The sequence below is a fragment of the Kibdelosporangium philippinense genome (assembly GCF_021390435.2).
Classification (GTDB): domain Bacteria; phylum Actinomycetota; class Actinomycetes; order Mycobacteriales; family Pseudonocardiaceae; genus Kibdelosporangium; species Kibdelosporangium philippinense.
On sequence record NZ_JAJVCN010000001.1, the window covers coordinates 2,236,075 to 2,349,607 of the forward strand.

A 113,533-nucleotide genomic window follows, 5' to 3' on the forward strand; every position below is an offset into this window, starting at 1 on the left:
GCGCCGCTGGGCGCGTAGCAAGCCTCAGCGGGAGCCAGTTGCCCTCTGACCCCTCGTGAGTGGTTATGCGTGTTCTAGGGTCTGTTTCGAAAGTCATGGGAGCCACTCGTTGATCGCTGCGATGGTGACCGTGGTTTCGTAGCGAACGGCGAGCTTGTCGTATCTGGTGGCGACGGCTCGGTTTCGTTTGAGACGGTTGATCCCGCACTCGACAGCGTGCCGTTGCTTGTAGATCTCCTTGTCGAATGCGGGTGGTCGTCCTCCGTGTGAGCCCTTGTTCTTGCGGTTGCGGACCTGGTCGGCCTTGTCCGGGATGGTGCAGCGGATACCGCGCCTGCGCAGGTAGGCGCGGTTGGCGCGGGACCCGTAGGCTTTGTCGCCGAGCACCCGATTCGGGCGGCAGCGCGGCCGACCGCGATCCCGCCGGGGTACCCGGATACGGTCGAGCACCACCTGAAACTGGGGCGAGTCACCTCGCTGGCCAGCGGTGATCACGATTGATAAGGGCTTTTGTCCCTGCTCGACCGCCAGGTGAGTCTTGGTCGTCAACCCGCCTCGGGAGCGCCCCAGCCCGTGATCGGCCGGTTCGACCTCGACCCCGCCCGGAGACTCCTTCTGGAGATCCCCTTTTGACGCGCACCAGCCGCGTGCTGGTGCGCACGAGCCACCGTGGAGTCCACGCTGACATCCCAGGTGATCAGGCCCGCAGCGTCCGCGTCCGCCTGCAACGCGACCAGAATCCTCTTCCACGTGCCATCCCGTTGCCACCGCCGGAACAAGCCATACACCGTCTCCCACGGGCCGTAACGCTCCGGCAGATCCCGCCACGGCACACCGGTTCGAACCCGAAACCGGATCCCGTCAATAAGCTTCCGCTTCGCATGCTTCGGCGGCCTGCCAGGCTTCTTGCCCCTGGGCAGCAAGGGTTCCAGCTTCGCCCACTGCTCGTTGGTCAGATCACCACGCCCCACGAATCAAGATCATCTCAAACCTTGATCAACTTGTGAAACAGGCCCTAACGCGCATAACCACTCACGAGGTCTTACCTGCTAGACAACCTCCAGCCCGAGCACTATTCCGTCGAAGTCGAACTGGTTCTGGTCAACCGCGAGACGGCTCGGACCGCCGTTCTCGCTTGCCCATCCGGTGAACGCGGGCATGCCGTTGCCTTCACCGCGGTCGAACGTCTCGACGGAGAACCGCCAGTCGGTGAACCCGGCACCCGGTGGCAGCGGCCGGGTTTCGAGGAACACGCGGTACCGGTCCGGATCGAAGCCGTTGAAGTCGCTGATCCGCCCGGACTTCCCACCGCCGCCGCTGGCCCAGTCCGTGCACTGGACGGCACCGAGTTCCTTGCCGTTGTCGTCGGCCTGACCGCAGGCGCGGAAGTCGATGCCGGGGTTGAGCTGACCGCCGCCGAACGCGGCCCTGAGGTTGATGCGGATGGCGTCCGGGTCGAAGCAGTTCGCGTCACAGGCGAACAGCGAGGCACTGGGGCCGAAGTTGACGAACTTCGTACACTGTTCGGCGCCGAGTTCGGTGTTGCCGCCACCGTCAGCCAATTGGACACATAACGCGAAATTGGGCCGAGGCGTCGCACTTGCCGACGGCGCCAGCGTTACGGTCGCCGCAGTGGCGGCGAGCAAAACGGTGATCTTGTTGATCGAGCTACGCACAGAGTCTCCTTGTTGAAGGAATGTTCTTTCCAGGCACAGAGTTTCAAGCGGCCGACGCCGATAGCTACGTGACTTGGTGCGAATCTGGAGCGGTCGAACCAAGATCGACTTATCACTTTTCCGGTCAGAAATCCCGTCGGGCAAGTAGCCTCCTCATTGGGGTGGCAGCTGCCAGAGGGGAAAACCAAGTTATGGATGGCCTTTTCAAGCTGTTATGGGATCGGGTGGACACGAACGCGCGCCGGGCGGTCGACGTCTACACCAGCGAACTCGAGGATTTCCGCGCGGTGGCCCAAGAGCAGAGGGCCAAGGCATCGATGCTGGACTTCGCGGTGCTGTTGCGGCGAAGGGAAGTCGAGCTCGCGGCGGACGGAGCGTCCTTCACCGGCAAGGACCTGGCGATATTGGGCCAGTTCGGCGAAGAACGCGGGTCGCAGGGCATTTCGTTGAGCTCCCGCAGACGCGTCCTCGATCTGCACGACGTGTTGACCCTGCGAGAGATTCACGAAGCAGCAGGCTTCAACGAAACCCATCACGTCACGGAGATGATCGGCTGGCTGGCAGCTAACGGACTGGCTGGGCAAAGCGCGTACGCCCAAGGTTTCCTGAAAGGGCAGAAACGCTCGTTGCCGATCGTCAAGCGGGTTCAAGACCTGGCAGTGACCCTATTATCGGACGTTTCAGTCGTGCCAGGTTTCGCGGAAAGCCTGAATATGCGGGTGGCGGACCGATACGTGATCATGGTCGTAAGAATGTCCGGTACCCCGTTACCAGCAAGCAAAGAACGCGAGAAGGTCATCGGAGCCCTCTTGGAAAGCTATGCGGTGCCGATGATGTGGCGCGAACCCGACGAGCTCGTAGCACTGATCCCTTGTACCGACAGCGAAGCAGCAGAGGAACGTGCATTAGGCCTCGCCCGGGAGCTCGCGACATTGGTCGGACGGCCCTGTGCCCCTGGCGCGGCCACAGGTCGCGTGCACGCACTGGGCGACACAGTTGCGTTGGCGCGCCAGATCAGCCAGGTCGCGCCGGTTGAGGCCGTGCCGCGCCGCCTGCATCTTCTGGCCGATGCCTTCGTGGAACTCGGTGTCGTGCAAGTCCCGCAGGTTGACGAATGGCTGCATGGTCTCGCGCAGCGCCTGGAGAACGGCCCGGACCTGGTGGCGACGCTGGACGCGTTCTACCGTCACGACATGAACCGCCTGAACACCGCCGGAGCCTTGCACATCCACCCCAGGACACTCGACTACCGGTTCCGCCGGGTCCGTGAACTCGTCGGCATGGACCCTGGGTCGTTGCAAGGCGTCCGCGTGCTCAGTGCGGTCGTTGCCCGAGTACTCGCCGGTCGCTGGCACTAGGGCATTTCTACGGTTTTCGCCCGCCGGTAGGAGCGCCTAGCGTGACGAGGTCACAGCGAAAAAGGCGGTTTCCCAGTGGTAGTTCCCGCAGAATCGGAACATCGGTCCTCCCCGCTGACCCAGTGGGCAATCGGAGTCGTGATCGGCGCGGCGGTCGTCGGCCTGCTCTGGTTGGTAACCACGGACTTCAGCTCGCCCTCGGGCGCGGCCGGAGATGCGGCTGCCGCCTGCGCGGCGCTGGACCGTGTCGGCGACCTGAAACCCATGACAGGCCGAGCGGACCGACTCCCCGAAAGCAACTACACGCTCACAGCAGCAGATCGGCTCAGCGCAGCCAAAGCCTTGGCCCAAGCGGCAGCCCGCGACGACTCCACGTACAAGGTGTTCAGCGAGACGGTCGGGCGGGCCGACGAGCTGATCAACCGTAGGCTCCGGCTGACTACGGAGTCGATCGGTGAACTCGACCGTGCCCGCAACCAGTGCGCCAACTTCTGACCGTCTGACTGCGGGCCAAGTCATCTGGGAATCGCAGCGATGACGCTGTCAGCGAGTTCTTTGGCGTGGGCACAGGAAGTCTCGATCGGCTCGCCAGAGGGTCCGTTGTAGAGGGTGCCGAATCCCTGTGTCTCAGCGATGTCGACGATGTACTGGCACGATGTAAAGCTGCCGTCGGCACCGGTGCTCTGGATCCATTCGCCCGCGGGGTATCCCGCGACGGTGGTTGGCTTGATGCCGCTCCCGGGGCCGAACACCAGGGTGAGTGGCCTGGCATGCGGGTAGAAGCGGACCGCGGCCGCGGCGGTCAGCGGTGGCCCGGTCGTCAGTTGGCACTCGGCTTGGTCCCCGGCGTTGATGATGATCTTGCTGTGCGAGCTCTTGCGAGACCGCAGCCCGAGCCGAGAACTGAGATTGGCGGGCACGCCGGAGCACGGATCTGAGAGATATCGCGAGACGTCGAGCTGTGGTGCCGGGATTGGTGTTGTCGGCGTGGGGGCTGGCTCCGGCGGCCGGTCCGGAGTTGAGCAGGCCGTGACCGTCAGCATCACCAAGGTGCAGAGCCATGGCATGACCGGTCGTGCTGCGTCAACCATCGAGTCGCCTCCGAATTGGACTGTCCGGATTCACGATTCCGGCCGGTTTCTGGCTTTCCGTGATCTTGCGGTGTTCCGCCTCGACCTTCGGGCCGAATTGGTCAAGCGTACGGCCCAAGGCGGCAAGGTTCTGGTAACCGAAGGCCGGTGAGGTGATGTCGATGGCGGCCGGGATGGGTGCGAAGAGTTCGTTCTTTTCGCCGAGCAGATCTCGTTCGGCTTCTTGGATCTTGGTCATAGCACTGCGGATGATGTCCTTGTACGCCGTGTGGACCTGGTCGCGGCCGGACGCGTAAACCCCAGCGACCTCACCGAATTTCTCGCCATCCACCAAGAGTTGCATGCCACTGGACACGGCGCCGATCACCACACCCGCTGAGGCAGTGAACCAGGCACCACCTGTCGCGACGCCGAGAATCGCGGACACCACGCTCGCACCTACCGAGATCGCGATCTTGGTGTCGGCGTCGTCATGCTGCTTCAGCGCTTTGGCCACGGCGGCGCTGGTGGCATTGGCGAGTGCGACATAGTCCCGCCGTGCCTGAATCGACGCCGCGAGCAAAATGGCCAGCGATTCCACTGTTCGCATGAGGTAGGTCGCCTGTTGTCCGATGAACGCTTGGATCATCGATACCTGGCGTCGGAAGGCCAACGCGCCAGAGCCCTCCCAGTCTTGCACAGAGTAGTCGATCGCGCGGAACGCATCGACGATCTCCGCCGAGGTGTCCTGATTGAGTTCCCGTCCGACCTTTTGCATCCGCTGGTACTCATCGATGATCTTCTGCGGGTCGAGGCTCAGTACGATGTCGGCGTCGCCAAGCAGGCCGTGTAGCACGGCAGCGCCACCGCCACTGGGGTATACCTTGGGTGAACCGAGCCATTTGCCTCCTGGCTGCTCGTGGTTGAACAGGTCGATGAGTCGGCGCGCCGCACGATCAGCGGCGGACCGGACTTCGTCATCGCTCTTCCAGTCACCCATGGTCAGCCCTGCCCGTCGGCGCGCCGGTACAGCGCCACGATCGATTTCACCGCTTGAGCGGTCGCGTCGACGACCTCTGCCCCATGTTTCTGGCGTGCGGCGATCTCGTCGGTGAATCGGGCATATGTCACCTGGTAGGCGCCGACCTCCTCGAGCCTGCCGGGACCGCCAAGTCCTTCGTGTGACGTCAAGATCGGAAGTTGCACGGCCATGATGTCTCGAAGAGCTGGAAGTGCCTGGTCACCCACCCTTTGCAGCTCGTCGAGCGCTACCCGGAAACCGTCATCCATTGGGCCTCCCCACCCAGAGTCCAACCACCGATGATAGCCGGGCGACTACTGTGCGCAAGCGACATCGTCAAACCGCTGGACGCCCTGGCGGAGCGATGCGCCGGGAAAGTTTCCTGAACTGCTAGGACCCGTCTCCCTGGTCGGCTGGGATTCCGCGCCGCGACAATCTCGATCCTGAGGGTGATCACACGAAAGGGCCGAGATGCGAGTTCTGTTGGTCGACAACCAATCATCGACGCGCGCGAGCCTGGCCGGAGCGGGACTCGATGCAGAGTCGGCGGACATCGCAACGGCGGCACAGCAAGTGGCGGCCTTCCGCCCACAGGTACTGCTCCTAGGCGACCACCGAGCCCTCCGGTTCATCTCGGAACTGCGCGACCGGCACCCTGAAGTAAGGGTCATGGTGTTGTCGCAGACGCCACCTGCCGAGGTTCTGCTGACCTTCCGAGACGGCTATCACGACGAAGGCCTCGGGCGGCTCACGGCACGCGAGCAAGATGTGCTGCGTTGCCTGGCAAAGGCCTACGACAACGACGAGATAGCAGACGAGCTCGGCATTGCGGTACGCACCGTGAACCGGCATCTGGAAGCGATCCGCGGCAAGCTCGGAACTCGCCGCCGATCCCATCTCGTCCGTCTGGCCCGCACCGCGCACGCCTGCTAGCCGCGCAAAGGGATTGCCGAGTCCAGAATAGACAGCACGGTCGGAACCGCACTGTCCTTGGCATACAGCCGATCCCCGATGAACAAAACATCCAATGAGGACGAATCGAACGTCCGGTAGGCCTCGCTCGCCGACCGCGCAGTCGGCTGCCCCTTGACGTTCAGCGAGGTATTCATCAACACGCCAACCCCGGTCAGCCGCTCGAACTCATCAAGGATCCGCCAGAACCGAGGATGTTCGGCCGCATACACCTGCTGAACGCGCGCGGTGCCGTCGTCATGCACCACGGCAGGGATATCGGCGGCACGGTCCGGAAGCACCGGAACGGCCACTGTCATGTGCCGCATGTTCGTGCCAGCGGGAATGGAGAAGTACCTTGTCGCGCACTCGGATTTCACCGCGGGCGCCAATGGCCGGAAATCCTCCCGGAACTTCACGGCGGCATTGACTCGCTCACGCATCTCACGGCGCCGGGGGTCGGCGAGGATACTGCGATTGCCGAGCGCCCGAGGCCCGAACTCCAGCCGACCCTGCGCCCAGCCGACCACCAACCCTTCGCTGAGCAGGCGGGCGGCAACAGATTCAGCGTTGGCCACGGAGGCGCTGAAGTACGGCTGGTCGGTGGGAACCTGATCCGAATCCACATCGGGACCGAGGAAGGTCAGCGCCGGGTATCCGGCCGACGCCCGCAGCAAATCGGCGCCGGACAAAGCTGCCCCGACCGCAGTGCCCTCATCGCCTGCGGCGGGTTGGACATAAACGGCATCAACGACTCCGGAAGCAGCCAATTTCCCGATCGCCACGCAGTTGAGCGCGACCCCGCCAGCGAAGGCGACCCGCCGAACCCCAGTGCGAAAAACCCAATGGTCGACCAGATGAGTGATTGCCTGCTCCAACCTGCGCTGCGCGGCCGTGACCAAGTCGATGTGGGTCTGGGTCACGTCCCCATCGCGTCCCGGGCACCCCTGGGACGCAAGCCATTGCCTCGAGCCAGCAAAAGTCTCCTTGCTCACGCTGTCCCGATTCAGTTGCAGCACAGGCACTTCGAACCGGCCTTCAGCACGCAGCACGACCGCCTGCTCCATCGCGGAGGCGAAGCGCGACGGGTCCCCGGACGCAGCCAGAGCCATCACCTTGTACTCGTCGCTGTTCGGCCAGAAACCCAGGTGCAGGGTGAGCATGGCGTAGAACAACCCGAGGCTGCTACGGAAATCCAGCGCCGCGAGCCGGGTCAGCGTGCCTGATCGCCACAGATGCACGCTCACCGAATGCAATTCGCCCATTCCATCGAGCACCACCACCAATGCCTCGTCGAACCCACTTGGCACTGCGGCGGTCAAAGCGTGCGTGTGGTGATGGTCGACCGCACGCACAGCAAGGCCACTCAGTTCCGGAAAATGCTGGTGCAGCAAGGAAGTTTGCCGCTCTGGCGCGTAAACGGTGTCGTACCGGTGACGGCTCACCGGGTCCCCGAGCGAGAAAATCCGCGCCGGCCCATAATCGAAATTGTGCCGCACCTCGTCGATGTCCGAGACAGAAAGACCGGCGATACGTAGACACGAACGAATCGCATCCACAGGAAACCGATGGTCCGATTTGTCGCCGGAATACCGTTCCTGTTGGACAGCGGCGACCAGGTGGTCGTCCACGATCAAAGCGGCTGCCGAATCCAGTCCCTGGAACAGCCTGTTCTCCGCGGCGGTCAGTCCGGGGAAAGCGGCCTGTTTGAACTCGCCGGAGCCATCCAGCCCGCTGTAGCCGAGTATCACTGTCATCCGTTGTGCCCCTTCACTGTCCAAGCCGCGGTGGTAGCGGCGGAAACACTTGCGCGGGCGGCGCCAACCGCATCAAGCAGCGCTTCACGGTCGTCAACCAGATATGCCCGCAGCAGCAACGCGGAAGCTTCCACGCTGCAACGCGCCGCCCACAACCGCGGATCATCGACAGCGGTGACGGCGTCCAAAGGGGACAATGACGTGGATACCGCGACGGCCACGACGTCGTTGTCCTTGTGCGAGATCGATACCGTCACCGACGCGATTCCCAAACGCTGAGCGACGGCACTGGCTTCCCCGGTGAGCCGAGCCACCGGCGCGCCAGCTGAATCCGTTTCCAGTTCTATCTCCCTGGGTGCGACCCCAGCGAAAATGCCGGTTCCCAGCACCTTGAGTACCGCTTCTTTGGCAGCGAACCGACCAGTCAGGAATTCGGCGGCCCGCGTGGCCTGATAGCCGTCAGCGCGCTGCAATTCGCCTGGGGTGTATACGTATCGACGGAACCACGCGCGCTGCAGCAGCCGGTCCAATTCGCCGACACGAGCGAGATCGATGCCGATTCGCATATGGCTCATGCCTTTCCGGCCACACGCCGCCGAACCCGGGCACCACGCTCGGCAGTCTCAGCGAGAATGGCGTGGTGCTCGGCCCGTGTCTCGACCCACCAGTAGCAAGTGCGCTGGACGCCAACGGTGAAACAATGGTCCGGCGTGATCGCGTGAGCCCTAGATCGGTAGTACTCCTCGGTCCGCATCATCGTGTTGCCGGACAGCACCTCGTGCACGACGACGCGCAGGTTGAGCGAGTCGTAGATGTGGTCGTACATGGCAATGTGTGCGAGCAGCCCGAGCCTGCTCCGATGCCTGGGATCGACCATGACCGTCAGATCACAGCGCTGGCTGATCCAATCCAGTTTGGACAAACGAGCGAAGCCAACCAGATCACCGCCCCCGGTACCGATCCGGAAGAACAACCGGTCGGACGCCAGCCACTCCCTGACCCGCGCGCGCAGCTCGTCCGGTGCAGCGAGCACGCCCTCGTGGTTGATGTTGCTCTGCACCCGTTCGTCGAGGTAGATGGCGACCCATTCCTCGATGTCCGAGTCACGCATCGGCCGGATCTTCAGTCGCTTCATCCCGTCACCCCTATCCAGACGCGTTGGTCGTGATAGGCGCCGTCCTGGAACCGCGCTCCGCGCAAGACGCCAAGCAATCGCAGCCCAGCGTGTTCGAAGTGGACGGCCCGATCGTCGCGATTCGGCTCGTACCGCACGACTGTGCGCAGCCCCAAGTGGGTCGCGGACAGCTTCAGTGCTGTAGCGATCACGTCCGCGTAGCCGGTCGCGTCTGGCAATGCGACATCGATCGCGGCTTGGTAGACGTTGAGCGGAGTGATCCCGACCAACCCAGCCCGGCCGGGCACGGCGAACAGCCGCGTCTTGGCGCGCGCGAACCGAGCCGAGATCATCGGGATCGGTTCGACCAAGAGATCGCGCCCGAGAAAGGCCATCCCAGCATCGGCCAACTCGGCAAGCCGCGTCGCGATTTCGCTAGTGGAGCAGGGAATCAACCGTGGCTCACTCGACATCGAAGCACCGTCCCCAGATCGTTCCCGCACGTACAGCGCCGTCGAGCCACAGGTGTTGAGGAATCGTCACCTCGGCTTCGAATCCGTGCCGGACAACGACTTCAGCCTCGGCACTGAGGAGCCCGAATACCCGATGCAGCCGAAGCCGGTCTCGGGCGACGGCCACAGCCGCGCCGAGCACACCAGCCGGATCGGTGAGGGTAGCGACGCTCAGCCGGGCACTGCGGCACACGTGATCGATCTCGTCAAAGACCGCGATGCCAACTCCCGGTGCGACCAAGATCCTGCCCGCGTCAGGCAGCGGCGGCGCGAACGGGTTTGCCCCTGGCGAGTCGACACTCACCAGCAACGGCCCTCGCCACACCCGGGCGCACAGATCCGCGTATTCGTCGCGATAACCGACCAGCTCAAGCATCGGTCTCCTCGAAAAGCTTGCTGTAGTAACGGATCCCGTGGTGACCGCCCGCGACCGTCAGCGCCCCAGGAAGTGTGCCTTCCAGCTGAAGGCCGATTGCCTCAGCCAACTCGATCCCGCGTTGATCGACTTCACACACCTCGTGGGAGATCCGATGCACTGGCCGGAAGGTGATGAGCGCCCGTAGCGCCTCCTGAACCGCCGTGACCGCGTCCTCCAGCGGGCAGTCGCGGCTAAACCGAGCCTGCAGGCCGTAGTGCGTTCGATAGCCATCGTCCGGCAACGGCAACACGATCAGCCCGGCAGGTATCCCGTCCCTGCGGCACAACAAAGCCTGCGGGTCGATGAGGTCCTGAAGTTCTCTGTCGGACAACAGGTCCGGTATGAGGGTACAGAAGTAGAAATCCGGCTCGGTGAACAGCGGATAGCAGGGCGACGGGTCGTGGCCCACGGTTTCGAGGGTGATCACGTGGTACTCCTTCGCGTCACCAACCGGACGTAAAGCAGGACACCAGCGCAGTCGGGAATGTAAGCAATCGCCGTGAGCAGGATCAGTGTTTCCGCGTGCAATGGTTGGCCAAGCGCGGCGGCCACCACAAACAGGGCGCCGAAAAAGACCACATTGATCACGAGAGCACCCGCCGCATGCCCGGTCTGCTCCAAATAGGTCAGTGCCGCCAGAGCCAACCCGAACAACAGATACGACGGCCCGATGACAGCGAGATAGTCCGTAGTAGCCGCGCGCACGGCGGTGTCTGAGCTCAGGGCGTGCACAAGCGGAATCCTCAGCACCGCAACGCTCAAAGCGATGATCACGTAGGCGGGCAGGGCGATACGAACCAGGATCCTCAGACCTTCAAACTTGGCGCCTGACAAGGCGGTGGTAATCGCCGTCGCGGACCCGATCGCGATCGCGGGCACGACGAGGAACGCCTGGATCGCCTGCAACAGACCGAACCCCGCCACCTCAATCGGACCGGACCCACGCAGCAACCACAGCGAACCGAGAGAGCTCGCCGACAACACCAGAAACGAGGCCACAATAGGAAGCGCGACCGTGCGCAGCGGTTCCAGTACCGGCCGCCAGCTCCACCATGGAGCGAAACGAATGCCAGTACGCCGGACCATCAGCCACCCAACGACCCCAACCGGCACCGAACCGACCACGAAACCGATCGGCACACTCAACACCCCAGCACCCCACACCGCCTGAACACCGAAGATCGCACCGGCGATCAACACTGTCTGCGCGACTGCGATCCCAGCCGAATCCCGTGCCCGACCGAACCCACGCAAAACCGCACTAGCAAGAGCAGGAATGAGAGCAACGGCATTACCCAGTAGCATCGCGGACAAGAACGAACGGAGGTCGGCGGCGCTAGCGGCAGGCACGTTCAGAATCTCCTGCAGGAGGCCGCTCGCGCCAAAGACAATGACCGAAACCAGCACGAAGAACCCGCAACCGATAGCGGCTAATGCAGTCAAAGTCCCACTGACCGTCGCCAACTGGTCCTGCCGAAGTGCGGCCGATGCGGACACCTGGGCCGCGACTGTCAGCCCCTCACTGACGGCCAGACTCAGGAAGCCGAAGGGAATATAGATGGACTGCAGGTAAAGGGCGTGTCCGCCAAGATGACCGAGGAATGCAGGCGCCACGAGTTGCAGCGCCGCACCTGTGGCAGTCATCCCGACGACCAGACTCACCGCCATCGAGGCAGTACGGCGGACCATGGATGGCCGGTCGACGGTGACGATGGCGCTCATGCCGGACCCTCGCTGAGGTCTCGATCCCCGAGCGGACCGGTTGCCATCGAGGCGGTAACAGTGCCATTCATGCTGAACCTCCACTGAGATACAGCACTCCGACCATTTCCGCGGCCATCAACGTCCCGCCGGGACCGTCGAGCAGGAAGCTAGCCCCGCCCAACAGCCGCAGCAGCGCCCGGCCACCATGGACCAGCCTGCGAAAGATCATGGCGCGCACGCCACTGCTCAGCTCACCGCTCTCCAGCAAGCCACGCACCTGATCAACCAGCATGCCCGCGTCCGCGATCCCGGCCTGAACCAATTGACGGCTCAACAGCGGCCTGCCGTCGGAACTGCGGCGGCCGAGATCGTCGATGGCCTGTGCCAGCACGTCATCAAGCAAATCGACGTGCGCGGCCAGCAAACTCCTACAGAATACTTCGGACACCACCGGTTCGGCAGCACCGAACCGAACGCACGACACCCCAACGCTTTCGGTAACCGGCTGGTCCACAGGCGATCCGCCAGCCAGCAGATCCTGTGTGGCATAAGCATACCCGCCGGGACCGACAACAACCCCGCCAGCGGCCTGGTGCGCGCGATCGAGCAACACGGCGTAACTCACCGCAGATCCACCCGCACAGCATGGGCATCGCCGGTCCGGGGATCCACATCACACAGCAGGACATGGCGGTACTCACCTTGCCAGCGCTGATAATTCTCAGCCAAAGCAAGCCACACACTCGTGCAATAGGTCCCCGGCCCACAGCGATGCAAATCAAACCCGCGATCCGTGCATACCCAAGGCCCGGCGACCACGAGCGTGTCCGAGCACTGGTCGATCATGGCCGTGAGTTCTGCAGGCGTACCCGACCAAGGCCGCTGGAAATCCCCGTCGGCACGTTCAAAGACCAAAGCCACAGCCGTATCGGACAGCGGAGTATCGTGCACGAGAGGATCCCGATAAGGCAGCGTGGTCTGCTCCAACACCAAGATCAGCGCCTGATCACACTGGTACGCATCGGCCATACGCAAAGCTGTATAAGGCGCCTGCAAACCCTGCTCGGACAGCGCCATACTGCACGCCTGATCCCCAAACAGGTGATTCACATATGTAGCAACGGTCTTCAACGGATGAAGGTCCGGAATGGCGTACGCGAGCAGAATCAGATCTGGCTCATCAATGCCAAGATCCGCCACCACAGCCGAAGCCAGCTCGGGATAGCCGATACTTCGTCCCGAGGCCAACTGCGCCAAGTCCAGGGTGTGCCCGAATTGACCGAGCAGATCCGCGTAGTACTCGATCAGCTCGGCGTCGAACGGTGACGGATTGCGCCCAGTGGCCCGCAATCCGTTCGCCCGCGCCAAAGCAAGCGCCATCGACCTAGTTCCCGGAAAGCCGTCGGACGTACTCAGCCAACGATTCCACGGTCGTGAAGTCCTCTGCGCGCAGCTCGTCCGGATCCACCTCGATGTCGAGCGCGTCCTCGAGGGCCATCAGGAGTTCGAGGACCGAGGTGGAGTCCAGGTGCAGGTCCTCGAACAGCCGGGTGGTCTGGTCGAGCTCAGGCAGGTCGCGGTTCAGCACTTCGGTGAGCGCGGCCCTGATCGCCTCGACGGTATGGGTGGTGGTCATCGGATCTCCTTACTGACGTTCGATCAGAAGTTGGCGGCCGAGCAAGTCGTCGGCGGTGTCACGGTGCCGGACCAGATGCGCGACACCGTCACGGACCAGGACTTCGGCGGGATAGCCGTGGCTGAGGAACTGCACGGGCGACGCGGTCGGGCCATAAGCGCCAGACCGCTCCACGCCCAGCAAATCACCGATCGCGACAGGCGGAAGCTGGACACGCTTGCCCACAACGTCATTGGGAGTACATAGTGGACCGGTGATGGTGCACGGCTCCGTCGCTGCTTCGTCGGACCTGGTCAACGACCGAATAGGAAAGTTGCGTTTGACGTAACTGCCAACACCGACGGCGGCCATGTGATGGTTCGTGCCACCATCGGCGATCACGAAAGTCTCACCACGCGACTGCTTCACGTCACGCACCCGCACGACGTAAGTACCTGCCCGAGCGACCAGGTACCGCCCGAGTTCCATGATCAACCGTGTGTCTGGATGCGCCGCCACGAACTGCGCGACCACCTGGTTCAGTTCCGAGGCCAGCGCCTCGACGTCGAAATCCTTCTCGCTGTCGAAATAGGCGACGCCAAGACCGCCACCAACGTCCACAGTGTTCAGTTCGACACCGCACTCACGATGTAGTTCCTCGGCCATCCGTAGGATCTGGCTGGTGTTGTGTACGACATCGGCCGGATCGAGGAACCGCGTGCCCATGTACGCGTGCAGACCCCGCACCCGCACCCCAGGCAGATTGTCGGCCAGCGCGACCACCGCAGGCACCTGTTCCTCGTCAATACCGAACTGCCGAGGCTTGCCGCCCATCGACAACCCAGAACCCTTGGTGGTGAAAGACGGATTCACACGCAGCAGCACGTCCACCGGTGCCCGGTTCGCGACCAGCCGGTCGAGCCGAAGCAACTCGGATTCGGACTCCACCACGATCGCCCGGATTCCCGCGTCGACGCAGGCCCGCAGTTCATCGTCGCTCTTACCCGGCCCAAGGAAAATGGTGGACTCCGGACCCGCTCCCGCGCTCGCCGCGGTACGCAGTTCGATGTCGGAGGAAACCTCGGCGCCAGCCCCAAGCGCGACCAGTTCGGCGCAGACGCTCACATTCGGGTTGGCCTTGAGGGAGAAGTACAACTCCAACGCCGGATGCAGCAATCGCCGCAGCGTCGTATACGTCTCGGTCAGCACATCCCCGTCATAGAGATACAGCGGGGTGCCGAACTCCTCGGCGATCGCCGAAATCGGCAGGCCCTGCACGGATAGCTCGGTCATCATGCTCCTTCGGCCAAGTCGTCGAGTGCTTGGTTCGCCGCGTCCGCGAGGGCGGTGACGGCGGCGCGGTCAGGGCCGATCGCGAGGGTGTAGAGCCTGCCCTCGAACGGCGCGGAATCACCGGCCATGGCATTCACCGTGCCGAAGCACGTCACCACGACGCCGCCCGCACTCAGGTCCATGATCAGCAGATCGCCGAGGGCCTCCCGTACGGCGGCGAACTCGAGTGGGGCGGACAACCGGAGCACGTGGCGCCGGGCCAGCGACGCGGGAAGCCGGTCGAACGTCTCCAACACGGCGCCCTGATAGGTCGACATGTTGAACCGGGCGTTGATCTCCAGCACCGGATAGACGACCTCGTCCGTGGTCACCACCGCGTCAACACCGGCGACACCCCAGAACCCGTCCCGGTGCAGGGCCGCACCGACGGTGTGCGCGGCCTTTTCGATCTCGGCCAGCTGATCGGAGTCCAGCTGGGCCGGGCTGACGTGACCGAGGTGCACCCCGTCGCGCGTCAACGCCTCTTTGACAAAGTCGAGCCGGACCGCGCCACCAGGGTCCACGGTCAGCTGGTAGTTGAGGTCGGCCCGTTTCGGCAGCCACCGCTCAACCACCACGTGCAGCCGATCGTCACTACGCCGCGCGGCACGCCGGACCACCTGGCGTACCAGTCGGTCCGCGGTACGCGGATCATCAACCAGGACAAGGCCTTTGCCGGAAACGCCGTACGCATCCTTAACGACAACAGGCGATTCACGGGTGCATTCCGGTCCGAGCGCGGCCATCAACTCGGTGAACTCCGAGACAGTCTCGCAGCACCACCCAGGCACGGCACGCAGACCCGAGGTCTCCACCAGACGCCTGCTGTAGATTTTGCTATTCACCGCGATCACGGTTTCGAGGTCGGGCGCGGCCAACGGCATTCCGGTCGCCTTGGCGAGCCGTACCTCCAGATCCGACACGCCCATCGGCATCAGCTGGACGCCCCGAGCCGCCAGATCCCGCAGGACAGGGGAGTTCATGGCCTTGGCGGCAGTCGACTCGCCGGGTCCATCGGCGATCAGCACGGTCGGTAGCGTGAGCCCGAGCTCGCCGACGTACTGCACATAGCCCGGATCAAGCGGGTGCTGGAGGATGAGGAAGTCGTCCGGTCCGGCCAGCAGCGCGCCCAGTTCCTCCATCCGGGTCACGAGCGGGCCGGTCATCGAGAACGGCGCTGCGGGCAGGCCAACGAATCCCGTCGACCAATGCTGCTCGACCTCGAAGTTGCACACGAACACAAGCGGGGTACGCGAATCGCCGGTCAGGCTGCGCTTCAGGGCTTTCAGGTACTTGGTTCTCACTGCTCACCCCGCTGCAGCACCATCGCAACATAGGTGGCGCCGAGCCCAACCGCGGTTAGCACGTAGAAGCCGCCGTCGGCCAGACGGCCCTGGTCACGCAGGTGGGTGTAGTTCAGGAACGGGTCGCTGCAGAAGCAGTGGCCGTACTCCGCGATGTTGTCGAGGAAGACGTCGTCCGCGCTGATCCCGAGCAACTCGATCACCCGGCGCCACGATGATCTGTTCACGTTGTGCGGCACGATCATTGCCACGTCGGACAGGGCCAACCCGGCGTCGGCCAGCGCAGCCAACACGGTCTCGGCCAGTCGCTTCGGATACTCCGCACCGAACTGCTGCACGAGCTCCTGGTCGAGCCGGATCCCGTCGGAGTAGCGCCCGTCGGTGGCCGACGCGTAGGAGATCACGTGATCGCCGTTGCCGGACAGGCTGATCAGGCAGGCCGCGGACGCGTCACCGGAAATCGCGGTGTTGGGAATCAGCTGTGCCATGGGAGAGAAGGCCTTCTCCCCGGTGACCACGAGTGCCAGCGCGCCGGGCTCATCGGCGGCCAGAAGCTGGCCAGCGGCGACGATCGCGGCAAGGCCGCTGGCACAGTTCTGCTGGGTCAACGCGAACGCTAGGGCGTCCGGCAGTGCCAACCGGGCGCGGAGCTCGCTCGCGGTGTCCACATAGGATGGAGCGACTTCCTGGATCGTGTGGCTGTAGATCAGGTAGCGAATCCGGCGCGGGTCGTCCACGCTGTCGACCAGCCGGGCCGCAGGTTCCGCGATCAGGTCGAGGACGCTGGTGCCCTCGCTGGTCCTGAGGCGGTCGAAGCCGTGGATGCGCTGAAACAGCTTGAGTTTCGGCCGCGACAGCCGCAGCCGATCGGCGATGCTGTCGATGGCGATGACCTTGTCCGGCGTATGACTGGTGACGGACTCGATCGTGAGCCGCGCGACGACCAATGCTCCCCCCTGTCCGGAATATGCGATGTTTTCGGCATTCGCGGATTTCAGTTCACTGTAGGCAAATGGCCGAGGTGGCTACCACGTCCACATTTACCCACTGCCTTATCGGGCAGTCTCGGGTGATTAATTCAGGAACAGCCGCATTCCCGGCGGCATGCCGCCGTTCACGTGGATCGTCTGTCCCGTGATGAATGAGGCGTCTTCACTGGCGAGAAAGGCGAGAACCGCGGCCACGTCGTCAGGTCGCCCGACCCGGCGCACTGGCGTGGCCGAGGCAACGGACGCCTGAAGTTCCTCGAAGTCGTGCCCGACGCGGGCAGCGGCGGCCACTGTCATCGGGGTGACGACGAACCCGGGCGCGACCGCGTTGACCGTGATGCCGAACGGGCCAAGGTCGATGGCCAGCGCCTTGGTCATCCCTTCGAGCCCCGCTTTCGTTGCCGCGTAGTTGGCCTGCTCACGGTTTCCGGCCGCGGAGATGCTGGAGAGGTTGAGAATCCTGCCCCAACGGGCCTTCACCATGTACTTGTGCGCCGCACGCGTGCACAGGAAAGCCCCACGCAGATTGACCGACTGCACGCTGTCCCAGTCGTCGACCGACATGGTCAACAGCGCGCTGTCCCTGGTGATGGCCGCGTTGTTGACCAGGATGTGCACGCCGCCGAACTCCTCGGCGGTCGTCCGTACCATCGCCTTGACCTGCGCCGGATCGGTCACGTCACACACCGCGGCACGGGCCCGGCCGCCCGCGTCAACGATGTCGGCCGCCAGGCGTTGGACACCCGCCTCGTCAATATCGGCCAAAGTGACCGCGGTTCCCGCACGAGCCAGTCGTATGGCTGTCGCTGACCCGATCCCGCCCGCCGCGCCGGTGACGACAGCTACTCGCATCACCAAGCCACCGGGACGGCCGTGACACCGAAGACTATTCCTTGGCGCACAGGCACTTCCGCGATCGGAACAGTCAGCCGCAGCGTCGGAAACCGTTCGAACAGCCGCTGCAGTGCGACTTCGATGTCCATCCTGGCCAGGTTGTGCCCGATGCACTGGTGGACACCGATCCCGAAGGACAAATGGTTGCGGCGCTGACGGCTCAGATCCAGCTCGTTCGGACGCTCGAACACGGCAGGGTCGCGGTTCGCCGCGGGATTGAGCAGCACCACGCCCTCTCCGGCTTTGATGACCACGCCCGCGATCTCGATATCCGCGGTCGCGATCCGCACTGTTCCGCCTGTCAACGACAGGAACCGCAGCAGTTCCTCGACCGCGTTCGTCCACGGCACCACACCCGTGCGCAGCTGTTCCAGCTCGCTGTCATGGGTCAGCAAGGTGGGCACGGCCAGCGCGATCGTGCTGACGGTAACCTCCTGCCCGGCGACGATGAGGACCGTGGCGGAGTCGATGTACTCCGCTTCGGACATGGTCCCGGCCGCGACCTGGGCGATCAGATCGTCCAGCAACCCGTCGCCCGGCTCCTTGCTGGTCAGCAGCTCGCGCAGGTACTCCGCCAGTGGCGCGATCGGGTCGAAGTAGTGGTACATCAACTCGTGCAACCGGGTCCGCTGATCATCAGGGATGCCCAGCAGGAGCGCCATACCCGCGGTCACGAGCGGCTTGATGTAGGACTCGACCAGTTCCGCGGACCCATCCGGCGCCACCCTGTCGAGCAGAGCGTCCGCTGTGGCTTCCAGTGCCGGTCGCCTCGACTTGATCTTCCGGAGCGCGAAGCTGCGGGCCAGGGCGCGCCGCTGTTCGGTGTGCTGCGGGGGATCGGTGCGCAGCAGCGTCCGCATGGCACTGTGCTGTTGCGGGCGCCGCAGCGCCACAACCCGCGTCAGCGCAGGGAATCCGGCGTGGTCCCGATCGACCGAGAGACGTGGGTCGCTGAGCAGCGTACGCATCTCGGCGTGGCCGGTGACCGCCCAGACGGCCGTCCCGTCGAAGGTGCTGACCCGCGTCAATGGCCCGCTGTCCCGCAGCTGTTCGTACGCATTGGGCGGGTGATACGGGCATTCCCTGGAAAACGGCAATTCGGGCAGCGAAACGGTGGAATCTTGCACGTCTCTCCCCATGATCCGAGTGTCACCGCCGCTTGCCGGTCACGTCAATAAAGCCGGTCATTCTTGGGTAATTGTGACCACGGTATGGGTATTTCTGGACGTACCCCCGATTGCCGCGATTTTCTATACTCGGCGCAATTCTCGGATTGCGGGGCGGTGCATGACTGATCTCGATGTGCTCGACCGTCACTGCGTGGCGATCGCCCGCGACCTGCGTGAACCAGGACTGATGCTGGACGCGGACCCCGACGCGATCACCCAGTGCCTGAACCTGCCCGCGGTGGAACTCAACCAGGCCATGTTCATCCCGCCCGAGTACACCGACCGGACGTATCGAGTGGACGGTCACCCGATCCCAGGCGGTTCCTGCCGTTCCGGGGTGGTGGTGATGGATCGGCTGTCCTACGGCGATCCCGGCGTGCTGCTCGCCGCCCCCGGGCCGAGCCTGTCGGGGCTGGCGGTGAACGCGGTCGGCGACGCTGAGCAGCGCGGCCGATACTTCGAGCGGTTCGCCAAGGAACCGACGTGGACCTTCTTCGCGCTGACCGAGCACGGCAAAGGGTCGGCAGCGCTGGAACTCCAAACCCAGCTGCACCCGGCCGGGCCGGAGGAATACCTGCTGCACGGCGACAAGCGCTACATCGGCAACGGCGCGAGCGCGCAGATCGGCGTGGTGTTCTGCCGCCGTGCGCCCGGGCCGTTCGGGATCGAGGCGGTGCTGATTGATACTGCCGCGCCGGGATTCAGCGGGCGGCGCCTGCCCACGGTCGGCCTGGCCGGAGTCCGCACCGGCGAACTCGCATTCCGTGGCGTGCGCGTGACTCCGGAGATGATCCTCGGCGCCGACCGTAAACCGAGTCGTCGCGGAGTTCATGGCATACGGGAAACGATGCTGCGCTACCGGCCCTTGCTGACCGCGATGGCGGTCGGAGTGGCAGACGCGGTGGTGGATTACGTACGTGCTCAGCGAAGGCGACTGTCCACTTGTGACACCGCGAGGGTTGACGAGCTGGCCGGGCGCGTCCACCTGGCGAGGGCGCGGGTGCGTGAGGTGGCGGCTGCCGTGGATGCCGGACAACCCGACCTCCCCGGCACCTCGTCCGCCAAGTTGACGGCCGTGCGACTGGCCGAGGAGGCCACCCTGCTCGCCGTCGAACTGCTGGGCGCTACTGCACTTCTGGAACATCCCTGGCTGGCCAAGACGTACCGGGACGTTCGGGCGTTCGAATTCATGGACGGCGTCGGCGATATTCACCGGCTGCTGGTCTTTCAGGGCCTGCTGCGGCGATCGCCCGTGCTTTCGCCCTGAGCAGCTTGGTTGCTGTGGCTCGGTTCGGTTTCCAGCCTGGTTGCTTTGCTTTGTTGCTGTTCCATCGTGGTTGCTGTGGCTGTGTTCCTGTTCCAGCGTTTCGGTGGTCACCGCGGCTCGATTGACATGGGAACCCCGCGCGGCAATGCCACTGACTTAAGAGAGCTCTCGCACTTCAGCGGTGTCCTGCGGGCGTGGGGCGCGAGGTTGATCTTGAGAGGCGCGGAACGCGAGTGGTCCAGCCCGCAAGCACGGCGTACCCGCGCCACCGATGGACGGGACTGGCCACAGTGGCCTTCATGCAGGCTCGCCACGGTCCGCGAGGGGAACCTTTGGCGCGTTGGACGCCGCGAAGGTGACCTTCACGGCACCAACCCGGGTAACAGGAGTGACGCGCGGGGTACGTGAGACTGATGTGACGATCGATCGTCCATTGTGGACATCAACGCCACGGACAATCGACCCTGCGCCGCTTGCGACCAGCCAGAATGCTTAAGTCAGTGGCATTGCCGCGCGGGGTTCCCATGTCAAATCGAGCCGCGGCGACCACCGAAACGCTGGAACAGGAACACAGCCACAGCAACCAAGCTGGAACCGGAACAAAGCAAAGCAACCAAGCTGGAAACCGAACCGAGCCACAGCAGGCAGCAATCGAATGAAGGCGTGGCCAGGCTGGGGCAACGCCACCCCGGTCGTCAACGCGCCAGCAGATATTGCCAACCATCGTCAGCGGTGGGTGTTCCACGAAGTCGTCTTCCCCTGAGACTGCGTAGAGTTGTTTGGTGATGTTGGGATGGAATGGCTGCGTCAACGGCCGTGACGTAGGCGGATTGCCCACGTCCGATGGCCAGACGATCCGCTTCGGCGCGCTGCTCAGATCCGACAGTCACAGCCGCTTGACCACAGCCGGAATAGCGACTGTGCGCGCCGCGGGGATCAGTCGGATATTCGACCTCCGATGGGCACAGGAGATCGCGCAGGAGCCCAGCCCATTCGCCGACGATCCGATGTACAGCAACGCCCCACTGATCGCCGAGCTGGCAGTCCAAGGCACCACCATGCCGGACGCCTACCGAACCATGCTCGACACCAACCAACGTCAAATCACCGACGTGTTCATTCAGCTGGCTGACGCACCACCCGGTCCACTCGCGGTGCACTGCAGTGCTGGGCGCGACCGCACGGGCGTACTCGTGGCGCTCGCGCTCAGCGTTGCAGGCGTGCCACCCACCTCGATCGCCGCGGACTATGCGCTCACGGAGGGCTGCAGCGGCGACACAATCCTCCGAACGCTGACCCACTTGGAAAACCAACATGGCGGCGCACACGCCTACCTGCTGGCGGGCGGAGCGAGCCACGCCCAACTCAGGCAGGTACGCGACCGCCTGCTGTCGTAGAAGGGCGCAAGCAGCATTAGGCAAGTAGCCGAGACGATCTTGATAGCCTGTTCGCCTGAGCGTGGTTTTCCTGGAAGTACAGAGCCGAAATGCTTCAGGGAGAACAACGATGAAGTACCGCGCACTCGGCCGGACCGGCATCAAGGTCAGCCCGTAGGCCACCGAAGCCGGGCCGAACAACGTGGCCTACACGCCACCTGCGATCGCTGCGCCGACGGCAGGTCGGTGACCGTTCCGCCCCAGCAAGTCACGCAACTCGGCAAGGGACATTCCACGATTGCGGCACAGGGTAGCCGTGTCGGCCCGCGCAGTGCGAGTAATGGGCAAGAACCGGGCAGTTCTGTGCCAGGTCCTTTGTAGAGAGATTAGCGTTGACCGCATGACCGAGTGGGTGTTGTCCGGCTTTGGTGACGAAATCGACCCGGATCCCGTTGTGCAGCTCGCGGTACTCGAAGCGGTGGGCGCACGCCATCTTGAGCTGCGCGGTGCGTGGGACACGGGCGTGCTCGAGCTCGATTCCAGGCAACGAAGCGACTTGCGGAAGCTGCTCGACGAGCGTGGGTTGCAGGTGTCGGCGATTGCCTCGCCGTTGGGCAAAGTGTCGCTGGATCTGCCGGTGGAGGCCGAGCTGGCACGGCTGCGGACCGCGATCGATGTCGCGCGCGCATTCTCGACCCGCTATATCCGTATGTTCTCCTTCTACCAGGAGGGGCGCGATCCCGCCGACATGCGTGACGACGTGTTGGTGCGCCTGCGCGCGATGACAGAATTGGCCGAGCGTGCGGACATCGTCCTGCTGCACGAGAACGAGAAGCACATTTACGGCGACACGCCAGCGCGGGTTCTCGATCTCATGGAGACCATTGGCTCTGATCACTTGCGGGTTGCCTGGGATAGCGCGAACTTCGTGCAAGTGGGCAGTCGCCCGTTCACCGATGCTTACGCCAACCTGCGGCCGTACCTGGAATACGTGCAGATCAAGGACGCCCTCGCAGCAGACGGTAGGGTCGTTGCGGCGGGGGAGGGGGATGGCGAGGTGGTACAGACCCTCACGGCGCTGCGTGACGACGGCTACCAAGGTTTCATGTCGCTCGAACCGCATCTGTCCGCGGCCCACGCCCCTGGCGACTTGTCCGGACCCGCCGCCTTTGGCCAGGCCGCCCGTGCTCTTCGGCGAATCACCGACAACCTGGGAGTGAACCTGTCATGACGGACTCGATTCGCGTCGCGATCGTCGGATGCGGTGTCATTGGCCGCAACCACGCACGCGCGATCGGCGAGCACCCGGCGTTCGAGGTGGTCGCGGCGGTGGATCCAGTTCCGGAGAATTCGGCGGCGTTGCTGGCGGAATTCCCGTCGCCTGTGGCGTATTCCACGTTGGCGGACGCGTTGCGGGAGTGTGCGGTGGATCTGGTGGTGATCTGCACGCCCAGCGGCACGCATCTGGACCTTGCGCGAGAAGCGGTCACCGCGGGCAAGCACGTCGTGATCGAGAAGCCGCTGGATGTGAACGTCGCCAGGGCAGCGGAGTTCGCCGGGCTCGCCAAACAAGCCGCCGATGCTGGACAGATGATCACCGTGATCAGTCAGCACCGGTTCGACCCGGCGAGTGTTGCTGTGGCACGAGCAGTGCACGGCGGCCGGTTCGGTAAGCCGACTTCGGGTGCCGCCACGGTGTCTTGGTGGCGTGAGCAGAGCTACTACGACAGCGGCGATTGGCGCGGCACGTGGCAGCTTGACGGCGGCGGCGCGTTGATGAACCAGGGCGTGCACACGGTTGACCTGCTGTGTTGGTTTCTTGGCCGTCCACTGGAAGTCCAGGCCTCGGCGCGGCTCTTGGCGCATGAACGGGTGGAGGTGGAGGACACGGTTGCCGCGACCGTGGTGTTCGAATCTGGCGCCATCGCGGTCCTGCTGGCCACGACCGCTGCTTATCCTGGGCTGACCGCGCGTATCCAGATCCATGGGTCCGAGGGATCTGCGGTTATCGACAACGATCGGCTCGAGTACTTCCACGCCAAGGGGTCCGCTGCCGGCCACGAGCCTGGGGGAGCGGGCAGCGTCACCGGCGGCGCGGTCTCGGGCAACCAGGCGGAAGCCGAGGTCGGGCTCGCGGACACCCCGGCAGGCCCGCGTACCGAGCACGACTTCGTGCTCGGTCACCGCCGCCAATACGACGATATTGCGCATGCTGTCTCCACTGGTGCCCGGCCACGCGTGACGATCGAGGACGCGTTGATGTCGCTGGCATTCGTTCGCGCGATCTATGTTTCGGCGGCCTTGGGCGAACGGATCGCGGTAGCGGACGTGCTCGACGGGAAATACTCGGACGTTCGCTTGGAGCTCAAGGGTCGCTGAGAACGGCGGGCGACACGATCGCCAGCATCGCCTTCGCGATCTCGTGCCAGCGCTCCTCCGCGTCACCGATGCGCAGGACGCGGGCGAGGTGATCGCGTAACAGGGGTATGCCGAGTTTCATCGCGGTCAGGACCGCGGCAACAGTGCGGTCCTCCTGCGAGGGCGCTGCCTTGAGATGCTGCGCGACCAGGTTGTCGAACAGCGAAGCGGCGCCGGGAGATCCCTCCACAAGAATGCGGGCGAGGTAGTCCAGCACCTGCGGTCCGACCCGGTATGCCTCGGCGAGAAAATCGCCGCTCGACGCCTGGAAGTACTCGGTCACGTAAGCGTCGCAGGCCGCACGCAAGTCGGCCTTGGTGCCGAAGTGGTGCTGCACCAAGCCGACCGAGACACCGGCTGCCTCGGCCACCATCCGCAACGAGGTGCCCGCGTACCCGTGCTGGCTGAACTGCGCCAATGCCGCGTTGCCGATCCGTGCGCGGGTGGTGAGCCCAGTGGGTGCCTCCGCGCCATCCCACCCGGCAATATGCTCGTATTGTTGGGTGGGCAATACGAGCATATTGCCGGAGTGCGATGATCTCAGGCGGGACAGGTGGTGGTCGACCAATGATGTCGCCTCCGCTGCCGATCGGTGCCCGAGCAGAACCGCGTCGCCGAGTCCGGAAACCAACGCCAGCAACAGGTCTGCTTCCTGGGTCGCGTCCAGCTGTGAGTCCAGGTCGCCGTCGGCCTGAGCAGCGGCGATCATCGCCGCCACCGCCTCGCGCAGCTGACTGTGGCCGACGCGGAATCTCTCGGCGATCTCCGGGTCTTTCAGCGCGTGCACGACGAACGCGTTCGCCACCAGCGCCTCGACCCGGCTGTGGGCTCCGAGGGGGAGCAGGGCGATCAGCGCGGCACGCAGGCCGGGCAGTCCACCGGCGAACTCCGGCCGCACCTGGTTTTCCACGTGGTCGCGCAGGGTCGCGGTGGTATAGCGCAGCATGGCTTCCCTGGTCGGGAAGTAGTGCTGCACCAGGCCCTTCGAGATGCCTGCCGCGGTCGCCACCGTGCCGATGCTCACCGCTTCAAGCCCCTGATCTGCCACGATGCCACGGACTGCGTCGGCGATCTGACGTCGGCGCTGCTCGTGATCGACCCGTTTGGGCACCTCTTCACCTCTTGACGATGTAACCGGATTGCAAAAACCGAGCCGAGCGGTTTACGATGTGATCGTATCGCAAACGGCTGGAGGACTCAATGAAGCTCGGCGGATTCACATCGCCGCAGGCGAGCGTCGAGTACGGCACGGCATACGACCGTGCATTCGCCGCACTGCCCGCTCCCACTGAACAGCGCGACATCTTCACCGCGTTCGGCGCGGCGCGGGTCTACCGCTTCGGCGAGCCCGGACCGGCCCCGTTAGTGCTGCTTCCTGGGCGGGCAGGCACGACGATCATGTGGGAGCCCAATCTCCTTGCCTTCATGCAGCATGGCCCGGTGTACGCGCTCGACCTGATCGGCGAGCCGGGGCGCAGCGAGCAGACGGCCCCCATCCGGAACGCCGAAGACCAGGCCGCGTGGCTCGAGACCGTGTTGAGCGCGCTCGACCTACGCGACGTGCACCTCGTCGGCTATTCCTTCGGCGGCTGGCTCGCGACGAACCTTGCTGTCCGCGCACCAGACCGGCTGGCTTCGCTGACATTGATCGACCCGGTGCAGACCTTCGGCCGGTTCCCGATCCCACTGCTCGTTCGTACTGCGCTCACCCTCATTCCCGGCATCCGCCGCCGAGCCCGGCAGTCGTTCATGGAGTGGGTCTCAGACGGCGCCGAAGTAGACAGCGACGACCCGGTGGCAACCGTGATCGACGAGGGCATGCGGACCTACCGGATCGCGCTACCAACCCCGGTCCGGTTCACCGACGCGCAACTGCGCAGCGTGAAAGTCCCTGTGCTCGCGCTGATCGCGGGCCGCAGCGTCATACACGACGGCGAACACGCGGCCGCCCGCGCCAGAGAACTGTTACCAGACGCCCGTGTCGAGTTGTGGCCTGCGGCAACGCACGCGATCGCGGGCGAATCAGCCGCTGAGGTCAACGCCCGCGTGCGCGAATTCCTAGCCGAGATCGAGGTGCGACGATGACTGGCCGAACACCAAGCCCGTTGATCGCGCTTCTTTTGTGGGACGCGGGATTGCCGCTGCTGGCCTATTACGGCCTGCGTCTCGCCGGGCAGAGTGAGCAAGTCGCGCTGCTGGCCGGTGCGGTGTTCGCCGCGATTCGTATCGCCTGGGTCGCGGTGCGACACCGCTCGTTCGACGGGTTCGCCGCCCTGCTTGCGGCGGTCCTGGCTATCGGCCTCGTGTTGTCCTTCATCACCGGTGACGCGCGGTTCGTGCTTGTGAAGGAGTCCTTCGGCACGGCGGCGGCCGCGTTGATCCTGCTTGCCAGTTGTATGACTGGTAAGCCGCTGGTCCTTGTGGCGGTCAGGGCGGGCTCGTCGGCAGCCAAGCGTGCGGAGATAGACCGGTTATGCAACGAGGTCCCGGAGTTCCGCCGGGCGTTCGTGCTGATGTCGGCAGTGTGGGGAGTGGGCCTGCTGCTGGAGGCTGTGCTGCGGGTGCCGCTGGTGTACGTGCTGTCCGCGGATGTGATGGCCGGTCTCAGCGTCGTGTTGCTGCTGGCCGTGATCGGCCTGCTATCCGGCTGGACCGCCTGGTACGCAGGCAGAATCCAGGCCCGGCACACCCCACAGGAGATCAGCGTACGCACGTGAAAAGCGGTGCCCAGTCGCGTCGCCTTCGAACACCGTGCAGCAGAACGGTTTCTCCGGTCAGCGATGTCAACGCGAGTGCCTTCCCTGATGGCACAGTCTGGATGATCCTGCCCTTGTTTCACGGAGCCGGGGCAACCTCGGCTTCCGGCTCAGCGATCCGTCGTCGCGCGGCTGGTTCCCCGGGGATATGAGGTTCCTGGGAGGGTGCCGCATGGCCAGAATGTCCGAGCGATTCACCTTTCAGCGAGGTGGCCACGCACAGGCCAGCAGTCTGAGAGCAGTCAGACGGACAGGATCAGGACGACTCCGTGGCCGCGTTGGGCTGCGTGCTGCAGGCGCTCCAGTTGCCGCAGCGCGAACGACCGGAGCATGAGGTAGTTGTATCCCTTGAAGGGGGCGAGGTACTGCCCGGCAATGTCTCCCGCGCCATCGACGAAATCGTCCAATTCCTGCCACGGTAATGACTTGGCCCCGTCGAGTACATCGTGGACAGTGCTGGGACGCAGGGCGTAGAGGGGGTAACTGGAGTACTCCGGTGGCGGCGCGAGCCCTGCGTCGGTGTGCAGGCATTGGCGGTCGAACGGCACGGGAATCTCGTTGCACAAAGCCAGTAATGGCAGCACCGGCTCGAACGCGTGGCGCAGCTCGGCTGTCAGCGCTGGCCGGAACGCGTCCGCGTAGAAATCCGCCACGAGATAGGTTGCTCGGGTACCGCACCACACATCCGGGTCTTCGGCGCCCGGCAGGCCGGGCAGCTCGTCGAGTTCCGGTGGATATGGCCACGTTGCGCCTGAAGCCTCCCCCGCTCGTTACGCGCCTGGCATGCGTCCCAATAGAAATCCAGTTGTTTCTCACGAAAGCCCGCTACGGCCGACGCCCAGTCGACCGTAAGGCACACGGTATCGATTCCCATCAGGATCCCATCACCTTCGAACACACCACGTGCCACAGTGACATGCCCTTGCCGGGACCAGTCCCCGAGTGGAGCTCGTCACAAAAACAAAGCCAGAATGGAGCCCGTACCTCGACCCTTGACGGCAACCACCATGAAGGGACGCATTCATGAGCCGACCGGTCGTCACGACAGCGGCAGCGGTAGTCGACACGGACCGCTACCCCTTGTCGGATCCAAGCAGTGCCGCGTGGCGCGAGGCGGTCGAGCACGCGCGGCGCGAACTGGACCGGGTGGGCTGCTGCGTGCTGCCTGACTTCATCCGGCAGGATCTTCGGGACACGCTCCGGCGGCAGTGCGCGGACGTCGCTCACCTGGCATACGACCAGGTAGAAATCGTGAACGCCTACAACATCGCGACCGACACACCGTTGCCAGAAGGACATCCTGGTCGCGTGACGATGGAGCGCGGCAACGCCTTCGTGGCCCGCGACCACATTCCTGACGACTTCGTCATCCAGCAGCTCTACACGAGCGCGGCGTTCCAGCACTTCGTGGCGGATTGTTTCCAGCTGCCTGCCGTGTACGAACTGGCTGATCCGCTGTCCGGTCTGTGCCTGAACGTCATCGCGCCCGGCCGGGCCCACCCCTGGCATTTCGACACCAACGAGTACACGGTCAGCATGCTCACCCAGGACGCGAATGGCGGCGGCGAGTTCGAGTACTGTCCGAACATCCGGTCGGCAAGCGCGGAGAACTTCGCGGATGTCGCGGGTGTGCTGGCAGGCACGCGGGACGATCTCGTGCACCGGCTGACGCTGAACCCCGGCGATCTTCAGCTGTTCAAGGGCCGGTACTCGCTGCACCGGGTCACCGAGGTGACCAGCGGTACCGCACGCCACACGGCGATCTTCGCCTACAGCGAGCGACCTGGAGTGATCGGTAGTGTCGAACGAACAAGGCAGCTTTTCGGCCGGGTGCTAACCGAGCACACGGCGGCCGAGGGCCGCGCGGTCCGCGGTGACGGACTGCTCGACTGACTCCAGAGGAGTACGGCGCGTGCCATACGACACCACCGGAAAAGTCACCCTTGATCACATCTACACGCAGCCCGATCCGCGCGCGTACTTCACCACCCTGCGCGGGCTTGACTACTGCGTACCCCAACTCGCCGAGCCGCATTTCGCCGACCTGATCAGCCACCTGCACGCGAGTCTTGGCCGGACCGTGCGGGTGCTCGACATGGGCTGCTCATACGGCATCAACGCGACGCTGCTGAACGGCGGCGCCACGATGGCCGAGCTGTACCACTGGTACGGCGATCCAGACGCACACGCCATGGACCATGATGCCCTGCTGGACCGTGACCGGAAGCGGTTCGCGGATCATCGAAAGCGCGCCCGGATCGTGGGCCTTGACTCGTCCCAACCGGCACTGGACTACGCGTACACGGCCGGAATCTTGGACGACGCGGTGTGCGCCGACCTGGAGACCAACGAGCTGACCGAACTCCAACGTGCCCAGCTGTCCGGCACAGATCTGGTCATCTCCACGGGTTGTATTGGGTACGTCGGCGCCCAGACCGTCACCCAACTGGCCACGATCGACGAGGACCGCATGCCGTGGATGGCGCACTTCGTGCTGCGCATGGTGCCGTTCGAGCCGATCGAGAAAAACCTGTCAGCGCTGGGATATGAGGTCGAGCGGGTGGACTCGCTGTTCCGGCAGCGGCGGTTCGTCTCCGATGAAGAGCAGGCTCAGGTCATGGATACGCTGCACGCGCAAGGCATCGATCCGCATGGGTTGGAGGACACGGGCTGGCTCTATGCCCAGTTGCACCTCTGCCGACCGCCGAGCAGCGTCGACTCCACCGCGGCCACGGACAACGTGGCCGGTCAGCACCTACGGCAAGGATGAGAGTGAACGACACCTTCAGCAACGAGGATCACCTTCCGCGCGTACCGCTGCCCACTCTCCAGGACAGCTGCGAGCTGTTGCTGGAGTGGTGCGCGCCGCTGCTCACCGAGGACGAACTGGCCACGACCCAGGCCGCGGTGTCCGAGTTTCTCGCGCCGGAAAGCCCAGCGCACATCCTGCACGCTGATCTGGAGCGCTACAACGAGAGCCCTGGCGTACGCAGCTGGCTTGACGACTTCTGGCGGACCCGGTACCTGGGCCGTCGCGACCGGATCGCGCTCAACGCCAACTTCTTCTTCCTGTTCAACGATTCCGATGTTGACCAGGTGGGCAGGGCGGCTGACCTGATCGCCTCGGCGCTGGCCTACAAGGCTTTGGTGGACTCCAAGCAACTGCCCCCGGTGGTGTTGCGCGGCCAGCCCCAGTCGATGGAACAGCACAAGTATCTGTTCTCAGCCACCCGGATCCCGGGCGCCGAGCAGGACACCGTGCGCGCGCCGTACAGCGACGAATGGCCAGGCCCGTCGCCTGCCCGGCACATCGTGGTGTTCCGAGGCGGGCGAATGTTCCGCATGGACGTGCTCGACGAACTGGGCCTGCCGTACGCGATCAGCGAACTCGCCGACGGCCTTGGCGCTGTCCTCACAGCCGACGAAACCCACTACAGCCCGGTCGGCCACCTCACCACCAAAGCCAGGGCGGAGTGGGCGGCAAGCAGGCAGGCCATGCTGGCAGTGGACCCGGCCAACGCCGACGCACTGGACACAGTGGAGACCGCGCTGTTCTGTGTGTCCTTTGAGGACAGTGCGCCCGCTGACACGCTGTCCGCGTGTGACGCCTTGTTGCACGGCGACAGCGCCAATCGGTGGTTCGACAAGGCGGTGACGTTCATCGTGTTCGCCGACGGACGAGCCGGGATCAACGTGGAACACTGCTTGCTCGACGGCACAACGATTCTGGCCTTCGTCGACGCTGTTGTCGGCGCACCGGCCGCCTCCGCCGCGCCAGGTAAGGGCACCCCGAAGGTCGAGCCGATCCGGTTCATCCTCGACGACGCGCTCGACGCCGATGTCAAAGCCGCAGGTCAGGCGTTCGCCGACTACGCAGCCGCCAACGCGACCACCGAACTGTCCTTTGCGGACATGGGTGCCAACCGGATCAAGCAACTGGGAATGTCGCCGGACAGTTTCGTCCAAGCCGCGTATCAATTGGCCCATCAGCGCAGCAAAGGCCTGACCGGGGCCACGTACGAGTCGATCGCCACGCGGCAGTACCAGAATGGCCGTACCGAGGCGATGCGGGTTGTGACGCCGGAGATGGTGCGTTTCGTGGCCGCTATGGACAATCCGGACGCGACCGTTCGCCGCGCTGCTCTGCGTGAGGCGGGCGCGAAGCATGTGGCCCGCGCCAAGCAGTGCCAAGCTGGTCAGGCGCCTGAGCAGCACTTGTGGGAGCTGCAGATGATCCAGCGACGGCGTGGCGGCGAATTGGGCGCCACTAAGCCGCTCGCACTGTACGAATCGCCGGGCTGGCTTATCATGCGCGACGACTACCTGAGTACGAGCTCGGCCCCGTCCAGCAATATCCAGCACTTCGGTTTCGGGTCGACCAGCAGTCGTTGTATCGGTGTTGCCTATGTATTGCTGCCCGAGCGGCTGAATGTGTACCTGAGCACGCCACTGCCAGTGGCCGAGCAGATGTACGCGTTCGGTGACGCGCTGCGTGACGCGCTTCAGGAGCTGGCCGATCTGCTTGCTTCGGCCGAAGCCTGAGCATACAAAGGAAGCATCCGCTGATCAGGGCCGCGCGAACGGTCCTGATCAGCGGATCGCGTGCTATTCAGGCATTCCACGCCATTGCCTCGACGCTGGGCAAAAGGGCGGGCCGGTCAGCCTGGGTCAGTCACTGCTGAATTCGGCGACACCGCGCTGTCGGCAACATGCCGAATGTGCGCTTTGCGAGCAGAACCGCCCGGCACATTCACGATGATGATCGGGTGCGGTTGAACAATAGGTCTATGGTCGTTAAAGACATTTTAATCTTCCCAGGTCATAGCGTTTTTTGGAATAGCTTGACGGTCAACTGGATCGGGTGTATCAATTAATTGTTGACAGCTAACGAACTGTCAGAGCGTCGCGGCTGGGGCGGCGACTTTGGTGCTTTCTTTTCGGATGGTACCCGCTCAGTCAGGAAAGCCCGACCAGCGGCACAATCAACTGGGGGTAGTCGATCATGCTTGCCAAGGATGTTCAGGTCAACGTGCTGGGGAAGCTGGAAGTCGCGCCGTTGGCGGCCGCCGATCCGCACGTGACGATCACCGCGACCAAGCCGCGGCAGGTCCTCGTGCTGTTAGCCGTCAACGCGGGCGCGGCCGTGCGGACCGACCAGTTGATCGACGAGCTGTGGCCGTCCGGCCCGCCGCAGACCGTCCGGACCATTGTGCAGACGTACATCTATCAGCTGCGCAAATTGTTCGAGGGCAACTTCTCCTCGCCGGAAGGCAGGGATCTGCTGACCACCGCCCCAGATGGCTATGTCCTGTCCGTGCCGAGGGAGAACATCGACCTCTACCGCTTCCAGCATCTCATCGAAGATGGCCGTGCAGCCTTACGTGACAAGAGGTTCAGCTGCGCCGCGGGAATGCTGCGCGAGTGTTTGGAGCTGTGGCGTGGGCCGGTGCCCGCCGACGTGACCTCCGGCCCTCGGCTGCGCGGGCTGTCGGTGTTCCTCGAAGAGCAGCGGCTGGAGGCGGTTTCGCTGCGGATCGAGGCCGACCTGGCCATCGACCGTCATCTTGAGGTTGTCGGCGAGCTCCGGTCCCTGGTGGCCACGTATCCGCTGCACGAGGTGTTCCACTTGCGACTGATGCAGGCGCTGCACGGCTCCGGGCGACGGGGTGAAGCGCTGTACGTCTACCGACAGCTGCGCAGCACCCTGAACAAGGAACTCGGGCTTGAGCCCTCGCGCGAAGTGAACAGGGTCCACCAGGAAATCCTGGTCGGCCACTAACCGGTGCGCTGCCAGTCCATCACCACCCAGTCGTGCGGGCCGTCGAGCCGCCGCCGCAGGCTGAGAACGCCCTCGGCCAACGTGACTTCCCTGACTTGCTCGGTATTCACGACTCGAGCGTGCGATCCGATGACAACGTTGTGCACGACCTCGCCCGCCCGCAGGCTCCAGCTGCCCGAATACCCGAGGTAGTCGTCAGCCGAGCCCAGGTAGGTCGCGCCATCCGTCGCAGGCTCGGTACGCATCAGGCTCGCGGCCATGTACCCGTCCGCGTGGTAGATCAGGATTCCGTCGGCCTTGTCACCCATGGGACCTTCAGCGACAGTGCCGTCGTCGTCGAGGTAGTAGTGGGCCAGCAGCCGCCACGCTCCGATGAGATCTTTGTCAAACACCATGCTGTCACAGTGACGCAGCCACCTCAAACGCCGCTCTAGCCGGACGCGAAGGTTGAGTGCCAATAGAGACCGGGTCGAGGCCGCGCACCTAACTTCGAGTGAAATAGCCTGGCAGAAGGAGAGTGCGAAGGTGCGGATCATCGATCTCTGTGTGCCCACTGTGGACGGTCCAAGCGAGGCGACCCCAGTCGAGGTCAGCGTCATCGACCACGCCTCGGCACCGGCAGCACTCGGCCTGCGCCAAGAGGACTTCCCCGAGGGAGAGTCCATTTCGAACGAGACCGTCACGCTGACCACGCACACCGGCACGCACATGGACGCCCCACTGCACTACGGCCTGCGCAGCGGCGGACGGCCCGCGGCCGCGATCGACGAGATCCCGCTGGAGTGGTGCTACGCGCCCGGAGTCCGCCTGGACCTGCGCCACATCCCACCCGGCGTCGGAATCACCGTCGCCGACGTCGAGGACGCGCTCGCCAAGATCCCATACGAGCTCAACCCCGGTGACATCCCTCTGATTTGGACAGGCGCGGACCGGTTGTGGGGCACGGAAGCCTATCGCACAGACCACCCAGGGATGACACGCGACGCCACGGCATGGCTCGTCGAACGCGGTGCCCGGGTGATCGGCATCGACGCGTGGGGTTTCGACCGGCCGTTTGCCTCGATGTTGGCGGACTATCGCGCGGATGGTGACAACTCGGTGCTGTGGCCAGCGCATCTCTACGGCCGGGAAAAGCCGTACTGCCAACTGGAAAAGCTCGCCCATCTGGAAGAGTTGCCTGCTGCGACGGGCTACCTGATCGCGTGTTTCCCGGCCAAGCTTGCTGGGCTTGGCGCGGGATGGACACGCGTGGTGGCGATCGTCGAGGAAACCTGACCGCTACCGGGCCAGCTCGTCCAGCATCGCCTTGGCGGCGCTTTCCAGGTTCTCATCGGCCTGGAAAGCGCCGCCGGTGATCCGCTGGAAGTGGAACGGGATGCTGACGGTCTCGACCACCGGCAGCATCCGTAGCGGCAGAACCACCTGCTTGAGCTGCTGCACCGCGCGGGTGCCGCCGGCAACGCCGCCATAGGACACGAATCCGACCGGCTTGCCGTGCCACTCTTGGTGCAGGTAGTCCAAAGCGTTCTTGATCGTCGCGGGATAGCCATGGTTGTACTCCGGCGTGACAATCACGAACGCGTCCGACGCCTCCACGATCGCGCTCCACCGGAACGTGTGCTCGCGCGTGTACTGCCGCAGCCTGGGATGGTTCGGCTCGTCGAGCAGCGGCAGTTGAAGCTCGGCGAGATCCACGACAGCGACATCGAATCCACCGTGGACACGAGCCTGCGAGGTGAACCACGAGGCGATCGGGAGCCCAGCGCGGCCGGGACGCGTTGCGGCGATGATGACAGTCAGCCTAGGCACCCTTCGAACCTGCCCGGACGTCGTCACGAACGCTTTCCAGTACGGCCATGAGATCCTTGTGTTCCTGCTGCGGCACACCGCAGTAAGTCAGCACCCCGGCCGCCTCCATCAACACCACGTCGAACTCGAAGTCCGAGACGGTCATGTTCGCGTGTGCCGTGCGCATGTCGGCACCCGGGTAGACCTTGGGCCCGCCGGTCTGTTCGATCATCCACGCGATCAGCGTGAACTTGAACCCTGGGCGGCCTTTTTCGTTGTGCAGCCGCATGACCGCGGGGTTGCGGTTGAGTGTGTCGTTGTCGTAGAGCCGGTCGCCGAGCACGTCGATGATGTGTGCGATGCCGAAGATGCCCCCGAGCCGCTCGAAGAGGGTTGGAACCTGTGGTGCGTCCATCATGGACTCTCTCCTTAAGTGATCCGTCGCTCACGACAGGCTTACCGTGCCGCTCTCAAAGCCCGCTAAAGAAAGCTGTCTTAGCCGCTCTTGAGTCGTGCTTTATCGCAGCACAGCAGCATCCGAGGTCAGGGACCGATCACCACGCGGAGGCAACCAATCATGATCGTGCACACTCTGCTTTACCGTTTCGGGGCGGAGATCGACGAAGGTGACATCGGTGATTTCTTCGCCGGACTGCGGACGCTCGCTGGCGAATCCGGGCTTGTCCGGGACTTCGCCTGGCAGCAACACGTGCTGCTGCCCGCGGACGAGCACTCCAAGGGAATGACGGCCACCCACATCGCCCAGTTCTCCTGCGCCGACGTCCCGACGCTGCGCAAGTTCTCCGAATCCGCGCCGGTGCACGACTTCATCTCGACCTGGCGCGGAAAGATCGACTACGAAGCCGCGTACGCGAACCACGAAGTGCTGCTTTCCAGTGCGGAGAAAGAGGATTCCATGTTCCACACCGAACACACCGTAACCGTGAACGCGAACGCCGACATCGTCTACGAGGTACTCGCCGACATCGAAGGCTACGCGAAACTGTTCCCGCCGACCGAATCGTCGACGATGCTGGAGGAATCCGAGACGCACCAGATCGCGCGGCTCGTGGTGGATGTCAGCGGGCAGATCCAGAGCTGGGTCACCCGACGCGACCTCGACCGTCCCAACAGGACAATCTCCTACCGGCAGCTGGACAACGCGGCGATGGTGAAGTACATGGGCGGCCAGTGGCGGGCCCTGCCGCTCGACGGCGACCGTACCCAACTGGTCATCACGCATGACTTCGCGGCCCGGCCGACCGAGCAGGTGCCCAGCCAGGAGGAAGCCACCCGTCTGCTGCAGGCAGCCGTGGAAAACAACAGCCATGCCGACCTCGCAGCCGTGCGTGACGAAGCCGAGAAGCGCGCGCAGGCAGTCAAGGTCCCGGCCTGATGTCGGGGGACAACGCAATCACGACGCTACGTGAGCTGTCGCTCGCGTCCGCCGCCTCAGCAGCCTTACGTGCAGTCGTCAAGGTCGGTGTCGCCGATGCGCTCGGGGACGCACCCGTCCCGGTCGAAGAGCTGGCGAAGTCGATCGATGTCGACGCCGCGATCCTGGTGCGAGTACTGCGAAACCTGTCCTGCTACGGCCTGTTCGACAGCACCGACCAGGGAATCGTCCACACGGCAACATCCCGGCTGTTGCGCGAGGATCACCCGCGGCGGCTGAAGAACTGGGTCCTGTGGGTCACCGAGCCGTGGGTGTGGCAACTGTGGCCGGATCTCGAACAGGCGCTACGCACCGGCCGTGGACATTTCGACGAGTGCTTCGGCGAGGACTTCTTCACGCACCTGCACAAAGTGTGGCCGGAGTCGACCGAGACCTTCAACCGGTCGCAAACCGAGCTCAGCGTCCTCACGTCAGCGGCGATCGCGGACGCGCTGGACCTGACCGACGTCAAGACCTTCGCCGATGTCGGCGGTGGCCGCGGCTTCACCCTGGCGTCTATTTTGGAGCGACACCCGCATGTGCACGGCACTCTGGTCGACCTGCCCGCCGCGGTCGCACAGCCCGATCCGCGCCTCGGCCCTGATGGCGCATTGGCTGCGCGGTCGCAGGTTGTCGAAGGCGACTGTCTCAAAGAGATCCCGGTGGACGCGGATGTCTACCAGTTCAAGAGCATCCTGGAATGGGACGATGAGCTGACGGTCACCGCGCTGCGCAACGCCAAGCGCGCAGGCCATTCCGGCAGCCGGGTGTTGATCATCACGAACCTGATCGACGACAGCCCGGAAATCCGGTACGCCACCGGAATCGACCTGTTGTTCTTGCTCAACACCAACGGCAAACGGCACACAAAGGCGGGCGTGAGCGCGCTCGCCGAGCGAGCGGGCCTGCGGGTCGAGGGAGTCACTCCGGCCGGGACGTTGTTGCATATCGTGGAGACCTCCATCCCATGACCGCGGTGAAGTTCCTGTCCGAGGAGTACCTGGACGGCCTAGGCGGCCTTGGCCCGGCCGACCAGGTGTCGATCCCGCACGTGCACGGCCGGTTCCAGTTCCACGCCGACGACGTGGACTACTTCCTGCGGGTCGAAGGTGGTGCGGTCGTCGAGGCGGGCCGCGGGCAAATACCGGACAGCGATCTGGAGATCCGGGCGACCTACCAGGACCTGCTGGCCTTCGAGTCCGGCGAGTTGCATGCCGCGACGGCGTTCGTGACCGGGCAGTTCGCGGTGACAGGGGACCGGGCGAAGGTACTTGACTTGATGGTCGTGCTGCAGTCCGGGAACTACCACCAGTTCATCTCCGAGCTGTGGGCCAGGACGACATGGTGACGCACACGCTGGTCCTGTCCTTCCCGGACGCGATGTCCGAAGTGGACCGTAAGCGGTTCTTCGCCGAAGGCGCCGAGGTTGTCCTCAGCTCGGGCATCGCGGAGTCCTATCAGTACTGGCCCGGTGTTCGCGTGCCAAGCGCGGTCGACGCATCGACTTTCGCGGCTTCGGCGCTGGTGCAGATCCGTTGCGCCAGCGCCGAACTGCTGCAGCGGCTGTTCGCGCATCCGCCCCTTGGTGAGTACGCCAGACGATGGCGGAGTCAGTTTCCCTTCCAGGTGGTCGCGATCAACACCGAGGACCAGCCTGGCCAATCCGACGCGAGGTGACAGTGCAAGCCGTGATACTGAAACCCTTGGAGAACCGCCCGAACTCGCCGGGCAACACGCCGTTCAAACTGCTCGCCGAGGACACCGGCGGCAAGCTGAGCCTGCTTGAATGGACGATCGGCGCGTGGAAGTCCGGGCCGTACCTGCACGCGCACGACTTCGACGAGGCGTTCTACGTGGTCGATGGCGTGCTGGAGATCCAGCTCGGGCACGAGCGCCACATTCTGGGCCCGCGGCACATGGCGTGGGCGCCGGGCGGCACCGCGCATGCCTTCGCCAACGCGGCCGCGCGGGACGTCACCGTGCTCACGATTTGCAGCCCTGGCGGGCTGGAGCATTTCTTCGCCGCACAGGGCGACGACCCTGACTCGTTCCCGGACGTTCCCGGGCTGGGACTGCAACTGCTCGGGCCGCGGATCCGCGCCACGCACGCGCCCGACTAACGAAAAGGATTGCCATGACTGCAGAAGCCACCCTCACCCGGTTCCGCGAGTACATGGTCGGGCCGTCGAGGTTCATCACCCTGCTGTCCTGCTTCGAGCTCGGCCTGGTCGACGCACTACGGGACTCCGGGCCGCAGACCGCGCAGCAACTGGCTGACGTCGCAGGCGTCACGCCGGATGCCGTGCAGCAGTTGCTGCACCTGATGGTCAAAGATGACTTCGTCACCTACGACGAGGCCGCCGAGACCTACACGCTCGGTGGGCTGGCCGACATCGCCGGGGCCGACCTGAACCGAGTGCTGTCGATCTCGACCATGATCAAGGTCCTGATGCTGCGCCAGGGCTACTACATGACCGAGAGCGTCCGCGCCGGGAAACCCGTGGGGCTCAAGGAGTTCTACGGCTTCGACGGGAACGTGTACGACGCCGCGACCGTACATGCGGAGCTGCGTGAGTCCTGGGGCAAGGCGATGGACACGTACACCGCGCACATCGACCCGTGGTTCTTCGAGAACGTCGAGATCCCGGAAGGTGCGCGGGTGCTCGACCTCGCCGGGAACACGGGCCTCGGTGCGATCCTGACCCACAAACTGAAGGGCTCGCCCGGTCTGCACGTGACCACGTTCGATCTGCCGAAAAAGGAACAGGACGCGCTGCGGAATTTCCGGGAGCACGGCATCGAGGATCGCTGCGGATTCATTGGCGGGGACGTTTTCCAAGGCGTGCCATCGGGTTTCACCGTCGTGATGATCAAGCACTTCCTTGACATGTTCGACAAGAACGAAGTGTTCGCCATCCTCAAGGGCGTCAATTCCGCGGTCGAGATCGGGTCGTTGGTGCACATTCTCGTCCCGGTGTACCCGGAAAACGTCAAGGACTCCTACGGTGTCGACTTCTTCCCGGCCTTTTTCCTTGGCTGCGCCATGGGGAAAGGTGGTCCGCAGAAGCTCTCGACCTACCGCACATGGCTGGCAGACTGCGGGTTCGAGGTCACCAACGCGATCGCACAGAACCCCGCTGACATGCCGCCGGACTCGTGGGCCGCGCAGGCCATCCTGAGCGCCAGGAAAGTCCGATGACGGCGACGGTCACCGACGCCGCGCACACCGCCAACGAAGCACTGGCCGAACTGCTGTTTTCCCCGGAAGGCCTGGCCGATCCGTTCCCGCGCTACCACCGGATCCGCGAGGCCGCGCCCGTGCACCAGAGCACCTTGGGCACCTGGGTGCTCACGAGCCACGACGACGTCGACGAGTTCCTGCGTAGCAAACAGGTCGACAAGAACGTGTACACGTGGATGGGCGGGCGGTTCAGCGGCCAGTGGGACCAGCACCACGCATTGCGCAAGCTGGCCGCGAACATGCTGTGGGCCAATCCACCCGGGCATACGCGGCTGCGCCGGATCGTGAACCGGGCCTTCACCGCGAAGCGGGTGATGGAGCACCGGGCGTTCATCGAGCGCCGGTTCGACGACCTCATGCGTCCGCTGGAGGAGACGGGTGGGGGAGACATCTGCAACGACGTGTTCTTCCCGCTCTCCTTCAGCGTGGTGGCTGGGCTCATTGGCGTGCCCGAGCAGGACGCGCCGCGGCTCAGGGAGTGGATCCGGGACTTCCAACGGGTGTTCGAAGTCGGCATGACCGCCTCGGAGCTCCGTACGGCGAACGAGGCCGCGGCCTCGCTGGACGACTACTTCGGCGCCCTCGTGCGTGAACGGCAGCGCCAACGCGGCGACGACTTGCTGTCCGCGCTGATCGACGCCGAGGACGAAGGCGCGCGGCTGGAGTTCGACGAGCTCGTGCAGATGTGCCACATGATCATCGCTGCAGGCAGTGAGACCACGACGTTCTTCCTGACCAACGGCGTGCACCAGTTCATCACGCACCCGGACCAGGCGGATCTCGTACGGGCGGATCCGTCGCTGCTCAGCCGTGCGATCGACGAGGTCCTACGCTACGCCCCGGCCGCGCACATGATCCCGCGGACGACGACAGCTCCGGTGCAGATCGGCGGCGTCGAGATCCCAGCGAACGCGCGGGTGATGGTGATGATCGCTGCGGCCAACCGCGATCCGGCACGGTTTCCCGCCCCAGACCGGTTCGACGTCACGCGTGAAGGCAGCGCTTTGATGTCCTACGGGCTGGGCACGCATTTCTGCTTGGGCTGGCGGTTGGCGAACCTGCAAGCCGAGGTGGTGTTCCACGCGGTGCTCACTCGGTACACGGACTTGGAACTCGTCGAGCGGCCGAGGCCGCGGACAAGGGTTGCGTTCCCACAGGTGGAAAACCTTCGGATCCGATTCCGCTGATCCAAAGACCTCGTGAGTGGTTATGCGTGTTCTAACCCGCATAACCACTCACGAGGTCTTTCGTTTATCCGGCGACGGGCACTCGGCGGCCCAGATCCACCTCTTCGAACAACTCCGCCGCCCGAGCGGCCGTCTTTTTCGCCCACGGCCCCGTGCTCAGCAACCCAAGCCCCACAACGGCAACACCGAGCCCAGCGGAAAGCCACCACACCCCATGCTCAGCGTTCGTGAAGGCACTCCCGCCCTGGCTCAAGGCCGCGCCAACCGTCGCACCTGCGATCGCCACACCCAGCGTGGTCCCGGTCTGCCTGCCTGCCGACGCCACCGAAGCCGCCACCCCGGCCATCGAACGCGGCATTCCGGACACCGCGGTGTTCGTGATCGGCGCCGCACTCGTCGCCAGCGCCACGCCGAACAGCACGTAGATCGCCAGAACAGCCACCAACGGTGTGTCCGGCGCCAGCCACAGCGACGCCAGGCCGCCAAGTGTCAGCGTGCCGCCGGACACCAGCAGTGGCAGCCGAGGCCCGCGAGCCCCGACGATCCGGCCGGAAATGGGGGAGACCACAGCGATCATCACCCCGGCCGGAAGCAAGCTCAGGCCTGCCGTGATCGCGGACATCCCACGGATGTCCTGCAAGTACTGCGTGGTCAGGAAGAGGAACGACCCGAACCCGCAGAGCGCCGCGATCGCGATGACGATCGCCGACGCGAACGGGACGCTGCGGAACAGCCGCAACTCAAGCAGCGGGTCGTGGCGGCGGGGCTCGTAAGCGATCAAGGCGACCACCGCGAGTACCGCGACCGCGAGCAAGCCGAGGATGGCAGGCGACGTCCAACCGAGCCGGCCGGATTCGATGATCGCGTAGACCACCGAGCCAAGCAGGAGGATCACCAGGACCTGGCCGACCGGATCGAACCGGCGGGCACGTTCGGCACGGGACTCCGGGACGAACAAGTAAGTGCACAGGATCGCGACGGCCACGATCGGCACGTTGATCCAGAACACCGACCGCCAACCCAGGTGGTCGACCAACGCGCCACCGAGGATCGGGCCGAGCGCCAGCGCCAGGCCGGACGTCGCGCCGAACACGCCGATCGCCTTGGCCCGCTCGGCGGGGACCGGGAACGTCGTGGCGATGATGGCCATCGCGACCGGGTTGAGCATCGTGCCGCCGACCGCCTGCAGCGCCCGTGCCGCGACCAGCCAGCCAGCCCCAGCGGCCAGCCCGCACAGCAGCGAGCCGATCCCGAAGACCGCGAGTCCGATCTGGAAGACCCGTTTGCGGCCGAACCGGTCGGCGGCGGACCCGGCCAGTACCAGGAAACAAGCCAGCACCAGGGTGTACGCGTCGACTGTCCATTGCAGACTCGACTCGGTGGCGTGCAGGTCGGCGCGGATCGCCGGGAGCGCGACCGTCACGATGGAGATGTCCATGGTCGCGACGATCATGCTGGCGCAGCAGATGGCTAGTACCAGCAGCCGCCTGCGTCGGCTGAGTTCGGGCATGGGGTCCCCCTTGCTGGGCTTCTCGGTGGTCGATTCCACGCTAGGATTTAGAGCGTGCTCGAAGTCAAGTCGTCACCCATCCCGGCGGCGGGCCTGACCATCGCGGAGGCCGCCCGTCGCACCGGCGTCAGTGCGCACACGCTGCGCTACTACGAACGTGTCGGCCTCGTCGTCACCGATGTCGACCGCACGACCGGCGGCAGACGCCGCTACCACGAGCGTGACCTGCACTGGATCCGCGTCTGCACGAAACTGCGGGCCACCGGCATGCCCATCAAGGTCATCCAGCGCTACGCGCAACTGGTGCTCGAGGGGCACGGCAACGAGAAAGAGCGCCTGGCCCTGCTGGAAGAGCATCGCGCCAGCGTGCTCGAGCAGCTCGCGGTGCTGCAGGACAACCTTGAGCTGATCGACCACAAGATCGACGTGTACCGGGGCCGTCTCGAAGCCGGGGACGCCGACCAGTTGTGGGCGCCCGCGCGCTGAATAACGGGACGACTTTTTCTGCGTTAGAGCTCAGGTTGAGCGGGGATAGAGGCGGAAAGCCTAGATTTCTGTGTAACGGGGAACGATTTCCTCCAACCTGGTTCTCGCAGAGAAGGATGCAGCTATGCACCGCAGGCTGAACCGCCGGGTCGCCATCACCGGAATGGGAATCCGGGCGCCCGGATCGCTTGGCAAGGACGCGTTCTGGGAATTGCTCTCCGCCGGGCAGACGGCGACCCGGCGCATTACTTTCTTCGACCCGTCGCCTTACCGTTCCCAAGTCGCGGCCGAAGTGGATTTCGACGCACAGGCCGAGGGCCTGAGCCCTCGCGAGATCCGGCGGATGGACCGCGCGACCCAGTTCGCCGTGGTCTGCGCCCGCGAGGCGATGGCCGACAGCGGACTGGGCGAAAGCGTTGCCGCACACCGCGTCGGGGTCAGTTTAGGCTCGGCTGTCGCGGCGGCGACCAGCCTCGAACGTGAGTACCTCGTGCTGTCGGACTCGGGCAAGCGCTGGACGATGTCGCCTGACCAGCTCAGTCCGCAGATGTACGACTACATGGTTCCCAGCGTGATGCCCGCCGAGGTCGCCTGGGTGGTGGGCGCCGAGGGACCGGTCGCGATGGTGTCGGACGGCTGCACGTCCGGGCTCGACTCGGTCGGCCACGGCGTCGCGCTGATCCGCGAGGGCAGTGCGGATGTCGTGGTCGCGGGTGCCGCGGACACCCCGATCACGCCGATCGTGGTCGCCAGTTTCGACGCGATCAAGGCGACGACCACGTACAACGACGTGCCATCAGAGGCTTCCCGGCCGTTCGATGGCACCCGCAACGGGTTCGTGCTGGCCGAGGGCGCGGCGATGTTCGTGTTGGAGGAGCTGACCGCCGCCCAGCGCCGTGGCGCGCACATCTACGCCGAGGTCGGCGGATTCGCGACGCGCTGCAACGCGTACCACATGACCGGGCTCAAGACCGACGGCCGCGAGATGGCCGAGGCGATCCGTGTCGCACTGGACATGGCGCGGCTCAACGCGGACGCCGTCGATTACGTGAACGCGCACGGCTCTGGCACTAAACAGAACGACCGGCACGAGACCGCCGCGTTCAAGCGCAGCCTGGGCGAGCACGCGTACCGCACCCCGGTCAGCTCGATCAAGTCGATGGTCGGCCACTCACTCGGCGCCATCGGCTCGGTCGAGATCGCGGCTTCCTTGCTGGCAATGGAAAACCAGGCCGTCCCGCCGACCGCGAACCTGCATTCCGCCGACCCGGAATGCGATTTGGACTACGTGCCGGTGCACGCGCGTGAACATCGCGTGGACACCGTGTTGACCGTCGGCAGCGGGTTCGGCGGATTCCAGAGCGCGATGGTGCTGACGCGGGCGGCGGCATGAGTGTCATCACCGGCCTTGGCGTGGTCGCGCCAAATGGCTTGGGCCTCAAGGAGTTCTGGGCCGCGACGCTGTCCGGCCGCAGTGGCATCGGCGAGCTGGACCGGTTCGACACGTCGGGCTATCCTGCCCGGCTGGCTGGCTTGGTACGTGACCTCGACATCGCGGAGTACTTACCCCGCAAGCTGATGCCGCAGACCGATGTATCGACCCGGCTCGCGCTGGTTGCCGCGCAATGGGCACTGGAAGATGCCGAAGTGGACACTGCGGAACTCAAGGACTACGACATGGGCGTCGTCACCGCGAATGCTTCCGGTGGCTTTGAATTCACCCACCGCGAGTTCAACAAGCTGTGGGCCCAAGGACCCGATCACGTCAGCGTGTACGAGTCATTCGCGTGGTTCTACGCCGTGAACACCGGCCAGATCTCCATCCGCCACCGGATGCGGGGCCCGAGCAGCGCGCTCGTCGCGGAGCAGGCAGGAGGCCTCGATGCCTTGGGGCAGGCCGCTCGCACGGTCCGTGACGGCGTGCCGCTCGTGGTCGCTGGGGGAGTGGATTCCGCCTTCGACCCATGGGGCTGGCTGTCGCATTTGGCCGGTGGCCAGGTCAGCACCGATCCCGACCCTGCTACCGCGTACCGTCCCTTCTCCTCGCACGCAACTGGTTACGTCCCAGGCGAAGGCGGCGCGATCTGCATCGTGGAAAGCGCGCAATCGGCGCGTGCGCGCGGAATCCAGGGTTACGGCGAGCTCGCCGGCTACGCGGCGACGTTCGATCCGCACCCGGACAAGGGTTTGCCGTCTGGCTTACGGCGTGCCGCGTCGCTCGCGCTCGCCGACGCCGGTATCACCCCTGAGGATGTGGACGTCGTTTTCGCCGACGCGGCGGGTGTACCGAAGCTTGACCGGACCGAGGCACAAGCGTTGGGGGAACTCTTTGGTACCAGGGGAGTCCCGGTCACCGCGCCCAAAACGCTCACCGGCCGGCTGATGTCCGGCGGCGGCGTGCTCGACGTCGTCGCCGCGCTGACGAGCATCCAGGAAAGCGTGATCCCGCCAACCTTCGGCACCGCCAACGTGCCTGACGAGTACGGCATCGACCTCGTGACGGGGGAGCCACGGCCAGCGACCGTGCGTACCGCACTCGTCCTCGCCCGCGGCCGCTGGGGATTCAACGCGGCCACCGTCATCCGTGGCATCGAGAACAGGAGCTGACATGACAATCGACGACCTGCGCGGCCTGCTTGCCAGCTGTGCCGGCGAGGACGAGGTACCTGGCGACATCTCGGACATCACGTTCGAAGAGCTCGGCTACGACTCACTCGCGCTCATCGAGACAGCCGCCGCGCTCAAGCGCGACCGAGGCGTTGTCATCCCCGACGACCTGGTCACGGAGGCGCAAACACCCAGCGAGCTGCTCGAACTGATCAACGACCGGATCGCCCGGCTGCCCGGTTAGGACTTTTCCTGGGCTTCGGCTGCCCGTTCGTGCAGCCGGAGCCGGATCTGCTCGGGCGTGTACGCGCGCCGACGCCGCTCACCACGGGCGATGACCACGCCGGTGGCCGCGACACCGAGGAAACCGGCGATGCCCAGGATCTTCCACAGCCGCATTTGCGTAGCCTACAGCCGTGCCTGACAGCTCGATCAGCCTCGACGAGGCCGTCCACCTGACCCGGACCGGCGACGTGTGGGTGTTCCGTGGCAGCTCACCGGCGGACCGCGCGATCCGCGTGACCACCAACAGCCCGGTCAACCACGTCGGCATGGCAGTGGTGATCGAAGACCTCCCGCCACTGATGTGGCACGCGGAACTGGGCCGCTCCCTGCCCGACATGTGGACCGGGATGCACCAGCGCGGTGCCCAGTTGCACGACCTGCGCGCCGCGGTCACCACGTGGTCGGTCAAGTACAAGCAACGTGCCTGGCTGCGCCAGCTCGACCACGAGATCACTCGCGAGATGGAAGACGCCGTGCTGCGCACGATCGCCCGTCTTGACGGCACGCCCTTCCCGTCGACCGCGCGTCTCGCTGGCCGCTGGCTAAAGGGGCGGTTGCCCAGCCGCAGGCCGACACGGAACTTGGAGACAGCGTTCTGCGCTGAGATCGTCGCGCTGACCTACGAGTCGATGGGCCTGCTGCCCACGCGCCGTGCGAACTGGTACGACCCCGGCCGGTTCTGGAGCGGCGACGACCTCGAACTGCAGGACGGCGCCCGGCTCGGCGAGGAGATCGCCGTCAGGGTGCCGTGAGTCAGCTCCTTGTCCGGCGCCACCGAGGGCCCTGCCGCTCGGAAGCGACGGGGTCGCCGCGTAGTGCCCATGACTGGTTCAGTCGTGTGATCAGCTCCCGTGCGATTTCCACGTCCTTGTCTGGCCAGTCGGCGATGACCTCCATGAATACGGCGGTCCCTGCCTGAACGGTCGCGTCGATCTCGGCGCGGCCCGCTTCGGTCTGCCGGACCAGGAACGTGCGGGAGTCAGCAGGATCGGCCTCCACCGAGATCTGTCCCGCTCGCTCCAGCACGGTCAGGTGTCGACTCATCGCCGACGCGGTGAGCCCTAGTACGGCAGCAGCCATTCGGGTTGTGACCTGTGGGGATGTGTAGCTGGGGCCGGTGGCGACATGGGGCAGCCGCCTGTTGATCATGTGTTTGTGAGAACTACAGGATCGCAGGCGGCTGCGGCTGCCAGGATAGGTGCTCGGTTGGCTGGGCGGAAACTGGGTGAGCTGTCCGAACGGCTGCGTTCGTGTTTTCGGCGGATCGAGCCGTTCGTGCAGGCGCGTAAGTACGTGCGGGCGGTGACAAGCGAGCTGCCGAAACGGAACGGCTGGACCATCGCTGAGTATGTCGGGGACCGGACACCGGATCGGACGCAGCGGCTGCTGAACCGGGCGGTGTGGGACGAGGCCGAGGCGATGGCGCAGATCCGGCGGTTCGCGGTGTCCGGGTTGGAGGAAGCGGCCCGCAAGGGCGGGCGCCGGCGCGGGAAGTTGGTGATCGGGGCGCTGGATGAGACGGGGCAGCAGAAGAAAGGTGAAGCCACCGCGGGTGTCAAACGGCAGCATCTGGGCTGCGCGGGTCGGGTGGAGAACGGGATCAACACGGTGCACCTGTCCTATGTGCGCGAAGGTGTCGGGCATGCGTTGATCGGGTTCCAACAGTGGATTCCCGAAGAGCACATCAGCGACCCGGTGACGTCGCTGCGCTCGGCGCTTCCCCTGGATCTGACGTTCCGCACCAAAGGACAGTTGGCCATCGACATCTGCACGACGGTGGCCGCGGACGGGTTCCGGCCTGATTTCTACTGCGGGGACGAGGTTTACGGCAGCTGCACCGAGTTGCGGGCCCACTTCGAGGCCGACAAGCAAGCCTATGTGCTGCGGGTTCAGAAGAACTTCCGGATCATCCTGTCCAGCGGCATGGAGCTGTCCTGCGACCAGGCCACGAAGACATTGCTGAAACGCGAGCGACAGTGGGAAATCCGCTCGGCCGGCAAGGGCTCCAAAGGCGACCGGTGGTATGCCTGGGCCTGGATCGCCACCAACTCGGCCCGCCACTACCTCCTCATCCGCAAACACCTGCGCACCGGCGAGTTGGCCTTCCACTACTGCTACGTGCCCGAAAGCGCACTGCTCACCAAGACCCGGCTGATCCGCGCCGCCGGGCTGCGTTGGCCTGTCGAGGAAGGATTCGAGTTCGGCAAAGACTGTTTCGGCCTGGACCAGGCTCAGGTCAGGCTCTACACCGCGATCGCCCGACACGCCGTGCTTGTATGCGCCGCTCTTGCGGTCTGCGCGGTCACCGCCGCACTGCTCCGCGACCGCACCGACAGTCAAGCCCCCGAACCCCTACACCCCGACCAGCTCCCACCCGCTGATCCCGGCCTGATCCCGCTCACCATCCCCGAAATCAAGCATCTGATCGCCGGCACCACCACACCCCGACCACCTGGACACGCAACCCACTGGGTGAACTGGCGCCGCAGGCATCAAGCACGATCACGCTGGTTCCACAAACGCGCCAGACTCGCCCGCGACATCAAGATCACCCAGGTCAGCTAACGAATGGCTGCTGCCGTACTAGTTCCGCGGCGACCACGCTCGGGCGGACAGGTTCCAGAGCGGCGACCGTGCCCAGTACACGGATTCTGGTGAGGGCGAGATGCCGGGAGATCCGGCGGTGGCCCTGGTCGATGAACTCCACGACGACCTGTGCAAGCTCCGCGCGATCATTTGGTGCGACACGAAACGAGTTCACCGCCACGTTGTCCACAATGAACTCCTCGACGATATCGCAAAGTTGCGCAGGCTGGCAAGAAAATGCTGTTTGTGTCGAAAAGTTATCGCCGCGTACGCCGCTTGGCAAACGACTGGCAGATGTATGACAGACAGGCAACCAGTCGCGCGAGTTGCTATCTGACGCGCGGCTCAACGATTTTTGAGCACAGTGGGCAACCTTCGGAATTAATGAAGCAATTTCAGGAAAACGGCACGGCTCGATACTCGGACTTTCACTAGTCGCAGTGGCGGCACTGATGGGGTGTCCATATAGTGCGTACGCTTTGTCATCGCGGTCCCATGGTCGATCGCCCAGCCTCGAGGACGGCCTGAATGTCCACAAACAAGATGTCATCGCACACGGAGGCTGTCGCCGAAGCCCGTCAGGCAGACACCACGTTGCCGTCCTCGCGCTTGCCGACCAGCGAGGGACTTGGCTGGACGACCATGCTGGCCCGCACCTACGCCGACCCGACGGTCGCGGAGTTCTCGACGGTGCCGACCGCCGCGATGCTTGTCGTGGTGGCCACCCGAGGGCGCTGCACGGTCGAAGGCCGGTTGGGCAGGCAGTGGGAGCGGGCCGCCTACCAACCCGGATCGGCCCGCATCTCCGCGCCGCAGACCTCCTGCATGCTGCGATGGCAAGTCTCGGAACAGGACCCGGCGCGGTCAGTGCACCTGTACCTGTATCCGCAGCTGGTGGACGAGGTCAGCTGGGAACTCGGCGGTCTCGGCCTGCTGCAGCCCGAGGACCTGCCAAACAACCTTGCCATGGACGATCCGCTCGTCGCCGCGACCGGCTACGCCGTCGCAAGGGCCATCCACGACCGCGCGCCCGCCTTCTACGCGGACTCGCTCGCGACCTCCCTCGCCGCACACATGCTGCGCTCGAAATCCGGCGCACAGCCGACGGAACGACGAGCAGCGCTCGACCGGGCGACACTGCGCACGATCATGGAATACCTGCACGAGAACCTGACGGAAGACGTCACCCTCGACAAGCTCGCGGGGCACGTGACGATGAGCAAATATCACCTGCTGCGATCGTTCAAGAACGCGACCGGAACCACGCTGCACCAATGTCTGATGATGCTACGGCTACGTCGCGCAGCGCACCTGCTACGAACCACAACGCAATCGGTGCGAGAGGTGATGGCGGCCGTCGGATACCAGAGCATGGGCCAGTTCTCTACGGCGTTCCGACGGGAATATGGCTGGCCTCCCGGTCAGTACCGACGATTGTCCGGTAACTGACAAAACGGTCATTTGAATACGATCCACTCGACGATCGAGGTGGCCAGACTAGGCTGGGTCAGCAGGACGACAGTGGCGATGATTGCCGCGAGAGCGAGCCCGCCTATTCGAACCACTTCGCGGATCTTCATCGCCACACCTGTCGTCTCGCGTGCATTTTCCGAAAGGCTATACGCGGTTCGAGCAGACTTGGCTGGCTGATTGTCGCCAGGCTTCGATAAACGTGTCAGCGGACGCGCTCGGTGTGGAAAGCGAAACCACCGGTCACACCGCCGCTGCCATTGGGCTTGCCGGTCGTGCAGGCGATCATGCCTGTGGCGCTGGCGCCGGAGCCGCCGTCGGTCGCGCAGGACCAGCCCTGCGAAAGCTTCTTGTTGCCCTGGGAACCGCCAGCCGGATCGACCGGCGCCTTCAGGTACTCGTCGAGAATGTTGAACGCCACAGTGCAGCCGGGGTTGCCCGCGCTGGTGTCGTCGGTGATCAGGTTGTACTTCGGGCCGCCCTTCGTGTACTCCACAGGCCCGCAATTCGTGCCTGCCTTGGCTTTCGGCGCGTACTGGTGACCGGTGCCTGGCAGGTTGTCGCCACTCGACAGTAGATTCCCGGTGCTGCTGGCCGGTTTCATGGCAGCGGAAGTGTCCTGTTGGGACGGTGCCGCAGGCTGCTGGCTGCCGCAGGCGCCGAGGAGCAGCGCGCCTGCGAGAGCGGCGGTGGGTGCGACCAGGACGAACAGTCGCTTGTTCATCGAAGTCTCCTTAGTGGACAGAGTCGGTGCTGCTTGTTGAGACGCCCACTCGAAGCGGAGGTTGCATGGCGCAGATCATGGTCAACTGAGCGCAACCTGCCCGCGAACCACGCGTCCATCCACGGGCGATCTTGGTAAACGGCAAATACCACGCGTAGACGACCGGACTCCGATGCTGGTTCGCTGACTGAGTTGACCCTGCCAACCCCCAGTCGACGGGAGTTGATCAACGATGTCCAGAATTCGTCGGATCGGTGCGCTGATAGCGGCGGTCGCGCTGCTGACCGGAGGGACCACGGCCACGGCTGCCGCCGTCCGCAAGACCGGCCCGATCTCCGTGGCGTACGTCGAAGTGAACAACCACAGCATGCTCAACGTAGGCAAATACACGCTGGCCAACGGCAGCGGGAACGTGTTCGACATCGGCGTGATCTTCGCCGCGAACATCAACTACAACGTGGCGACACGTTCGGCGTACCTGTACTTCAACCCGAACGTGCAGCGTGTGCTTGACAACGTGGCCACCCAGGTCCGCCCGCTGCAGGCCAAGGGAATCAAGGTCACGCTGTCGATCCTCGGCAACCACGAAGGCGCCGGGTTCGCCAACTTCCCCACCAAACAAGCCGCGGAGGCGTTCGCGAAGCAGCTGTCCGACACCGTGACCAAGTACGGCTTGGACGGTATCGACTTCGACGACGAGTACGCCGAATACGGCAGGAACGGTACCGGCCAGCCGAACGCGAGTTCCTTCGTCTACCTCGTCACGGCATTGCGTGCGGCGATGCCGAACAAGCTGATCACCCTGTACAACATCGGGCCGTCGGCGTCCCGGTTGTCGTACGGGGGAGTGAACATCGCGTCGAAGTTCGACTACGCCTGGAACCCGTACTACGGCACGTGGAGCCCGCCGAACCTCGGGCTGCCCAAGTCAAAGCTCTCGCCTGCGGCCGTCCACATCAACTCGACGCCGACCAGCACCGCCGCCAACTTCGCCAGGCGGACGGTGAGTGAGAGCTATGGCGTGTACCTGACGTACAACCTGGGTGCTGCCAACGCGAACACCTATATCTCCAGCTTCACCAGGGAGCTTTACGGCTCCGACTCCCGCTACACCGGTTAGCCGAGGACTGCGGGTAGGCGCTCGTAACCACGAAGGATCCGGGTACCGCGCCTGCGCGCGCCAGCTTTGAGCTGGAGGTTCGGGTATCGGTCGAAGAGGGCGCGTAGGCCAACTTCACCTTCCATCCGGGCAAGGGCGGCACCGAGGCAGTAATGCCGCCCAGCGGAGAACGAGACGTGTTCGCGGGCGTTCGGACGCGAGACGTCGAACCGGACGGGGTCGTCGAAGAGATCAGGATCGCGGTTCGCCGCGGCCAGGATCCCGACCACGATGGCCCCGTTCGGCACCCGCGTTCCGGCCACTTGGGTATCGCGGACCGCGGTGCGCCCGGTCAGCAGGACCGGGGGATCGATGCGGAGGACCTCGTCCACCGCGTTCGGCCACAACGCCGGATCCTGGCGTAACGCCGCCAGTTCACCAGGGTTGTTGTGCAGCAAGGCGACTCCGTTGCCGAGCAGGTTCACGGTCGTCTCGAATCCGGCGGCGAGCACGAGGCCAGCGGTCGCTTTCAGTTCGAGGTCGTTGAGGCCGACGCCGTCCTCGCGCGCGGCGACCAGTTGGCTCAGGAGGTTGTCGCCGGGATTGGCTTTCAGCTGGTCAAGATGCTCGCCGAGCCAACGGTCGAACGCCTCGAGCGCCGCGTCCACAGTCCGGAACTGGCGCCATGACAGACCCACGTCCAGGCTCGGCGCGGCGGCAGCGCCCAGCTCCAGCACGTGATGTCGTTGCTCGGGCGGCACCCCAAGGATTTCGGCGATCACGGTCACCGGCAGCAGGCTGCAGTACGTCTCGGCCAGGTCCACCGGCTGTGCGGGGTCGATCGCGTCAAGCAGCTCCTGCGCGATCTGCTCGGTGCGTCTACGCAGGTTCTCCACCGCACGGACGGTGAACACGCGCGTGACGAGTTTCCGGTAGCGGGTGTGGTCAGGCGGTTCGGTCACCAGCAGGGACGGCGGCGACGCCGGATGCAGGTAGTCGGCCGCCGACCACCTGAACAGCCGGTTCAGCAGGCTGTCGTCCCCGGCGCCGACCCCGCCGCGGAAGTCGTTGCTGGTCAGCAACTCCTTCACGACGCCGTGGTTGGCGGTGAGATAGGCGAATTTGGCCTTGTGCAGCCGTCCCCGGCCGCGGATCTCGTTGAACAAGTCGTTCAGCGCGGCCGTCGGCATCCGGTCGGAGTCGTCGATCAGACGTGCCTGGAGGTCTCCGCGCCTGGCCGCGATGCGTACCGCGGAGCGGGGGATGGCATGGCCAATGCTCCAGCGCACGACCGGCTTGACGCGTGCGGGCACGATCGTCACCTCCCGGTGGTACAGGCGTGTACCACCGACCATACCGGCTCAGCGTTGTGGCCGACGACCGCTCTTGGGCTTGCGAGCTTTCGGAGGTGGCTTCGGTTTCCGCTGTTTCGGTTGCGGCTCAGCCTGTTGGCGTCCGCGCGTGCTGTTGACGGTCCGGCCACGCACGATCCCGATGAACTGCTCCATCAGGTCGGAGGTTTCCTCGTCCAGCCAAGACAGGGCAACCCGGGACTCCGGTACGTCGGCAACAGGCCGGAAGGTCAAATCCCGCCGGTGATGCAACCTCGCCAGGGACTGCGGAACCACCAGCAAGCCAATGCCCGCGGCGACCAACTCAACCGCATCCGCCGTACTGGCAGGCCGCTCGAGCGCGGACTGCCCCGGCGGCTGCTCCCAATCGAGCGTGTCGTCAAGGGGATGGAGGATGACGGAGTCCGTCAAGTCCTCAATGGACACCTCGTCGACGGCCGCGAAGTCATGCTCCTTCGGCACAACGACAACGGTTGTCTCGGTGTAGAGAGGAATGGCGTGCAACCCGGTCCGGTCGACCGGCAGCCGGAGGATGGCCGCGTCGACGTCGCCGCCGCGAATCCGGTCCGCGGCATCCGCGGCGGCGACGCTGATGAGTTCGAGCGGGACGTCAGGCTCCCGTTCGCCCCAGATCCTCGCCCACTTCCCAGGCGTGGCGCCGGGCACGTATCCGAGGCGAAACGAGCTTGTCACCTGCCCAGATTAGCGGGGGTCAGCAGTTGCGGAGGAACCGGTCGAGCACGCGCGTGCCGAACTTCAGCGCGTCAACCGGAACCCGTTCGTCCACGCCGTGGAAAAGGGCGGAGAAGTCCAAATCGGCGGGAAGCCGGAGCGGGGCGTAACCGAAGCACCGAATCCCCAACTGGGCGAACGACTTGGCATCCGTGCCACCGGAAAGCATGTAGGGCAGTGCCTTTGCCTCAGGGTCCTCGGCGAGGATGGAAGCGGTCATGTGGTCAACGAGCGCACCGTCGAAAGTGGTCTCGAGGGGAGGAAGCCCGGTCCACTCCCGCTCGATGTCCGGACCAAGGATCTCGTCGAGCTCACGTTCGAAAGCGGCCTGACGCCCAGGAAGGATGCGGCAGTCCACAGTGGCCTCAGCGACGGAAGGGATGACATTGGCCTTGTACCCGGCGGTCAGCATGGTCGGGTTGGCGGTGTCACGCAGAGTGGCCCCGATCATCCGAGCGATGTTGCCCAGTTTGGCGACGGACCCGTCGAGGTCGTCCTCATTGAACGGAAACCCGGTGATCTCGCTGATGCCCTGCAAGAACTCCCGGACAGAGTCGGTGAGGACAAGCGGGAACTGGTGGGTGCCGAGGCGAGAAACCGCCTGAGTGAGCTTGGTAACAGCGTTGTCGTCATGAATCATCGACCCATGCCCAGCCCGCCCACGAGCGCGGAGGGTCATCCAAGCGATGCCCTTCTCGGCGGTCTCGATGAGGTAGGCCCGCACCCCGTCCTTGACGGTGATGGAAAACCCCCCGACCTCGGAAATCGCCTCGGTAGCGCCCTCGAAGAGCTCGGGCCGGTTCTCAACGAGCCACTGAGCCCCGAAATGCCCACCGGCCTCCTCATCAGCGAGGAAAGCGAAGATGATGTCCCGTTTGGGCGCAATCCCATCCCGCTTCAGCCTCCTCGCCAAGGCGAGCGACATGGCAACCATGTCCTTCATGTCGACGGCCCCACGCCCCCAGACATACCCATCCTGGACAGCCCCGGAGAAAGGATGGACGGACCACTCGGAAGCATCGGCAGGAACAACATCAAGATGCCCATGGACCAGCAAAGCCCCGCGGCTGGGGTCGCTGCCGGAGAGGCGAGCGATGACATTGCCGCGGCCAGGGGCACCGGACTCGACGTAAGTGGTCTCATACCCCACCTCAGCCAGCTGCGAGGCCACGAACTCAGCGGCAGCCCGTTCCCCGACAACAGTCGCAGGATCCCCAGTGTTGGTGGTGTCGATGCGGATGAGCTCGCTGGTGAGGCGTACAGCCTCATCCTCAGCGAACGCGGTGTCCGGAACGTCAGGCGTGGTGGAAGGCAACTGCTCAGTCACAAGGCCTTCCTACCACTGATTTCAGCAAACCCGACCCCCGATTTGGGATGATCATCAACCATCCGCTAGGCTATGCACACTGCAGCAAGACAGCAGGTCCGGGTGGCGGAATGGCAGACGCGCTAGCTTGAGGTGCTAGTGCCCTTAACGGGCGTGGGGGTTCAAGTCCCCCCTCGGACACACGCACTATTCACCCGTGGAGAGGCCATCACGTCGATGGCCTCTTTTTCGTTGTCATACAACAGGTTCAGCTGCAGATCAGCGTAGAGCTCGATCAACTTCTCCGGATGCTTGCCCGTCAGCACCGAGGCTACGTCACCCATCGAGTCGAGCATGGCGTACACCTCAGCGTCGGTCAGTTCGCCTTCTGTGGGCGCGTTGTCGAGTTCGGCCCTGGCAGCCGCTCTCTCGGCCTGAGCTTGGTTGATGACCTCGACCAGCGCAGCCGGGTCAACGCCCGCCCCTATGGCTGCCTGGAACCGCCGGAGCTTGGCCTCTGCGTCGCTCGCGCGCTTCGCGGCCTGCTCACGATCACCCGATGGAGTTGCTCTCTCCTGTGATCCAACCAACATCCGAACCGTGCGGTCTCGGTTCTTGGGATGGAACAGGCCGCCGAGCCACTCGTTGACCGCCTCCAACAGCGGGTCCTCACGGACATAGACCGTTGGCGGGTGGTCAACAAGAGCCGGTGAACCGGGCGCGAGTGTCCGCGCCGGGCATCGGTAGTACATGCCGTGCGCCCGCGGGCTGCCTTCCATCTTCCGCTTGCATACGCTGCACCTGATCAATCCTCGGAAGAAGTAGGTGTGCTTTGTGGTCCTGCCTGCCCGCTCCGTCTTTCGAGCCGTGCGCAGCCCTCCAGCACTCTTCGCCTGCCGCTTCACCTGCGCCAGCGTGAAGTCCTCAACGGACACAATCTCCGGGTGGGCTGGTCGCCGAGACCTGACGACCTTGTCTGCGGGTGCACGCCTGAACCGGACTACGTGCCCAGCGCTCACGTCGTCCGGGTCGAGCAGCATTTCCTGCCGCGTCCACCGGCCGAAGAAGGCATAGCCGGTGTATTTCGGGTTCTCCAGAATCGACCGGACTGTGCTGCCTTGCCAGCCGTCCGCCTGCCGATGCCGGTTCTGCTCCGGCCGACGCGCCGATGGGCACAAGATGCCGTCTTCGTTCAGCCCCTTCGCAATGGCCCGGTCGCCCTTGCCTTGCAGGTACTCCCGGAAAATCCGCCGCACGACCTCGGCGGCGGGTTCATCGATGGCCAGAACCCGAAGCCTGAACCCTTCAGCCGCCTTGCGCGGATTCGGGTGCGGCCCGCCGTCCACGACCGTGTAGCCGTACGCCGCCCGGCCGCCCTGGTGACGTCCTTCGTTGACGACCTGCGAATCCATCGCGGCACGAACACGCGCCTGCACATGCTGGCGTTCCGATTCACTCATTCCGCCAAGGACGCTCATCAGCATCTTGTGTGAGGGGTTGCGTGGGTCGTACTTGCCGCCCAGTTCCGGGACCCACAGGTCCACGCCATAGGCCGCGAATTTGGGAGCGATCAGCGAGAACTGGTTGCCGAACCAGCAGCGAGTCCCTTCTCCCACAACAACTGCGTTCCACTTCCGGTTCGGATCCTTCAGCGCGGCAAGCAGTCGGCTGGCCTCATCGCGTCGTTCCCAAGGGACGGAGCGGGACTTGCCGACATCGAAGAAGTCTTCGACGATCTCCCCGCCCAGCGGTTCAACGAACTTCCGCGCGTTGCCGACCTGCCAGCCGTACGAGGTTTCCGGGTCCTGGTTGTCTTCGGTCGAGCACCGTCCATAGAAGGCCACCGCCCACACGCGGTCGTCGACAGCCTCCATAGCCACCTCGATACCCCACAGGTCATCGAGTGTCGCCCACGGGTTCACGCTGATTTCAGCAGTCACGAGAGGCTCCTCTATCCAGCACTTCCACCGTGGTCAGTTCAACCAGTATGGCTAGCAGTATGCGCCATCCTCGCGTTGTTGGTTCAGGAAGTTCTGTCGGAACGTTGACCGTAACCTTGTCCTTGCGTTCAGAGCGCCCGGTCACGGTTCATCACGCTCCGATGAGCCGAAATCATCAATAGCCGCTCTGACGTCGGCAGTCATGTATCCGCGGACTCGGCGCGTACCGCCGTCGTCGGTGGGCACGTACTGCCTGACTGGCCTGCATCCCAACTCGCTCATCTGCCGTGCGAACGCCGTCGGCTCAACGTCCAGCGCCTCGACTAGCTCCGCCGTGGGCACGAACTCCCGAGTGTGCAGGTCATCGCCCAGGTACTCGACCACGGACGCCAACGGTTCCGGCAGGTCATCACCTCCGTCGCCTGGCCCCAGTGCCATGACCACAGCCGACGGATCAACTGCCCGTGTCGAGTCATCGCCCGCAGCGTGTCCAGTGAGCGTGCCTGCGGCTTCCCGGAGCGCCCGGCCACGCGCGCAGATCGTTCGCCACTCGGTATTCGGCATGTAGAACGTCCGCACGGTCGTGGCCAACATGTCCGCGCCCGCCATCTCACCGTCTGGCCGCAGGATGCCCACGCCTTTGTGACTCGGTAGCAGCGTGGATGCGTCGTATCCGCGCGTGTTCATCTGTTCGCCAAGAACGATGTTCGAGTCCCGCCAGTCCATGACCCGCAGCGCAAACCGCGATCCCAACACCGCACGCAGGCGCGATGGAATCGTGTTCGAGTCGGGCCGTTGAGTAGCCAGGATGACCACGATTCCGGCGGCTGGTCCCTTCCGAACCAGGTACGTCAGTAGGTCTGCGATGTACGCACCGACTGTGGTTTTCTTCCCGCCGACGTCCTGCCTGGTCGGGTTCTCCAGGAACACCTGAACCTCGTCGATCACTACCGCCGTGATCGGCATCCGCAGGGTCACGTCCCGTGAGATTCCGGGCGTGATCTTCGACTCCGGACAGATCTCGTCGTCCAAAGTAGCCATACGTGCGTAGCGGGATTGGACTTCTGCTGCCAGTTCCACCAAGTAGTCCCGGACAGCTTCGACGTGCTCTAGCTCATCGCCGCACACGAACCGGTGAGCGACTTGCTCGGCCGCGTCCCAGTCTTTGCCGCCCTTGCCATCGAAGATGTACAGCCGCGTGTACGGATCGAGGATCAACCCGGCTGCGGCTAGCCGCGTAGCGAATGTCTTGCCCTGCCTGGGAATTGCCCCGATCAACAACGACGTCCACACCAACGGAAGATCGATCCGGCGGTTCCGGGCGTCCCGCCCGAACGGGACGGGCTGCCACGCATCCCAGTACTCGACGTCCAGCAACGGCGTACGCAACGGCGGCCCTGCGTACGGGTCTTCATCGGCCACCCACAGGAACACGCGCCCGGCGTGCCCGCCTCGGCCACGAACGCGCTCAACGATCAACTGCACCTCATCGACCGCCAGCGCCGACGCCAACGCGTCCCGATGCTTGATGACGTCGTCGGCCTTGCGCGTGGCAGGCAGGTCAACCGTGACCGACCACCCGTCACCGACCCGGGAAGCACGCTCAACCAGCCGCAGCGACTCGTCCTTGCCGATCAGCTTCGCGTCCCTGAAGGCGTCCACCAGTACCTGAGGGTCCATCGTCCACGTCAGCGTCCGGGGCCCAGCCAACACCGCCTTACGACCCGGTGAGCCATCCTTGCGACGCCCAACGATCGCCAAGGCCACCGACCCAACGGCGCCCGCAATCCACAGCGGCCCGCCGCCGTACACGAGATCCACCAGGGCAACCGTGAGGGATGCAACCGTGACCACGAGCCCGGTGACCTTCCATCGGAATAGCGTCAGCGCCCGGATCTCCACGAACTTGTCGGCAAGCTTCTCCGCGTTCTCAGCCGCCTCGCGGTAGTCGACCACACGAACCCATCGACGCCACGCACGAACCGACACGATCAGTCCACGGCCAACGGCACCGACGAAACGGAAGGGCACCCGAACCAACCAGGCCGCCGCGTCCTTGAGTCCCTGCCGGGACTTGAAGACGTCTGGCACACGCCGTGAACGCCGCCACCAGTTCATGAACCCGCCAGAGTTCACGTGTACGTCTGGCGTCTCGTCGACCAGTTCGGCATCCAAGACGGCCCGTACAACCTCGTGCCCACTCATGATGCCGCCTTGAGTGCGGCAGCCAACTTGGACGACAAGCCGCGCGAACAACCGGTGACCTCACGAACCCACGCAGGCGTGACGACCGTGTCCCGCTTCCGAGCGGAACGCGCGACGGCCAGATACTCGGCGAACGTCGTCCGCCGCGGAGTCGCCGCCACTTCGACACTCTTCGACGCCCTACCAACAGCCTCGCCCAGCTTGTCCCGCAAGTCGGTGACCGCCTCTGCCGCGACGAACACAACCAGAGGCGGCACCGAATGCAGCACGACCGACGCTGCCGAACCGGCGGCATACGCAGCCCAGGTGTTCATGACGTACGTGGCTGCGAGCGTGAACCACTTCGCCGCCCGCACCCATCCACCGGTCCGAACACCGTGCCGAGCAAGAACCTGCTCGGCACGAAGAATCGCCAGCAGAACCAGCGACACCATCGGATCCAACAGCCACGCCGCAAGCCAAGGCAGAGACCACGGAGCCGAACCGGCAGCCGCGAACTGCTGGACGTTGGTCATCGTGAACGCCAGCCCAAGCAGAATCCCGGTCCAGCACAACCGATCCACCTGAGCGGCCACGGTTTCCACGGATTCGGCAGTCATCGCCGCCGCCTTGGCATATCCCGCGTAGACACGGTCAACGCCCGCGTCAGCGTGTACGAAGCGAACAACGCAGGCACGCCGAGCACCGCAAGCAGCAACCATCCGGTACCGGCCTGCGTGATCACCAACCACTGAGCGGCGACGATCAGCCCGGCAGAGAACAGCACCCGCCCGGCAAGCGACATGAACCGCGCGCCCGATCGAGCAGCCTCAGCGGCAGCCTTCGCCCGGCGAGAGCCAGCCCGCCAAACCATGAACAACACGAGAAGCACCCCGAGACCAGCCATGATCTCGACCGCGGACAAGCTGATCGTCGTCATGGCGTCGCCCCGTCCTCGGCGCGTTCGCCACGTTGACGCCAGTGCGGGTACAGCGCCCGGCGGTTGTCCTCCGAGAGCGCGCCCCACACGCCGACCGTGTCCAGACCAGCCGTCCGGAGCTCCAACTCCAGGCACTCGTTCTGAACAGGGCACCCGGCACACAACGTGGCGGCCAATTCCTGGTCAGTGAGCTGCTCTTCTTGCCAGGCAGGCTCATCGTCGGCCCAGCCCCACATACACAGCCCATCGCGAAGAACGATCGCCGCCAGCACCTCACGCGGCACCCAACGCAACCGATCCAGCCGCCAAGCAAGACCGATAAGTCCATGGTCAGTCGTCATGACAAGCCCCCGGACTGTTCTCAAGAGGCTCACCCAGCAGCTTGACCAGCACAGACGCAGGAACAACCCGACGACCGTGACGGCCAACGGTGCGAACGGTGCCAAGCCGAACGGAGCGGTGCAGCGTCGAAGGCGAGACACCCAGAATCCACGCGGCCTGCCGAACGGAATACGAAAAAGACAGAGAAGTACGCATAGCGAAAGTCCTTAAGTCTGATGATTTCAACAACATAATGCTGATTTCAGCGCTCAATAGCGCGCAAGATAGCCACCGCAGCGCGAAACGCGACGTGTCACGCCACGGAAAGGCCCAGAACCGCTAATCTCGGCGCGAAGGCGGAGCGCGGAGGAATAGGTGTCGGAGGATTGGGCGGCGGTCGCGAAGGCCATCAACGAGCGAGTGAACGAACTTGGATGGCGTCAGCGCGAACTGGCCGAACGCTCGCAGGTGTCGCAAGCCATCGTCCGTGAAATCCAGCACCACGTCGTCGAACGCCGACGCAGCGCCCGAACCCTCGAATCGCTCTCGACAGCCCTCGGCCTGCACCCGCAACACCTCGAAGCGGTGTTGCACGGCCGAACCCCGCCGTCGCCCGGAGAACCGGTGACGCAACGGGAGACCAACGTGATGTCCCGTTTGGACAGTCTGGAAAGACGACTCGACGACATCACAGACCGTCTCGACGACCTGAAAGCCGATCTCGCGAAGATGATCGAACATGTCCGGAAGACCCGGTAGCGCGGTGCTTTTCATGCCACTAATTCCACTGCGAATTACGCGGCGAAACGATGCATCACCAGTGCACAACCGGTGCAGGTTCAATGCATAAAGCGACGTGGGGGACGCAATGAGCCTGGTAAACGGCTGGACCGGTAAGACCGCGGGCGCCCTCCAAGCGGCCCTACGCTTAAGCAATGAGGCGTTCGCGCAGCATCTAGGAATAGGCGTCCGCACAGTCGCCGCATGGCACAAGAAACCCACCTTGCGCCCGCAATCAGAGATGCAACGAATCCTGGATACGGCACTCGAACAGGCCCCGCCTGCCGCACAAGAGCGCTTCGCCGAACTCAGCTACAAGACCAGCTCAACCCCAGACGACCGACTGTCAGCAGATCCGAACATCACGTCAGCACTCGACTGGCTAGACGAACACGCAGGCTGGCAACCAGGAACAAGCCGCCGAGAAGTCGCCGACCGAGTTCACCACGTCGACCCGCACGAACTCGAACACCGCGGCCGAAAGCGCGGTCGCGTCGACCAGCAGCAAATCGCCCGCGCGCTCGCCCAGTACTACGGCAACCCAAGCGGCCTGTACGGCGCCGGAAACGGCGTAACCACAAGCATTCTCACCCAACCCGACTGGTTGGACCTCGCCTGTCCGCTGATCGCCAGCAACGACCGCCTCAAACTCAACAGCGCAACCAGGCCCGCGGTCGCTCTCGACGCTGAAGCAGCCGAACAAGCCGCCCAGCGCCTCGCCGAGACGCTCGCGCTGGGCATTCGAATGGTCGACATGCCGCTCTACCAGCTGCTCAGCACCGACATTCACCGCGGCGAACTTGGCGGAACGGTCGGCGTGAGCACGTTCGTGCACTACGCACTGACCATGGATCTGCTGGAAGGTGAGTTCGTAGACGTCCTGGCGACGGGCGCGAACTCACACCCTCTACGGGACCGGTACCTACCCGATCTCGACAGCGTCCTGAATCTGTCAGTCCGCCTCTGCGCAGGCGGCACCCTGGCACTAACTGCAATAGCCCGCCCGGCGGACCCATATCGCGGCCCAGTCGACTACGTTCTCCTGGTGCAGGAACGCTCGGGACACGTGGTCAACGCCGCACGTCGGCTGGCACCGATCCCGAAGGGCTTCCACCAGCCGCTCACTGACTACCGCGCCGACGCCCAAATCGGCGCGACCCTCCGGCGCGAGATCGAAGAGGAACTCTTCGGCCGCGACGACGTCGACAACACCATCGGCGAACAGCGATTCGCCGACCCCATGCACCCAAGCAGGCTGTCCGAACCGATGCGGTGGCTGATGTCCGACCCCAGCCGTATGCGCATGGAATGCACCGGATTCGGCCTGAACCTCGTCAGCGGAAACTACGAGTTCGCCGGTCTGATCGTCATCGACGACGAGGAATTCTGGACACGCTACGGCGGCCAGATCGAAGCGAACTGGGAAGCGGCAACGCTCCGCCAATACTCCACACTCGACACCGACCAGGTAGAGCACCTGATCCAAGACGTGGCATGGAGCAACGAAGGCCTTTTCGCGCTCCTGCAAGGACTTCGCCGCCTGAGACAGCTAGGCGGCAGTAGGGTCAACCTGCCCGAGATCGAATGGGAGACGAGTTAAGTGGCTGCGAACTGGACGCACGGAAACGCCGGAGAAGACACCGGAGACACCCGCGGCTGGCTGCTCGGCCACTTCATCGACCCATCCGAAGGCATCCGGTCGTCGAAAGATGTCGAGGTCAAATGGGGTATCCACCCCGCCGGCGACAAGCGTCCAGAATGGACAGCTGACGACCAACGGACAACCCTGGTCCTGTTGGTACAAGGCAACTTCCGGATCGACCTCACGGAAGGCAGCATCAACCTGACCAAGCAGGGCGACTACGTCCTATGGGGACCAGGCATCGACCACACGTGGGAAGCGCTCGACGAAACGGTGATCATCACCGTACGGTGGCCGTCAGCTCCGGCAGCCTGACCCGGTCGCCGCCCAGCTCACGTAGCCGTCGCAGACCAAGCAGGAACGCGAACAGCCCCTCATTGCTCCACGACTCGTCCGCAATCAGTTCGCCGACCAGCTCAGCGTCCAGACTGGAGTACACGCGGAGGCCCGCGGCCTCCCAGTTCGCTTCAACATGCCCGCCGAAGCGCGTCCAGAACTGGTCGTCATCGATGACGACCAGCCCCGCGAACTCGTAGTTGCCGCTGACCAGGTTCAGCCCGAACCCGGTGCACTCCATCCGCAGCCGTCCGGCCTCCGCCATCAACCATCGCATCGGCTCGGAGAGTCGAGTCGGGTGCATCGGCGCGGCAACCCTATGTCCGCCAACAGTTCCGTCGACCTCAGCACGTCCAAACAACTCCTCTTCCATCTCCCGTAGAAGAGTCGCGCTAATCCGGGCATCGGCCCGCACGTCCTTCAACGGCTGATGGAACGACTTAGGGATCACCGACAACCGCCGATTGCCGTTGAGCACGGTTGCCGACCGCTCCTGCACCAAGAGCGCGAAGTCCGCCGGACCACGCAGAGGATCAGCCGGACGCGCAATGGCGCACAAGGCAAGCACCCCACCAGCGCAGAGCCGTCCTCGCAGGTCCAGCACCGCGGCCATGTCCCGCAAGTGCCGATCCCTCAGCGGCAAACTCCGGCTCTGACCAGCGAAGGCGTCCACGAACTCGCCGTCCAATAGGTCCACCGATAGCGCGTACTCAGCGAATGAAGAGAGCGTCACCGTGCCGCTGATCTCGCCAGACTTCACGGCGACGTCTAGCAGCCGGTAGATCGGCAGGTTGGTCATGCGCACGTCCAAGGCCGCAGCTTCGGCCAGTCGATCGACGGCATGCATCACGTCGACACCGCTCGCAGCTGTCGGACCGGCCACGACGTTGAACTGCTCATTCCTCGGCACCAGGGGAGTAGCGAGATCAACCCAGTCTGAACGCGTCACGATGCTCGTGACCACCTCGCGGTCGCTGACTTGGACGCGGTACGCGCAGTATCCGTCCACCTGGTCGGCGTAGTACTCCCACAACGCTCCGCTGAGCCGACTCCGACCGACACGACCACGCCGCATCAACCGGTCATGCAGTGCATCGGTGTCCACAGACGCCAGCCGCTCCGCCACCTCCCACTGACTCGACTCAGGCAGCCGTCCGGCACGCTTGTCCAACCAGTCGAAAACCCCACCAAACTTGCCCACGTCCACAGTCCCAATGTCTGGCCTGTGCGTGGATGGCGGTGCCAACAACGCATCGATGCCGACACCGAAGATCTTCTCCAGAAGCCGGGCGGTCGCGGGACGAACTTCCCCAAGCGGCCGTCCCTTAGGCCCAACCCCAGAAGCCAGCCGCTGAAGGTGCCGCGCGCTGACTGTGCCAAGCTTGAGTTCCGGATGTTCCCGGGCGAAAACCTCGGTGAATTCGGCGAACTCTTCGATGCTCTGCCGTCGTTCCTTGATCATCTGCTCAAGCACGGTCCGGAACGCGCGCATCGAAGCTCCTCCCATCCGCTCCGGCTGAATGACGCACAGCCCTCACTCACCAGCTGATTTCAGTTTCGCATGACCGGCAACCAGCCCCGTCCCACCCTGTCCTTTCGCAGCCGAAGACGACTTGACGCGTCCCAATACCGGGACACCTCGCTCTAGCCTTCTGACCTGCACATACCTTAACGTGGGACGGCCGGACAAGCACGGCGTGCACTCGTCCCACTGGCCCATATCCCGCTTCCGGAGCGGTCAGAAATGCTCATGTCGCCGTATGTCGTCCCAAGATCGTGTTTGAAGATCCGGATTCCCGACATGCTGATTTCAGCCACCCGAGATCATCCGCCTTGATCGCGGCGTGGTCGCCCGACGGGCCAAATGATGGGCGTCACCCACCGACGGGCAACCGTCGCGGGCGAGAAGGACCGCGTCCCTTCTCGCCCGCGACCAGGCCGGTGTCCTGGGCCAACTCCCGCAACATCCCCACCCCGGCATGCGACACCACACCACGCCCATCAGCACTGACCTTGACCCGCCTCGACCGCTTGCTACGCTTCACCTACGGAGTGCCCTTCTGCTTGGGATCTGCTGTCATCGCAAACAACAGTTTCCCTTGCAGGACGGCACTTCCGTGCATCTATAGCCCGTGTCGCACTATTTCGCGCGAAAGACGCAGGTTAGCCTCTCCATGAGGTCAAGGCGAATGTCCGCAATCTCGCCATCTTTGCCAGCGTAGACTATTGTGCCAGCGCCTTTGTCGACTGGAATGTACGGTCGAAACCTATATCCGACTTTTTCTGAGTGAGCCTTAAGTAACCCGTACCCTATTCTATTCTCGGCCTCGCGCTTGATGGTTCGATCAACTTCCTTTTGAACCACCCTTAGCCTGCGCGCATGAAGATGTCGAAGGTCTACAGCCCTTAGGGACGTGGCAAATAGATAGGCAACAGACAGAATTGAAAACAGTGCAATTATTGTTGCCCACGTTCCAGCCCACCGTGTTGGTCCGTGATAGCCAAGGCCGAGCAACGCTAGTGCCTGAACAATGATGGCAGATACTCCAATATAAACCACGAGTAAAAAAGGCGTGGCGCGAGTCATCTCGCGAAGGCTTGCGGCACGAATTGCGCTAACGACTTGGAAAGCAAAAAGGACCACGGCGATAGTTAAAGCAACAGAGGCGGCTGACACTTGCCAGAGCTGTCCGATGAATTGCTTTGCGTCCGACTCTTTTCCTAAGCCGGTGAGATAGTAGGGCACTGGAAGGAACAGAATACCAACTGTCGCGCCCACAACTAGCGTTGGCTTGAGAAGTGCGACAACAATCGGTGGCAATGCGTCAATAAGACGGTAAGCGGGGACTGCTAGAAAGCCGGTTAGTTTACGACCGGTTATCTCGTAAAGCTTTCGGGCGGCACGGTTCGCGAGGCTGCGCGGGATGCGGCGGAGGAGGAATTTCAAAATTCGGCGCTCCATATGCCAACTTCTCACAACGGTCACCAGTCGCCCCTTCCGTGGCACTCCTCTGAAGTGATCACGTAGTCGAAGAAGCGCGCCGAGACGTTACGAGGACGTCCAAAGGGTTACCGAAGTGTCTCATTGCTGGTCCGTGTGCATGAGCCAGCCGAGGTCACCGACAGGTGATCGGCGAGGTCTGAGACCAGGGCAGCACTGCAAACGCTCCGCAGATCGCCGCAGATCGGCACGTCGAACGTAACCCAGCCGCTTGACGGGACTTGAATCGGAAGGCCCGGCTGTTTCGCCGCTTTGCTATATGCGTAGACGGGTGAATAGTGTGCACGTCGCGCCTCGGACACCACAATCGGTGAGATTTACCCACCAAAAACTGGTACTTGAACACCTCTACGGTGACATCGCTAGCCCCTGGTTGCATGCCCTCTCATGGGGGCGGCCATGATCCAACATGTCGTGGCCCCCGTGATCCCCAGCTTGGGAAACAGGGCGCCATCTCGACCCGGCGACCCCGCCAATCCACGTGGGGCCCGAACGCTGCCCTTGGCGGCTCCGCCACCTTCGCCCGCCGCGGCACCGGTGGATGTGATCTACGGCATGGGCCGGATCGACGCATCGGGGCGAGTCGCTGATCGGGTCGTCACCCAAGCGTTGGGCTGGCAGCCCGGTGATCGGCTCACACTGACGGGTACTCCCGACATGGTCATCGCCCGCCGGGACCCGACCGGCTTGCTCACCCTGGGGCGCAAGCCTTACCTCGCCATCCCCGCCGCATTGCGCAGCCGCTGTGGACTCCACCCCAGCGACCGAGTGCTGTTGGCAGCGACCCTCGAAGAGGACCTGCTGGCGGTCTTTCCGCTGAGCACTGTCCACGATGCCATCCGAGTCAACCTGCCAGTAGAGAGTGGTGGGGCGCGATGACGGCTACCCACGTGAATACTGCGGCTGGGCGGCAGGCCGCCCTTGAGGCCGCCAAACTCGTCCTGGCTGGCATGGGCTTGTCGGCTCAGGACCTGCTCTCCGAACCAGACAACCGGCCGCCAGCGCCGACGTTCGCCGAGTACATCCCGGTCGTGTCCAACGCTGTGGGTGCGGGCACTCGCCGCGTGTACAGCTCCTATTGGAAGAGGATCCTGGAGCACTGGGGCGCACGTCGGCTCGACGAGCCGACTCCATCCGACGTGCGCGCGCTCGTCGAGTACGTCAAGACCCACGTCGTGGCCCGGCGCAACTCTCGCGGTGGACGCAGCGCCGCCGAACACCTCATCGCCGCCCTGCGCTGCGTTTACCGGCACGCCGAAGACGACGGCCTGATCGACGAAGCCAACAACCCGGCGCGCAAGGTGGACAAGCCGCGTCGGCTGCCCTCTACTCGCCGTGCCGTTGCTGATTCCGGTCTTGCCGAGATCAACACAGCCGCGGCAACCACCGGCAACGACCCGCCGCTCGACACTCTGCTATTGCGGCTGCACACCGAAACCGCATGCCGCCGTGCTGGTGCTCTCGCCCTGCGCCCCCAGGATCTCGACCGTGATCAATGTCTGATCTTCTTGCGGGAGAAGGGCGAAACCGTGCGGTGGCAGCCGGTCTCGCCCACCCTGATGACGCACCTGCAAGACCACGCCGAGCAGCGCCACGCGCCCAGGGACGGGCAACTGTTGCGGTACCCGAACGGTGAACCGATCACGAGCCGCCGCTACGACCACCTTTGGGTCCGCATCGGCAAACACCTGCCATGGGTTGCTACCCAGCAGATCTCCACGCACTGGCTGCGGCACACCACTCTCACCTGGGTCGAACGCAACTTCGGGTACGCGATCGCCCGCGCTTTCGCAGGACATACCGACAGCGGTACAGAGCCGGGCGCCACAGCGACCTACGTGCGGGCGACCCTGCACGAAATCGCTTCGGCGGTGGCCGCACTCACCGGCGAATCCCACCCGCTCGCCGAGAGCCTGCCGCGCCCTCAGAGGGCATCTGATCTTGGTTGGGGCGATATGTCTGTGTCGGGTGACGGCTGATACCTTGATCAACTTGTGGGGTCCCGGCGTGCGTACCGCAGCGACTTGTCCGATGCTCGCTGGGCGTTGATCGAGCCAACGCTGACGGCGTGGCGTGCTGCCCGGCGTGGGCCGGGAACCGTGATGCGCGTGCATGACTTGCGGGAGATCGTGAACGCGATCCTGTACGTGTGCCGGACCGGGATCGCCTGGGAGTATCTGCCGCACGACTTCCCGCCCTGCAAGACGGTTTATGACTACTACGCCAAGTGGGAAGCCGATGGCACAACGGAAACGCTGCATGACCTGTTGCGTGACCAAGTCCGCGTCGCGAAAGGCCGCGCTGCTGCCCCGACGGCGGCGATCATCGACTCGCAGAGCGTGAAAACCTCCTGCAATGTCAGCGAATCCAGTCAGGGTATCGACGCGGGCAAGAAGATCAAGGGCCGCAAACGGCACATCGCCACCGATGTGCTCGGCCTGCTGCTGGCGGTAATCGTGACCGCGGCGTCGGTGCAGGATTCCGCTGGCGGGCAACAGGTTCTCGATCATCTCGCCGCTGCGCATCCGACCGTGTCGGCGGCATGGGTGGACGGTGGCTACAACAACACAGTCATCCGTCATGGAGCCCAGCGGGGTATCCGGGTTGAGGTCGTCAAACGCCCTTCTGCCAAGGGATTCCACGTGTTGCCCCGGCGGTGGGTAGTGGAGCGCAGTCTGGGCTGGCTGATGCAACACCGCCGACTCGCGCGCGACTACGAAGCCCTGCCCCAGCGGTCGCGCACGATGGTCCACTGGGCGATGACTAACATAATGAGCCGCACCCTGACCGGGGAATCCACCCAAACCTGGCGAAACGATCCACCCAAAGCAGACATTCTTGCCTAACTAAGATCAGATGCCCTCTGAGAGCGATCCGGGCCAGACGAACTGATCAACTATCCACTTAGGACATACCCAGGTGCAGCTAGTTCGCGAACCTGCATGGGCCTGGGCAAAGGAGGGGCTCCATCATGGAAGAGAAGCTTCCCAGTCATCACCTAAGTAGTATGACCAGCGAACCTACTATCGATTCGCGACCTAAGCCTGAATCCACTGATGAGTGGGTGTTCGGGGCGGCGTGTTACAAGTGAAAGTGCCTTCTGACCTGTGATAATACGAGTTACTGAGGCTCGATTATCACCCGGGGATGGAAGGCACTTTCAGTGAAATTATCGCACAGGTGGTCGCGGGCGGCGGTGCGGTTCGATGAGGAGAATCTCGTGTCCTGCGCCGGGATCGTGCCGGTGATGGCGCTGGCCGAGCGGGCGGGCATGTCGGAACTGGTAGCGCAGAAGGTAGAGATCACGAACGCTCCGATCCCGTCGACTGGGGCCAGCCCGGCAGGCAAGGTCGCCTCGATCGTCGCGGGGATGCTCGCGGGCGCGGACTGTATCGATGACCTGGACGTGATCCGCCACGGCGGGATGAAACGTCTGTTCACCGGGGTGTACGCGCCCTCGACGCTGGGATCGTTTCTGCGCTCGTTCACCCACGGCCATGCGCTGCAACTGGCCGCGGTGCTGCGCGCGATGCTGGTGTCGCTGGCGGCGAAGACCCCGGTGCTGGCCGGGGCGGATCAGATGACCTTTGTGGACATCGACTCGCTGCTGCGCCGCGTGTACGGCACCCAGAAACGAGGTGCGCGGTTCGGGCCGGCCAAAGTCGGTGGCTACCAATTGTTGCTGCGAGGGCTCTCGCCGCTGGTGGTCACGATCTCCACCCGGCTGGCCGCACCCCTCGTCGCCGCGATCCGTCTGCGGGCAGGCAACGCCGGTTCCGCGCGGGGCGCGGCGAGGTTACTGACCCAAGCCCTGAACACTGCGAAAGCCGCCGGGGCACGCGCGGGACGGATCCTGGTCCGCGGCGATTCCGCCTACTACGCCGGCACAGTGGTCAGTGCCGCACGCCGCGCCGGGGCGATGTTCTCGATCACCGTGGCGACCAACCCGTCAATCCAGGCCGCCATCACGGCGATCGCCGAGGACGCGTGGGTCGCGGTGCGCTACCCGGGTTCGGTGGAAGATCCCGATACCGGCGAGCTGATCTCTGACGCCGAGGTCGCCGAGACCGGCTATACCGCCTTCGCCGGAACCCGCCACGTCATCACCGCCCGGCTGGTGGTACGCCGGGTGAAGGACAAGAACTCCGAGAACGCCCTGTTCCCGATCTGGCGTTACCACGCGTTCTTCACCAACACCGAACTATCCACAGTAGACGCTGATCTCGCCCACCGGCAGCACGCGATCGTCGAAACGACCTTCGCCGACCTCATCGACGGCCCGCTGGCGCATCTGCCATCGGGGCAGTTCGACGCCAACGCCGCGTGGGTCGTCTGCACCGCCCTCGCCCACAACCTGCTGCGCGCCGCAGGCAGCCTCACCAGCACCTTCCACGCCAAAGCCCGCGGCGCGACACTGCGCAAACACCTCGTCTGCGTCCCAGCCCGCCTTGCCCGCCCTCAAGGCCGCCCGGTCCTGCACCTACCCGAGCACTGGCCCTGGGCCGAGGCTTTCACCACCCTGCACACCGCCGCCAGCCCACCCGCCGCCTGACCTTTTCTTCACCACCCGCCCGCCAGGGCCCGACCGGAGACCTCCCGTGGACACGCTGGACAAGCCAGCCGTTTCACCATGCCCACCACCAAAACCCAAGATCCACACATGACCAGAACACCCCGGAAGATCAACACAAGGTCTATCGGTGGATTCAGGCTAAGAGGGCATCTGATCTTAGTTAGTACGGCAACCGCACAGTGTGATCATCGGCGGTGGGGCGTGATCATGAAGACGGCCACCGCGTGATCAACTTCAAGGTGTGTTGGATCTCGAAGAAGACGCGGTGGCCGCGTCAGAGACTGTAGTTGATGATCGCCTGGCCCGGTGGCAGGCCGGGTTTGATGACATGTTCGCGCTGGTCGCGGGCCGTTTCGCGCAGGCCGACTCGCGGCGACGGGCCCGGATGTACCTGCTTGGGCTGCTCTCGGGTGCCGAGCGGAAAAACTCCTGGACGCTGGCCGAGCAGGCTGGCGACCTGACTCCCGATGGCATGCAGCGGCTGCTGAACTTCTACCGCTGGGACGCCGAGGCGGTCCGTGATGATCTGCGTGGGTACGTGCTGGAGCACCTGGGTGACCCGAGCGGTATCGCGGTGGCGGACGAGACTGGTTTCCTGAAGAAGGGAACCAAATCCGCCGGGGTTCAACGCCAGTATTCCGGCACTGCCGGGCGGATCGAGAACTGCCAGCTCGGCGTGTTTCTGACCTATACCTCGAGCAAGGGTCGGGCATTGATCGACCGCGAGCTCTACCTGCCGGCGTCGTGGACGGGTGACCGGGAACGCTGTCAGGAAGCCGGAATCGGCGCCGAGGTCGAGTTCGCGACCAAACCCATGCTGGCCCAGAACATGCTCGAGCGCCTGCTGAACACAGGTGTCGAGGTGGGCTGGTTCACCGCCGACGAGGCCTACGGCGACAACCCTGGACTGCGGGCATGGCTGGAAGAGGTCAACCTCAACTACGTCATGGCCGTCTCCTGTGACCAGCACTTCATCACCCCGAAAGAGTCTGTGCGGGCCGACGAACTGGTCCGCAGCGCGCCCCGCAAGGGCTGGCAGCGCCTGTCGGCCGGGCTGGGCAGCAAGGGCCACCGCCTGTATGACTGGCTACTGGTGGACCCCGGAGCAGATGAGCACCTGTTGCTGGTTCGCCGTTCGATCAGCAAGCCCACCGAGCTGGCCTACTACATCTGCCACACCCATCACCCGGTGCCGCTGGCCGAACTCGTCCGCGTCGCCGGATCCCGTTGGGGTGTCGAGGAAACCTTCCAGTTCGCCAAGAACGAGACCGGGCTCGATCATTACCAAGTTCGTAAGTACCACGCCTGGTATCGGCATATCACCCTGTCCATGCTCGCGGCCGCGTTCCTCGCTGTCACCGCCTACGCTGAACGGTTACGCGACGAAAAAGGGGCACCAGAGCCGACACGGCGTGCCTGATTCCACTGTCCTGCAACGAAATCAGGCGTCTGTGGGCCGCGTTGACCCACCCTGCGCACGCTGAGGCGCACATCGCACACTGGTCAGACTGGCGACGACGACGCCAAACCCAAGCCCGTCACAGCCACTACCAGCGACAACGCATCAAACATCCCAGACTGCCGTTGCCGTATTAGGCAAGAATGTCTGCTTTGGGTGGATCGTTTCGCCAGGTTTGGGTGGATTCCCCGGTCAGGGTGCGGCTCATTATGAGCGTTATTCATGAGGGTTACCAGCCGAGTCGATAGAACTCGAGCGATGTGATGATCCGGATGATGTTGGGGAGCTCGGAAAGGCGTCCTCGATAGCCGGTCGCAATCATCTTCCAGTTCTTGATATGCGCGATACATCGCTCGACGGCGGATCGAAGTGAGGAGATGAATTTATTGTTCACCTTGTCGCCAGCCGAGAGCTCGCCGCCCTTTGGCTTTTTGCGAGGCGTAATCGTGTGAGTGCCCTGATAGGCAGGGGCACCGATGACTGAGGTCTCGGCCAGAAGATCTTCCCAGTCACACTCGGCGAACGCTTTCCGGTCATGCATCGAGCCAGGCAGAGGGGCGGATATTCCCAGCAGGCCTCCCTCCGTATCGGCGGCGACCTGGATGTTCAGCCCCGCGCGGCGCCGCTTGCCGGAGAAGTTGTCTTCGTGACCAGCACGGTTGCCGGTCGGGACATCGGTTCCGTCGACCAGGACGAGCCGGCCGCGGATGGCCTCCTTGAGGTTTGGAATGTGCAGGCACAGGGCCTGCCCAATCAATGGGAGAATGCCTCGATAGATCCGCGATACGGTCGACTGACTGACGCCGAACAGATCGCCCACGGCCGCCTGGTTCAGATTCTGTCGGACGTACACCAAAGTGATCACGACAGCGCGATACAGTCCCACGGTCGGAGGCCACGCTTGGTTCTCATGGCATTGGATGATCTGCCAGATGCGCGCGACAAGCTCCTGGATCTGGTCAGCAGCAAGCCCTGTAGTAGACTGATAACGCAACGACCCCGCCTGTAAGTTGTCTTCTGTGAGAGGAAAACGATCTTACTTGCCTGGGGTCGTTGTCCTATTTTGAGGTGATCAAGTCGCCAGAATAACGCTCTATGTTAGCCTGCGTCTTTCGCGCGAAATAGTGCGACACGGGCTATAGATGCACGGAAGTGCCGTCCTGCAAGGGAAACTGTTGTTTGCGATGACAGCAGATCCCAAGCAGAAGGGCACTCCGTAGGTGAAGCGTAGCAAGCGGTCGAGGCGGGTCAAGGTCAGTGCTGATGGGCGTGGTGTGGTGTCGCATGCCGGGGTGGGGATGTTGCGGGAGTTGGCCCAGGACACCGGCCTGGTCGCGGGGGTGAACGAGGCGTTGGTCGACACGTATGCCGGTCCGTGGATGCATGCACCAGGACAGGTGTTCGCCGACATGGCCGTGGCCATCGCCGATGGCGGCGACTGTGTCTCGCACATCGAGGTCTTCGGTGACCAGCATGCGGTGTGCGGGCCGGTGGCCAGCATGCCGACCGCCTGGCGGATGCTGGACCGGATCGACGAAGCGCATCTGCCGGGGATACTCGCCGCGCGGGCGGCGGCCCGAGAACGGGCGTGGGCCGCGGGTGCCGGCCCGGACCTGACCGGGCTGCTGCGGATCGATTTCGACGCCACGGTCACGATTTCCCATGCTGAGGACAAGGAGAACGCGGCCAAAACCTGGAAACGGACGTTTGGTTTTCACCCGTTGTTGGCGTTTCTGGACCGCCCAGAGGTCTCGGGAGGCGAAGCACTGGCGGGCCTGCTGCGGGCGGGTAACGCCGGGTCGAACACGGCAGCAGACCACATCGCGGTGCTGGAGCGGGCGTTGGCGTCGTTACCCGCCCATGCCCGGCCACGTCCGGGTGATCCGGACTCGGTGCGGGTGGTAGCCCGCTCGGACTCCGCCGGTGCCACCCTCGCGTTCGCGCAGGCGTGCCGGGAGCGGGGAGTGTGGTTCTCCTTCGGGTTCCCGGTGGATGCCCGCATCCAGGTCGTGGTCGATCAGATTCCCGACCAGGCATGGGAATCGGCCATCGACCGTGCGGGCGGGATCCGGGATGGTGCCTGGGTCGCCGACATCACCGGAATGCTCGACCTGTCGAGTTGGCCTGCCGGATCGAAGGTCATCGTGCGTGCTGAACGTCCCCATCCCGGCGCCCAGTTGAGGTTCACCGATGTGGACGGGCATCGGATCACCGCGTTCATCACCGACATCCCCGACCGGGTCATCCCCGGTCAGACCGCCGGTCTGGAACTGCACCACCGCCAGCACGCCCGGGTGGAAGACCGCATCCGCCAAGCCAAGGCCACCGGCCTGCGCAACCTGCCCTGTCGTGGGTTCGCGGAGAACACCGCCTGGCTGGAGACGTTACTGGCGGCCACTGATCTGGTGTGTTGGGCGAAAATCCTGGGTTTCACCGGCACACCCGTGCTGGCGCGCGCCGAGATCGCTACGTTCCGGAACTTGGTGCTGCACGTGGGCGCCCGAATCACTCGTGGTGCCCGGCAAGTCCGGATCCGCATCGATGAAACCTGTGCCTATGCCCACGCGATCGCCCAGGGCTGGTTGAAGATCCGCGCCGCCTTCACCTGATCCGCACCCCTGTCCCTACGATCGGCAAGAACCGGAGCGGCCGACACAAGCAGGTCGGCGGGCTAGCCACGCTCACAGTCGGAAACACTCACGGCAAGATCGACAAAACCACAAGCAAGATCAACTAAATACTGCGCGAAAGGCCGAGGTTAGTTTAGTACGACAGCCGCACAGTGTGATCTTGGTGTGGGGTCGTGATCATGGGTGCGGCCACCGCGTGATCAACTTCGAGGTGTGATTGGACTCGAGGAAGACGCGGTGGCCGCGTCGGAGACTGTAGTAGACGAGGGTTTCGCCCGCTGGCAGGCCGGGTTTGACGACATGTTCGCGCTGGTAGCTGGCCGGTTCGCGCAGGCCGATTCGCGTGCCCGTGCTCAGAAGTACCTACTCGGGCTGCTGTCTGGTGTGGAGCGCAAGAACTCCTGGTCGTTGGCGGAGCTCGCCGGGGACAGCAGCCCGGACGGCATGCAGCGCCTGCTGAACTTCTACCGCTGGGACGCCGAGGCGGTGCGCGACGATGTGCGTGGCTACGTGCTGGCGCATCTGGATGACCCGAGTGGGGTGTTCGTCGGCGACGAGACCGGATTCATCAAGAAGGGCACCAAATCCGCGGGTGTGCAACGCCAGTACACCGGCACCTCGGGCAAGATCGACAACTGTCAGGTCGGCGTGTTTCTGACCTATGTCTCCCGGCATGGCCGGGCGTTGATCGACCGGGAGCTCTACCTGCCGCAGAAGTCCTGGTGTGCCGACCGGGATCGCTGTCGCGAGGCCGGGATCGGCGACGAGGTCGAGTTCGCGACCAAACCCGAGCTGGCCCGCCGGATGCTCGCCCGGCTGCTGGAGGCCGGGGTCACGGTGGGCTGGTTCACCGCGGACGAGCTCTACGGCGACAACCCGGCCCTGCGCGACTGGCTGGCCGAGCAGGCGGTGAACTACGTGCTGGCGGTGTCCTGCGATTACCAGGTGACCACGCCGACCGGGCCGGCGCGCGCGGACGTGCTGGCCGGCCGGGCACCGGCGCGGGGCTGGCAGCGGCTCTCGGCCGGGCGGGGCAGCAAGGGCCACCGCTTGTATGACTGGCTGCTGATCGATCCCGGTCCCGGCGAGCGGCATCAGCTGCTGGTGCGTCGCTCGATCAGCGATCCGACCGATCTGGCCTACTACGTCTGCCACACCGCCGGTCCGGTGCCACTCGCGGAACTGGTGCGCGTGGCCGGATCCCGTTGGGCGGTGGAGGAAACCTTCCAGTTCGCCAAGAACGAGACCGGGCTGGACCATTATCAAGTCCGCAAGTACATCGCGTGGTACCGGCACATCACCCTGGCCATGCTCGCCGCGGCGTTCCTGGCCGTGACCGCCCATACTGAACGCATCCGCACCCCACCACCACGCTATAGGACACCGGAAAAGGGGGCGCCAGAACCGATCCTGATCGGCTGATCCCGTTATCCTGCAACGAAATCCGACGACTCTGGGCCACCCTCACCCGTCCAGTACACCCCCGAGCACACATCCAGCACTGGTCTACCTGGCGCCGACGCCACCAAACCCGCGCCCGCCACAGCCACTACCAGCGACAACACCGCACATATCAACAGACATAACACTGTGCTGCTGCCGTATTAGTCATCGCCCAGTGGACCATCGTGCGCGACCGCTGGGGCAGGGCTTCGTAGTCGCGCGCGAGTCGGCGGTGTTGCATCAGCCAGCCCAGACTGCGCTCCACTACCCACCGCCGGGGCAACACGTGGAATCCCTTGGCAGAAGGGCGTTTGACGACCTCAACCCGGATACCCCGCTGGGCTCCATGACGGATGACTGTGTTGTTGTAGCCACCGTCCACCCATGCCGCCGACACGGTCGGATGCGCAGCGGCGAGATGATCGAGAACCTGTTGCCCGCCAGCGGAATCCTGCACCGACGCCGCGGTCACGATTACCGCCAGCAGCAGGCCGAGCATGCGGTTGAACAGGTGCCGCAAGGCAGCAGCATGGCGGTCGCCGGCGGCGCGGCGTCGGTCGTAATGGGCGCGGGCGCCGGGTGAGCCGGTGAGCGCGGCGAAGGCCCACACGAATCCCGCGGCGGCGAGTCTGTCGTTTTTGACCTTGCGGTACGTGATCACGATGCTGCGTCCGGATGCCCGTGTGACCGGTGCCGAGCCGGCGAACGCTTGGAGCGCGCGAGCATCGGTGAATCGGTCGCGGTCGTCGCCGATCTCTGCCAATACTCGGGCACCGGTTGTGTCGGCCAGGCCCGGGAACGAGGTGATGATCGCGTAATCCGGATGTTGGGCGAACGCGTCGGCGGTGGCGGCTGCGAGTTCGTTGACGCTGTCGCACTCGGTGTCCAATGTGGCCAGCAGCCGCAGAGCCTGAGAGCCCATTGCCTGTTCCACCAAGGCTTCCTGCCGTAGCTGCGGAACGCGCAACGCGTCGCGTAGCTCGACAGCAAGTGCGTCGATACCGCGCTGACGCCCCGCGCGACGCAGCGCGGCGGCGATCCGCGCTGTCGACAAGCGTGCGGCCTTCGCGGGTGTGGGTGCGATCGCCAGCACTGCCCGGGCAACGCGGCTGGTCAAACCGCCGTCTCGGTGAGCGAAAATGGCGAGGAAGCCGGGGAAGTACTCGCGCAGCAGGGATCGGAGCTCGTTGGATGCCTTAGTGCGACGCCAGATTGCGTCCTGGTGGGCACGGGCGAGTACGGCGATCGAGCGGGCCAGTTCGCTGTCTGCGGGGAGCTGGCGGTGCGCGTGCATGTCGGTGCGCAGGATGTTCGCCAACGTCATCGCGTCCACGTGGTCAGACTTCGACCGCGCGACCGTGCGTCGCTCGCGATACCGGGCTACCGCCATCGGGTTGATCGGATACACCGGCCGTCCGGAGGCGCGCAGCACGGCCACCAGCAGGCCGCGTGGGGTCTCGATCGCCACCGGGATCGGGTCGGCTGGGTCGTCACCAGCTTCGGCCAGAAGCCCGACGAGCTCGGCAAAACCCTCCGCCGGCTCGGTGATCCGCCGCTTGGCCACCAGCTTGCCCTGCTCGTCGACAAGCGCAATGTCGTGATGCGATTCGGCCCAGTCCACCCCGCAGTACACCGTCGACACCGGCATCGCCTCCCGTTTTTGTGTTGGTATCGGTGCAGGTCAGCACCCCTAGTGGAACCACGCAGCTCCCTAATGGAAGGACTCTGAGTCCGACATCCGATTAGCCGTTCGCGACTCCAGCGACCCGCACGGCTCCCGGTCTCACTGGAGAGCTCCACGGCTCGGGCACTACGAGAGATAGCACCGTGCGAGCGGGCTGCAACCACGATCAACAACATCGCCGATCACCAGCGCACTGGCGGTCACGACACGCCGGACATCAACCCAGCAACCGGTGTGGCGCCCGCGCCGATCTTCCCGAAGGCATCACACAGGCCGGTACGCCCAAGGCGTCGAGCGCCACACCGAGCTGGCGAACGGCCCACAACCCCGGTTGAGCGCCGGCCTCCACTGAGGACTTGCGACCTGGTGGGAGAAAGGCATTCCCGACCGGGCCACGGGCCGTTCGTCCCCCATTAGGTGGGCGGGATCGGTGTGGTTTCGCATGTCGGGGCGGCGGCGCTGCGGCTGCTGGCTACCAAGGTTGGTTTGACCTCTGGGTTGTCGACTGCGTTGCGGCGCAAGGGATTCATGCCGACACATGATCGCGGCCAGGTGGTCACCGACCTCGCGGTGATGATCGCCGATGGTGGCGAGGCGATCAGCGACATCGCCATCGTGGGCGATCAGAGCGAACTGCTGGGCCCGGTGGCCTCGATGCCTACCGCATGGCGGATCCTGGACGAGGTCACGCCGGCCAGGTTAAAGAAGATCGCCTCGGCTCGGGCGAAGACCTGCCGCTACGTGTGGACGCTGATCAAGGCCCGGCACGGCCGGATCCCGCCGGCCAGGATCGCCGGTGGGGATCTCGGCGCGACGGTCGTGATCCGCCTGGATGCCACCCTGCAGACTGTCCACAGCGAGAAACAACACGCGGCACCAACCTACAAACACACCTTCGGATTTCACCCACTGACCGCATGGTGTGACAACACCCGCGAATCGCTGGCCTTCCAGCTACGGCCCGGCAACGCCGGCGCCAACACGGTCGCCGATCACCTCACCGTGCTGGGCGAGGCGATCACCCAGATCCCCGCCGAACGCCGCCGCGACCTGCTGATCACCTGCGACGGTGCCGGCGCCACCCTGGAATTGGTGCGCCACATCACCACCCTCAACGACCGACGCGGGTTTCAGGTGCACTACTCGATCGGGTTCGACCTGGACGCCCGTGTCCGCACCGCGATCGGCCGGATACCCGAACAGGGATGGCAGGCCGTGCTCGACCCCGACGGGCAGGCCCGCGACCTGGACAAGGCCGGCGTCGCTGAGTTGACCGGCCTGCTGCGCCACAGCGCTGGCGGCGACACACTCGCCACCTGGCCCACCGACATGCGGGTGATCGTGCGCCGCGAGAAACCCCACCCCGGGGCACAACTGTCGCTGTTCGAGGAACACCACGGCTGGCGCTACCAACTGCTGGCCACCAACACGCCCACCGGGCAGATCGCGTTCCTCGAAGCCCGCCACCGCACCCAAGCCCGTGTCGAAGACCGGATCCGCTGCGGCAAGGACACCGGGCTGGGCCGCCTGCCCTCCCGCGACTTCGCCATCAACCAAGCCTGGTGCGCCACCGCGACCATCGCCTGCGACCTGCTCGCGTGGCTGCAACTGCTCACCCTGCACGGCGAACTCGCCCACATAGAACCGAAAACACTGCGCTACCGACTCCTGCACACCGCCACCCGACTGGTCCACGGCGGACGACAACGCACCCTCAAGATCCCCGCCACCTGGCCCTGGGCCACCCACCTCGCCGCCGCCATCACCACAATCCTCGCCCTACCACCACCCTGACCAGCCACAACCCGACCCAACGACCCGAAAGGACCCAACCCGGCCCCTGGAACCGGCGTCCACCCGGCACGACAGCCGGCGAAACACCCTGCCACCAACCACAAAACAAGATCAACAAGAGGTTGACGACACGGCGCCAGAACAGACGATCACACCCGTGAATAGCCGAGGTTAAGGGCGCCCGTGCTGAGGCACCTACCCTTGTGTCCACCAAACCGGGAACGGTTCACGGGTGAGCTGTCCGGATTGTCCTTCCCGTGTGACGGAAGCAGAGTCAAACGGGCATTCGGGCGAGGAGTTCGAGGGCATCTTCCTTGTTTGTCGACCGTTGTGGTCGTTTACTGGTTGGTGTAGCCGATTGAGGTGGTGTTTATGTCGTCCTCCCTTGAACAGTAGCGTTAGCAGGCCTTCGACGAATTTCAGTGGAGTCGTTGGGAGGTGATCGATGTGCACCGCAGGATGGCTGAGATCGAGGTGACCGTTACTGCGTCGCGCAAGGTGGTGTCGGTGACTGTTGGTCAACACGGTCTGGTGCGGTGCGGTTCCCGTTGACGGCGTATCGCCGGTTGACCCCGTCGGAGCTCGCCCGTGACGGTGATGGACACCATGACCAAGGCGCAGGCGGAGTCGCGGGACAGGATGGCCGAGTTGATGAAGCCGGTGACGCCGCCGGGTTTTGATCTGACGAGCATGATGGACGGTACGGCTGATGTGGACGCGCTGCTGCCGGGGGGAATCCGATCCGAACGGCTGGTTCGGAAGGCGGATGCCATGAGCGGCGAACTGACCTGGGTCGGCATTCCCGGCCTTTACTCGCGGGTTTCAGATTTCGAGAGGACCGCGAACTACATCAGGACCTGCATCGATCAGCTGAGGAACGGTCCGGGCGGTGTCACCGGCGGGCAGTACATTTATGGCGACGACGACAACGGCAAGAAGTTCGCCGCGGATTTCGCCAGTTCCGGCGGTGAGATGGAAGACTTGCATGGCGGTTGGGCCAGGGACTATCGGGCCATCGCGGGCAAGGTCAAGGCGATGGTCGACATCCTTGAGAACAACGAGGACAACAACGTCCGTTTGGCGGGCGCGCTCATGTCACCGTTCGGCGATACTTCCGGCGGTGGCGGTGGCGGTGGCGGTGGCGGTGGCGGTGGCGGTGGCGGTGGCGGTGGCGGCAATCCGCCTATGACGCGCTGGAGTGGTTCGTACGAGCCGATTCCGGCCGAGCCCGCGGCGCACCGCGCGCTGTTGTCGGATGCGGGCGCCGAGGCGGTTCCGGTGACAAAAGCCTCGGCTATGGAGCCGTTCTTGAGCAATACGGAAACGAAGCGAGCGAGTGCGCAGGTAGAGCCTCGCGAGAAATGATCCCCTGAGCACGCGAAGGTGGTGTGCCGTGCGGGTTTCCTGCGTTCCGGCGGCTGGAAGCGCCACCTGCGCGGTGATGGAGACCAGTTGTTATGTCTGAACCGTCAGGTGACCAGAGCCATCTGATTCCGGATGGCTGGCAGGGCCTACCGATCCTGATCGCGGGTGGGCCGCTGCCGCCTGGGCAGATCGAGCTGATGCGTGAGCAGGCTGTGGCGTATCGGGCTTACGCGCAGCGGGTTCTGAGCGCGGGCGAGGGCCTGCAGCGTCTGGTGGACGGGGTCGGGGACAGTGTCAGTCCCGAGGTGGCGGAGAAGTTCCGTGTGCATATGGCGGAGCTCAATGATGGCCGGGGGCAGGCGCTCGCGGATATCGCGAATTTGCAGGCGTGGAAGCTCGACGAGCAGGCCACCAATATCGACTCTGGCCGGTACGGGATTTATGTCCAGGTGGTCTGGACGGTGTCGGAGCTGGCGTATATCGCGGCGTCCATCTTTCTGTGGGCGACGTGGCCGTTTGTGTTCGCGCTCGGGCAGTTGATGGTGCGGCTGGTGCGGATGGGCATCAGCTACAAGACGGCGGCGATTATTGCGGCGAGGATCGCGTGGGAAGGCGTCAAGAAGGGAACCGACAACGTCGCTGTCACAGCGATGACAAAAGGTTTCGACGACTTCGTCAAGACGGCGTCCAAGGGGCTGGGTGATATTCCGACGTCTGGGTTCGCCGTGCCGAAACTGATCAAGCAGATTCCGCCGGACAATTGGTGGTATACCGGTCGCCGGTTCGTCGATGAGGCGGCGGAGGAAGCGGGCGAGGAGTTCGCGCAGGGTGGTATTGCCGACAACTTGGCCGATCCGGGCCGGGTGGATCTCAAGAACTGGGGGACCGGGGCGGGTATCGGCGCTGTCGGTGGTGGGGCTGGTTCTGCGGCGGGTAGTGCTGGCCGTAAAGCGGGTCTGAAAGGGAGTCACAACAAGAACCGGGTCAACGGGATGCAGTCCGGGTGGGCGGGTGAGATCGCGGCTGGTGGTGCGGGGATGGCTGTTGGGGGTTCGCCGTTGGATATTGGTTTTGGTGTTGTGAACAGTACGTTCACTGACCCGGTGATGCATGAGGTGGAGACGAAGGCCCGCGAGGCCATCCACGAGCGGCAGAAGCAGGCGGGGTTGCACGGCGGGGAGGTGGTGCCGCCGCCCACATTGGCCAATCCGGACAGTCTGGTTGGCATGGGCGGCTCGGGCCCTGCGGGGCTGGTGGGTCCGGCTGGTGGTCCGTCGAATACGAGTGGTGGCGGCAACAATCAGCCGCTGGGCGGTGGTGCGTCTGGTGGTGGTGGCGACGGTCCGGTGGGGCCGGATGGCCAACTGGTCACGCCGCTACCGGCACCGGGTACTGGTTCGTTGGCGCCGTCGCCCGGCAACGTGCCGACGCATCAGCCGCCGCTGTCCGGTGGTGGACATGGCCTGGTGGGGCCGGATGGCAGGCCGGTCACGCCGCCGCTCCCGCCCGGTACAGGCCCGCTCGAGCCGCCTCTGGGCAACGCGCCGACTAGTCAGCCTTTTGGTGGGGTCACCGGTCTGGTGGGCTCTGGCGGTAGGCCGCTCATTCCACCGCCTGCGCCGGGCTCAGGTCCGCTCGTGCCGCCGACTGCCGCTGGTGGTCCAGTCGGGCTGTCGGTCGAGGGCTGGAACAACAGCCTGGGTATGCCGTCGTCGAACGGCCCTGGCGGTGTGATGGGCGGCCCGGCCAACGGCCCGACGTATCTGTCCAGCGACACGGGTGCTCCTGGCACGAATGGCGGCTCTGGCGTGGATGGCAGACCGGCCGCAGTAAACGGCGGGTCCGGCAGTGGCTCGAATGTCCTCGGTGGCTCTGGTGCCGGGGACAACGAGTTGTCGAATAGCCCGAGCGTCGCCGACAAGGGGCCAGACGTGTCGGGGAGTGGATCGTCAGTACCTAGCGGCCAACCGAGTGTTGTAAGCAACGGACTAGACGCAGCCGTGAATGACCGGTCCGGCGATGGTTCAGTTGCCTCTGGTGTCCCGAACACGATCAATGTCGATCGTGGGACAGGATTGGGCACAGTGACCTCCGGGCCAGGTGGCTCGACAGGTCCGGCAGTGCCGTCGAGCGGACCGAACGCTGTAAGCGGTGATACAGGCAGGGTTTCCACGGAGTTGTCGAACGGAGTCACCGGTGGCCCCGGTGTGATCGGAGGAACCGGCCCGGCGGTCAACGGAGTTCAGTCCTCAGCCACCAACGAAACCGGTTCGGGTCCGACGTCTTCGCAAAACCCCGCCGTTCGGGGATCGACCGGGCCGCAACAGGAAGGTCTACCAGGCCTTGAAGGGCCGTTTGATCAAACGTCCGTGGCAACTGAAGGCTCACGGTCCGATGTCGACAGTGATGTCGTCACGCTCGTCAGTGACCACTACGATGACCTCGACACCGAAACTCTGATCGACTTCGATCCCAACGAGGACCAGACCTCGCTCGGCGAGTATCGGGGCGACCAGTTCGGTGTGACCGCGCCCAAGGTAGAGGTTGTGGCAGCTGACAGGAATACAGACGTCAACAGCGCCAAAACCGAACAGTCACAGCAGACCGCGACGACAACGAACACGAACATCGCGCCAAAAGCCGAGCCCGCCACGCTGGACAGCCAGGCGAGCGAAATTACCACAGCGAGCACCACACCCGACAGCGACACCGCACCCAAGACGGAGATCGCCGCTCCCAAGGCCGAAGGTCCGCAAAAGGTCGACGTCATCACGACCACAACGAATGCGAACACCAACACAGAGTCCGTCAAGGTTGAGCCGTCGGCGAAGTCCGGCACCTCGGCGAAGACCGGCCTCGGTTCTCCCAGTCGGAACATCAACACCGATGCCAAGTCCAACGGCGAGCCCACGACGCAGCTGGACGCTGCGACGATGGATGTCGCTGCGACGATGGATGTCGCTGTGACGCACGACTCGCTGGGACAGGACCGCTACGTGGGGTATCGGGGTGCTGGCCCGGTCTGGCGGGCGGCGATCGCGGACCAGAGCGGGCTGCCGGTGGGAGCTACGTTCGTGCGCGACGAGGTTGGCCGTGTGGCGGACTGGTGGCAGCGACAGCCGGGGAAGTGGTCGCGCGCCGCCAACACAATCGCACTGCCCTGGGATCACCGGGACCGACCGTATCTGGTGGACATACACGCCACTCCCACCCACGCACAACTCCTCACCCCACACAACTACCCGGCTGGCGAGCTGGCCTGGGTTGACGGACGCACGCTGGCCCGCATCATGCTGACCAGCGAAGACTTCCGTGACGCCTTGCGCGCGCACCGGCCGATCGTGCTCTGGGCCTGCGCCGCCGCTGGCCGGCTAGGCCACGACTTCTGGACCGCGATAGCCAGCCACTATCCGGATGCGGTGGTCCACGCCCCGACCGGTCGCCTGCACTTCGGCGTCAGCATCACCCCAGACCCCACAACCCCAGCGTCGGGAATCGCGTGGTGGCAGATCGACACCGGCCACCCCGGAAAGAACACCACCGCGGGAAACTGGCATACCTACTCACCAACCCACCAAACCGTCGCCGACATCAACATAGCCGCCACGCACAGCCCTGCCTCAGCACCTACACCGGTGCCGGTACACACACCCGCGCCCACCCTGGCCACCACGCATACCGCGCCCACCACAAAGGAAACACCCACCGTGCAAGGCACACGCACTTCAGTGGCCTGGCACAGCACCCGCGATCCGGCCGACCACCCCAACACTGACCAGGCCGATACGGACAATCTCGAGACAAGCCACGCAGTCCCCACCACGACCACCGACGCGTCCACAGGGGCGGGTAGCGCGACCGGCATGCCCCACCCAGCCCCCCGCACGACCGATAAACAGGCGCACAACACCACACCATCGGGCCCTACCTCGGGTACTCGGCGGGCTAAGCGCAAGCTCCCACCGAAAACAAGCCAAAACGGATCAGCCGTCAAACGGTCCCGCAGGACCGACCAGCAGACGGTCGCACCTACTGCAGCGGCCCGCAACAACTCCAAAACCAAGACCCAGAGGAATAACCCGACTGATGCGCAGTGGGCGCAGGCCCTGCTGCAGGTACTGCACAAGCTGCCCGAGCCGGACACGTCCGGTGAACGTCGCCTCCCTCCACAAACATTGCGCCACACCATCAACGATATCGATAACGAGGAAGTGAAGATATCGGTCAACATCGGCCGGCGCCTGCACAACCTCAAAAAAAATCCGACGGCGCGGGTGGGTCGGGAGGAATGGGACGCACTGGGGGGCAACGGTTATCAATGGTTGTTGGATATGGGCGGGCGCCCGCTCCCTGACGCGGCCGAGCCCGCTAAAAAAAAACCGACTGATGCGCAGTTGGCGCAGGCCCTGCGGGAGGTGTTGATCGACAACAAGGCGCACGAGGTGCCCGCATGGGATGATGACACAAGCCTGCGTCCCCTCATCAACTCAACGGCGTGGCGCGAGATCGACAACGTAACGGTCAACATCGGCCAGCACCTGCACGACCTCAAAAAAAAGCCGACGGCGCGGGTGGGTCGGGAGGAATGGGACGCACTGGGGGGCAACGGTTATCAATGGTTGTTGGATATGGTCGGGCGCCCGCTCCCTGACGCGGCCGAGTCCGCTAAAAAAAACCCGACTGATGCGCAGTTGGCGCAGGCCCTGCGGGAGGTGTTGATCGACAACAAGGCGCACGAGGTGCCCGCATGGGATGATGACACAAGCCGGCGTCCCCTCATCCACATAAGGGTGTGGCGCGAGATCGACAACGTAACGGTCAACATCGGCCACCGCCTGCACAACCTCAAAGACAAGCCGACGGCGCGGGTGGGTCGGGAGGAATGGGACGCACTGGGGGGCAACGGTTATCAATGGTTGTTGGATATGGTCGGGCGCCCGCTCCCTGACGCGGCCAAGTCCGCTAAAAAAAACCCGACTGATGCGCAGCGGGCGCAGGCCCTGCGGGATGTGTTGGTCAAAAACAAGGCGCACGAGGTGCCCGCATGGGATGGCAAAAGCCGGCGTCCCCTCATCCACAAAAGGGTGTGGCGCGAGATCGACAACGTAACGGTCAACATCGGCCAGCGCCTGCACAACCTCAAAGACAAGCCGACGGCGCGGGTGGGTCGGGAGGAATGGGACGCACTGGGGGGCAACGGTTATCAATGGTTGTTGGATATGGGCGGGCGCCCGCTCCCTGACGCGGCCGAGCCCGCTAAAAATAACCCGACTGATGCGCAGTGGGCGCAGGCCCTGCTGCAGGTACTGCACAAGCTGCCCGAGCCGGACACGTCCGGTGAACGTCGCCTCCCTCCAGGAACATTGCGCCACACCATCAACGATATCGATAACGAGGAAGTGAAGATATCGGTCAACATCGGCCGGCGCCTGCACAACCTCAAAAACAAGCCGACGGCGCGGGTGGGTCGGGAGGAATGGGACGCACTGGGGGGCAACGGTTATCAATGGTTGTTGGATATGGGCGGGCGCCCGCTCCCTGACGCGGCCGAGCCCGCTAAAAAAAACCCGACTGATGCGCAGTTGGCGCAGGCCCTGCGGGATGTGTTGGTCGAAAACAAGGCGCGCGAGGTGCCCGCATGGGATGGCACAAGCCGGCGTCCCCTCATCCACATAAGGGCGTGGCGCGAGATCGACAACGTAAGGGTCAACATCGGCCAGCGCCTGCACGACCTCGAAAAAGAGCCGTCGATATCCGTGGGGCGGGAGGAACGGAAGGCACTGGGGGGCAACGGTTATGGCTGGTTGTTGGGGTTGACCGATGCGGGGTTGACGCGGGGGCAGGCGGATCGGTTGGTGGCGGATGGGTTGGTCCCGGTGGATGTTGACCGGGATGGGGATTGTTTTATGCACGCGCTGGTGCGGACAGCGGGGTTGCGTGACGCGGATGGGCGACCGTTGTCGGCGGTGCAGATGCGAAAGGATTTGGCGGCAGAGTTGCGGCAGGACCTGACTCGTCAGCTGGCAGACCGCCAGCTGTGGACTGCAGAGTTCGAGTTGACCGCCCGCACAATGATGCGTGTTGACCAAGGTCGGAGTATCACAGAGGAGTTGACCAGCCAGGACCGGGACCAGCTGATCGGCTGGGTCGCCACGTCCGGTGTGTACGCTAACGCGGCGGGTGACATCACCCCGATCGTAGCCGCGAAAGTGTACGGGGTGAATATTCACATCTATCATCCCAACGGGCTGCCCCCGCAGGAGGTGGGGAACGACAGGCCTGATACGCGGGTGGTGCGGCTGGTCCGGTTGGACGTGCGCAGCAACGGGGTGGATCATTGGATGGCGACCGCGCCGGTTCCCGTTAGCACACGCTCCAAACGCCCGCAACCAGCGGTGCTGGACGCACGGGATACCAAACGGGCCAGAACTAGTCAGCAACATGTGGCACCAGGCCTGGACGATGTCGGTTCCCGTGACAGTATCCGGCCACACGACCGGCAGGTGACACAGTCCCAGATCATCCTGTCCGATACTGACCTGACCGAGCACTACCCCATTCTCGCCAATCGGGTCAACGCTCTAGCCGACAGGCTGCCAACAATCGCACCACGGCCGCTGTCGACCAGCCTTGGCAACGACGAGGTGGTCGTGGCCGATCGCCGGTTGATGGTCACCGCGTACGGTACCGCGTTCCAGAGAGCCGACCAACGCGCACGGCTCGTGCGGGACGAGCTGGTGCGGCAACTCACAGCACGGCTGCGTCCGGCATCCACCGACACCCTCACCGCTGATGACCAGGACCATCATCGCGACCACGCATCAGGATGGATCGCCGCAGCACTCGTGGGCAGCCAGGTACTGCCGCTGCAGGCCGGGCAACACCCTAATCAGGTAGACATCACCGAGATCGTAGGCAACTACCGATTCACCCGGTTGTCCATGGCCGAAACCACCATGGTGATTCCCACCCCTCACCACGATGATCAGGCCCACGGCTGGCTCATTGTGTTCCCCCTGGACCCCGGCTCCCAGGAAAACGCCCTAGACCGTGACCACTTCGTCACCGTGCTCACCCGCCTTACCCAGCTCACCTCACTCCCCACCACACCGGGGCACGTCCGAATAACCGGCTACGGTACCCACGGCAAGCCTCGCGCCCAGGCCATACTCAACGCACTACACGACTGGGCGTTCCCCCAGGCACGCCGGGGCCAGAGCAGCTGGCCCCACAACATCACAACCAGCGTCCGCCATCTCCCGAACAACGACCGGCCGATGGCACACCTGCCAATGCAACGACAACTGCGTATCGACATCACCACCCGCAATCCCGCTGCTCACACCCTCCCTGCCCGCACCCCCGCTCCTCGCACCACAACACGCCCATCCTCCCTCACTAGCCCCCCCCACCCGCAGCCCACCACACCGGACAACCACCACGATCACGGCCCAATCATCGCCGCCGCCCCAGACCACGACTCATTCAGCGCCCTGCTCGCCCCCAGAACCCACACCCCTACCGACGACAGCGGCCCAGCCAACGACAGCAGCTTGTTCAGCGACGACGGCTTGTTCAGCGACGACGGCTTGTTCAGCGACGACGGCTTGTTCAGCGACGACGAACAGGACAACCCGCCCAGCGATACCGGCCCCACATCGCCACGCCCGCAAACCCATCAACCTCAGACAGCGCCCCCCCTCGATCCAGCACAACCACACACACCACCCACCACCGACCCAACCCTGTCCCTCATGTCATCCCCCAACCTCATGTCATCCCTCACACCCGACACATTCCCCACCTTCGACATGCTCGACCTCGTTCCCAACCCCGACGCCCCAGGATGGGAATCTCACGTCCTCGCCCAGGGTGACCCCACGCTCTGGCTTCCCGAGCACGACCGGGCACCAGAATCAATAGACCACGCCACCACACCAACGCCTACTACTCCGCCAACAGATGACTGGTACACCACCCTGTTCAAAATTGCCGCCACCAGCCTCCAACAACCACCCACCACCGAGCCACCCACCACCGAGCCACCCACCACCGAGCCACCCACCACCGAGCCACCCACCACCGTCATTGAGCACGAGAACTGGCTTCATGAATTCGAACAGCTCGTCACGAATCTAGACACGGCCGACCACGACTACGGTGACCTGCCCGATAACAGCTTGATGAGCGACAACAGCACCACAGAGCAAGACCCAGACACACACACCGACGCAACAACCACCCACCCGACCGACGAGTACCTCCTCCAGGCACTCGAACTGCTTCAGAAAAGCGGCGCAGCCGCCGCAATCGACGACGTTCCCAATCTTTTTGAGCTCGCCGACACCATTGGCCAACTGCTACGACAAGGCGACCAATAAACGGCGCAAGCATACCCGCACAGCATCACCACCACTCCACCAAAACCAAACAGACTGGGACTGTAAACTCTCCTCTGTCAAGCGAGGAGGGACTGTTCCGAGAGGGTCTGTGAGAGGCTGTTGATCTTCCGGACAGCGAACCCACTAGGGTTTTCGTCTGAAAGAGAGGATGTCCGTGTCGAAGAAGCGTCGGTCGTTTACTCCGGAGTTCAAGGAGGAAGCGGCGAAAATGGTGGTGGAGTCGTGTTGTCCCGTCGCGTCGGTCGCGCGGGAGCTTGGGGTGAATGAGCAGAGTCTCCGGAATTGGGTTAATGAGTACCGGAAAGCTCATGCCGGCGAGGAGCCGCCGTTGACGGTGCCGGAGCGGGCGCGGTTGCGGGAGTTGGAGAAGGAAGTTCGCGAGCTGCGGTTGGAGAAGGATTTTTTGGGAAAAGCCGCGGCCGTGCGCCACGAACACAAAGAGTGGGGAATGTAGGTATCTCTGTTTGATGTGGTGCTACAGATCTTGAAAGGCCAGGATTACGGCGGTTGTGGTTCGAGGTTCAGTCTGGTGTGGGCGAAGAACGCGTCGATCAGCCCGGGTCGGTACTGGATGCGTTTGAGTCGGTTCTTCACGATGGCGGTGAGCTGGTCGATGCCGTGCACGATGAGGTTTCCGAGGTTGCGTTTGACGTGGGACCACACGTGCTCGGTCGGGTTGAGGTCCGGGGCGTAGGGCGGGAGTTGGATCACGTGTAGCCAGTCGCGGGCCGCGACCAGTTTGCGCATCGCGTGACTGGTGTGCGTGTTGAGGTTGTCCCAGATCAACACGATCGGGGCGCCGAGCTGCTGGTGTGCGGCGTCCAGCAGGGCGGCGTAGTCGGTTTCGGCGAAGCTGCGCCGTTCCCCCTTGCGGCCGCGGTGGGTCCGGACACGGTAGATCAACCGGGGCCGGTGTCCGGGCCGGACGCATACCAGCCCGGCGACCGATACCCGGCCCGAACCCTTGCCCGACACCGGGATCTGTGGTGTCTGGCCCCGGCGGCCCCAGGTGCGGGCTTTCGGCGGGCGCAGCGTTTGCCCGGCCTCGTCCTCGAAACACAGCCAAGCACCTTGCTGCGCCGCTACCGTTTTCCCGCCGGCCATACCTCCCGCCGCCAGGTGGCGATCGCCTGCTCGTCGCGCTCGATCGCGCGGTGGGCGGGTACTTGTGGCGAGAACCCCATGCGGTGCAGCAGATACGACACCCCGTGCAGCGTGTAGCGGGTGTGAAACAGCCGGGCGATCAGATCGGCGACCCGAGCCAGGGTCCAGCGCTGATCCTCGCCGAACCCATGCACGGCTGGGCCTTGTTCCAAAGCCTGGGCCAGCCTGTCCAGTCGTGGCTGGTCCAGCCGGCAGGACGATCCGCCCGGTCCCTTCGACGCCAGCCCTGCCTCACCCTCGGCACGCCATCGACGCCGCCAGGTATAGACCGCGTTGGTGGATACCCGCAGTCTGCGGGCGATCTCGGCGGCCGGCACGTCCTGGGCGAACCATTGGGCCGCCTGCAACCGGACAGCTTCGCGTGTGGCCCTGCCCCGCTCGGACAGGCCACCTCCATCCGCGTACCTCATCCATCCCTGCGTAGATCATGAATCGATCAGGATCCGGGAGGACACGCCGCCCAAGGACAAGATCAACCCTGGCCTTTCATGATCTGTATGTGAGAGATGAAGGATTGGCCCTTCGGTGTCGCCCTTCGGGGGGAGATACCAAACCGCCTCATGCTGCGTTGGTTGGAGACCGTCGTGGTGAGCGATGAGGAAAAGGCGTACGAGATGCGTCAGGTAGGGGACGGGAAGGCGAGCGCAAGCGAATCACTGATGAAGTGTCGAAACTTTCAAGTGGTATCAGAACCGGGGTGTGGTCGTGACCCTGGGATGAGCCTGGCGGACACCCGGCTACTGGCCAGGCGGTACCCGGCATGAAGGTGACGCGAGCCCGTTCTGCTGCTCTCGCATGGAACGTGGGAAGGCGTACCCCGATACCGCTGTTCGCGGGGTACGGGCAGCGACAGGAAGCGCGCACAAGTGGCGGAAACCATGAGGCGCTGAGTACCGTCGCGGGGCATGTCAACGGCACGTGAATCCTGGTTCTGGCACGGTTTCCGTGATTTGGCCCGTCAGGTCAGTCGGCGAGTAGGACGCGTTTGCGGAGCAGGTCGGGTTTGGCGCGGCCGAACATCTGACGTTTGAGCATCTTCAGGCGGTTCACATGGCCTTCGACGATCCCGCTGTTCCACGGCAGGGTGAGCCCAGCGGTGACCGCGTCCAGATCACGGCGCAAACCGCGGACGAACGAGTGAAGTGCTGGCTGGTCGTCGGCGTCGACGGCGGTCATCCACGCCTCCAACTCGTGACCGCGTCGGTCACACATCATGGCGGCGAAGGAGCGAACGTGGTTGGCCAATGCGGCCAGGTGGGAACTGGCCGCGAGAACAGCGTCCAGCTTCTGCTGGGCAGTCCCGTCCATGGTCGGCGGATCGGTCATGATCCAGCCGACGACACGACGGACTGAGGGCGGCTTGCGCGGCGGCTGGGGAGCACACGAGGTCGTGCGGAACTGGCTTAAGTATTGGCGCACCAGGGTTTGGCCGCCGCGATAGCCGCGTACGGTGATCTCAGCGAACAGGGCGGTGGCGTTGGTGCAGCCCTCGTTCCAGCGCTGGTGCAGGTACGGAGCGAACGGCTCAAGGACGCTGGTCCGACGCCCAGTTCCATTGCGGGTCAACAACTCTTCGACGCCCTCGGCCCGCGCGAAGCGGCGGACGGTGCCGCGCGAGAGACCAAGCCGCCGGCAGATTTCCCTGATCGCAGTGCCGTCAGCTAAGAGCGCATGCACGGCCGCGTGCCGTTCGCGCTCGAACAGCCCACCGATCCGACCGGACTGCCGAGGCAACCGGTGCCGCGGGAGGCGGGTCCCCGGCTGGGTCAGGTTGCCCGTCACTGTCGGCCTGGCCTTCCGTGCTGCTGCTGGTGACGACGGTCACGGCGGCGGTCAAGCAGTCCTGGTGTCTGGCCACGGAGCGCTCGACGGCCTCGGCCAGGTTGTTCCAGATGTGCCACCGATCGGCGACCTGGATGGCGTCTGGTGCGCCGTCGCGAGCGCCATCGGCGTAGGCGCTGGCTCGGTCTCGGCAGACGATCTGCACGCCGGGATGGGCGCGCAGCCACTCGGCCAGTGTCTGGGCGGTGCGGTCGGTGAGCAGGTCGACCGGGCGGTGCGACTCGATGTCGACCAGGAGCGTGCCGTAGTGGTGACCTCGACGCAGGGCGAAGTCGTCCACGCCGAGCACTCTCGGTGTGGATCGGTCAGGGTCGGGAAGGCCACGAAGGATCCGAAGCAGCGTCATCCGGCTGACCGATGCCGCCAAGTGCCGAGTCAGCCGGGCGCCGGCACGGCCACCGAGCGCTAACGCGACCGCGGCCAGCGCCCGCTGCAAGATCGGAGTCCGGCGGGCGTGGCGGGATGCCAGCTCGGGTACCTGTTCGGCGAACGTCTTCTTGGTGCACTCGGCGTTGTCGCAGAACAACCGTCGTACTTGCAGCCGGATCAGCACTTCCTGACCTGCGGTGGCGGTGTCGGACAGATGGCGGTTGTAGCGGCTGTGCACTCTGCTCGAGGCAGTCCCGCAGCCAGGGCACGGCGCTGGCGTCTGGTTGGTGTGTGCCTCGATGCGCACCGCTGGCCCCGTCGTCCGCACCGCTTCGATCTGCACCTGGCTCAGGTGCGGCCAGAGAACCCGAACCACATCAAGATCAACGCACGTCACCCGTGATCAACCACCAGGCGGCTGGCGCGAGGGCCGGGCCCATCACGGAAACCGTGCCAGAACCTGAATCCTGATCCAGTGTGGACGCGCGAAAATGGACCCACTCCCTGACAGTAGGGAGTGATCAACGTGGAGGACTGGGCGGAGATCCGCCGGTTGCATCGCGCTGAGGGCATGCCGATTAGGGCGATCGCCCGCAAGCTCGGGCTGGGCCGCAACACGGTGCGCCGGGCGTTGGCCGCTGACGGGCCACCGCGGTATCAGCGGCCGGCCAAGGGCTCGATCGTGGACGCGGTCGAGCCTCAGATCCGGGAGTTGCTGGCGGCCTGGCCGACGATGCCGGTGGCGGTCATCGCGGAACGTATCGGCTGGCAGCGTGGCATGACGGTGCTCAAAGACCGGGTCCGGGAGCTGCGGCCGGTGTTCACGCCACCGGACCCAGTCTCGCGGACGGTGTATCAGCCGGGCGAGTTGGCGCAGTGTGACCTGTGGTTCCCGCCGGTGGACATCCCGCTCGGGTTCGGCCAGGTCGGGCGGCCACCGGTGCTGGTGATGGTCTCGGGCTATTCGCGGGTGATCACCGCCCGGATGATCCCGTCCCGGCAAAGCCCGGATCTGCTGGCTGGGCAGTGGGTGCTGATCCGAGGCTTCGGGCGGGTGCCCAAGGCGCTGGTCTGGGATAACGAGTCCGCAGTCGGATTCCGCAAGGCTGGACGTCCGGTGCTGACCGAGGCGATGAACGCCTTCCGGGGAACCCTCGGTGTTGAAGTGATCCAGTGTCGCCCGGGTGATCCGGAGGCCAAACAGTTGACATCAGACTGCGCTCCTTGTGGTTGATGTGGTGGTTGTTTTGCCAGCCGGGGATGGTTTGCGGGGTGGTCGTCCGCGTCGTGGGCGGGCGAGGTCGGGGCTGGGGAGTTGGTAGAGGTACTCGTTCTTGTCGTTGGCTCGGCGGCCGGTCAGCAGTCCGGCGTTGCGCCAGGTCTTGACGGTGCTGAGGCCGACTCCGAGGTGGCGGGCGATGTCGTTGAGGGTGAGCAGTCCTTCCTCGCGCAGGCGCTGGGTGTGGCTGCGTAGTTGGTAGGCCTTTCCGATTTGGCGGATGAGCCGGGCGTGCAAGGGCTGGCCGGTGCCGCTGACCATGCCCTTGCTGGTGAGGATGGCGGCGATCTCGGAGTCGGTGTGTTCCTCCAGCAGGGTGTCGATCGCCGAGACCACTTCGGTCGGAGTCTGGCGGATTTGCCATGAGGCCAACGGGAGCGGCAATGTCAGGGTGTGGTCCTGGCCTCCTCGGAGTCTGATGTGGACGGTGATGTTGTCGGTTCGGGCGAGGGTGATGTCGGTCAGCAGCAGGCGGGCGATGCGTTTGCGTTCCCGCATTGGGGTGGCCGGGTTGTTCCAGAGTGCGGGGAAGTCTGCGGCCAGTGCGGTGACGGCGTCGCGCTGTGTTTGGCTCAGTGGACCGGTTTGCCCGGTGCGGGCGCGTTGATAGGTGTCGGTGGCTTCGTTGAGTTCGCGCAGTGTGGCGTTCCAGGCGGCTTCGAGTTGGTCGGCGACCAGCCGGTTGGCGGGGTCGACCGCGAGGTAGCGGCGGCGGGCCAGGTCTGCGTGGTATTGGGCGCGCTTCACGGCGGTGGCGCGGATGCGGTCAGCCTCGTCGGCTCGGGCGGTGAGCTCGTCGGCGACCGCGAGGGCGGTTTCCAGCGCCAGCGGAGTGACAGTGTCGAGGAGAAACCGGCTCACCGCGGCGTCGATCCCGGCGCCGGGGATGCGTTGGCAGATCATCTTTCCGTGCTGGATGCCCTCGGATTGGCAGACGTATTCGGGGACGTGGTTGCCTTTGCGGGTGTGGTAGCGCACGGTCATCCGGCCGCCGCACTTGCCGCAGATCACCAGTCCTTGCAGCAGGGCGGGGCCTTCGCGGGGTGGGCTGGCGCGGCGGTCGTTGCCGTGGGCGGTGGCGTTGGCGGCCAGGCGGGCCTGGTTGGCCTCGAACTGTTCCCAGCTGATGTAGCCGGGATGGGAGTCGGTGATCAGCACCGTCCACTCCTCACGCGGCAGGAGACGAGTGGTCGTCGTGCCGCCGGGGCCGCGGCCGTGCGTGTGACGGCCGTAGAAGAACGCACCGGCGTAACGCGGGTTGTGCAGTACTTGCAGGACGCGGGAGTGCTGAAGCTGGCCCCAGACCAGCTCGCCCTTGCGCGGGCCTGTTTTCAGTCTGCGGGGGAACAGCAGACTGTCGGCGGTGAATGCCTTGACCACGGCCAGCGCTGAGCCGGTGGCGGTGAACGTGCTGAACACGCGCGCCACCGGCCCCTGGACACTGGCATCGGGGTCGAGCACGACGTTGCCGACGGGGTCATAGACCAGGCCGACCGGCAGCGGCTGGACCAGTTCGCCGCGTCGGGCCTTGGACAACACCCCGCCCCGCAACCGCGCTTTGAGGAAATGCAGTTCAGCTTCCTATGCGAACCCGTCCGTTATGCCGACCTGGCGGGGGAAGTTGTTTGCTCCCAGCAAAATCTGGCTACCAAGTTCGTTATAGTCACAGACCGTTGAGGAACGCGAGGATGGTGTCGGGGGGTTGGTAGCGGCCTGGTGGTGCGTCGCGGGGTGCGGTTCGGGCCAACGCCCGCTCCTTGAGTGCAAGATCGGCATGGATGTAAACCTGCGTGGTGGCCGTGTTTTCGTGTCCCATCCACAACGCGATGACGGAGATGTCAACACCGGCGTGGAGCAGCCGCATCGCGGCGGAGTGCCGCAGGACGTGAGGTGAGATCTTCTTCTCACCCAAGGTGGGACAGGATCGCGCTGCAGTGGCTGCATGTATGGAAACCCGGCGCTGCAAGGCATCCCGGCTCATGGGGCCGCCGCGGCGGGTCGGAAACAACGGGTCGGCAGGCAAACCAGCGCGTTCGGCAAGCCAGGCACGAAGCACCATGACGGCGCCAGCGGTGAGTGGGGTAATCCGCTGTTTTCTGCCCTTGCCCAGACAACTGACGTGCGCGCCGGTGCCCAGGTGGAGATCACTGATCCTCAGGCGGGTGAGTTCGGTGGCGCGCAGCCCGGTCTGGCAGGCCAGCATGAGCAGGGCGTGGTCGCGGCGTCCGGTCCAGTTGCTCGGGTCCGGGGCGGCCAGCAGCGCGGTGATCTCGTCCTCGGTGAGGTAGGTGATCAGGGTGCGGTCGAACCGTTTGGGTGGGATTGCCAGGACCCGCTGGATGACCGCGGCCTGGTCGGGATGGTGCAGCGCTGCGTAGCGGAACAGCGAGTGGATGGCTGCCAGTCGGGCGTTGCGGGTGCGGACGCTGTTGCCGCGGTCGGTTTCCAGATGGGTCAGGAACGCGCCGATCAGCGGAGCGTCCAGATCGGTGATGTCCATAGTGGAGGGTTGTTTGCCGGTCTGTTTCTCGGTGAAGATCAGCAATAGCTTGGCGGTGTCGCGGTAGGCGGCGATCGTGTGGCCGCTGGCCTGGCGTTGCCGGGCCAGTCGGTCGGTGAAGAATGCTTGCAGGGTCGGGGCCAGAGTGCCGCTCATGCGCCACCTGCCAGGTGTTCGGCCAGGCGCTGCCCGGCCAGGGCCATCAGTTCCGGTGCGGCAGAGAGGTACCAAAATGTGTGTTTCGGGTCGGTGTGGCCCAGGTAGGTCGACAGCCTGGGCATCATGGCCGGGATGTCGGCGCCCTGGCGGTACCAGTCCAGCACGGTCGCGACCGCAAAACTGTGCCGGAGGTCGTGGATTCGTGGCCGGCAGGACGCTGAGCGGCGTGTGATCCCGCACCCCTCGGCCAGGCGGGCGAAGACAAGGCTGATGTTGCTGTGTAGCAACCGTGTCCCCCTGCTGGAGAGCAACAGTGCTGGGCTGGCCGGTCGTGGCAGCCGTTCCTGCCGACACTGTCGATAGCGGGTCAGGGCTCGCATCGCGCTGGGGTGCAAGGGAACCAGGCGGTGTTTGCCGAACTTGGTGTCACGCACCATCAGCAATTCGTGCTCGACGTCGAGATCCTCGTCATCAAGGGCGATCGCTTCACTGATCCGCAGGCCGCTGATCGCCAGCAGGCTGATCAGGCTTTGGTAGGTGGCGGCCCGAAGGCGCGGACGCAGCATGGCCGCGGCCTGGATGAGTGACCGGATCTCAGCCTCGGAATACAAGTACGGAGTAGCCCGGCAGGGCCCCACGGCGTGGATCACCCCGGCCGGCGGAACCTCCACACAGGGGTCAAGGCTGTGCAGGTAGGCGGCGAAGCCGCGCACCACGCTGACGCGGATCGCCAGCCAATGCAGGGATGTCCCAGCGGGTAGCGTCGCCCAGGCCAACGCGTTCTCGGTGGTGATGGTGTCGATGCCGTCGTGTTCGAGGTAGTCGACGAACTGACCCAGCAAGCGGCCGGCGTTGGCCAAGCGGAAACCCACAGCGCGACGCAAATCCAAGTAGTCCGCGAGCGCGCGGCGCAGCGGGGGACGTGACTGTGTCATGCCGCCTCACCTGGCCAAGGCCGGGCCAGTGCCCGTAGCGCCTCGGTATCAACCTTCGCGTAAATCGCGGTGGTCAGCGGGCGAACATGTCGTAGAGCTTGGCCGATGTCGCTCAGCGAGCCACCTCCACGCAGCATGGCGGTGGCCGCCGAGTGCCGCAGCCGATGAGCGTGCACCACGCCAATACCAGCCCGTCGGCCCGCGGAGGCCACCGCAGTCGTGACAGCGCCGGTGCTCAACGCCCGATACGGAGCCTGCGCACGAACGAACACCGTCCGGCCCTGGGCAGCGGCAGGGCGTCCGTTGCGCAGATAGGCGACGATCTTCTCCCCGACATCAGCCGGCAGCGGCATCCGATCACGCCGATTACCCTTGCCCCACACCGTGATCTCACCGAGTCGCCAGTCGATGTCGTCTAATCCCAACGCGGCGACTTCACCAGCGCGCAGCCCGAGCCGAAACAGCAACGTGAGGATCGCCAGATCCCGCCGCCCTGTCGAGGTCTGCTGATCACACGAGGCCAGCAACGCGACCACCTGGTCGGCTTCCAGCGCTTGAGGCAGACCTCTCAGCGTCCAGCCCGCTACCGAAGGCACGGCTGTGGCCAGCGGCTGGTCGATGACACCTTCCAGATACAGAAACGTAAGCAGGGACCGGAGAGCCGTCACGATCCGCTGAGCAGACCGAGGCCGCTTCCGACACTGCACCACCACGAACGCGGCCACCTCACCCGCGGTCAAGCGCTCCAGATCAACGTCATCTTCGGTCTTGTTCGCCCTCTCTAGCAGGAACGGTTGTACCAGGCGCACATTCAGCGCGACCGTCGTTTGGGCCAGTCCTCGCTCAGTGGTGAGGTAGTCGCGATAGCGGACCAGTAACTGCTCCACCGGGGTTGTCGCGGCCGCAGGGACCCACGCTGAAACCACCCCCAGATGCTGCAGGTAGCCCACCAGCGGCCGCAGCGCTCGTGCGGTGCGCTCGTTGACGTAGCCGGCCGCGCGGCGGTAAACGAAGTAGGTATCCACCGTCGCGGGGGTCAACTCCGACGTCTCCAGACCCTCCCGAGCCAGCCATCGGCTCAGGTGCGCCATCAACCGCACATGCGCCGCCGCGGTCAGCGGCGTGTAACCCAATCGCTCCAGCTCAGCCCGGTAACCATCAGCATAAGGAGCTAACGGTAGGCACACCCGAGCCCAACACGGAACTGTCGTCATGACCTTCTCCTCTCCATCAAGGTGTTGAGCGAAAAGGAGACGCTGATCAAGGACGCTGATTACGCCGAACTTGGTAGCCAGATTTTGCTGGGAGCAAACAACTTCCCCCGCCAGGTCGGCATAACGGACGGGTTCGCATAGGAGGCCTTATGTGGACGTCCACATAAAGCTTCCGACATCGTCCCTTTGAGACCGAGCAGGAGCCGGTCGTTGAAGTTCGCCGGGTCATAAAGGCCGTCCTCGTCGAGGATGAGGGTGCCAGCCAGCGCGCAGATCTCCAGTAACCGGTGCCAGTCGGTGTTGTTGCGGGCCAGCCGGGAGACTTCCAACCCGAGCACGATCCCGGCGTGTCCCATGCCGACCTCGGCGACCAGCCGCTGGAACCCCGCCCGGTCCGCGGCCGAGGCGCCGGACTGGCCCTGATCGGTATCGATGACGATGATCTGCGACTCGGCCCAGCCGAGTGCGACCGCCCGGCCGCGCAGCGCGTACTGCCGCGCGGTCGACTCGGTGTTGGACAGGACCTGTTTCAATGTGGATTGGCGGACATAGAGATAGGCGTCACGCCGCAGGTGCTCGTGGGTGACCTTGCCCGCCGTGCTGGCGGCGCTGGTGTTCACAGTCTTCTCCTTGATCGCGTGGGGGTTGATCGTGTTCGGGCCGCAGAGCAGCCAGTGCCATCCCGGCCAGCACCCGCACCAACTCGGCGGCCTGGCCGCTCGGCGCGGCCTTCGATGACGCGGGATGGTTTTCTGGTTTCTGTTGCTGGGCAACGGAAATCTGATGTTGAACGGACATCCAGGCGGCCATGCCGCGCCTGGCCAGCACGCCCCAGCCCCGCCGCCATCCCTCAACATCGCCCGACAGCACGGCCGCACGCAGCTGTTCGTATCGCGCGGCCGTGTCCGCGCTGTGGGCGGGGATGTCAGGGGCTGCTTTTAGGCCGCTCCTTGGGTTCGTCGCGTCGACGGGTCAGTGCCCGCTCGATCGAGCGAGGGTGCACCCGCGTCCCGAACCGCTCGTGGATCAGGTCGGCCAGCGCGGACGACCGCAGCGCGGGGTCGGCGGCCAACAGTGCCTCGAGGTGGTCGACGATCTCGCTGGTGAGTTTGCGCGGGCCCTTGGGCCCAGGTTTGCTGGGAACCAGGGCGGCGGGCCCGCCCTCGGCGAGAGCCGCGGCTGTCTGATAGTAGGTCTGGCGGGAGAACCCGAACGCCGCCGCCGCGGTCGCCACCGGCTGTCCGTCGACCTCGACCCGGCGCACCATCTCGTACTTGACCTGCATCAGGTCACGGGAATCGAAGAACTCCGAGTCGGTGAACCGCGCATCGGTCACCGACTCCGGACGCGGGTTCAACGTCCGTGACTCATGCAACGCCTCGGCCTTCGGGTCCGTCCGCCGCCCACCCATTCCCACTCCATCACCGTGATCTTGTCCAGCTAACTTTGACGCGATGAGCGGTGACCCTAGCGACCTCAAGTCGTGTTTCTCCACTGATACAAGCACTATTCACTCAGTCGAGTGGGCGCCTACAGACACGACAGGACATCATTGCGGCGTAGTTATCTAGACACCTGCGGCATAGACTGGTTGACACGTGAGCCAGGCCCAACGGTCAGGGGCGCAGGCTCGAGAGCACGTCGGCCAGTGCGAGCAGGTCCTCGGCGCGGAACGGTGAACGGCCGGCCGCCAGCACCACGAACGGATCCGGCTCCACCACGTCGGTCCAGGCCGCGGGCAGAGACTTCAGCTCGCCGCGCTCGTCGTGAAAGCAGACCCGATCCTCACCCCAGTTGTTGCGGCGCGCCACGAACTCGAACTCCCGCCCGCACAACGGGTGAAACGGGTGCGTCACCCGCACAACTCGTTGCTCACCGACTCCATCGGGTGCATTCGACGACTCGGTCCAAGGGGCTGATCGAGCGGGCCCATGACTATCTGGAGCGCTCGTTTCTGCCGGGCCGTGGCTTCACCTCGCCGGCGATGTTCAACACGCAACTCGGTGATTGGCTGGCGACGGTGAACACCCGGCCCCGGCGAGCGTTGGGCTGCGCCCCGGCCGAGCGGATCACCGCGGATCGGGCGGCGATGCTGACCCTGCCGCCGGTCGCGCCGGCGGTCGGCTGGCGATGCTCGACGCGGCTGGCGCGGGATCACTACATCCGGTTGGACAGCAACGATTATTCGGTGCATCCGGCGGTGATCGGCCGCCGGGTCGAGGTCATGGCGGGCCTGGCCCGGGTGCGGGTGCTCTGTGACGGGAAGGTCGTTGCCGATCACGAGCGGATCTGGGCCTGCCATCAAACGATCTCCGACCCGGATCATGTCGCTGCGGCGAAGTCGTTGCGGCGTAGGCGACTCGGCGCGCTACGGCCGGCACCGGAGCCGGAGGTCGAAGTCCGTCGTCTGTCCGATTACGACACTGCGTTGGGTGTCGAGGGCGTTGATCGTGCCGATGGTGGGGTGGCGTGATGCCCACTCGAGCTACCGCGACGAAGACCACCGGCCGGGACCTGGCCGCCGAGGTGGCCTATCTGACCCGGGTGTTGAAGGCGCCGACGCTGCGTGAGTCGGTGGACCGGCTGGCCCAGCGGGCACGGGCCGAATCCTGGTCGCACGAGGAGTTTCTGGTCGCCTGCTTGCAGCGTGAGGTGTCCGCACGCGAGTCGCATGGCGGTGAGGGTCGGATCCGTGCCGCCCGGTTCCCGGCGCGTAAATCGTTGGAGGAGTTCGACTTCGACCACGCTCGAGGTCTCAAGCGGGACGTGATCGCCCATCTGGGAACGCTGGATTTCGTTGCTGGCAAAGAGAATGTGGTGTTCCTCGGTCCACCCGGTACCGGCAAGACGCATCTGGCGATCGGGCTGGCGATGCGGGCCTGCCAGGCCGGGCACCGGGTGGCGTTCGCCACCGCCGCCGAGTGGGTCGCCCGGCTGGCCGAGGCCCATCACACCGGTCGCTTGCAACAGGAATTGGTGAAGCTGGGCCGAATCCCGCTGCTTGTCGTTGATGAAGTGGGCTACATCCCGTTCGAACCCGAAGCGGCGAACCTGTTCTTCCAACTGGTGTCCTCCCGATACGAACGGGCCAGCTTGATCGTCACCAGCAACAAGGTCTTCGGCCGGTGGGGCGAGGTGTTCGGCGACGACGTGGTCGCCGCAGCCATGATCGACCGCCTCGTCCACCACGCCGAGGTCATCGCCCTTAAGGGCGACAGCTACCGGCTCAAGGACCGCGACCTCGGCCGCGTCCCCGCCGGCACAACCGAAGAGTAGAGATCAATTCCCGTGCAGGGGGTCAACATTCAGATGCCGAAGAGTGGTCATGATTCAGGTTCTGGCACGGTTTCCGTGATGGGCCCGGCCCTCGCGCCAGCCGCCTGGTGGTTGATCACGGGTGACGTGCGTTGATCTTGATGTGGTTCGGGTTCTCTGGCCGCACCTGAGCCAGGTGCAGATCGAAGCGGTGCGGACGACGGGGCCAGCGGTGCGCATCGAGGCACACACCAACCAGACGCCAGCGCCGTGCCCTGGCTGCGGGACTGCCTCGAGCAGAGTGCACAGCCGCTACAACCGCCATCTGTCCGACACCGCCACCGCAGGTCAGGAAGTGCTGATCCGGCTGCAAGTACGACGGTTGTTCTGCGACAACGCCGAGTGCACCAAGAAGACGTTCGCCGAACAGGTACCCGAGCTGGCATCCCGCCACGCCCGCCGGACTCCGATCTTGCAGCGGGCGCTGGCCGCGGTCGCGTTAGCGCTCGGTGGCCGTGCCGGCGCCCGGCTGACTCGGCACTTGGCGGCATCGGTCAGCCGGATGACGCTGCTTCGGATCCTTCGTGGCCTTCCCGACCCTGACCGATCCACACCGAGAGTGCTCGGCGTGGACGACTTCGCCCTGCGTCGAGGTCACCACTACGGCACGCTCCTGGTCGACATCGAGTCGCACCGCCCGGTCGACCTGCTCACCGACCGCACCGCCCAGACACTGGCCGAGTGGCTGCGCGCCCATCCCGGCGTGCAGATCGTCTGCCGAGACCGAGCCAGCGCCTACGCCGATGGCGCTCGCGACGGCGCACCAGACGCCATCCAGGTCGCCGATCGGTGGCACATCTGGAACAACCTGGCCGAGGCCGTCGAGCGCTCCGTGGCCAGACACCAGGACTGCTTGACCGCCGCCGTGACCGTCGTCACCAGCAGCAGCACGGAAGGCCAGGCCGACAGTGACGGGCAACCTGACCCAGCCGGGGACCCGCCTCCCGCGGCACCGGTTGCCTCGGCAGTCCGGTCGGATCGGTGGGCTGTTCGAGCGCGAACGGCACGCGGCCGTGCATGCGCTCTTAGCTGACGGCACTGCGATCAGGGAAATCTGCCGGCGGCTTGGTCTCTCGCGCGGCACCGTCCGCCGCTTCGCGCGGGCCGAGGGCGTCGAAGAGTTGTTGACCCGCAATGGAACTGGGCGTCGGACCAGCGTCCTTGAGCCGTTCGCTCCGTACCTGCACCAGCGCTGGAACGAGGGCTGCACCAACGCCACCGCCCTGTTCGCTGAGATCACCGTACGCGGCTATCGCGGCGGCCAAACCCTGGTGCGCCAATACTTAAGCCAGTTCCGCACGACCTCGTGTGCTCCCCAGCCGCCGCGCAAGCCGCCCTCAGTCCGTCGTGTCGTCGGCTGGATCATGACCGATCCGCCGACCATGGACGGGACTGCCCAGCAGAAGCTGGACGCTGTTCTCGCGGCCAGTTCCCACCTGGCCGCATTGGCCAACCACGTTCGCTCCTTCGCCGCCATGATGTGTGACCGACGCGGTCACGAGTTGGAGGCGTGGATGACCGCCGTCGACGCCGACGACCAGCCAGCACTTCACTCGTTCGTCCGCGGTTTGCGCCGTGATCTGGACGCGGTCACCGCTGGGCTCACCCTGCCGTGGAACAGCGGGATCGTCGAAGGCCATGTGAACCGCCTGAAGATGCTCAAACGTCAGATGTTCGGCCGCGCCAAACCCGACCTGCTCCGCAAACGCGTCCTACTCGCCGACTGACCTGACGGGCCAAATCACGGAAACCGTGCCAGAACCAGGATTCACCCGTCGGCGACAGTCTTCCTCATCGACTTCGGCACCGTCTGGTTCGCCCGTGGTAGGCGTGGTCGCCCAGCTCTCGACCTGCACAAGCGCGTATTTCGTGTGCCTGCTTGCGACTTGGAGCGCCAACGCGTTCGACGCTGTCAGAAGGACCTTGTGCGGGTTGGTGAAATCGAATCGAGGGGACTCGAACAGCCCTCGCGATTCGACGCAGAGATGACCGTAGTCAATGCCGGTGACCTCATGCACGGAAGTCAGAGGTTTCTGTTCCACGAAAGTAAAACCTAGCAGTCACAGTACTTCAGGCCGGTAAACCACTTCAGGGGTACATGGCCGCGTCTGTTTGAATGCTGCGGTGACCATCGCTGTCGGCGTCTTCGAGCTCTTCACGTACGCGATCCCGGGTTCGCTCTACGTCACCCTGCTCACCTACATCGCGACCCGCGCTCACTGGATGGACCTGGCCGCGATGCTCCGATCACCTGCGTTCCTGCTGGTGATCGCGGTCGTCCTGCTGAGCTACCTGCTCGGCTACCTTGCCTACCCGCTCGGTCTGCTCGCACACAAGATCGTCCCGAAGCGCCGCAAGCGAAACGCTCGTGAGGAGTTCCTGCGTCGCAACCCGGCGGCGAAGGGCCGTCCTTTCACCAAGGCCGATCCGTTCCTCCTACTGGCCGCTATTCAGCTGCAGGACCAGGAGGTCGGCGCTGACGCGTCCCGGGTCCGAGCAACCGGCCTGATGCTCAGAAACTGTGCACCGCCGGTCTTTTTCGGGGCGGTCACGGCCATCGTTGAGTTGATCGTCGGACGCAATGCCGTCGCTGCCATCAGTTGTGCCGTACTGTTTCTCGTGAGCTCGATCGCTTTGGTTGTCCAAGGCCGGATGCTGACTCATTGGGCGAGCTTGCGCACATTTGAGGTGGCGTTTTGGATTCCGGAGATCGATGACAAGTTTCGTCCGTAACATGGGGTTATGACCGAACGCAACCGTCCGACATCTCCTTCGAGACATGGGTCGACCGGCAGGTCAGGATGGCGCAGGAACGCGGCGACTTCGACAACCTGCCTGGCGCGGGCAAACCGTTGCCCGGTGCGGGCAAGCCGGTGGACGAGGACTGGTGGCTGAAGGACTACCTCAAGCGCGAAGGGCTGACCTCGGACACCTTGCTGCCGACGCCTTTGCGGTTGCGCAAGCAGATCGAGCGGTTGCCGGAGGCCGTGCGTGAGCTGAGGTCCGAACGGGAGGTCCGCGAAGTTGTTGCCGACCTCAATGCCGAGATCGTCGCGTGGTTGCGGGCGCCGTCAGGTCCGATCATCGTCCGGGTTGGGCGGGTGGACGTCGAGGAGGTTGTGGCGCGCTGGTGGGAAAGCCGTCCGAAGCCGCCTCCGGCAGACCATCAGCCGAAGCGGCGGTGGCTTCGGCGCGGCCGGAAACCCTGAGTTTGGCGTAGAGGCTCGACAGATTGTTGCGCACGGTCTTGGGCGCGACGTGCAGTTCACGTGCGATCGCGCCGGTGGACAGCCCGGCGCGCAGCAGGCTCATGATCTGGTTTTCCCTGATGGTCAGCTCGTTCGTGCCACTGAGCAGTGAGCCGATTCGGGATGCGATTCCGGCGCCGAAAATGACCTCGCCCGCAGCCATGCCACGGATCGCGGGCGCGATGCTCGCTTTTTCGGTGCCTTTGACCAGGTAGCCGCGGGCGCCTGCTTGCACGGCTGTCCGGATCGATGTGTCGTCGTCCAGCGTGGATACGACCAGGACCGCGGTGTCGGGGGCGGCGCGCACGACGTCTCGGATGGTGTTCATTCCGGCGTCGTGCGGATCCAGAACGAGCACGTCAGGGCGGTGCTGCAGGACCGCGCTCAAAGCCTGCGGGCCGGTGCTGACGCTGCCGACGATGGTAATTCCGTCCGAAGTGGACACTGAAGGACTGCGGTCGGCGATCACCACCGTCACGGGAGGTAATCGGTCGCCGGTCATGTCCGGAATTCTTACCTTGCCGATTGCAGTTTCTTTGCAGTGCATGATCGGCGCGCATTCTGGCTGCTGAGTGGTCACGCTCCCTATTCGGAGCCGGGCCCCGCGCGGCGTGGTGCGTCACCCGAATGCCGGACGCAGCGCGCCGACCAGCTTGCCGATCATGTCCAAGTACTCGGCCTTCAGCTGCGGTTTCGCTGATTCCGCCGCGTCGGCCAGCGTCATGCCCGCTGCCGTCAGCATGCCGAACACCAACCGGGTCGTGGTCTCCAACGGATGCCGGACCAAGTGGCCTGAGTCCATCAGGCCACTGAGCAATCGCTGGATGAAGCCGTACGCGAGCGCCTCTTCCGCCGCGAGCCATTGCGGCCAGCCGAAGGCGATCGGTCCTTCCTGCCAGACGACCTTGCCGTAGACCGGATCGCAGCAGTGCTCGAGGAACACGTCCAGCGCGTAGAAGGCCGCTTCCCATGGATCGGTTGCCTTAGCGGCAGCTTCGGCGGACTCCTGCATCGCTGTGTGTTCCAGCTCTTCGAAGACCGCCTCGAACAACGCCGTCTTGCTGGCGAAGTGGTGGTAGATCGCGCCGCGCGTCGCCTGGATGTCGGCGGCGATGTCCTCGAGTGCCGTTTTGGCGAAGCCTTGCTCGGCGAAGCGGCGGGTGGCCGCGGCCAGCAGTGCCGCCCGTGTGGCCTGTGAGTACTGCTCGCGCCGGCTGGCAACCCTGGACATGCGCAAAGCATAAGACATACGCTGCGTATGTGACCGACACGGCGTATGTGGGAGGGGTTATGTCTGAGCAGGAGAGAGTCTGGTTCAACCCGTTCTTACCTGGGTTTTTCGACGATCCGTACCCGCACTACAAGCAGCTGGCCACAGAGCACCCTGTCCAAGATCACCCACTTGGCTTCTGGCTGTTGACCCGGTACGACGACGTGCTCGCTCTGCTGAGGGCGGGTCAGTCCGTCGAGATCCGCAACATGTCCGGCCAGCAGCAAGACCCGGCTGCCGTGTTGAACGCGTCGATGCTCGATCGCGATCCGCCCGACCACCCGCGGCTGCGGGCGCTCGTGACGAAGGTGTTCACGCGGCGCGCGATCTCCGCGCTGGAGCCGCGGATCACCGAGCTGGTCGATGGCGCGCTCGACAAGATGGCCGAGCGGGGGAGTTCGGACCTGGTCGAGCAACTGGCGTTCCCGCTGCCGTTCGCGGTGATCTCCGAGATGCTCGGCCTGCCGCAGATCGACAACGCCCGGATCCGTGACCTGTCCGGAACTCTCGTGCAGTCGCTCGAGGTGGTCGCGGACGAGGAGACTGCGCGCGCGATCGGCGACGCCGCCGCCGAGTTGCAGGCGCTGACCAGGGATCTGGTCGCGTGGAAACGAGCCAATCCAGCTGACGATCTGCTGACCGCGTTGATCGCGGCGGAACACGAAGGCCAAGTTCTCAATGAGGACGAGTTGGTCTCACAGGTGGTTTTGTTGTATGTCGCGGGCCACGAGACGACCGTCAACCTGATTGCCAACGGGACCTTGGCGTTGCTGCGTAACCCCGATCAGTTCGCGTTGCTCAGGCAACAGCCGGACCTGACGGCCAATGCCGTTGAGGAGTTCCTGCGCTACGACTCCCCGGTGCAGCAGACCCGAAGGATCATGATCTCGCCGTACGAGGTCGGCGGTTTCGAGATCCCGCGCGGCGCTTTCGTGGTGGCGTGTCTGGCGGCGGCCAACCGTGACGAGAAGGTCTTCGGTCCGGACGCGGACAAGCTGCGGCTTGACCGCAAGGAAGCCCGGCACCACCTGTCATTCGGCGGCGGGCCACACCATTGTCTCGGCGCGGCGCTGGCGCGGCTGGAAGGTCAGATCGCGATCGGCCGGATGGTACAACGATTCCCTGACCTGGCCGTTGATGGGGAGATCGAGCTGAACAACCGTATCAACCTGCGCGGCCTGAACAAACTGCCGGTCAAGGTTCACGCCACCGTGCACGGCTGACGGTCGCGAACAGTCCCAAAGGGACAGTGAGCGCGGCGGCGATGAAGAAGATCGTGCTGTACGCGCCCGCTTCAACCAGTCCGGCGACCGCTGCGGCGGCCACGGCACTGCCCGCGAACAACGCGGTGGCGAACAGGGAGATCATGGTGGCGCGTGCGTCCGGCACCACCTCGGTCGCCCATGTCTGGAGCGACGAGTGCATCGCCGTCCACGCCAGTCCTAGGAGAATGGCGGCGATGACCGTGATCCAAGGCGATTGCTCGATTGACAACAGCGCGCACGCGAGAACGCCCGCGCTCGCGCCAATGCCAATGAGCTTCGCGGGATGCCATCGGCTGGTGAGCTTGACGACCAACCGTGTCATGAGGAAAACCGCGATGCCGTACACTGCGGTCACGGCTCCGGCGATCGTTGGCGTGGCACCCGACTGTTCGACCGCGGGCGGCAGCAACGTCAGAACACCCAGCAACACAATGCCTTCGGTGAACGCCAGCAACAGTACGAAGACCGCCGCCTTTGTCCGGCCAACCGAGGCTATGGCCTTGACGACGCTGCTGCCTTTACGGGTCAACGGCGGCTGCTCCAGCTTGCGCAGCATGACGACGAGAGCGAGGGACGCGATCCCGGTTGCGATGAACGCGGCACGCCACGTGACGAGATCAGCGATCAGACCGGCGCCGATCGATGCCAGCCCGATGCCCATGGCCGTGCCGACCATGAGGCGCGTGATCTCCGGCTGACGCTCCTTGGACGGGACCGTGTCACCGAGGTAGACGAGACTCGCCGGGTAGGCCGCGCCGAAGAAGCCGCCTGCCAGGCCCCTGGTGATCGCGAGCCACAGGGGATTGCCGACGAAGGCCGCGGCGATCGTCGAGACCGCCGCGGCGAGCATCGTCAGCCGCATCGTCCTGACCAGGCCCAACGCATCCGAAACAGTGCCCCAAACCAGCTGCATCAGGCCATAGACCAGGAAGTACACGCTGGCCGCACGGACCACTTCGGACAGTGAAGCAGCCATGTCGGTGGCGATGGAGATCAGCATCGGCGGCATCACGAATCGGTCGAGCGTGCTCACAAACGTTGTGAGCTGCAACAGCCTGATCGCCCGCATAAGCCGACGCTACTGCACGAACAATCGATTGCAACAGAGATCTACTTCACCCCACCTGTGGCCCAACCCCCGGAGCGAAGCGACGGGTTACGGCGCGACAGCGCGCGTGTCCACCATTCCTTGTGGTGAGTTGAACGCGCGAGCGGCGCACGGCGGCGACCAGCGGGGCTGGTAGCGAGTCGAGCAGTTTGACTCACCATGAAGGAATGGTGGACACGCGCTAGGGCGGAGCAATGAAAGAAGCCCTGAAGTGAAAGCCCCGAAGCGCAGAACGCCAAGCTGGAAAGTAAGAAAAACCAGCAAGCAACGGTGGACACACCCGTCAGCAAAGGTCGACACCAATGCCGCTTAGTTAAGCGGGTGGTGAGTGGTGCGGAGACATGAAATATTTCTGTCTCCTGTGGATCGATGACGTGTACGGCTTCGGAGAAAACCCCTTGTAGCGCATGGAAATAGTGGCGTATACGTTGCTCATGTGACCGTGCCCGCCACACCATCCCGGCGCTTCACCGACGGGATCAGTATCGGTGTTCTCACACGTTTGTTGGATCGTGATCTGGTGGACGAGGTGCTGGCCGACACGGGTCGACGGGAGAAGCGAACACGGTTGCTGCCAGCCAGGGTGGTTGTCTATTGGGTGTTGGCGCTATGCCTGTTCTTCGAAGACAGTTATGAAGAGGTGATGCGCAAGCTGGTCAACGGTCTGCGGTTTCTGGGTACCTGGCGGGATGACTGGCATGTGCCGACCACGAGTGCGCTTTCCCAAGCACGCCAACGGCTGGGTGCGGAACCGTTGCAGGTCTTGTTCGAGCGGGTCGCGGTGCCGATGGCTCGGCCAGGCACGAAGGGAGCCTGGTTTCACGGGTGGCGGGTGATGGCCGTGGATGGGCTGGTGCTGGACGTGCCGGATACTGATGACAACGTCGCGGTGTTCGGTAAGAAATCGCATGGTGGTGGGGAAAGCCCGTTCCCGCAGGTGCGCGTCGTCGGCTTGGGCGAGTGCGGCACCCATGCGATCGTGGCCGCGGCGATCGACTCGTGGCGGGTCTATGAGCGCGAGTTGCTGACGCGCATTCTGGATGATCTCGAGCCGGGCATGCTAGTGGTGGCTGATCGTGGTTTCTTTGGCTATGAGTTGTGGAAACAGGCGACCGAGACCGGTGCTGATTTGTTGTGGCGGTTGAAGAATAGCGTTGAGGTGCCGGTGCTGGAGTGGTTGCCGGATGGCTCGTTCCGCTCGGAGTTGTTGCCCAGACAGGTCAAGGTGGATCTCAAGCGTGGCAAGCAACGCACCGTGCGTCCAGAGATGCGGCTGCCAATCCGCGTGGTGGAGTACATGGTGACCAACCGTGGTGATCAGCCCGAGACGATCCGGTTGATCACCACGATCATGGATCACGAGTTGGCGGCCGCGGCGGAGCTAGCGGCGTTGTATCGGCAGCGATGGGAGTTCGAGTTGACACTGGACGAGGTCGAAACCCATCAGATATCCCATAGCAGGGTGCTACGGTCGAAATCGGCCGATCTAGTCCGGCAAGAAATCTGGGCTCTGCTGCTGACACATTACGCGGTGCGGGATCTGATGCATGAGGCCGCAGATGACGCCGGACCTGATGATGGGCTGGATGTCGACGAGCTGTCGTTCGTTCGCAGCCTCAACGCTGTCCGCCGCCAGGTTACCAACCAGGCGGGTTTTTCCCCTCATCGCCTGAAGAGGGCGATCATCGAGACGTGTGAAGAGATCAGACAACGCCGCACCCGTGGACGTCGACATCGCTCGTATCCCCGAGTGGTGAAACGAAGTCAGGTCGGTGACAAGCTCATCAAACGCCCAAACCACATCGGCGCACGTTACGACAAACCGGCTGAGCTGCACGTCTTCAGCAAGATCGCTTAACTAAGCGGCATTGAGGTCGACACGGTGTGCCGGAACGGTGGACACGGTGTGCCGGAACGGTGGACACGCCGTTCAGGAACGGTGGACACGGCGTTGGTCTACGTCATTTGTCGCGATCGATCCGGGTCATCGGGTCCTGGTTCGGGCTCTGGTCGCAGGCGTGAAATGGGAACGATGATCCGGGTGCTGATAGTCGACGACGACCTGCGGGTCCGCTCAGCGCTGCGTGCTTTCCTCGGCGCGCATCCCGGATTCGATGTGATCGGCGAGGCCGCGGGATCCGAGGCCGCCCTTGAGATCGCTCGCACGCTCGGCCCGCATGTCGCCGTCGTCGACGTCCACCTGCCTGAGCTGGACAACGGGCTGGAGCTCGTACACGACCTCGGGGAGATGAAGGTTCCGGTCGTGGCGATCAGTCTTGATCTCGCCGCGCGGCACAGTGCGCTGGCGGCTGGTGCTTCGCGGTTCCTCGACAAGGCGAGTGTGCCCGAGTTTCTCCTCGATGCCCTGCGACAGATGACGTAGCCGGCCCACGACAGAGGTCATATTCGACATTGCCGCAACGGATCGGACGATTTCGGTCGACTGTCCGATGAATACCGCTGTGATGAAGAGCACTGTGATCGGCGGGAGGCTGAGATGAACGCGATGATCGAGATGACCAAGCTGTTCTACCAGCGCCCTCAGCCCGGAGCGCCGGACGAGACGGTCGCCGAGTGGTACCGGGCAAAGGGCCGGATGCATGAACGGCTCGCTGAATGCGCAGGTCAGGACGCGGCGCAGGAACGTGCGTACGCCGCGGCAAGCTACGAGCACGCCCGCAGGCTCGAACTGCGTGCGGTCTCGTACCGGACCGAGTAGGCGGCAGGACGTCCGTGCTGGCCGGCAGGCTCGCCGCCGAAGACGCGGCGGAACGAGCCGACCGGCTGTCCCCCGATGACCGGCTCACGTGCCACGTGCACGGCAGATGGATCCACCAATCGTGTCATCGCCACTGCATGCTCACCCGGTCACGCGCCACCGCTGGTGCCGTGACTGCGCAATGGTCTTGACCGTCACCGTCGACGAACTGGCCCGGACAGTCGCGATGCGCTGTCCGCGCTGCGGCGGAGGAAGTAGTGCCGCCACCGTCCGGCTTTTGGCCGCATGCCAAGCAAGCCTCGCCGCCGCGCAGGCGGCCTGATCAAGCAGAGGTGTGCAGACGATGACTCTGAGCGATACCGCAGTGCAGGCCACCGGCGGGGTGGTCGAGAAGGCGTTCACGATATTGGAAGGCTGGGACCACCGAGGCGAAACCCTTGGCGTGTCCGAGCTTTCCCGCAGAACCGGGTTGCCGAAGTCGACCAGCCACCGGCTGCTCGGCATCCTCGAGGCGGCAGGCGTCGTCGAACGCCTCGCCGGCACGTACCGGTTAGGCGATCGGATCCGTGGCATCTCCGGCGTGCTGAGCGCGGGGATTCCGGCTTACCTGCGTGAAGTAAGCCTGCCGTTCCTGCAGGACCTGTACGAGCTGACGCACGAGACCATCCACTTGGGAGTCCTTGACGGCGTGGACATCCACTGTGTTGAGAAGATCTACGGGCACCGCCGTGCACCGGTGTGTTCCCGGGTCGGTGGGCTGCTGCCAGCGCATTCGACCGCGCTGGGCAAGGTTCTGCTTGCGTATTCACCAATGGCGACGCAACGCGCGATCCTGACTTCCGAGCTGGCGACGTACACGCCAGCCACCATCGTGCAGCCGCTGCGGCTCGCTGCCGAGCTCAGGACCGTACGGCAGCAAGGGCTCGCTTACGACCGTGGGGAAACCCACCCTGAGGTGAAATGTGTCGCCGCGCCGTTGGTCAACGCGAAGGGCCGCGCGATCGCCGCGATTTCGATCAGCGGTCCCGCGGGACGCTTCCAACCGGAGGCCGTCGTCGAGCGGCTTCGTCGCGCCGCCCGCGCGGCTTCGGTTGTGCTGGCGTCGAAACGGGCCAGCGTCGCTTAATGCGTATGCCGGGCCTGGGAATCGGGCCCGGCATACGACCTAGATCCCAATGCCGCTTAGAGGGCATCTGATCTTAAAGATCTTTCGGTAATAGGGTGAGTCGTTGCGGGTGATTCGCCTTGCCTGGTAGGACAATCGTGGTGTGCCAGAACCGTCACGATCGGCCGGCCAGCGTCGGAAAGGCCGTAGCAGCAAGAAAGTAGCTGCCCGCCGTGATTTTGAGGCGTTGCGAGAACGTCGGATGCGGGCAGCGGAGATGTTCGACCGCGGCAAGCGGCAGGTCGATGTGGTGGTGGAGTTGGGAGTCTCGGCGCAGACCGCCTCACGGTGGCACCGGGCGTGGTCGGCCGGCGGACGGCAGGCATTGGCCGGGGCTGGCCGTGCCGGGCGGCTGCCCAAGCTGACCGACGAGCAGGTGGCCGAGGTGGCCGGCGCGCTGGCGCAGGGACCGAAGGCGAACGGATTCCCGACCGACATGTGGACACTGGCACGGGTGGCCAAGGTCATCGAGAAACTCACCGGGGTGCGGTACTCGCAAACCCAGACCTGGACGATCCTGCGCGAGCGGCTGGGCTGGAGCAGGCAGCGTCCCGCCCGCCGCGCCACCGAACGCGACCAGGAGGCCATCGACAGGTGGGTGAAAAAGGAGTGGCCACGCATAAAAAAAGCGCCCGGCGCCGAGGGGCCTGGATCTGCTTCCAGGACGAGTCCGGATTCTCCCTGCTGCCCGTAGTACGGGCCACCTGGGCGCCACGCGGCCAGACACCGGTGCTGACCCACCGGTTCTCCTGGAAACGCCTGTCGATGTCCGGCGCGCTGGCCTACCGACCCGACCGCAGCGAGGCGGTGTTCGTGTTCGGCATCAAAGAAGGCGCCTACAACACCGCCTCGCTGATCGAGTTCCTCACCGCTCTGCACGAGCACCTCGACGGCCAGAAAGTCACCCTGATCTGGGACGGCCTGCCCGCCCACCGATCGAACGACATGAAGGCATGGCTGACCACCCAACGACACTGGCTGCACGTGGAACCGTTGCCCGGCTACGCCCCCGACCTCAACCCGATGGAAACGGTATGGGGCAACGTCAAAGCACGCGAACTGGCCAACTTGTGCCCCGACACCCTCGACGAAGCCCACACCGCCGCGCAGGCCGGCCTGGAACGCGTCGGCAGCAGCTACCAACTGTGCTTCAACTTCCTCGACCACACCGGCCTTTCCCTATGACATAACTCACTCAA

General features: G+C 64.6%; 114 protein-coding genes, 1 tRNA gene and 7 pseudogenes (1 of these 122 cut by a window edge). 60 read left to right on the forward strand and 62 right to left on the reverse strand.

What is annotated here, in order from left to right; translation table 11 throughout:
* Positions 1-49: the 3' end of an acyltransferase family protein gene (locus LWC34_RS10185; protein WP_233724751.1), read on the forward strand. 896 nt of this gene lie to the left of the window's left edge; only the last 49 of its 945 coding nucleotides appear in the window; its start codon lies beyond the left edge, outside the window; its stop codon occupies positions 47-49.
* Positions 50-93: 44 nt separating this feature from the next.
* Here the strand turns inward: LWC34_RS10185 and LWC34_RS10190 are convergent.
* Together LWC34_RS10190 and LWC34_RS10195 are read right to left on the reverse strand one after the other, a co-directional pair.
* A protein-coding gene (locus LWC34_RS10190; protein WP_417448663.1) for an IS5 family transposase occupies positions 94-971 on the reverse strand; the annotation gives its coding sequence in 2 pieces (ribosomal slippage) (positions 94-578 and positions 578-971; 879 coding nt in all).
* Positions 972-1,049: 78 nt separating this feature from the next.
* Positions 1,050-1,676 (reverse strand): hypothetical protein, encoded by a 627-nt coding sequence (locus LWC34_RS10195; RefSeq protein WP_233724752.1) that lies wholly within the window; start codon positions 1,674-1,676, stop codon positions 1,050-1,052.
* Positions 1,677-1,867: 191 nt separating this feature from the next.
* Here LWC34_RS10195 and LWC34_RS10200 point away from each other — a divergent pair, with 191 nt between their 5' ends.
* Both LWC34_RS10200 and LWC34_RS10205 read left to right on the forward strand, forming a co-directional pair.
* On the forward strand, positions 1,868-3,034 hold the full coding sequence (locus tag LWC34_RS10200; protein WP_233724753.1) for a PucR family transcriptional regulator: 1,167 nt from the start codon (positions 1,868-1,870) through the stop codon (positions 3,032-3,034).
* A 75-nt stretch (positions 3,035-3,109) separates the two neighbouring features.
* Complete coding sequence (locus tag LWC34_RS10205; protein WP_233724754.1) at positions 3,110-3,529, forward strand: hypothetical protein; 420 nt, start codon at positions 3,110-3,112, stop codon at positions 3,527-3,529.
* Between the two features lie 20 nt (positions 3,530-3,549).
* Here the strand turns inward: LWC34_RS10205 and LWC34_RS10210 are convergent, their stop codons facing one another.
* From LWC34_RS10210 to LWC34_RS10220, 3 genes are read right to left on the reverse strand one after another with little or no spacing between them, the layout of a single operon-like run.
* Positions 3,550-4,125 carry a DUF3558 family protein gene (locus LWC34_RS10210; protein WP_233724755.1) on the reverse strand — a complete coding sequence of 192 codons (576 nt, stop codon included), beginning with the start codon at positions 4,123-4,125 and terminating at the stop codon, positions 3,550-3,552.
* A complete protein-coding gene (locus LWC34_RS10215; RefSeq protein WP_233724756.1) occupies positions 4,118-5,104 on the reverse strand; it encodes a hypothetical protein in 987 nt (328 codons plus the stop codon). Before LWC34_RS10215 ends, LWC34_RS10210 begins: the two co-directional genes overlap by 8 nt.
* Before the next feature lie 2 nt (positions 5,105-5,106).
* Positions 5,107-5,394, reverse strand: coding sequence for a hypothetical protein (locus LWC34_RS10220; protein WP_233724757.1), 288 nt, complete (start codon positions 5,392-5,394; stop codon positions 5,107-5,109).
* A 202-nt stretch (positions 5,395-5,596) separates the two neighbouring features.
* Between LWC34_RS10220 and LWC34_RS10225 the strand changes: the two genes are divergently transcribed.
* Positions 5,597-6,058 (forward strand): response regulator transcription factor, encoded by a 462-nt coding sequence (locus LWC34_RS10225; RefSeq protein ID WP_233724758.1) that lies wholly within the window; start codon positions 5,597-5,599, stop codon positions 6,056-6,058.
* On the opposite strand, the gene LWC34_RS10230 is transcribed toward LWC34_RS10225, so the two are convergent.
* The 15 genes from LWC34_RS10230 to LWC34_RS10300 form a co-directional block, all read right to left on the reverse strand.
* Entirely contained in the window at positions 6,055-7,833 is a 1,779-nt protein-coding gene (locus LWC34_RS10230) for a carbamoyltransferase family protein (protein WP_233724759.1), read from the reverse strand. The two genes, LWC34_RS10225 and LWC34_RS10230, sit on opposite strands and share 4 nt — an antisense overlap.
* Positions 7,830-8,399: a holo-ACP synthase gene (acpS, locus tag LWC34_RS10235; RefSeq protein ID WP_233724760.1), complete on the reverse strand. Its 570-nt coding sequence runs from the start codon at positions 8,397-8,399 to the stop codon at positions 7,830-7,832. Before acpS ends, LWC34_RS10230 begins: the two co-directional genes overlap by 4 nt.
* Positions 8,400-8,404: 5 nt before the next feature.
* The gene (locus LWC34_RS10240; RefSeq protein WP_233724761.1) at positions 8,405-8,968 is read right to left on the reverse strand and encodes a GNAT family N-acetyltransferase; all 564 of its coding nucleotides are present in this window, start codon (positions 8,966-8,968) and stop codon (positions 8,405-8,407) included.
* Positions 8,965-9,420: a hypothetical protein gene (locus tag LWC34_RS10245; RefSeq protein WP_233724762.1), complete on the reverse strand. Its 456-nt coding sequence runs from the start codon at positions 9,418-9,420 to the stop codon at positions 8,965-8,967. The genes LWC34_RS10240 and LWC34_RS10245 overlap by 4 nt, the downstream gene beginning before the upstream one ends.
* Positions 9,410-9,835, reverse strand: a complete 426-nt coding sequence (locus LWC34_RS10250) for a hypothetical protein (RefSeq protein ID WP_233724763.1) — start codon at positions 9,833-9,835, stop codon at positions 9,410-9,412. Before LWC34_RS10250 ends, LWC34_RS10245 begins: the two co-directional genes overlap by 11 nt.
* Positions 9,828-10,304 carry a GNAT family N-acetyltransferase gene (locus LWC34_RS10255; RefSeq protein WP_233724764.1) on the reverse strand — a complete coding sequence of 159 codons (477 nt, stop codon included), beginning with the start codon at positions 10,302-10,304 and terminating at the stop codon, positions 9,828-9,830. The genes LWC34_RS10250 and LWC34_RS10255 overlap by 8 nt, the downstream gene beginning before the upstream one ends.
* Positions 10,301-11,599: an MATE family efflux transporter gene (locus tag LWC34_RS10260; RefSeq protein ID WP_233724765.1), complete on the reverse strand. Its 1,299-nt coding sequence runs from the start codon at positions 11,597-11,599 to the stop codon at positions 10,301-10,303. The genes LWC34_RS10255 and LWC34_RS10260 overlap by 4 nt, the downstream gene beginning before the upstream one ends.
* A 67-nt stretch (positions 11,600-11,666) precedes the next feature.
* Positions 11,667-12,206 carry a hypothetical protein gene (locus LWC34_RS10265; protein WP_233724766.1) on the reverse strand — a complete coding sequence of 180 codons (540 nt, stop codon included), beginning with the start codon at positions 12,204-12,206 and terminating at the stop codon, positions 11,667-11,669.
* Entirely contained in the window at positions 12,203-12,961 is a 759-nt protein-coding gene (locus tag LWC34_RS10270) for a hypothetical protein (protein ID WP_233724767.1), read from the reverse strand. The genes LWC34_RS10265 and LWC34_RS10270 overlap by 4 nt, the downstream gene beginning before the upstream one ends.
* A gap of 4 nt (positions 12,962-12,965) precedes the next feature.
* Positions 12,966-13,217: an acyl carrier protein gene (locus LWC34_RS10275; protein ID WP_233724768.1), complete on the reverse strand. Its 252-nt coding sequence runs from the start codon at positions 13,215-13,217 to the stop codon at positions 12,966-12,968.
* A gap of 9 nt (positions 13,218-13,226) precedes the next feature.
* Positions 13,227-14,489 carry a diaminopimelate decarboxylase gene (lysA, locus tag LWC34_RS10280; protein ID WP_233724769.1) on the reverse strand — a complete coding sequence of 421 codons (1,263 nt, stop codon included), beginning with the start codon at positions 14,487-14,489 and terminating at the stop codon, positions 13,227-13,229.
* Positions 14,489-15,832 (reverse strand): preATP grasp domain-containing protein, encoded by a 1,344-nt coding sequence (locus LWC34_RS10285; RefSeq protein ID WP_233724770.1) that lies wholly within the window; start codon positions 15,830-15,832, stop codon positions 14,489-14,491. Before LWC34_RS10285 ends, lysA begins: the two co-directional genes overlap by 1 nt.
* Entirely contained in the window at positions 15,829-16,779 is a 951-nt protein-coding gene (locus LWC34_RS10290) for a ketoacyl-ACP synthase III family protein (RefSeq protein ID WP_233724771.1), read from the reverse strand. Before LWC34_RS10290 ends, LWC34_RS10285 begins: the two co-directional genes overlap by 4 nt.
* Before the next feature lie 126 nt (positions 16,780-16,905).
* Positions 16,906-17,673, reverse strand: coding sequence for a 3-oxoacyl-ACP reductase FabG (gene fabG / locus LWC34_RS10295; RefSeq protein WP_233724772.1), 768 nt, complete (start codon positions 17,671-17,673; stop codon positions 16,906-16,908).
* Positions 17,673-18,854: a cytochrome P450 gene (locus LWC34_RS10300; protein ID WP_250109438.1), complete on the reverse strand. Its 1,182-nt coding sequence runs from the start codon at positions 18,852-18,854 to the stop codon at positions 17,673-17,675. The genes fabG and LWC34_RS10300 overlap by 1 nt, the downstream gene beginning before the upstream one ends.
* Positions 18,855-19,002: 148 nt before the next feature.
* Here LWC34_RS10300 and LWC34_RS10305 point away from each other — a divergent pair, with 148 nt between their 5' ends.
* The 4 genes from LWC34_RS10305 (at position 19,003) to LWC34_RS10320 (ending at position 23,906) form a co-directional block, all read left to right on the forward strand.
* The gene (locus tag LWC34_RS10305; RefSeq protein WP_233724774.1) at positions 19,003-20,151 is read left to right on the forward strand and encodes an acyl-CoA dehydrogenase family protein; all 1,149 of its coding nucleotides are present in this window, start codon (positions 19,003-19,005) and stop codon (positions 20,149-20,151) included.
* Positions 20,152-20,936: 785 nt separating this feature from the next.
* The gene (locus LWC34_RS10310; protein ID WP_233726402.1) at positions 20,937-21,548 is read left to right on the forward strand and encodes a tyrosine-protein phosphatase; all 612 of its coding nucleotides are present in this window, start codon (positions 20,937-20,939) and stop codon (positions 21,546-21,548) included.
* A gap of 379 nt (positions 21,549-21,927) precedes the next feature.
* Positions 21,928-22,758: a sugar phosphate isomerase/epimerase family protein gene (locus tag LWC34_RS10315; protein WP_233724775.1), complete on the forward strand. Its 831-nt coding sequence runs from the start codon at positions 21,928-21,930 to the stop codon at positions 22,756-22,758.
* Positions 22,755-23,906 (forward strand): Gfo/Idh/MocA family protein, encoded by a 1,152-nt coding sequence (locus LWC34_RS10320; protein WP_233724776.1) that lies wholly within the window; start codon positions 22,755-22,757, stop codon positions 23,904-23,906. Before LWC34_RS10315 ends, LWC34_RS10320 begins: the two co-directional genes overlap by 4 nt.
* Here LWC34_RS10320 and LWC34_RS10325 read toward each other — a convergent pair.
* Entirely contained in the window at positions 23,893-25,056 is a 1,164-nt protein-coding gene (locus LWC34_RS10325) for a TetR/AcrR family transcriptional regulator (protein ID WP_233724777.1), read from the reverse strand. The genes LWC34_RS10320 and LWC34_RS10325 overlap by 14 nt on opposite strands.
* 89 nt (positions 25,057-25,145) lie before the next feature.
* On the opposite strand from LWC34_RS10325, the gene LWC34_RS10330 reads away from it, so the two are divergent.
* Both LWC34_RS10330 and LWC34_RS10335 read left to right on the forward strand, forming a co-directional pair.
* Positions 25,146-26,030 carry an alpha/beta fold hydrolase gene (locus LWC34_RS10330; RefSeq protein ID WP_372496456.1) on the forward strand — a complete coding sequence of 295 codons (885 nt, stop codon included), beginning with the start codon at positions 25,146-25,148 and terminating at the stop codon, positions 26,028-26,030.
* Complete coding sequence (locus LWC34_RS10335; protein ID WP_233724778.1) at positions 26,027-26,662, forward strand: VC0807 family protein; 636 nt, start codon at positions 26,027-26,029, stop codon at positions 26,660-26,662. Before LWC34_RS10330 ends, LWC34_RS10335 begins: the two co-directional genes overlap by 4 nt.
* Before the next feature lie 281 nt (positions 26,663-26,943).
* Here LWC34_RS10335 and LWC34_RS10340 read toward each other — a convergent pair whose 3' ends face one another.
* Entirely contained in the window at positions 26,944-27,354 is a 411-nt protein-coding gene (locus tag LWC34_RS10340) for a hypothetical protein (RefSeq protein ID WP_233724779.1), read from the reverse strand.
* Between the two features lie 370 nt (positions 27,355-27,724).
* On the opposite strand from LWC34_RS10340, the gene LWC34_RS10345 reads away from it, so the two are divergent.
* From LWC34_RS10345 to LWC34_RS10360, 4 genes are all read left to right on the forward strand, one after another.
* Positions 27,725-28,594 carry a HalD/BesD family halogenase gene (locus LWC34_RS10345; RefSeq protein ID WP_233724780.1) on the forward strand — a complete coding sequence of 290 codons (870 nt, stop codon included), beginning with the start codon at positions 27,725-27,727 and terminating at the stop codon, positions 28,592-28,594.
* Between the two features lie 19 nt (positions 28,595-28,613).
* Positions 28,614-29,471 (forward strand): class I SAM-dependent methyltransferase, encoded by an 858-nt coding sequence (locus LWC34_RS10350; protein ID WP_233724781.1) that lies wholly within the window; start codon positions 28,614-28,616, stop codon positions 29,469-29,471.
* Complete coding sequence (locus tag LWC34_RS10355) at positions 29,468-31,243, forward strand: choline/carnitine O-acyltransferase (RefSeq protein ID WP_372496457.1); 1,776 nt, start codon at positions 29,468-29,470, stop codon at positions 31,241-31,243. The genes LWC34_RS10350 and LWC34_RS10355 overlap by 4 nt, the downstream gene beginning before the upstream one ends.
* Positions 31,244-31,703: 460 nt before the next feature.
* Complete coding sequence (locus LWC34_RS10360) at positions 31,704-32,480, forward strand: AfsR/SARP family transcriptional regulator (RefSeq protein ID WP_233724783.1); 777 nt, start codon at positions 31,704-31,706, stop codon at positions 32,478-32,480.
* Here the strand turns inward: LWC34_RS10360 and LWC34_RS10365 are convergent.
* Entirely contained in the window at positions 32,477-32,875 is a 399-nt protein-coding gene (locus LWC34_RS10365; RefSeq protein WP_233724784.1) for a lipocalin-like domain-containing protein, read from the reverse strand. The genes LWC34_RS10360 and LWC34_RS10365 overlap by 4 nt on opposite strands.
* A gap of 130 nt (positions 32,876-33,005) precedes the next feature.
* Between LWC34_RS10365 and LWC34_RS10370 the strand changes: the two genes are divergently transcribed.
* Positions 33,006-33,755 (forward strand): cyclase family protein, encoded by a 750-nt coding sequence (locus tag LWC34_RS10370; RefSeq protein ID WP_233724785.1) that lies wholly within the window; start codon positions 33,006-33,008, stop codon positions 33,753-33,755.
* 3 nt (positions 33,756-33,758) lie between these two features.
* Here LWC34_RS10370 and LWC34_RS10375 read toward each other — a convergent pair whose 3' ends face one another.
* A complete protein-coding gene (locus tag LWC34_RS10375) occupies positions 33,759-34,289 on the reverse strand; it encodes an NADPH-dependent FMN reductase (protein WP_233724786.1) in 531 nt (176 codons plus the stop codon).
* A complete protein-coding gene (locus LWC34_RS10380; protein WP_233724787.1) occupies positions 34,282-34,686 on the reverse strand; it encodes a group I truncated hemoglobin in 405 nt (134 codons plus the stop codon). The genes LWC34_RS10375 and LWC34_RS10380 overlap by 8 nt, the downstream gene beginning before the upstream one ends.
* Before the next feature lie 159 nt (positions 34,687-34,845).
* Here LWC34_RS10380 and LWC34_RS10385 point away from each other — a divergent pair, with 159 nt between their 5' ends.
* Genes LWC34_RS10385 through LWC34_RS10415 form a run of 7 tightly spaced genes read left to right on the forward strand, consistent with a single transcriptional unit; the run spans position 34,846 to position 40,131 of the window.
* The gene (locus tag LWC34_RS10385; RefSeq protein ID WP_233724788.1) at positions 34,846-35,664 is read left to right on the forward strand and encodes an aromatase/cyclase; all 819 of its coding nucleotides are present in this window, start codon (positions 34,846-34,848) and stop codon (positions 35,662-35,664) included.
* Positions 35,664-36,674 (forward strand): methyltransferase, encoded by a 1,011-nt coding sequence (locus LWC34_RS10390; RefSeq protein ID WP_233724789.1) that lies wholly within the window; start codon positions 35,664-35,666, stop codon positions 36,672-36,674. Before LWC34_RS10385 ends, LWC34_RS10390 begins: the two co-directional genes overlap by 1 nt.
* Positions 36,671-37,051, forward strand: a complete 381-nt coding sequence (locus LWC34_RS10395) for an SCP2 sterol-binding domain-containing protein (RefSeq protein ID WP_233724790.1) — start codon at positions 36,671-36,673, stop codon at positions 37,049-37,051. Before LWC34_RS10390 ends, LWC34_RS10395 begins: the two co-directional genes overlap by 4 nt.
* Entirely contained in the window at positions 37,048-37,380 is a 333-nt protein-coding gene (locus tag LWC34_RS10400) for a hypothetical protein (RefSeq protein WP_233724791.1), read from the forward strand. The genes LWC34_RS10395 and LWC34_RS10400 overlap by 4 nt, the downstream gene beginning before the upstream one ends.
* A gap of 11 nt (positions 37,381-37,391) precedes the next feature.
* On the forward strand, positions 37,392-37,823 hold the full coding sequence (locus LWC34_RS10405) for a cupin domain-containing protein (RefSeq protein ID WP_233724792.1): 432 nt from the start codon (positions 37,392-37,394) through the stop codon (positions 37,821-37,823).
* 14 nt (positions 37,824-37,837) lie between these two features.
* The gene (locus tag LWC34_RS10410; protein WP_233724793.1) at positions 37,838-38,902 is read left to right on the forward strand and encodes a methyltransferase; all 1,065 of its coding nucleotides are present in this window, start codon (positions 37,838-37,840) and stop codon (positions 38,900-38,902) included.
* Complete coding sequence (locus tag LWC34_RS10415) at positions 38,899-40,131, forward strand: cytochrome P450 (RefSeq protein ID WP_233724794.1); 1,233 nt, start codon at positions 38,899-38,901, stop codon at positions 40,129-40,131. The genes LWC34_RS10410 and LWC34_RS10415 overlap by 4 nt, the downstream gene beginning before the upstream one ends.
* Before the next feature lie 64 nt (positions 40,132-40,195).
* Here LWC34_RS10415 and LWC34_RS10420 read toward each other — a convergent pair whose 3' ends face one another.
* Positions 40,196-41,641: an MFS transporter gene (locus LWC34_RS10420; protein WP_233724795.1), complete on the reverse strand. Its 1,446-nt coding sequence runs from the start codon at positions 41,639-41,641 to the stop codon at positions 40,196-40,198.
* 54 nt (positions 41,642-41,695) lie between these two features.
* Between LWC34_RS10420 and LWC34_RS10425 the strand changes: the two genes are divergently transcribed.
* The 4 genes from LWC34_RS10425 to LWC34_RS10440 all read left to right on the forward strand — a co-directional run bounded on the left by LWC34_RS10425 (position 41,696) and on the right by LWC34_RS10440 (position 44,978).
* Positions 41,696-42,127: a MerR family transcriptional regulator gene (locus tag LWC34_RS10425; protein WP_233724796.1), complete on the forward strand. Its 432-nt coding sequence runs from the start codon at positions 41,696-41,698 to the stop codon at positions 42,125-42,127.
* 124 nt (positions 42,128-42,251) lie between these two features.
* Complete coding sequence (locus LWC34_RS10430; protein ID WP_233724797.1) at positions 42,252-43,520, forward strand: beta-ketoacyl-[acyl-carrier-protein] synthase family protein; 1,269 nt, start codon at positions 42,252-42,254, stop codon at positions 43,518-43,520.
* A complete protein-coding gene (locus LWC34_RS10435; RefSeq protein ID WP_233724798.1) occupies positions 43,517-44,734 on the forward strand; it encodes a ketosynthase chain-length factor in 1,218 nt (405 codons plus the stop codon). Before LWC34_RS10430 ends, LWC34_RS10435 begins: the two co-directional genes overlap by 4 nt.
* A gap of 1 nt (position 44,735) precedes the next feature.
* Positions 44,736-44,978, forward strand: coding sequence for an acyl carrier protein (locus tag LWC34_RS10440; protein ID WP_233724799.1), 243 nt, complete (start codon positions 44,736-44,738; stop codon positions 44,976-44,978).
* On the opposite strand, the gene LWC34_RS10445 is transcribed toward LWC34_RS10440, so the two are convergent.
* Complete coding sequence (locus LWC34_RS10445) at positions 44,975-45,133, reverse strand: hypothetical protein (RefSeq protein WP_233724800.1); 159 nt, start codon at positions 45,131-45,133, stop codon at positions 44,975-44,977. The genes LWC34_RS10440 and LWC34_RS10445 overlap by 4 nt on opposite strands.
* A gap of 17 nt (positions 45,134-45,150) precedes the next feature.
* On the opposite strand from LWC34_RS10445, the gene LWC34_RS10450 reads away from it, so the two are divergent.
* Entirely contained in the window at positions 45,151-45,771 is a 621-nt protein-coding gene (locus LWC34_RS10450) for a hypothetical protein (RefSeq protein ID WP_233724801.1), read from the forward strand.
* Between the two features lies 1 nt (position 45,772).
* On the opposite strand, the gene LWC34_RS10455 is transcribed toward LWC34_RS10450, so the two are convergent.
* Entirely contained in the window at positions 45,773-46,063 is a 291-nt protein-coding gene (locus tag LWC34_RS10455; RefSeq protein WP_233724802.1) for a MarR family winged helix-turn-helix transcriptional regulator, read from the reverse strand.
* A 177-nt stretch (positions 46,064-46,240) separates the two neighbouring features.
* Between LWC34_RS10455 and LWC34_RS10460 the strand changes: the two genes are divergently transcribed.
* Positions 46,241-47,584, forward strand: a complete 1,344-nt coding sequence (locus tag LWC34_RS10460; RefSeq protein WP_443667751.1) for an IS701 family transposase — start codon at positions 46,241-46,243, stop codon at positions 47,582-47,584.
* Here LWC34_RS10460 and LWC34_RS10465 read toward each other — a convergent pair.
* On the reverse strand, positions 47,577-47,795 hold the full coding sequence (locus LWC34_RS10465; protein WP_233724803.1) for a hypothetical protein: 219 nt from the start codon (positions 47,793-47,795) through the stop codon (positions 47,577-47,579). The two genes, LWC34_RS10460 and LWC34_RS10465, sit on opposite strands and share 8 nt — an antisense overlap.
* A 338-nt stretch (positions 47,796-48,133) precedes the next feature.
* Here LWC34_RS10465 and LWC34_RS10470 point away from each other — a divergent pair, with 338 nt between their 5' ends.
* On the forward strand, positions 48,134-49,054 hold the full coding sequence (locus LWC34_RS10470) for a helix-turn-helix domain-containing protein (protein ID WP_233724804.1): 921 nt from the start codon (positions 48,134-48,136) through the stop codon (positions 49,052-49,054).
* Positions 49,055-49,062: 8 nt separating this feature from the next.
* Here LWC34_RS10470 and LWC34_RS56770 read toward each other — a convergent pair whose 3' ends face one another.
* Together LWC34_RS56770 and LWC34_RS10475 are read right to left on the reverse strand one after the other, a co-directional pair.
* Complete coding sequence (locus LWC34_RS56770; protein WP_284051428.1) at positions 49,063-49,185, reverse strand: hypothetical protein; 123 nt, start codon at positions 49,183-49,185, stop codon at positions 49,063-49,065.
* Positions 49,186-49,280: 95 nt separating this feature from the next.
* Positions 49,281-49,799, reverse strand: coding sequence for a hypothetical protein (locus LWC34_RS10475; protein ID WP_233724805.1), 519 nt, complete (start codon positions 49,797-49,799; stop codon positions 49,281-49,283).
* Between the two features lie 232 nt (positions 49,800-50,031).
* Between LWC34_RS10475 and LWC34_RS10480 the strand changes: the two genes are divergently transcribed.
* On the forward strand, positions 50,032-50,919 hold the full coding sequence (locus LWC34_RS10480) for an endo-beta-N-acetylglucosaminidase H (RefSeq protein ID WP_233724806.1): 888 nt from the start codon (positions 50,032-50,034) through the stop codon (positions 50,917-50,919).
* Here LWC34_RS10480 and LWC34_RS10485 read toward each other — a convergent pair.
* From LWC34_RS10485 to LWC34_RS10495, 3 genes are read right to left on the reverse strand one after another with little or no spacing between them, the layout of a single operon-like run.
* The gene (locus LWC34_RS10485) at positions 50,916-52,253 is read right to left on the reverse strand and encodes a cytochrome P450 (RefSeq protein WP_372496459.1); all 1,338 of its coding nucleotides are present in this window, start codon (positions 52,251-52,253) and stop codon (positions 50,916-50,918) included. The two genes, LWC34_RS10480 and LWC34_RS10485, sit on opposite strands and share 4 nt — an antisense overlap.
* Before the next feature lie 6 nt (positions 52,254-52,259).
* Positions 52,260-52,943: a LysR family substrate-binding domain-containing protein gene (locus LWC34_RS10490; RefSeq protein ID WP_233724808.1), complete on the reverse strand. Its 684-nt coding sequence runs from the start codon at positions 52,941-52,943 to the stop codon at positions 52,260-52,262.
* Positions 52,944-52,962: 19 nt separating this feature from the next.
* Complete coding sequence (locus LWC34_RS10495) at positions 52,963-54,309, reverse strand: M20/M25/M40 family metallo-hydrolase (protein ID WP_233724809.1); 1,347 nt, start codon at positions 54,307-54,309, stop codon at positions 52,963-52,965.
* 96 nt (positions 54,310-54,405) lie between these two features.
* Here LWC34_RS10495 and LWC34_RS10500 point away from each other — a divergent pair.
* Positions 54,406-54,489, forward strand: a tRNA-Leu gene (locus tag LWC34_RS10500).
* Here the strand turns inward: LWC34_RS10500 and LWC34_RS10505 are convergent.
* The 5 genes from LWC34_RS10505 to LWC34_RS10525 all read right to left on the reverse strand — a co-directional run bounded on the left by LWC34_RS10505 (position 54,471) and on the right by LWC34_RS10525 (position 59,693).
* Entirely contained in the window at positions 54,471-56,228 is a 1,758-nt protein-coding gene (locus LWC34_RS10505; RefSeq protein WP_233724810.1) for a recombinase family protein, read from the reverse strand. The genes LWC34_RS10500 and LWC34_RS10505 overlap by 19 nt on opposite strands.
* A 141-nt stretch (positions 56,229-56,369) precedes the next feature.
* Positions 56,370-58,433 (reverse strand): FtsK/SpoIIIE domain-containing protein, encoded by a 2,064-nt coding sequence (locus LWC34_RS10510; protein ID WP_233724811.1) that lies wholly within the window; start codon positions 58,431-58,433, stop codon positions 56,370-56,372.
* Positions 58,430-59,032, reverse strand: a complete 603-nt coding sequence (locus tag LWC34_RS10515; RefSeq protein ID WP_233724812.1) for a hypothetical protein — start codon at positions 59,030-59,032, stop codon at positions 58,430-58,432. The genes LWC34_RS10510 and LWC34_RS10515 overlap by 4 nt, the downstream gene beginning before the upstream one ends.
* The gene (locus LWC34_RS10520) at positions 59,029-59,352 is read right to left on the reverse strand and encodes a hypothetical protein (protein ID WP_233724813.1); all 324 of its coding nucleotides are present in this window, start codon (positions 59,350-59,352) and stop codon (positions 59,029-59,031) included. Before LWC34_RS10520 ends, LWC34_RS10515 begins: the two co-directional genes overlap by 4 nt.
* On the reverse strand, positions 59,349-59,693 hold the full coding sequence (locus LWC34_RS10525) for a WhiB family transcriptional regulator (RefSeq protein WP_233724814.1): 345 nt from the start codon (positions 59,691-59,693) through the stop codon (positions 59,349-59,351). The genes LWC34_RS10520 and LWC34_RS10525 overlap by 4 nt, the downstream gene beginning before the upstream one ends.
* A 355-nt stretch (positions 59,694-60,048) precedes the next feature.
* Here LWC34_RS10525 and LWC34_RS10530 point away from each other — a divergent pair, with 355 nt between their 5' ends.
* The 3 genes from LWC34_RS10530 (at position 60,049) to LWC34_RS10540 (ending at position 62,410) form a co-directional block, all read left to right on the forward strand.
* Complete coding sequence (locus LWC34_RS10530; protein WP_233724815.1) at positions 60,049-60,432, forward strand: helix-turn-helix domain-containing protein; 384 nt, start codon at positions 60,049-60,051, stop codon at positions 60,430-60,432.
* 109 nt (positions 60,433-60,541) lie between these two features.
* Positions 60,542-62,053: a transcriptional regulator gene (locus LWC34_RS10535; protein WP_233724816.1), complete on the forward strand. Its 1,512-nt coding sequence runs from the start codon at positions 60,542-60,544 to the stop codon at positions 62,051-62,053.
* Complete coding sequence (locus LWC34_RS10540; RefSeq protein ID WP_233724817.1) at positions 62,054-62,410, forward strand: signal peptidase I; 357 nt, start codon at positions 62,054-62,056, stop codon at positions 62,408-62,410.
* On the opposite strand, the gene LWC34_RS10545 is transcribed toward LWC34_RS10540, so the two are convergent.
* The 3 genes from LWC34_RS10545 to LWC34_RS10555 form a co-directional block, all read right to left on the reverse strand.
* Positions 62,376-63,923, reverse strand: a complete 1,548-nt coding sequence (locus LWC34_RS10545) for a transcriptional regulator (protein WP_233724818.1) — start codon at positions 63,921-63,923, stop codon at positions 62,376-62,378. The two genes, LWC34_RS10540 and LWC34_RS10545, sit on opposite strands and share 35 nt — an antisense overlap.
* 382 nt (positions 63,924-64,305) lie before the next feature.
* The gene (locus LWC34_RS10550; protein ID WP_233724819.1) at positions 64,306-64,476 is read right to left on the reverse strand and encodes a transposase; all 171 of its coding nucleotides are present in this window, start codon (positions 64,474-64,476) and stop codon (positions 64,306-64,308) included.
* 95 nt (positions 64,477-64,571) lie between these two features.
* On the reverse strand, positions 64,572-65,417 hold the full coding sequence (locus tag LWC34_RS10555) for a hypothetical protein (protein WP_233724820.1): 846 nt from the start codon (positions 65,415-65,417) through the stop codon (positions 64,572-64,574).
* 552 nt (positions 65,418-65,969) lie between these two features.
* Between LWC34_RS10555 and LWC34_RS10560 the strand changes: the two genes are divergently transcribed.
* From LWC34_RS10560 to LWC34_RS10580, 5 genes are all read left to right on the forward strand, one after another.
* Positions 65,970-66,311 carry an AbrB/MazE/SpoVT family DNA-binding domain-containing protein gene (locus LWC34_RS10560; protein ID WP_233724821.1) on the forward strand — a complete coding sequence of 114 codons (342 nt, stop codon included), beginning with the start codon at positions 65,970-65,972 and terminating at the stop codon, positions 66,309-66,311.
* The gene (locus LWC34_RS10565) at positions 66,308-67,411 is read left to right on the forward strand and encodes a tyrosine-type recombinase/integrase (protein WP_233724822.1); all 1,104 of its coding nucleotides are present in this window, start codon (positions 66,308-66,310) and stop codon (positions 67,409-67,411) included. Before LWC34_RS10560 ends, LWC34_RS10565 begins: the two co-directional genes overlap by 4 nt.
* Positions 67,412-67,426: 15 nt before the next feature.
* Positions 67,427-68,278 carry an IS5 family transposase gene (locus LWC34_RS10570; RefSeq protein ID WP_233722595.1) on the forward strand — a complete coding sequence of 284 codons (852 nt, stop codon included), beginning with the start codon at positions 67,427-67,429 and terminating at the stop codon, positions 68,276-68,278.
* A gap of 317 nt (positions 68,279-68,595) precedes the next feature.
* Positions 68,596-69,984, forward strand: coding sequence for an IS1380 family transposase (locus LWC34_RS10575; protein WP_233722400.1), 1,389 nt, complete (start codon positions 68,596-68,598; stop codon positions 69,982-69,984).
* 349 nt (positions 69,985-70,333) lie between these two features.
* Positions 70,334-71,425, forward strand: a complete 1,092-nt coding sequence (locus LWC34_RS10580; RefSeq protein WP_372496528.1) for an IS701 family transposase — start codon at positions 70,334-70,336, stop codon at positions 71,423-71,425.
* Between the two features lie 268 nt (positions 71,426-71,693).
* Here LWC34_RS10580 and LWC34_RS10585 read toward each other — a convergent pair whose 3' ends face one another.
* Positions 71,694-72,458, reverse strand: coding sequence for a transposase family protein (locus LWC34_RS10585; protein ID WP_233724003.1), 765 nt, complete (start codon positions 72,456-72,458; stop codon positions 71,694-71,696).
* A 226-nt stretch (positions 72,459-72,684) separates the two neighbouring features.
* Here LWC34_RS10585 and LWC34_RS10590 point away from each other — a divergent pair, with 226 nt between their 5' ends.
* Both LWC34_RS10590 and LWC34_RS10595 read left to right on the forward strand, forming a co-directional pair.
* The gene (locus LWC34_RS10590; RefSeq protein ID WP_233724823.1) at positions 72,685-74,073 is read left to right on the forward strand and encodes an IS1380 family transposase; all 1,389 of its coding nucleotides are present in this window, start codon (positions 72,685-72,687) and stop codon (positions 74,071-74,073) included.
* A 321-nt stretch (positions 74,074-74,394) separates the two neighbouring features.
* Positions 74,395-75,516 (forward strand): IS701 family transposase, encoded by a 1,122-nt coding sequence (locus LWC34_RS10595; RefSeq protein ID WP_233726403.1) that lies wholly within the window; start codon positions 74,395-74,397, stop codon positions 75,514-75,516.
* A 151-nt stretch (positions 75,517-75,667) separates the two neighbouring features.
* On the opposite strand, the gene LWC34_RS10600 is transcribed toward LWC34_RS10595, so the two are convergent.
* Positions 75,668-77,185, reverse strand: a complete 1,518-nt coding sequence (locus LWC34_RS10600) for an IS110 family RNA-guided transposase (RefSeq protein ID WP_235728796.1) — start codon at positions 77,183-77,185, stop codon at positions 75,668-75,670.
* A 468-nt stretch (positions 77,186-77,653) separates the two neighbouring features.
* On the opposite strand from LWC34_RS10600, the gene LWC34_RS10605 reads away from it, so the two are divergent.
* Both LWC34_RS10605 and LWC34_RS10610 read left to right on the forward strand, forming a co-directional pair.
* Positions 77,654-79,015 carry an IS1380 family transposase gene (locus LWC34_RS10605; protein WP_233724825.1) on the forward strand — a complete coding sequence of 454 codons (1,362 nt, stop codon included), beginning with the start codon at positions 77,654-77,656 and terminating at the stop codon, positions 79,013-79,015.
* 588 nt (positions 79,016-79,603) lie between these two features.
* Complete coding sequence (locus LWC34_RS10610; RefSeq protein ID WP_233724826.1) at positions 79,604-80,380, forward strand: hypothetical protein; 777 nt, start codon at positions 79,604-79,606, stop codon at positions 80,378-80,380.
* A 146-nt stretch (positions 80,381-80,526) separates the two neighbouring features.
* Here the strand turns inward: LWC34_RS10610 and LWC34_RS10615 are convergent, their stop codons facing one another.
* Complete coding sequence (locus tag LWC34_RS10615; RefSeq protein WP_233724827.1) at positions 80,527-81,552, reverse strand: hypothetical protein; 1,026 nt, start codon at positions 81,550-81,552, stop codon at positions 80,527-80,529.
* A gap of 380 nt (positions 81,553-81,932) precedes the next feature.
* Positions 81,933-82,157 carry a hypothetical protein gene (locus LWC34_RS10620; protein ID WP_233724828.1) on the reverse strand — a complete coding sequence of 75 codons (225 nt, stop codon included), beginning with the start codon at positions 82,155-82,157 and terminating at the stop codon, positions 81,933-81,935.
* Between the two features lie 592 nt (positions 82,158-82,749).
* Here LWC34_RS10620 and LWC34_RS10625 point away from each other — a divergent pair.
* Both LWC34_RS10625 and LWC34_RS10630 read left to right on the forward strand, forming a co-directional pair.
* Positions 82,750-88,761 (forward strand): hypothetical protein, encoded by a 6,012-nt coding sequence (locus LWC34_RS10625; protein WP_250109439.1) that lies wholly within the window; start codon positions 82,750-82,752, stop codon positions 88,759-88,761.
* A gap of 175 nt (positions 88,762-88,936) precedes the next feature.
* Complete coding sequence (locus tag LWC34_RS10630) at positions 88,937-89,236, forward strand: transposase (RefSeq protein WP_233724830.1); 300 nt, start codon at positions 88,937-88,939, stop codon at positions 89,234-89,236.
* A gap of 44 nt (positions 89,237-89,280) precedes the next feature.
* On the opposite strand, the gene LWC34_RS10635 is transcribed toward LWC34_RS10630, so the two are convergent.
* From LWC34_RS10635 to LWC34_RS10650, 5 genes and pseudogenes are all read right to left on the reverse strand, one after another.
* Complete coding sequence (locus LWC34_RS10635; protein ID WP_233724349.1) at positions 89,281-89,886, reverse strand: IS630 family transposase; 606 nt, start codon at positions 89,884-89,886, stop codon at positions 89,281-89,283.
* On the reverse strand, positions 89,865-90,356 hold the full coding sequence (locus tag LWC34_RS10640; protein WP_233724831.1) for a winged helix-turn-helix domain-containing protein: 492 nt from the start codon (positions 90,354-90,356) through the stop codon (positions 89,865-89,867). The genes LWC34_RS10635 and LWC34_RS10640 overlap by 22 nt, the downstream gene beginning before the upstream one ends.
* Positions 90,357-90,909: 553 nt before the next feature.
* The gene (locus LWC34_RS58750; protein WP_372496530.1) at positions 90,910-91,272 is read right to left on the reverse strand and encodes a transposase; all 363 of its coding nucleotides are present in this window, start codon (positions 91,270-91,272) and stop codon (positions 90,910-90,912) included.
* 267 nt (positions 91,273-91,539) lie between these two features.
* Positions 91,540-91,623: pseudogene (locus tag LWC34_RS58755) on the reverse strand (helix-turn-helix domain-containing protein); the annotation flags it as partial.
* A complete protein-coding gene (locus LWC34_RS10650; RefSeq protein WP_233724833.1) occupies positions 91,604-92,554 on the reverse strand; it encodes an ISL3 family transposase in 951 nt (316 codons plus the stop codon). The pseudogene LWC34_RS58755 and the gene LWC34_RS10650, both read right to left, overlap by 20 nt.
* Before the next feature lie 120 nt (positions 92,555-92,674).
* On the opposite strand from LWC34_RS10650, the pseudogene LWC34_RS10655 reads away from it, so the two are divergent.
* Positions 92,675-93,364 (forward strand): annotated as a pseudogene (locus LWC34_RS10655) (DDE-type integrase/transposase/recombinase); the annotation flags it as partial.
* Between the two features lie 3 nt (positions 93,365-93,367).
* Here LWC34_RS10655 and LWC34_RS10660 read toward each other — a convergent pair.
* The 7 genes from LWC34_RS10660 to LWC34_RS10690 form a co-directional block, all read right to left on the reverse strand.
* Positions 93,368-94,972, reverse strand: coding sequence for a recombinase family protein (locus LWC34_RS10660; protein ID WP_233724834.1), 1,605 nt, complete (start codon positions 94,970-94,972; stop codon positions 93,368-93,370).
* 127 nt (positions 94,973-95,099) lie between these two features.
* Positions 95,100-96,092, reverse strand: coding sequence for a tyrosine-type recombinase/integrase (locus tag LWC34_RS10665; protein WP_233724684.1), 993 nt, complete (start codon positions 96,090-96,092; stop codon positions 95,100-95,102).
* Positions 96,089-97,030, reverse strand: a complete 942-nt coding sequence (locus tag LWC34_RS10670) for a tyrosine-type recombinase/integrase (RefSeq protein ID WP_233724685.1) — start codon at positions 97,028-97,030, stop codon at positions 96,089-96,091. Before LWC34_RS10670 ends, LWC34_RS10665 begins: the two co-directional genes overlap by 4 nt.
* Entirely contained in the window at positions 97,027-98,244 is a 1,218-nt protein-coding gene (locus tag LWC34_RS10675; RefSeq protein ID WP_233724686.1) for a tyrosine-type recombinase/integrase, read from the reverse strand. Before LWC34_RS10675 ends, LWC34_RS10670 begins: the two co-directional genes overlap by 4 nt.
* A 59-nt stretch (positions 98,245-98,303) precedes the next feature.
* Positions 98,304-98,864 (reverse strand): recombinase family protein, encoded by a 561-nt coding sequence (locus LWC34_RS10680; RefSeq protein WP_233724835.1) that lies wholly within the window; start codon positions 98,862-98,864, stop codon positions 98,304-98,306.
* 305 nt (positions 98,865-99,169) lie between these two features.
* Positions 99,170-99,655: a helix-turn-helix domain-containing protein gene (locus LWC34_RS10685; protein WP_233724836.1), complete on the reverse strand. Its 486-nt coding sequence runs from the start codon at positions 99,653-99,655 to the stop codon at positions 99,170-99,172.
* 205 nt (positions 99,656-99,860) lie between these two features.
* On the reverse strand, positions 99,861-100,100 hold the full coding sequence (locus LWC34_RS10690) for a DUF5372 family protein (protein WP_233724837.1): 240 nt from the start codon (positions 100,098-100,100) through the stop codon (positions 99,861-99,863).
* Between the two features lie 53 nt (positions 100,101-100,153).
* On the opposite strand from LWC34_RS10690, the pseudogene LWC34_RS10695 reads away from it, so the two are divergent.
* The 5 genes and pseudogenes from LWC34_RS10695 to LWC34_RS10710 all read left to right on the forward strand — a co-directional run.
* Positions 100,154-100,717: pseudogene (locus LWC34_RS10695) on the forward strand (Mu transposase domain-containing protein); the annotation flags it as partial.
* A complete protein-coding gene (gene istB / locus LWC34_RS10700; protein WP_233724838.1) occupies positions 100,717-101,520 on the forward strand; it encodes an IS21-like element helper ATPase IstB in 804 nt (267 codons plus the stop codon). The pseudogene LWC34_RS10695 and the gene istB, both read left to right, overlap by 1 nt.
* Positions 101,521-101,641: 121 nt before the next feature.
* Positions 101,642-102,592: an ISL3 family transposase gene (locus LWC34_RS10705; protein WP_233724833.1), complete on the forward strand. Its 951-nt coding sequence runs from the start codon at positions 101,642-101,644 to the stop codon at positions 102,590-102,592.
* Positions 102,573-102,656: pseudogene (locus LWC34_RS58760) on the forward strand (helix-turn-helix domain-containing protein); the annotation flags it as partial. The gene LWC34_RS10705 and the pseudogene LWC34_RS58760, both read left to right, overlap by 20 nt.
* Positions 102,657-102,683: 27 nt before the next feature.
* Positions 102,684-103,286, forward strand: coding sequence for a transposase (locus LWC34_RS10710; RefSeq protein ID WP_372496532.1), 603 nt, complete (start codon positions 102,684-102,686; stop codon positions 103,284-103,286).
* Here the strand turns inward: LWC34_RS10710 and LWC34_RS10715 are convergent.
* Positions 103,272-103,601 (reverse strand): hypothetical protein, encoded by a 330-nt coding sequence (locus tag LWC34_RS10715; protein ID WP_233724839.1) that lies wholly within the window; start codon positions 103,599-103,601, stop codon positions 103,272-103,274. The two genes, LWC34_RS10710 and LWC34_RS10715, sit on opposite strands and share 15 nt — an antisense overlap.
* Before the next feature lie 82 nt (positions 103,602-103,683).
* On the opposite strand from LWC34_RS10715, the gene LWC34_RS10720 reads away from it, so the two are divergent.
* Both LWC34_RS10720 and LWC34_RS57975 read left to right on the forward strand, forming a co-directional pair.
* On the forward strand, positions 103,684-104,292 hold the full coding sequence (locus LWC34_RS10720; protein ID WP_233724840.1) for a hypothetical protein: 609 nt from the start codon (positions 103,684-103,686) through the stop codon (positions 104,290-104,292).
* A gap of 32 nt (positions 104,293-104,324) precedes the next feature.
* Complete coding sequence (locus tag LWC34_RS57975; protein ID WP_308200085.1) at positions 104,325-104,768, forward strand: DnaJ family domain-containing protein; 444 nt, start codon at positions 104,325-104,327, stop codon at positions 104,766-104,768.
* Positions 104,769-104,799: 31 nt separating this feature from the next.
* Here LWC34_RS57975 and LWC34_RS10730 read toward each other — a convergent pair.
* Positions 104,800-105,354, reverse strand: a pseudogene (locus LWC34_RS10730) (response regulator); the annotation flags it as partial.
* Between the two features lie 72 nt (positions 105,355-105,426).
* Positions 105,427-106,038: a TetR/AcrR family transcriptional regulator gene (locus LWC34_RS10735; protein WP_233724842.1), complete on the reverse strand. Its 612-nt coding sequence runs from the start codon at positions 106,036-106,038 to the stop codon at positions 105,427-105,429.
* 59 nt (positions 106,039-106,097) lie between these two features.
* On the opposite strand from LWC34_RS10735, the gene LWC34_RS10740 reads away from it, so the two are divergent.
* Entirely contained in the window at positions 106,098-107,300 is a 1,203-nt protein-coding gene (locus LWC34_RS10740; RefSeq protein WP_233724843.1) for a cytochrome P450, read from the forward strand.
* Here LWC34_RS10740 and LWC34_RS10745 read toward each other — a convergent pair.
* Complete coding sequence (locus LWC34_RS10745; protein WP_233724844.1) at positions 107,272-108,411, reverse strand: MFS transporter; 1,140 nt, start codon at positions 108,409-108,411, stop codon at positions 107,272-107,274. The two genes, LWC34_RS10740 and LWC34_RS10745, sit on opposite strands and share 29 nt — an antisense overlap.
* A gap of 475 nt (positions 108,412-108,886) precedes the next feature.
* On the opposite strand from LWC34_RS10745, the pseudogene LWC34_RS10750 reads away from it, so the two are divergent.
* The 6 genes and pseudogenes from LWC34_RS10750 to LWC34_RS10775 form a co-directional block, all read left to right on the forward strand.
* A pseudogene (locus LWC34_RS10750) lies at positions 108,887-110,113 on the forward strand (IS4 family transposase); the annotation flags it as partial.
* Between the two features lie 369 nt (positions 110,114-110,482).
* Positions 110,483-110,833 carry a response regulator gene (locus tag LWC34_RS10755; RefSeq protein ID WP_233724845.1) on the forward strand — a complete coding sequence of 117 codons (351 nt, stop codon included), beginning with the start codon at positions 110,483-110,485 and terminating at the stop codon, positions 110,831-110,833.
* 114 nt (positions 110,834-110,947) lie between these two features.
* Positions 110,948-111,169 carry a hypothetical protein gene (locus tag LWC34_RS10760; protein WP_233724846.1) on the forward strand — a complete coding sequence of 74 codons (222 nt, stop codon included), beginning with the start codon at positions 110,948-110,950 and terminating at the stop codon, positions 111,167-111,169.
* Between the two features lie 343 nt (positions 111,170-111,512).
* Positions 111,513-112,295 carry an IclR family transcriptional regulator gene (locus tag LWC34_RS10765; protein WP_233724847.1) on the forward strand — a complete coding sequence of 261 codons (783 nt, stop codon included), beginning with the start codon at positions 111,513-111,515 and terminating at the stop codon, positions 112,293-112,295.
* A 241-nt stretch (positions 112,296-112,536) separates the two neighbouring features.
* Positions 112,537-112,929, forward strand: a pseudogene (locus LWC34_RS10770) (winged helix-turn-helix domain-containing protein); the annotation flags it as partial.
* Positions 112,869-113,519 carry an IS630 family transposase gene (locus LWC34_RS10775; protein ID WP_235729257.1) on the forward strand — a complete coding sequence of 217 codons (651 nt, stop codon included), beginning with the start codon at positions 112,869-112,871 and terminating at the stop codon, positions 113,517-113,519. The pseudogene LWC34_RS10770 and the gene LWC34_RS10775, both read left to right, overlap by 61 nt.
* Positions 113,520-113,533 lie beyond the last annotated feature (14 nt).

Excerpts from the sequence above, each read along its gene's own strand:
- LWC34_RS10200 (WP_233724753.1), top strand. The coding sequence starts at position 1,868 with ATGGATGGCCTTTTCAAGCTGTTATGGGATCGGGTGGACACGAACGCG.
- LWC34_RS10210 (WP_233724755.1), bottom strand. The coding sequence starts at position 4,125 with ATGGTTGACGCAGCACGACCGGTCATGCCATGGCTCTGCACCTTGGTG.
- LWC34_RS10215 (WP_233724756.1), bottom strand. The coding sequence starts at position 5,104 with ATGGGTGACTGGAAGAGCGATGACGAAGTCCGGTCCGCCGCTGATCGT.
- LWC34_RS10220 (WP_233724757.1), bottom strand. The coding sequence starts at position 5,394 with ATGGATGACGGTTTCCGGGTAGCGCTCGACGAGCTGCAAAGGGTGGGT.
- LWC34_RS10225 (WP_233724758.1), top strand. The coding sequence starts at position 5,597 with ATGCGAGTTCTGTTGGTCGACAACCAATCATCGACGCGCGCGAGCCTG.
- LWC34_RS10230 (WP_233724759.1), bottom strand. The coding sequence starts at position 7,833 with ATGACAGTGATACTCGGCTACAGCGGGCTGGATGGCTCCGGCGAGTTC.
- acpS (WP_233724760.1), bottom strand. The coding sequence starts at position 8,399 with ATGCGAATCGGCATCGATCTCGCTCGTGTCGGCGAATTGGACCGGCTG.
- LWC34_RS10240 (WP_233724761.1), bottom strand. The coding sequence starts at position 8,968 with ATGAAGCGACTGAAGATCCGGCCGATGCGTGACTCGGACATCGAGGAA.
- LWC34_RS10245 (WP_233724762.1), bottom strand. The coding sequence starts at position 9,420 with ATGTCGAGTGAGCCACGGTTGATTCCCTGCTCCACTAGCGAAATCGCG.
- LWC34_RS10250 (WP_233724763.1), bottom strand. The coding sequence starts at position 9,835 with ATGCTTGAGCTGGTCGGTTATCGCGACGAATACGCGGATCTGTGCGCC.
- LWC34_RS10260 (WP_233724765.1), bottom strand. The coding sequence starts at position 11,599 with ATGAGCGCCATCGTCACCGTCGACCGGCCATCCATGGTCCGCCGTACT.
- LWC34_RS10270 (WP_233724767.1), bottom strand. The coding sequence starts at position 12,961 with ATGGCGCTTGCTTTGGCGCGGGCGAACGGATTGCGGGCCACTGGGCGC.
- LWC34_RS10275 (WP_233724768.1), bottom strand. The coding sequence starts at position 13,217 with ATGACCACCACCCATACCGTCGAGGCGATCAGGGCCGCGCTCACCGAA.
- lysA (WP_233724769.1), bottom strand. The coding sequence starts at position 14,489 with ATGACCGAGCTATCCGTGCAGGGCCTGCCGATTTCGGCGATCGCCGAG.
- fabG (WP_233724772.1), bottom strand. The coding sequence starts at position 17,673 with ATGCGAGTAGCTGTCGTCACCGGCGCGGCGGGCGGGATCGGGTCAGCG.
- LWC34_RS10300 (WP_250109438.1), bottom strand. The coding sequence starts at position 18,854 with ATGGGGAGAGACGTGCAAGATTCCACCGTTTCGCTGCCCGAATTGCCG.
- LWC34_RS10305 (WP_233724774.1), top strand. The coding sequence starts at position 19,003 with ATGACTGATCTCGATGTGCTCGACCGTCACTGCGTGGCGATCGCCCGC.
- LWC34_RS10310 (WP_233726402.1), top strand. The coding sequence starts at position 20,937 with ATGTTGGGATGGAATGGCTGCGTCAACGGCCGTGACGTAGGCGGATTG.
- LWC34_RS10315 (WP_233724775.1), top strand. The coding sequence starts at position 21,928 with ATGACCGAGTGGGTGTTGTCCGGCTTTGGTGACGAAATCGACCCGGAT.
- LWC34_RS10320 (WP_233724776.1), top strand. The coding sequence starts at position 22,755 with ATGACGGACTCGATTCGCGTCGCGATCGTCGGATGCGGTGTCATTGGC.
- LWC34_RS10330 (WP_372496456.1), top strand. The coding sequence starts at position 25,146 with ATGAAGCTCGGCGGATTCACATCGCCGCAGGCGAGCGTCGAGTACGGC.
- LWC34_RS10335 (WP_233724778.1), top strand. The coding sequence starts at position 26,027 with ATGACTGGCCGAACACCAAGCCCGTTGATCGCGCTTCTTTTGTGGGAC.
- LWC34_RS10345 (WP_233724780.1), top strand. The coding sequence starts at position 27,725 with ATGAGCCGACCGGTCGTCACGACAGCGGCAGCGGTAGTCGACACGGAC.
- LWC34_RS10355 (WP_372496457.1), top strand. The coding sequence starts at position 29,468 with ATGAGAGTGAACGACACCTTCAGCAACGAGGATCACCTTCCGCGCGTA.
- LWC34_RS10360 (WP_233724783.1), top strand. The coding sequence starts at position 31,704 with ATGCTTGCCAAGGATGTTCAGGTCAACGTGCTGGGGAAGCTGGAAGTC.
- LWC34_RS10365 (WP_233724784.1), bottom strand. The coding sequence starts at position 32,875 with ATGGTGTTTGACAAAGATCTCATCGGAGCGTGGCGGCTGCTGGCCCAC.
- LWC34_RS10380 (WP_233724787.1), bottom strand. The coding sequence starts at position 34,686 with ATGATGGACGCACCACAGGTTCCAACCCTCTTCGAGCGGCTCGGGGGC.
- LWC34_RS10385 (WP_233724788.1), top strand. The coding sequence starts at position 34,846 with ATGATCGTGCACACTCTGCTTTACCGTTTCGGGGCGGAGATCGACGAA.
- LWC34_RS10390 (WP_233724789.1), top strand. The coding sequence starts at position 35,664 with ATGTCGGGGGACAACGCAATCACGACGCTACGTGAGCTGTCGCTCGCG.
- LWC34_RS10395 (WP_233724790.1), top strand. The coding sequence starts at position 36,671 with ATGACCGCGGTGAAGTTCCTGTCCGAGGAGTACCTGGACGGCCTAGGC.
- LWC34_RS10410 (WP_233724793.1), top strand. The coding sequence starts at position 37,838 with ATGACTGCAGAAGCCACCCTCACCCGGTTCCGCGAGTACATGGTCGGG.
- LWC34_RS10415 (WP_233724794.1), top strand. The coding sequence starts at position 38,899 with ATGACGGCGACGGTCACCGACGCCGCGCACACCGCCAACGAAGCACTG.
- LWC34_RS10420 (WP_233724795.1), bottom strand. The coding sequence starts at position 41,641 with ATGCCCGAACTCAGCCGACGCAGGCGGCTGCTGGTACTAGCCATCTGC.
- LWC34_RS10430 (WP_233724797.1), top strand. The coding sequence starts at position 42,252 with ATGCACCGCAGGCTGAACCGCCGGGTCGCCATCACCGGAATGGGAATC.
- LWC34_RS10435 (WP_233724798.1), top strand. The coding sequence starts at position 43,517 with ATGAGTGTCATCACCGGCCTTGGCGTGGTCGCGCCAAATGGCTTGGGC.
- LWC34_RS10440 (WP_233724799.1), top strand. The coding sequence starts at position 44,736 with ATGACAATCGACGACCTGCGCGGCCTGCTTGCCAGCTGTGCCGGCGAG.
- LWC34_RS10445 (WP_233724800.1), bottom strand. The coding sequence starts at position 45,133 with ATGCGGCTGTGGAAGATCCTGGGCATCGCCGGTTTCCTCGGTGTCGCG.
- LWC34_RS10455 (WP_233724802.1), bottom strand. The coding sequence starts at position 46,063 with ATGAGTCGACACCTGACCGTGCTGGAGCGAGCGGGACAGATCTCGGTG.
- LWC34_RS10470 (WP_233724804.1), top strand. The coding sequence starts at position 48,134 with ATGTCCACAAACAAGATGTCATCGCACACGGAGGCTGTCGCCGAAGCC.
- LWC34_RS56770 (WP_284051428.1), bottom strand. The coding sequence starts at position 49,185 with ATGAAGATCCGCGAAGTGGTTCGAATAGGCGGGCTCGCTCTCGCGGCA.
- LWC34_RS10475 (WP_233724805.1), bottom strand. The coding sequence starts at position 49,799 with ATGAACAAGCGACTGTTCGTCCTGGTCGCACCCACCGCCGCTCTCGCA.
- LWC34_RS10480 (WP_233724806.1), top strand. The coding sequence starts at position 50,032 with ATGTCCAGAATTCGTCGGATCGGTGCGCTGATAGCGGCGGTCGCGCTG.
- LWC34_RS10485 (WP_372496459.1), bottom strand. The coding sequence starts at position 52,253 with ATGGTCGGTGGTACACGCCTGTACCACCGGGAGGTGACGATCGTGCCC.
- LWC34_RS10510 (WP_233724811.1), bottom strand. The coding sequence starts at position 58,433 with ATGAGTGGGCACGAGGTTGTACGGGCCGTCTTGGATGCCGAACTGGTC.
- LWC34_RS10515 (WP_233724812.1), bottom strand. The coding sequence starts at position 59,032 with ATGACTGCCGAATCCGTGGAAACCGTGGCCGCTCAGGTGGATCGGTTG.
- LWC34_RS10520 (WP_233724813.1), bottom strand. The coding sequence starts at position 59,352 with ATGACGACGATCAGCTTGTCCGCGGTCGAGATCATGGCTGGTCTCGGG.
- LWC34_RS10525 (WP_233724814.1), bottom strand. The coding sequence starts at position 59,693 with ATGACGACTGACCATGGACTTATCGGTCTTGCTTGGCGGCTGGATCGG.
- LWC34_RS10535 (WP_233724816.1), top strand. The coding sequence starts at position 60,542 with ATGAGCCTGGTAAACGGCTGGACCGGTAAGACCGCGGGCGCCCTCCAA.
- LWC34_RS10545 (WP_233724818.1), bottom strand. The coding sequence starts at position 63,923 with ATGCGCGCGTTCCGGACCGTGCTTGAGCAGATGATCAAGGAACGACGG.
- LWC34_RS10565 (WP_233724822.1), top strand. The coding sequence starts at position 66,308 with ATGACGGCTACCCACGTGAATACTGCGGCTGGGCGGCAGGCCGCCCTT.
- LWC34_RS10580 (WP_372496528.1), top strand. The coding sequence starts at position 70,334 with ATGTTCGCGCTGGTCGCGGGCCGTTTCGCGCAGGCCGACTCGCGGCGA.
- LWC34_RS10595 (WP_233726403.1), top strand. The coding sequence starts at position 74,395 with ATGTTCGCGCTGGTAGCTGGCCGGTTCGCGCAGGCCGATTCGCGTGCC.
- LWC34_RS10600 (WP_235728796.1), bottom strand. The coding sequence starts at position 77,185 with ATGCCGGTGTCGACGGTGTACTGCGGGGTGGACTGGGCCGAATCGCAT.
- LWC34_RS10635 (WP_233724349.1), bottom strand. The coding sequence starts at position 89,886 with ATGGCCGGCGGGAAAACGGTAGCGGCGCAGCAAGGTGCTTGGCTGTGT.
- LWC34_RS10640 (WP_233724831.1), bottom strand. The coding sequence starts at position 90,356 with ATGAGGTACGCGGATGGAGGTGGCCTGTCCGAGCGGGGCAGGGCCACA.
- LWC34_RS58750 (WP_372496530.1), bottom strand. The coding sequence starts at position 91,272 with ATGACCGATCCGCCGACCATGGACGGGACTGCCCAGCAGAAGCTGGAC.
- LWC34_RS10665 (WP_233724684.1), bottom strand. The coding sequence starts at position 96,092 with ATGAGCGGCACTCTGGCCCCGACCCTGCAAGCATTCTTCACCGACCGA.
- LWC34_RS10670 (WP_233724685.1), bottom strand. The coding sequence starts at position 97,030 with ATGACACAGTCACGTCCCCCGCTGCGCCGCGCGCTCGCGGACTACTTG.
- LWC34_RS10675 (WP_233724686.1), bottom strand. The coding sequence starts at position 98,244 with ATGACGACAGTTCCGTGTTGGGCTCGGGTGTGCCTACCGTTAGCTCCT.
- LWC34_RS10685 (WP_233724836.1), bottom strand. The coding sequence starts at position 99,655 with ATGGGTGGGCGGCGGACGGACCCGAAGGCCGAGGCGTTGCATGAGTCA.
- istB (WP_233724838.1), top strand. The coding sequence starts at position 100,717 with ATGCCCACTCGAGCTACCGCGACGAAGACCACCGGCCGGGACCTGGCC.
- LWC34_RS10735 (WP_233724842.1), bottom strand. The coding sequence starts at position 106,038 with ATGTCCAGGGTTGCCAGCCGGCGCGAGCAGTACTCACAGGCCACACGG.
- LWC34_RS10740 (WP_233724843.1), top strand. The coding sequence starts at position 106,098 with ATGTCTGAGCAGGAGAGAGTCTGGTTCAACCCGTTCTTACCTGGGTTT.
- LWC34_RS10745 (WP_233724844.1), bottom strand. The coding sequence starts at position 108,411 with ATGCGGGCGATCAGGCTGTTGCAGCTCACAACGTTTGTGAGCACGCTC.
- LWC34_RS10755 (WP_233724845.1), top strand. The coding sequence starts at position 110,483 with ATGATCCGGGTGCTGATAGTCGACGACGACCTGCGGGTCCGCTCAGCG.
- LWC34_RS10760 (WP_233724846.1), top strand. The coding sequence starts at position 110,948 with ATGAACGCGATGATCGAGATGACCAAGCTGTTCTACCAGCGCCCTCAG.
- LWC34_RS10765 (WP_233724847.1), top strand. The coding sequence starts at position 111,513 with ATGACTCTGAGCGATACCGCAGTGCAGGCCACCGGCGGGGTGGTCGAG.